Here is a 115343-nt window from a genome sequence, read left to right on the forward strand (position 1 = left end):
AAAAACCGGCTGCAAAAACACTTTGACGGCATGGCCAAAGATGATCGGGTCCGAGACCTTCATCATCGTGGCTTTCAAGTGAATCGAGAACAAGATGCCTGCGGCTTTGGTTGCCGCGATTTGTTCGGCCAAGAACGCATCCAGCGCGCGGGCCGACATGAATGTCGCGTCAACCACGGTGCCGGCTGTGTAGGTCACGCTGTCTTTCAAAACGGTAATGCTGCCGTCTTGGGCGACCAGTTCAATACGCGCAGACCCTGCCTGTTCGGCCGTCAGCGTGGCAGATTTTTCGTTGGAAAAGAAATCATTGGCCGACATGGTAGACACAACAGTTTTGCTGTCTGGCGCCCACTTACCCATCGAATGCGGGTTTGCCTTGGCATAGTTCTTAACCGCAACCGCAGCGCGGCGGTCAGAGTTGCCTTCGCGCAGAATCGGGTTCACGGCAGAGCCTTTGAGTGCGTCAAAGCGGGCGCGAATTGCTTTTTCATCATCCGTTGCCGGATCTTCCGGATAATTCGGAATGGCATAGCCCTGCGCCTGCAATTCCTTGACTGCCGCCACAAGCTGCGGCACCGAGGCCGACACGTTCGGCAGCTTGATCACGTTGGCTGTGGGTTGTTTCACCAACTCACCCAGTTCGGCCAGATCGTCCGGCTGACGCTGCTCTGCGGTCAGGTTTTCGGGGAAGGCGGCGATGATACGACCGGCCAGCGAGATATCCTTTACCCCGACCGACACACCGGCGGCAGCCGCGAAAGATTGAATAATCGGCAGCAACGACGCCGAGGCAAGCTGGGGTGCTTCGTCAACCTTGGTGTAAATGATATCTGGAGATGCTTTGTCGGTCATGGGTCGGGCCTATCTTTCATCTTTGTTACGTCAAGTCAGAGAGTGGCTCTGCCGTGCCTCAAACTTTCTGAAAAAGCAATGAGGGGCTCAAAAAAAAACAGCCGGCCCGGAACCTTATCGCCCCCAGGCCGGCTGGACTGTCAGCCCGCCAAACTACAATCAGACAACCTTGACGCTAAGCGTGCCCAGACCCTCGATCATCGCATCCATCTGGTCGCCCTTCACAACAGCCCCAACGCCCGAGGGTGTGCCTGACATGATCACATCGCCAGCCTGCAATTCGAAATACTCGGACAGGAAAGCGATCATTTCCGGCACTTTCCAGATCATCTGGTTCAGGTCGCCTTCCTGACGCACCTGACCGTTGACCCTAAGCTCGATGCGCCCGTTGTTCATTTCACCCAGGTCAGCGGCTGGCTGCAAAGGACCAATCGGCCCCGAACGCTCGAACGCTTTGCCCGTTTCCCACGGACGCCCGGCCTTCTTGGCCTCGCCTTGCAAATCACGACGGGTCATGTCGAGAGACACCGCATAGCCCCAAACGTGATCAAGCGCGTCTTCCACGCTGATATTGCTGCCGCCGGATTTAAGCGCCACGACAAGCTCGACCTCATGGTGCACGTCCGAAGAGTGTGGCGGATAGGGGAACTCGCCCGACGCATCAAGATTGTTGGGGTTCTTCTGGAAGAAGAACGGCGCCTCGCGATTCGGATCCCCGCCCATTTCGACCACATGCGCCGCGTAATTGCGACCAATACAATAAACGCGACGCACCGGAAAGGCGCCTCCGGTGCTTGTTGGAATCGTTGGTATTGCGGGTGCGGGAATAACAAGCTCTGTCATAATTTACCTTTTCATTGGCTTTCTAAGGGGCGTCTCGTGACGAAAGTCATATTACACCAAATTGATCTGATCAATCCACATTAATCAAAAATTTCCCCGTAAATTTCGATCAATTTTGAATTGATCTGCTTATTTTATGGTGTATGGTGATTATTAAGGTTGAATTGGTTGACCAATACAGGAGGCGAACATGACCGATCCATCTGCGATTAACGTTGATCCAGTTGCACGCGTTCGCACTTATATTGCCGAGGGCGGCTTTGATTCAGGTGTAAAGTTGCCGCCAGAAAGGCTTTTGATCGACACGCTTGGTTTGACGCGGGCCGCTCTGCGCAAGGCGTTTGATGTGTTGGAGCGGGATGGCGTCATATGGCGCCATGTTGGTAAGGGCACCTTTATTTCGGACGGCGTGCCGCCCCAGTCGGATGATGCAAGCGTGCGGTTGGGTCGGCAGTTGACGCCCTTTCGGATGATGCGGGCGCGGATGGCGATCGAGCCTGCGATTGCCCGCGAGGCCGCAATAAACGCCACCGGCGAGTCGTTGCTGCGCATGACGCAGGCGTTAAGCCGGTCCCGCGCCGCCTCGACGTGGCAGGCTTACGAGGTCGAGGATGACGTGTTCCACCGGACCGTGGCCGAAGCCAGCGACAACCTGCTGCTTTTGTCGCTATTTGATCAGTTGAACGAGGTTCGGCGCGCGGTGGCCTGGGGGAATGTTGAACGCAGGACCGTTCATCCGTCGCCCGATCATACCAGTTTTGAACAGCATGATGCGATTGCCGCGGCGATTTCCAGTCGTGATCCGCAGCGTGCCTATGACGAAATGCGGGCCCATCTGAGGTCCGTATCTGCGCGGCTTTTCGGGGAGGCGTAAGCAGGGTTAAGCACCTGGGATGAAAGCCATAAAGGCGTCGTCCCGTTTTTGAAGTCCAAATATGATTCTCAGGGAGGAGAGCCATGAATAGCCTGTTGAAAAAACTGACTGGTCTGACTGTTGCGGCCACGTTGATGGCGTCGGGCGCTTACGCCGATACGATCCGTATCGCGTTGGCGGAAACACCATCGGATGAGCTTGCAGCCTTTTTTGTCGCACTTGATCGCGCCAAGGCAAATGGTCTGGATTACGAATGGACCGCATTCGCCGACGAAGAGCTTGCCATTCAGGCCGTCCTGAGCGGCCAGATGGATATTGGTTTCGGCACGCCATACGCTGCGATGCAGCGGTCAAAGGCCCCCCTTCGCATCATCTATCAGCTGTCCAAGCTGGTGTTCTTTCCCGTCACCACGATGGAGTAAAAAGAGCTGAAAGACCTCGATGGCAAGCCTATCTTGCTGCATTCGCGCGGGGGCGGCACAGATTCGATCGCCAATGTGATCGAAGAGCGTGAAGGCATAAAGTTGGGTGAGCGGTCTTATGTCCCGGGCTCGTCGAACCGCGTTGTTGCGTTGCTGGCGGGGCAGGCCGATGCGACCATTCTTGATCTTTCCAACAAGAACAAGATCGTAGCTGAAGCAGGGGACCGTTTCCACTCTTTGCCAATGTTTGAGGTCAAGGCCAGCGACGAGGCGTTGTTCGCCAATCTCGACTGGATCAAGGCCAACGAGGACGATGTGGATCTGTTCGTGCAGTCGCTTGCCAGCGTTTGGCAGGATATGGCCAAAGATCCGACGATCATTCGCCGCGAAACCAACCCGGACGGCCCGATTGGACAGCTGCCTGCCGAAGTTCTGGCCGAGTTGGATGGTTTCTACACCGATGCTGTCGCGGGCGGCCTTTATGATCCGAACGGCGGCGGGCGCGCCGCAGCGCAGGCTGACCTTGAATGGTACGCCGGTGCAGGCCAACTGGAGGGCGATCCGGCAACCCTGAACCCAGAAGACTTCTGGTATTTCAAGCCGTTGGATGCAGTGGCGAAGTAATCTGATACCAGTGCGCTGCCTGTAATGTATCAGGCAGCGCCCCCTTTCATCCTGATAATCTTGTGGAACGACCCAATGATAAATCGCTCCCTACTTCTAAAGCTATTGTCGGCGGCAATAGTGTTCAGCGCCTGGGAAATCGCGGGCCGTGTGCCTGTAAGCTACGCTTTCCCGACCTTTTTGGAATCAATGTCGTCGCTTTTGCGGATGGTTTTTGACGGGTCGATTTTCGTGGCCTATGCGGAAACGCTGAAGCCACTTGTTCTGGGCGTCGCAATCTCGGCCTTCTTCGGAATAGCGGTTGGGCTATGGATCGGGTTAAGCGCCCGTTTTGAATGGCTTTTCGGCCCCATATTCATTGTCATGCAGGCGGCGCCGCTTGCTGCACTGATCCCGATTTTGGTCATGGTCTATGGCATCGGCCTGACGTCAAAAGTGTTCGTGGTGTGTATCATGGCGATGCCCGTAATCGTCTTGAACACCGCAAGTGCGGTCCGCAACACCCCGGACTCGATCAAGGACATGGCAAAATCGTTTCTTGCCAGTGACCGCGAGATCCTTACGAAAATCATCGTCCCTGCGGCCTCACCGGTCATCTTTTCCGGCCTTCGGCTTGGGGTGTCTGCGGGCTTCATCGGGGCCATTCTTTCCGAATTGAAGATAACGCCGACCGGTGTTGGTGACATCATCTCTTTCAGCCGATCCATTGCGGATTATCCCACCATGTATGCGGCTATCTTCTCTATCATCCTTCTGGCGGTCGTGTTCTTGAACCTGCTGGAAGTACTTGAAAACTATATGTTCGAAGGGAACAACCGTGGCTATGTCTCAGATTAATCCCGCCTCATTGAAAGAGGCCCGTCCTGTAACGGACAATGCCGTTTCCGTTCGCAACGTTTCCAAGAACTATGGTGATGTTCAAGCTCTGAAGGACCTGTCACTGGACTTTCCACGCGGCGAGCTGACATCGCTTTTGGGTCCGTCGGGCTGTGGCAAAACCACCTTGCTCAAGATTATCGCGGGGCTGCTGCCGCAATCTGCGGGCACGATCGAGGTCGAAGGAAAAACCGTCACCGGCCCTGGCGCCGACCGTGCCTTCGTGTTTCAAGATTTCGCATTGCTGCCTTGGGCAAACGTCTTGCGCAATGTGGCTTTCGGGTTGGAATTGCGTGGCGTGGCGAAATCCGAACGCGAAGCGATTGCAGAGAAATATATCCGCGAGGTTGGTCTGGCCGGGTTTGAGATGAAGTTCCCGCATCAGCTTTCGGGTGGGATGCGGCAGCGGGTCGGTCTGGCGCGCGCGCTTTCTGTGAATGCGCAGGTTTTGCTGCTCGACGAGCCGTTTTCGGCTGTCGATGAACAGACCCGCCGAAAGTTCCAGGAAGATATGCTTGCGCTGGTCGCCAATGAAAAAAAGACCTTTATTTTCGTCACCCACTCGATCGAAGAAGCGGTCTACGTCTCTGATCAGATTGCCATTCTTTTGCCGCGTCCCAGCCGGGTGTCTGAAATCATTCGCCCGGCAAGCTTCCGCGGCAAGGGCGTCGAGAACATTCGGCGTGACCCGGAATACCTTGATATTGTGGATGAAATCTGGGCCTCCTTGCGCAGCTACGTGGAGTGATCGTGACATGAAACTTTTCGGACGCAAACTGCCTGCGATGTCCTCTCTTCTGGTTTGGGCCGCGTTGTGGGAGGTGATTGGTCAATTGGACCTCACCTTCTTCGTCCCGCCGATCTCGTCGGTTTTTGTCACCCTTTTCGGGTTAGTACAAACCACGGCGTTCCAAAATGCATTGGGCACAACCGCCTACGCCTTTTTCCTTGGGGTCGGGTTTGCCATTGTGATCGGCATTCCTGTTGGCATCCTGATGGGCAAAACCCGCTTTCTGGATGAGCTGTTGTTGCCATGGGTGAACATCTTTCTCAGCGCGCCGCTCACGGCTTTGGTGCCGGTTCTTATGGTGCTGTTCGGTTTTGGCACAAAAACCATCGTCATCACGACCACGCTGTTTGCGATCTGGATCATAATCCTGAACGCGCGGGCCGGGGTGATGCAGATCAATCGGTCGGTGGTGGAAATGGGCCGAAGTTTCGGTGCGTCACCGCTGGACTCGTTCTTCAAGATTTATCTTTGGGCGGCCTTGCCTGAAATTCTGGGCGGTGTGCGTATCGGGATCATCCGGGCGGTCAAGGGCGTGATCATCGGTCAGCTTCTGGTGTCGATTGTCGGATTTGGCGCCTTGTTCGAGCTTTATTCCAGCAACTTCCTGATGAAGGAATTCTGGGCGGTTCTGATCGTTCTCTTCGGTCTTGCCTTCTCGATTTCCGAGTTTCTGGGCTATCTGGAACGTAAAGTCGCATTCTACGCATCGGCACGCTGATGACGGTTCGGGTTCAGCTGGGAAGGTTAAAATAAAATGACAACGATTTCTGCACTTTTGGCGGGTCACAGCGCAGATTTACCCGCAATCGGGGCGCCGGGGCGTGCGTGGCTCAGTTACGGTGAATTGCGAAGCCTTTCGGCGGATGTGGCAACGCAACTGCGCAGTTTTGGCATTGGTGCAGGGGACCGGGTGGCGATCGTTTTGCCAAACGGGCCCGAGATGGCGACAGCCTTTATCACCATCGCCCAAGCCGCTGTCGCCGCGCCGCTGAACCCGTCTTACCAGCAAGAGGAATACGTATTCTATCTGGGTGATCTGAATGCAAAGGCACTTGTTATTGCCGACGGGTATGAAGGGCCCGCACTTGCGGCGGCACATGACTGCGGCGTTGCAGTTTTGCGCCTGCAAGCGTTTGATCAGCGTCCCGCGGGCCAGTTTGGTCTGACGGGGACGTTTGCGGCGCAGCCTGTCGTCGGGCCGGCGGGTCCGTCCCCCGACCAGATCGCCCTGATCCTGCATACATCTGGCACAACGTCGCGGCCCAAGATCGTGCCGTTGCTGCAATCGAACATTGCGGCCTCGGCCCGGCATATAGGCGCCTCTCTGGCGTTGTCTGAGACGGATCGCTGCCTCAATGTTATGCCACTGTTTCACATCCACGGCCTGATTGCCGCTGTCACCGCGTCCTTGGCCGCGGGCGGGTCGGTCTGGTGCGCGCCGGGCTTTGATGCCTTGAAATTCTTTGGCTGGATGAAGGACTCCAGCCCCACATGGTACACTGCGGTGCCAACCATGCATCAGGCGATCCTTTCCCGGACCGACCGCAATGCAGACGTGATCGCGGCGCGGCCGCTCAGGTTTTTGCGCTCCTCATCTGCCTCTCTTCCGGCACAGGTCATGCGCGCGCTTGAGGCCACGTTCAAAGCCCCCGTCATAGAAGCATACGGCATGACCGAGGCCGCACATCAGATGGCCAGCAACCCTTTGCCGCCACGCGCGCAAAAGCCCGGATCGGTCGGGGTCGCCGCAGGCCCGCTTTTGCGCATCGCGCATGAAATCGAAAACCACCTGATTGACGGGGTCGGAGAGGTTGTCATTTGCGGGCCCAATGTGACGCCCGGCTATGAAAACAATCCCGACGCCAACGCCAAGAACTTCTTTATTCAGGACGGGCAGCGCTGGTTCCGCACCGGCGATCAGGGGGCATTGGATGGCGAAGGGTATTTGTCGCTGACCGGACGCCTGAAGGAGATCATTAACCGGGGCGGCGAAAAGATAAGCCCTCTCGAGGTGGACGGGGTGCTCATGGATCATCCTGCGGTGGTTCAGGTTGTCACGTTTTCCACGCCTCATCCGAAACTTGGCGAAGAGGTTGCGGCGGCCGTGGTTCTGCGCGAAGGGCACAGTGCCACTGAACGCGAGATCCGCGACTTTGCAGCCAGCCGGATGGCTGATTTCAAGGTGCCGCGGCGTGTAGTCATTCTGTCCGAGATCCCGAAAGGAGCCACCGGCAAGATGCAGCGCATCGGGCTGGCAGAGAAACTTGGCCTCGGCACCGCCGACTAAGGGTGCAGCAAAGGATATAAGATGAAGATCTGCATTTTTGGTGCGGGGGCAATTGGCGGCTACATGGGGGCCAAGCTGGCGCTTGCGGGCGCGGATGTCAGCCTTGTCGCCCGCGGGCCGCATCTTGAAGCGATCCAAAGCAAGGGCCTCAGCCTGATCGAAGGGTCTGGCGACGCGGTGACTGTTCCGGTGCGGGCAAGCGCAAATCCTGCTGATCTGGGACCACAAGACTATGTCATTGTCACGCTGAAAGCCCATTCGGTGCCTGCGGTTGTGGGGGCAATGCAGCCGCTGATCCGCAATAACACCACCATCGTCAGCGGCGTGAACGGTGTGCCGTGGTGGTATTTCCACAAGATCGGCGGCCCTCTGGAAGGGACGCGGCTTCGCTCTGTTGATCCGGGCAATGTGCAATGGGATGGGCTTGGGCCGGACCGTGTTCTGGGCTGTGTCGTCTATCCGGCGGCAGAGGTTTCAACCCCCGGCACGATCCGTCATGTCGAAGGCAATCGGTTTTCTTTGGGTGAACCTGACGGGACAAAGTCCGACAGGGCCGTGGCCTTGTCACAGGCCTTGCAGGCGGCCGGACTTAAGGCGCCTGTGCGCCCGCGGTTGCGCGACGAGATCTGGGTCAAACTTTGGGGCAACCTGTCGTTCAATCCGATCTCGGCACTGACCCATGCAACATTGGATGTGCTGTGCACCGATCCCGGAGCACGGGATGTCGCCCGGCGCATGATGCTTGAGGCGCAGGCTATAGCCGAGTCCCTGGGTGTGGTCTTTCCCATTGATGTAGAGCGTCGCATCGACGGTGGCGCCGCCGTCGGCGCGCACCGGACCTCGATGCTGCAAGATCTCGATGCCCGACGCCCGATGGAGATCGACGCACTGATTGGATCGGTGCAAGAGCTGGGCAAAATTGTCGGCCTGCCGACACCCACGATAGACACCGTGCTGGCCCTCGTTGCGTTGCGGGCGCGTGTGGATGGGCTTTATTGATCCCATTTCATGCGCCTCAAAGCGTCTTGGACTGTCAGACAAAAGGAAAAGTCACATGATTTGGGGACGCATCAAAACCGCCAAGGGTGACATCCTTTCAGGCGAAATCCGCGACGGATTTATCAGGGTCGGCGGTGCTTTGGGGGACGTCGCGCCCGATGCCGTCGCCATTCCGCTAGAGGGGGCAACATGGCTTGCTCCCTGTGCTCCGGGCAAATTCATTGGCCTTTGGAACAATTACCACGCGGCGGCGGAAAAGAACGGCCATACCATTCCTGACCACCCGCTTTGGTTTCTGAAACCGCTATCGTCGGTGTCAGGGCATGGCGCAGACGTGGTTCTGCCAACGGCTGCCGGTCGGGTCATATTCGAGGGCGAATTGGGCATCGTCATTGGCCAACGCTGCCACATGGCAAGCGAAGACGAAGCCGGGGCGGCGATCTTTGGCTATACCTGCATCAACGATCTGACGTCACTTGACGTGCTGAATGCAAACCCTGCCTTTGCGCAATGGGCCCGCGCGAAGGGATTTGACGGCTTCGGCGTGATCGGACCGGTGATTGCGACAGGTCTTGACTGGCGCGTTTTGTCAATCCGCACTCTGGTCAACGGGCGTGAACGTCAGGCCTATCCAGCGTCGGATATGATTTTCAGTCCGGCCGAGATCGTGCGCAGACTTTCATTCGATATGACACTTGAACCCGGAGATGTGATTGCGGTGGGCACGTCACTGGGCGTGCGGCCTGTGAAAGCCGGCGATCAGATCAGCGTTTTGATAGAGGGAATTGGTGCTGTCGATGTGACGCTGTCCGGGCCTGCCACCTGACACGGCACCGACCGCCTTTGAACGGCGGCAGATCATCCGTCGCGGAAACCTGCATAACAGGGTGGCTTGAACGCGCCCCGTCGGGATAAAATGCCAGTTTTTCTTACGGCGGATAGGTCCGGCAAACGCCGCGCCTTTGATGGATCGCAACCTTTTCGATAAAGGTGTCGCCGGGGTGCGGGGCGACCTTAGCCATGGCCACCATGCGCCCCGCGCGGCATTGCCGGCTATACTGCTGGCCTGTGTCGCGCGTCTATTCGGCCACGCAATCGGCAAAATATTGCATTGCGCCGTTCTCATCCTTTTCCTGCACAAGACCGTGAATGTCGGTCTCGAAGCCCGGACATTCGCGCGCGAATTCGCGGTTGAACTTGAGATAGTCAACGATCTTGCGGTTGAACACCTCGCCCGGGATCAGCAGGGGGATGCCCGGCGGATAGGGTGTGACAAGGCTGGTGGTGATGCGCCCTTCGATCTGGTCAATCGGCACCCGTTGCGTGGTGCGGCGGGCGATGTGGGAATAGGCATCGCTTGGTTTCATCGCCGGGGTCAGGTCGCTCAGGTAGATCTCGGTCGACAGGATCGCCACGTCATACTTGGCGTATTGCGTATGCACATGCTGGCACAGGTCGCGCAGCCCCATGTTTTCGTAACGCGGATGTTTGGCGCAGAATTTCGGCATGGCGCGCCACATCGGCTGGTTCTTGGCGTGATCGTCCTTGAACTGTTGCAGCGCGGTCAACAGCGTGTTCCAGCGGCCCTTGGTGATGCCGATGGTGAACATGATGAAGAAACTGTAAAGCCCGGTTTTTTCCACCACCACGCCGTGTTCGGCAAGGTATTTGGTCACGATCGAGGCGGGAATGCCCGTCTCGTCGAACCGGCCATCAAGATTAAGCCCCGGCGTGATGATCGTCGCCTTGATCGGGTCCAGCATGTTGAAGCCGGGCGCCATATCCCCGAACCCGTGCCAGCTGTCGGTGCCGTCCGACGGTTGAACCCCATCGGCATCGGTGCGTTTGAGAACCCAGTCCTTGGTGCGCCCGATCCCCTCTTCGGTCAGATTGTCCGGCCCCCAGACCTTGAACCACCAGTCGTCGTCGCCATACTCTTCGTCGACCTTGCGCATGGCACGGCGGAAATCCAGCGACTCCTCGATGCTTTCCTCGACGAGGGCGGTGCCGCCCGGCGGCTCCATCATCGCGGCCGCCACATCGCAACTTGCGATGATGCTATACTGCGGGCTGGTCGAGGTGTGCATCAGATACGCCTCGTTGAACAGGTGACGATCCAGCGGCGTGTCCTGGCTGTCCTGAACCAGAACGTGGCTTGCCTGACTGATGCCGGCAAGCAGCTTGTGGATCGATTGCGTGGCGTAGGTGACCGAATGCTTTGGCCGCTCGCGCTTGCGCCCCATCGCATGAAAGTTGCCGTAGAACGGGTGGAAGGCTGCGTGCGGCAGCCATGCCTCGTCAAAGTGGAGGTTGTCGATATAGCCGTCCAGCAGGCCCTTGATCGTCTCGGTGTTGTATAGCACGCCGTCATAGGTCGATTGGGTCAGGGTCATGATCCGCGGCTTCACGGTGTCGGCATCGACCCCTGCAAGCAGCGGATTCGCCCGGATCTTGGCCTTGATCGCCTCCACCTCGAAGGCGCTTTGCTGGATCGGGCCGATGATGCCCCAGTGGTTGCGCGTGGGTTTCAGAAACACCGGCACCGCGCCCGTCATGATGATGCTGTGCAGGATCGACTTGTGACAATTGCGGTCCACCACCACAACGTCATCGGGCGCAACCGTGTGATGCCAGACCATCTTGTTCGAGGTCGAGGTTCCGTTGGTCACGAAGAAGCAGTGATCGGCGTTGAAGATACGCGCCGCGTTGCGCTCGGACGCGCCGATGGCGCCGTTATGATCGAGAAGCTGGCCCAGTTCCTCGACCGAGTTGCAAACATCGGCACGCAGCATGTTCTCGCCGTAAAACTGGTGATACATCTGCCCGATCGGGCTTTTGAGGAAGGCGACGCCGCCGGAATGTCCGGGGCAGTGCCAAGAATACGATCCGTCCTCGGCATAATCCAGCAGCGCCTTGAAGAACGGCGGCTGAATGCCCTCCAGATAGGCCTTGGCCTCGCGGATGATGTGGCGGGCCACGAATTCCGGCGTGTCCTCGAACATGTGGATGAAGCCGTGCAACTCGCGCAGGATGTCGTTGGGCAGGTGGCGGCTGGTCTTGGTCTCGCCGTAGACGTAGATCGGCACGTCCTCGTTTTTCCAGCGCACTTCCTCGATGAAGCTGCGCAGGTTCACGACCGCCGGGTCAAGATCGGGGCCGGGGCTGAATTCCTCATCGTCGATCGACAGGACAAATGCGCTGGCGCGCGACTGCTGCTGCGCGAATTTCGACAGGTCGCCATAGCTGGTAACCCCCAGCACCTCGAACCCTTCCTTTTCGATCGCTTCGGCCATGGCACGGATGCCAAGACCCGACGAGTTTTCGGAACGGAAATCTTCGTCGATGATGACGATGGGAAAGCGGAACTTCATGGATCTCTCCTCGGGGAACTACGGATGGGAAACGCATAGCATGCTGGATGGGTTCCGCCTTTGGCCGCGGGTCATTTTGCGACGGTGTTCCGGACCGTTGTTTCTGGTGTTGGGGGCAGCGTCAAGGGGGGGCGATCATCACGCGTGATGCTTTGGCCAGCAGACCGATCCGTCCCGTGGCAAAGGGGCTGCGCTGCGGCCCGTGCGGGAAACGGGGCCATCGGAGCGATCCGCGGCTTTGGATAGGCTTTTTCGGAAACATGGCCTTTTGGGACTGCCGGGCCGGGTATTCTGGCTGGGCAACCTGACCGGGCAGACCGGGGGATCAGGTCAGGGTGTCAAAGACCCGCCCGTCGAACAGCTTGCGCGCGGTGCGCAATGTTCCTGCGCCGGTGATCCGGCCAGAGGCGTCGGTCACGATCAGCACCTCGGCCGCACCGCCCGGATGTTCGATCCCGAAGCGGCCATCGGTGGGCAGATCTGCCAGACCGGCGGCGGGGCTGTCGGGCAAAAGGCAGGCCGTGGCCACGCTGACAGCGGCGAACACCCCGATGGTGGCGTGGCAGCGGTGCGGAATGAAGCTGCGCGTGTTGATCGCGCCACCCTGCGTGGCCCGCGACACCAGCGTCATCTTCGGCACGGTTTTATCGGCCACATCCCCGAGGTTCATCAACGGACCCGCGATCAGCCGGATCGCCTCGATCCGCGCCTTCAGGGCGGTGTCTGCATCCAGCGCGTCGCGGCTTTCCTGCCCCGTCAGGCCGAAATCAGCGGCCCGCATCACCACAATCGGCATACCGTTGTCGATCAGGGTGCAGTCCACGCCCTCGATCACATCCACAGCATTGCCCGAGGGCAAAAGCGCCCCGCACATCGAGCCTGCTATGTTCTGGAACAGCAGCGGCACGGGGGCATGGGTGCCGGGCACGCCGTCGATTGCCGCATCCCCGTCATACCGCACGCGGCCATCGGGTGTTTGAATGTGCGCGGTCGCGACCTCGCCTGTGTTCAGCATATGGATGCGAACAGGGGTGACGGGACCGGCGACAGGCACCAGCCCGCGCTCGATCGCGGCGGGACCTGCGGCGGCCAGGATATTGCCGCAGCCCTGTGCGTCGCTGACAAGGGGCTGATCGACATAGACTTGCAGGAACAGATAATCGACATCGGCATCGGGCCGAGAGGGCGGCGACAGGATCGCAACCTTCGAGGTCAGCGGGTCCGCCCCGCCGATCCCGTCGATCTGGCGCGGATCGGGCGAGCCCATGATCCGCAGCAGCAGCGCGTCGCGCATGGCCGGGTCTGTCGGCAAGTCCGAGGCAAGAAAGCAGGCGCCCTTCGATGTGCCGCCCCGCATCCAGAGGCAGGGGATGCCCTCAGACATATTTCAGTCCCTTTTCGGCCAGCCTTGGGCGCATGCCGTAAATATCCAACCCCAGTTCACCGCTGGCCAGCCTGATGCGCTTTGCCTCTTCAGCGGCGAGGCGGGTGTTGGCCGCCGCCAGCACGGTCGCGGCATCGGCGCATTTGACCACGCAGACCCCGTCGTCATCGGCAACAATCACATCGCCCGCCTCGATCAAGGCACCGGCACAGACGATCGGCACATTCACCGAGCCGACGGTCTCCTTGACCGTTCCCTGCGCCGAGATCGCCTTTGACCAGACCGGAAAGCCCATCGCGGTCAGGTCGCGGATGTCGCGCACACCGGCGTCGATGATCAACCCGCAGCATCCCCGCGCGATGGCCGATGTCGCCAGAAGATCACCGAAATAGCCGGTGTCGCAGGGCGAGGTGGGGGCAAGGACCAGCAGGTCGCCCCGTTGCAGTTGTTCGATGGCGACGTGAAGCATCCAGTTGTCACCGGGGGGCGCGCTGATCGTCACTGCGGACCCGGCCACCTGTGCCCCCGCATAAATCGGCCGCATATGGCTGGCCAGCATCCCGGTGCGCCCCTGTGCCTCGTGCACGGTTGCGACGCCGGCGGCGGCAAGGCCGTCGATCACCGATTGATCGGCGCGCGGGATATTCTGAACGACGATGCCCATGTCAGAGCTCCTTTCTTGCTGGCGGGGTGCCATGGGTGTGGAAGGTCTCTATGGTTTTCAGCCCCCAGGCCTGACCTTTCCTGCGGTCCGCCTCGGTCCAGACGACCGGCTGCCAATCGGGGGCAAGGATCAGGCGGGCGCCGGAATTGGCCAGTTCCACCCGATTGCCCGCCGGTTCCCAGACATAAAGGAAAAACGTGCCTTGAATGGCGTGCTTGTGCGGTCCGGTTTCGATATGGACCCCGTTTTCAAGAAAGATGTCAGCGGCGCGCAGGATGTCTTCGCGCGTGTCGGTGGCATAGGTGACATGATGCAGCCGCCCGTTGCCGCCGCCGTGTTCCTCGGTGCAGGCCAGATCGTAGGTCTTGTTGTTCACCGTGAACCAGCATCCGCCGATCCGGCCATTGTCCATCTGGATCAACTCGGTCACGCGGGACCCAAGACAGGTTTCCATGAACCGCCGGAATTCGGCCACATCTGTTGCCAACAGGTTCAGGTGGTCGATGCGGCGCGGGCAGGCGCCCCGGCCATGATAGCGCTGCGCCATGTTTTTCAGCGCGGGTTTCTCGGCGTCGGGGGCGGCGTATTTCACCGTGTCCCAGTAGACCTCGAAGATATGCCCGAAGGGGTCCTCGAACCGGAAGGCGCGCCCGTGGCCCGCGTCGCCCGTGGTCCAGCCGTGCACCTTGTAGCCCGACGCCTCGATCACGGCGACGCGGGCCATCAACGCAGTTTGCGATGCGGCGCGGTAGGCGATGTGCCCGACGCCCGTTGTCGTGTGGCGGGTCAGTTTCAGGCTGTGGAATTCGTAGTCATCCCAGGCCCGCAGATAAGCCGATGTTGCGTCCTCGGCGGACAGGGTCAGGCCGTAGACCCGCGTAAAGAAATCCAGGCTTTCGTCGTAGCGGTCTGTGTAGATCTCGACATGGCCAAGATGCGCGATGTCGTTCATAGCTCGTCCACCGTGCGCGGAAAGATCGACTGGAACCCTTCGGCATATTTACAATCCCGCCCGCCCGACTGACCGCCGGAATTGCGTTTGAAATGGTTGGCGCGCTGTTGGGCGACGCGGGTGTAATACTCCCACAGGTGCTCTTGCCCCTGCATACATTCGATCGCGGCGCGCTTTTTGTCCCAGACGTGGGTGATGTCCAGAAACGTATCCGGCTTCCAGCCCATCTGCTCGGTCTGGTGCGGCTCGAACAGGTAAAGCTGTGGCGCACCCAGCACCTTTTCCCCCGGATTATGCCCCCAGGCCTGCGCGATCATCCGGCATTCCAGCGCAACCTGCGTCGTATACATGTGGTCGGTGTTGTAGGGGTCGTATTGCGAATGGGACAGCATGAAGGCCGGTTGAACCTTGCGGATCACATCAACGACCCTGTTCTTGTCGTCGCGGGTCAGTTCCAGCGGATAATCCCCCAGATCAAGGCAGACCAGATCGTGCACCCCCAGCGCCTCGGCGGCCGTCTCGGCCTCTTTGCGGCGGTTGTCCTTGACGCGGTCCAGCGTCATGCCGTCCTGCTTCCACAGCTTTGCACTTTCGCCGCGCTCGCCAAAGGACAGGCACAGAACGGTGACATTGTAACCTTTGGCGGCATGGGCTGCGATTGCCCCGCCACAACGCCAGACAAAGTCGGCGGCATGGGCGCTGATCACCAATGCGGTTTTGGATGCGGGCATGGAACACTCCTTTTGGCCGGTTGCGTGGAATGTGCGGGGAAATCGTTGACTTGCCAAATTCGAAGGGCTGCCCAAAGCATAAGTATAGGCTATAACGAGTAGCAACCCGATAGGGTCCTGTGTCAGGTTTCAGGCGAAGCAAACCCAAGGAGTGACGTCAATGAGCGAAACGACACGATCCGCCGGAACACTGGCTTTTATCGGCTTCGGGGAGGCGGGCAGCGCCTTTGTGTCCGGGTTCGCCGAGAGCGTTGCACCCGTTTCATCCGCCTATGACATCAAGCTTGGCAATACCGAGGCCGCAGGTCCGGTGCGGGCAGCCATGCAGGCCCTTGGCGTGCGCGAGGGGCGATCACCGGAGGACGCGATGCGCGGCGCGGATCTGGTGTTTTGCGTTGTGACCGCAGACCAGGCGGTGGCGGCGGCCAGGGCGGCGGCCCCGCATCTGCCGCAAGGGGCGATGTGGCTTGACTGCAATTCCTGCGCGCCGGGGGCGAAACGACAGGCCGCAGCGGTGATCGAAAGCTATGGCGGCATCTATGTGGATGTGGCGGTCATGGCCCCCGTCCACCCCAAAAAACACCGTGTGCCATTGCTGCTGGCGGGGCCAGAAGCACAGGCGGCGGCCCTGCGTCTGGCCGCCCTTGGCATGACCCCGACCGTTGCGGGCCTTGAGGTGGGGCAGGCGTCGACCATCAAGATGCTGCGCTCGGTGATGATAAAGGGCATGGAGGCGCTGACTGCGGAATGCGTGCTGGCGGCCCGAAAGGCGGGCGTCCAAGAGGCCGTCATCGGTTCGCTTCAGGCGTCCGATCCGGCCACGGACTGGACCGCGCGGTCGGCCTATAATCTGGAACGGATGGCGGTGCACGGCCAGCGCCGCGCGGCGGAAATGCGCGAGGTTGTCCAGACCCTGCGCGACCTTGATCTGCCCGCGCGTATGGCGGCGGCGACGGCGGAATGGCAGGATCAGATCGGCGCGGCACAGCCGCCGATGTCGGGTGCCGGACTGCTGGAACGGGCCGATGCGGTTCTTGCGGCTTTGGGTAAAACATGAAGCAAAACCTGCGCCATCTTCGGGTTTTTGTGAACGTCGTGCGGGAATCGTCCGTGACCCGCGCCGCAGAGATGTGCAACCTGTCGCAACCCGCCGTGACGCAGGCGATTGCCAAGCTGGAATGCCTTGCCGGACAGCCGCTGTTCCACCACGGGGTGCAGGGGTTGTTCGTGAACGAGGCGGGCGAGATGCTGGGGCGGCGCGTCGAACGGGCGCTGTCGTTTCTGGATCATGCGATGGCCACCTGTTCGCCGCGCCTTAGCCTGACCGCGACCACCGCCCAGTTGAACGCGCTGGTCGCCGTGCGCGAGATGGAGAACTTTACCCTTGCGGCGCGGCATCTCGGGATTGCGCAGCCGACGGTGCACCGCGCGGTCACGCAGCTTGAATCCGAAGTGGGCAAACCGCTGTTCGAACGCACCCCTTCGGGCATGCGACCGACCCGCATTTGCCGCGCGCTTGCCGATTCCGCACAGCTTGCCTTTGCGGAACTGGACCAGGCCGCGATGGAGCTGGCAGAGCGGTGCGGGCGCGAGGTCGGGCGGATTGTCGTCGGGGCCATGCCGCTTGCCCGGTCCTATATTCTGCCCGGCGCGATCACCCGGTTCAGACGGTCACGGCCCAAGGTGCCAATCCGCATCGACGAAGGGTCTTATGACGATCTTCTCAGCGGGTTGCGGCGCGGAGAAATCGACTTTCTGATCGGTGCGCTGCGTGATCCCTTGCCGATTGCCGATGTTCAACAGCACCGCCTGTTCGATGACGATCTGGTGCTTGTCGTCGGGCCGGATCATCCGCTGGCCGCGCGGGATGGCATCACGCTTGCGGATCTGGCGGCTTTTCCGTGGATCGTGGCCCGCCCCGGCGCACCGACGCGCAGCCTGTTCGACAACCTGTTCAAGGGGCAGCCGAACGGGCCACCGGACCAGATCGTCGAAACCGGATCGTTGATTTTCATGCGCCAACTGGTCCGCCAAAGCGACCATGTCGGGTGCATTTCCCGTATTCAGGCGGCTGCGGACATATCCTACGGGCTTATCACGCCGTTGAAATTCACGTTGCCCGACAGCTCTCGTGCGATCGGGGTCACGACGCGGACATACTGGTTTCCCACGCCTGCGCAACGGGCGTTTCTGGACGAAGTCGGTCACAGCAGCCCAGTCCAGGCAGGCGCGGCCGTCATGGAATTTATAGCTTAAGTCAATCATCCGGCGCGGCCCGCAGAGGCAGGTTCACTAAAAAAGTTTCATTTTTGACGGGATCGCTATAGCTTTTTGTTATGAAGTCGTACGTCTTTTGAAATTGATGAAGGCTGCGTATCTGCGACGTTGATCCGGGATGGTATTCCGGTGCAGGCTGTCCCTGCATGCGGTCGAAGATGTCGCAAAGTGCCGCGACCGGACAGGACGCCAAAAAAGAAATCCATGGGAGGATGACAATGATGAAACTTAACCTACTGAAACGCACGGTTGGTGCGCTTGCTGTCGCAGGTGTTGCGGCTTTCGGGCTAGGCGGGGCTGCGCAGGCTGAAAGCCACAGCGTTGATCTGGCGGGAAAAACTGTTGATTTTGTGATTCCGTTTTCGGAATCCGGCGGGTCTGCCCGCTGGGCGAACTTTTTTGCGCCACTGCTGACAGAGGCATTGCCGGGGAACCCGACCGTGGTTGTGCGGTATCGTCCCGGCGCGGGATCGACCGAAGGCGCGAACTGGTTCCAACAGCAGACCACCGATGATGGCACGCTGATTTTCGGCACGTCCGGGTCCACGCAATTCCCCTATCTTCTGGGGGATCCGCGCGTTCGCTACGAATACAAGGACTGGCAGGTCGTTCTGGCCTCTGGCACGGGCGGGGTCGTCTTTTTGCCACCGGATCTGGGCGCAAAGTTCAACGGCAGCGCCGAGGGTCTTCAGGGCGAGAATTTCCTTTACGGATCGCAAGGCGCCACCACGCTGGACCTTGTGCCGCTGCTGGCGTTCAAAATGCTTGGCCTGACGGTTGATCCGGTTTTCGGCATCAAGGGGCGGGGCGATGGCCGTCTGATGTTCGAGCGCGGCGAGGCGAATATCGACTATCAGACATCCTCTGCCTATCTGAAAAGCGTTGTTCCGCTGGTCGAGCAGGGTCTGGCCGTGCCGATTTTCAGCTGGGGCGCGCTGGATGAAAGCGGCGCGATTGTCCGCGATCCGACCTTCCCCGAACTGCCAAGCTTCAAGGAGGTCTGCGAGGCGACAGCCGGTTGCGAGACCAGCGGTGTGGCTTGGGATGCGTTCAAGGCGTTCTTCATCTCGGGCTTTGCTGCGCAAAAGATGGTTTATCTGCCGGGGTCGGCCAGCCCGGCTGTCGTCGACACCTACACCGCAGCACTGCAAGCCGCGATCGCGCGCCCTGACTTTGCTGCGATTGCCGCCGACGAGCTTGGCGTTTACCCCCAGTTGACTGGGGCCGCCGCGCAAAGCGCGAACGAGCAGGCGACCGCAGTGTCGCCAGAGGCAAAGGCCTATGTGCTGGACTGGCTGAAAGAGGCCTACGGCGTAACGATGCAGTAATGCACTGATGTGTCGACTTCCCCTGCGCGGGCAACCGGGCAGGGGATTTGCTATTTTGGTCGCTAGGAGACCCCGGAATGGATCTGTTCTTAACCGCAATGCCCGCTCTGGGCGAGGCCTTTGCATTGGTGTTCCAGCCGCAGCAATTGATGTATCTGATTGCTGGCGTTCTGCTTGGCCTTTCCATCGGAGTGCTTCCCGGCCTGGGCGGCATTGCGGGGCTGTCTCTGGTGCTGCCGTTCATGTTCGGGATGGAGCCTGTGTCCGGTCTGGCGCTGATGGTCGGCCTGATCGCGGTGGTCCCGACATCTGACACATTCTCGTCGGTTCTTTTGGGTATTCCGGGGTCGTCCGCCTCTCAGGCGACGGTGCTGGACGGCTTTCCGATGGCGAAAAAGGGCGAGGCCGCGCGGGCGCTCTCTGCGGCCTTCGCCTCGTCGCTTTATGGCGGTTTGCTGGGGGCAGTGGTGCTGACCGGCTTTATCTTTATCGCCCGCCCTTTGATCCTGGCCTTCGGTCTGCCCGAAATGCTGATGATCACGGTTCTTGGCCTGTCGATGGTGGCGATCCTTGCGGGGCGGGTTCCGCTGAAGGGTGTTGTTGCCGCGGGCATGGGCCTGATGGCGGGCACCATTGGCGCGGCGGGCGCGGGGGGTAGCCTTCGCATGGCGACCTATGACATTCCTTATCTGGTCGATGGTCTGCAACTGGTGATCGTGGGTCTGGGGATCTATGCTATCCCGGAAATCATCTCGCTTTTGCGGCAGGACCAGCCGATTTCATCCGGCGGAACGCTGGGGCTTGGCTGGGCGCAGGGCGTGCGCGACTGGTGGCAGAACAAGTGGCTGTCGACCAAGTGCGCGGCAATCGGTGTGGTGATCGGGGTGATCCCCGGTCTGGGTGGGTCTGTCGTCGACTGGATCGCCTATGGCTATGCGGTGCAGTCCAGCAAGGACCGCAGCATGTTCGGCAAGGGCGACGTGCGCGGCATTGTCGCACCCGAATCCTCGAACAACGCGAAAGAGGGCGGCGGGCTGATCCCGACGCTGATCTTCGGCATTCCCGGGTCGGGCAGCATGGCGGTTTTCCTTGGCGGGCTTGCGCTGCTTGGCCTGTCGCCCGGACCGCAGATGATCCGGCAGGACCTGAACATCACCTACACCATCGTCTGGTCGCTTGCGCTGGCCAATGTGATCGGGGCGGGTCTGTGCATCGTGCTGTCGAAACAGATCGCCCGCCTGACGACGATCCGCTTCACCCTTCTGGCGCCCTATCTGTTCATCATGATCGCCTTTGCCGCCTTCCAGTCGCGCCAGTCGCTGGGTGATCTGGCCGCCCTTGTCGCGATCGGCCTGTTCGGTATCTTGCTGCGCCGCTTCGATTATTCCCGCCCCGCCTTCCTGATCGGCTTTGTTCTGTCGAACCAGGCCGAGGGATTTGCCAATATGGCGAACCAGATCGCTACCGCGCGGTTCCGGCGCGGGTTCGATGTTGGGCTGGACTATATCGCCACGCCGCTGACGATTGTCCTGCTGATCCTGACGGTTGTCTCGGTGGTCATCGGCATCCGTCAGGCCAAGAATATCCGCGAGAACCTTGACGCCCCCACAGGGGCCAAGCGCGCGCCGATGGTGTTCCTGATGTGCGTGACCGCCTATCTGACCGTCGCCTGGATCGACGCGTTTTCGATCATCCGCCTCAATGACAAGATCTTCCCGCTGACAGTGGGGACGGTGACGCTGATCGGCTGCACGATGCTGCTGGTCCGGATGATCCGCAAGCCAGAGACCGATGATGTGTTCATTGACCTTGAGGCCGCCGGCGAGGAACGCGACGCACCGCATGGATTGTGGCGCACGCTGTCGTGGTTCCTGTCGCTGCTGGTGATGTCCGGGTTGTTCGGCTTTATCATCGCGCTGTCGCTGTTCCTGCTGGGGTTCTTCCGCATCCGCGCCGGTCGGGGCTGGCTGGCCTCGGCGTTGTTCATGGCGGGCGGGCTGGCGTTCATGATCTTTCTGGCTTGGGTTCTGGGCCGTGATTTTCCGCCGGGCCTGCTGCAAAGCTATAGCAACTTGCCCTGGCCCTTGCGGTAAGGCGGCGCGTGACGCCGTCGCATAGAATGGATGTTCCCCGAAATGACCGATCGTAAAACATACGAAATCCTTGCCGATGCCTTCCTTCAGGAGGGCGTCGCGCAGTGCTTTGCCCTTCTGGGGGACGCGAATATGAACTGGGCCACCGCGCTGGCCGGGGCCGGATGCGGCATGGTCTATGTCCGGCACGAGCATTGCGCCGTATCTGCCGCCATGTCCTATGCCCGCGCAACGGGCGATGTCGGTGTCGCCACGGTGACCTGCGGCCCCGGCGTCACGCAGATCATGACCGCCTTGCCCGCCGCCGTGCGCGCCCATATCCCGCTGGTGATCTTCGCCGGAGAGGCCCCGCTGAAGGCCAACTGGTATAATCAGGCGATCGATCAGGCCCCCTTTGTCACTGCTTGCGGTGCGGCCTACCACGCGCTGCACCATCCCGACCGGATGGCGGTTCAGGTGCGCGACGCCTTTCTTCAGGCCCGCACCGAACGGCGGCCCGTGGTCCTTGGCGTGCCCTTTGACCTGCAAGCGATGCCGTGGACCGGGGCGCAAACGCTGCCTGCGCCGTCGCAGTCGCTGATGCCGGACCTTTCGCCGGTGCCGCCGCACCCGGGTGACATCGCGGGCCTTGCCAGACTGGTTGGCGAGGCCCGCCGCATTGTCGTCATCGCGGGGCTTGGGGCGGTGCGCGCGGGGGCGGGGCCAGCCTGCCGCGCCTTGGCCGAAGGCTGTGACGCGCTGCTTGCCACCACATTGCCCGCGCGCGGGCTGTTCCATGACGATCCCTTCAACCTTAGCATTGCGGGTGGGTTTTCGTCCGATATCACGCGCAGCTGCCTTGCCGAGGCCGATCTGGTGATTGCCGTCGGGGCCAGCCTTGCCAGCCACACCACCGATGCGGGAAAGCTGTTTGCGAAGGCCCGCGTCGTGCAGATCGACACCGCCCCTGCCGCCGTCAGTCAGGGGCGCGTCGCGGCGCAGGTTCATGTGCGGGCCGACGCGCGGCTCGGGGTCGAGGCGCTGACTGCGGCCCTTGGCCCGCGTGACGGATCATCGCCCTGGCGCACCGATGCGCTGGCCGACAGAATTCGCACCACCCCCGCCGACAGCACCCCGTTCCCGCAAGAGCCGGGCCTGCTGGATCCGCGCGACGTGGTCAGCGCCCTTGACGCCGCCTTGCCGCTTGACTGGGAGATGGTCAATTCGTCGGGCCATTGTTCCTATTATTTCGCCCAGATGCCGGGTCGTCCGGTCGCGCAGTTCCATACGATCCGTGAATTCGGCGCAATCGGCAATGGTATATCCTATGCGATGGGGGTCGCCGCCGCGCGGCCCGATCGCACGGTTGTCCTGTTCGATGGCGACGGCAGCCTGTTGATGCATGTGCAGGAACTGGAAACCATCCTGCGGCACCGCATGAACATCCTGATCTGCGTTCTGAATGACGGCGCCTATGGCTCTGAAATCCACAAATTGCGGGCCGAAGGGGTATCGGACGAAGGGGCTGTCTTTGGCCGCCCCGATCTTGGCCGGATCGCGCGCGGCTTCGGGGCTGCGGGCGTGCAGGTGGATGATCTTGCGGACCTGCCGCGCCTTGTGGCCGGGTTCGACAAGACCAAAGGGGCCGCGATTTGGGATTTCCACATCTCGGACAAGGTGTTCAGCCCGGTCATTGCCCGTGCGCATCCGCCCGTTCACCGCTGATGCTGGACCTGTTCCTGCCCGAAAGCATGAGCGTGGCGGTTCTGGTTGTCCTTCTGGCGATCAGCTTTGCCGCGTCGTTCATCACGGTTGCCTTCGGTATCGGTGGCGGGTCGATCCTGCTGACGGCTTTCGCGACGCTGCTGCCGCCGCTGGTGCTGATCCCGGTGCACGGCATCGTGCAGATCGGGTCCAATGCCGGACGGTTCGCGCTGATGATCCGCCATGTCCACTGGCCCGCGATCGGGGCGTTCACCCTAGGCTCGATCCTGGGGGCGGGGGCGGGTGGTGCGCTGGTCGTCAACCTGAACCCTGCCTGGGTGCAGATCGGCATCGGCGGTTTTATCATCTATTCCGTGCTGTCGAAACCGCCCGCCTTTTTGCGGGACTGGGGCGGCCTGACGGGGGCCATTTCCAGCTTTCTGACGATGTTCTTCGGTGCGACCGGTCTTTTTGTCGCTTCGTTCACCAAATCGCTAAAGCTGGAACGCCGCGCCCATGTTGCCACCCATGCGACCTTGATGACGGTTCAGCACGGGTTGAAAACCATCGCCTTCGGCCTGTTGGGCTTTCCGTTCGGCCCTTGGATACCCTTCATCGCAGCCATGATCATCGCGGGCCTTTTGGGCACGCTTCTGGGTCGTCTGGTTCTGACGCGGATCACCGATCAACGCTTTCGCCGGGCGCTGGATGCGATCCTGCTGCTGTTGTCGGTGCGCCTGATCTGGGCCGGGGCGCAGTCGTTGGCGGGGTGACCTGCGGCGCGGCTCAGGTGATGACATCCGGCGCGGTGCGGCCCGTGTGTGCGGCGATACCCGCGATGGCGTCTGCGGCGCGGATGATCGGGGCAAGTGCCGCCTGCACGTCAAGGGCCAGTTGCGCGGGATCGTCCTCGAACCGCTCCAGATACACACGCAATGTCGCCCCTGCCGTGCCGGTGCCCGACAGCCGCATCACAATGCGCGATCCGTCGTCGAACCGGATGCGGATGCCCTGATTGACAGAGGTCGCGCCATCCACCGGATCGACATAGGAAAAGTCGTCGGCGCTTGCCACTGTCATGCCCTCGACCAGCGTGCCGGGTAGGGTAGGCAATTGCGCGCGCAGGGCGGTCATCATGCCATCGGCGGCGGTGTTGTCTATCGCCTCGAAGTCGTGGCGCGAGAAATAGTTGCGCCCGTAGCGCGCCCAGTGATCGGTCAGAATTTCGGCCACGGTCTGTTTGCGGACGGCCAGGATATTCAGCCAGAACAGCACCGCCCACAGCCCGTCCTTCTCGCGGATATGGTCCGATCCCGTGCCAAAGCTTTCCTCACCGCACAGCGTCGCCAGCCCCGCATCCAGCAGGGTTCCGAAGAACTTCCATCCGGTGGGGGTTTCGAAACAGCGCAGCCCCAGCGCGTCTGCCACGCGGTCCACTGCAGCCCCTGTCGGCATCGACCGCGCGACACCGGCCAGACCTTTGGCATAGCCGGGCGCAAGGGTGGCATTGGCCGCCAGCACCGCCAGACTGTCGGAGGGGCCGACATAGATACCGGCACCGACCACCATATTGCGGTCGCCGTCCCCGTCCGAGGCGGCGCCGAAATCGGGGGCCTGGCCGCCGAACATCTCGTCCATCAGCGCCTTTGCCCAGACCGGATTGGGGTCGGGGTGCATGCCTCCGAAGTCGGGCAGGGGTGTCGCGTTGATTACGCTGCCTTCGGGCAGGCCAAGGCGGCGTTCCAATATGTCGCGGGCATAGGGGCCGGTGACCGCGCACATCGCGTCGAACCGCATGCGGAAGCCATCCGCGAACATGGCGCGGATCGCGGGGAAATCGAACAGTGTTTCCATCAGCGCCGCATAATCCGACACCGGGTCGACGACATCGACGATCATTCCGTCCAGATCGTGGCGCCCGATGGCGTCCAGATCCACGTCGGGGGCATCCGAAATGCGGTAGGCCGTCAAAACGGTGGTCGCGTCGAAAATTGCCTCGGTCACGGCTTCGGGGGCGGGGCCGCCGTTCGGGGTGTTGAACTTGATCCCGAAATCCTCGTCCGGGCCGCCGGGGTTGTGGCTGGCCGACAGGATGATCCCGCCATCGGTTTTGTTCAGCCGGATCAGATGCGACGCGGCGGGTGTGGACAGGATGGCGCCTTGCCCGACGATGATCCGCGCGGCGCCATTGGCCGCGGCCAACTTCAGGATGATTTGCGCCGCTTCGGCGTTGAAATATCGCCCGTCGCCGCCCAGCACATAGGTCTTGCCCGCGGCACTCCCGATCCCGTCAAAGATCGCCTGCACGAAATTCTCCAGATAACCCGCCTGCTGGAACACCCTGGTTTTCTTGCGCAGACCGGATGTGCCGGGCTTTTGGCCGGCAATGGGGGCGGTGGGTGCCGTGAGGACTGTCATGGGATCAAGCTCCTGCATATGGTTTTTGCGTCAGCATCAGGATTGACTGCGCGGGGCAGAAAAGATGTTTGCCTGCAATGGTTTCGGGGCCTGCCTCGGGGCGGGTGGTGTCAAGCTCCAGCACGACGGGCAGATCGTCGAGGTCGGGCAGGGTGATTGTGATGCCCGGCCCGGCGTTGAAGTACAGGATCGCAACATCGTCGGACTGCATGGAAATCGCCGCGTCCGAAGCCGTGCGGATCTTGACCCCCAGCGTGGTCCAGTCCGGGGTGTGCCAGTCGCCGTCCTCGGGGGGGGTGCCGTCGGCGCGCAGCCAGATCAGGTCGGGCTTGCCGTCTGCCTTGCGCGGCCGCGAGTGAAGGAACCTGCGCTGGCGCAACACCGGATGCGCGCGGCGCAGCGCGATCAGCTTTTGCACAAAGGCCAGAAACGGCGCGTCCACCGCCGCCCAGTCCAGCCAAGTGACGGGGTTATCTTGCGCGTAGGCGTTGTTGTTGCCGCCCTGTGAATGCCCGATCTCGTCGCCTGCCAGCAGCATCGGCGTGCCTTGCGACAGCATCAGCGTGGCCAGAATGTTGCGCTTGCGCAGGGACCGTGCGGCAAGAATGGCGGCGTCGTCCGTGACCCCCTCGGCCCCCATGTTGTCCGAGAAATTTTCGTCCTTGCCGTCGCGGTTGTTCTCGCCGTTGGCAAGGTTGGCCTTGGCGCTATAGCTGACCAGATCCGTCAGGGTGAACCCGTCATGCGCGGTGACAAAATTGACCGAGGAGGTCGCGGCGCGGTGGCCGTGATCGAACTGCTCGGCAGACCCCAACAGACGCTTCGACAGCTCTGATGTCATCAGCGCGTCGCCCCGCCAGAACCTGCGCACCCCGTCGCGGAACTTGTCGTTCCATTCCAGAAACGGATTGGGCCATGCGCCCAACTGGTAGCCACCCGGCCCTATATCCCACGGCTCTGCGATCAGCTTTGCCCGGCTCAGGACCGGATCCTGCCGGATCGCGTCAAGAAAACCGCCGCGCGGATCATAGCCGTGATCCTCTCGGGCCAGAACGGTGGCAAGGTCGAAACGGAAGCCATCGACATGCATCACCTCGACCCAGTACCGCAGGCTGTCCATCACCATGCGCAGCACCATCGGATGCGTCAGGTTCAGGGTGTTTCCTGTGCCCGTGTCGTTGACATAGCGCCGCCCGCCGTCCGCCAGCCTGTAGTAGGATGTGTTGTCGAGGCCGCGCAGGCCAAGCGTCGGTCCGGTCTCGTCGCCCTCGCCGGTGTGGTTGTAGACCACATCCAGAATGACCTCGATGCCAGCGGAATGGAACCGCTTGACCATCGACTGGAACTCCCACACGGCGTTTTGCGTCATGTAGCGCGGTTCGGGGGCGAAAAAGCCGATGCTTTGATAGCCCCAGTGGTTGCGCAGGCCCTTTTCGATCAGAAACCGGTCATCCAGAAAGGCATGGACCGGCAAAAGCTCGATCGCGGTGACGCCCAGCTTTGTCAGGTGGTCCAGCACAGGATCGGACGCCAGCCCCAGATACGAGCCGCGCAAGGCCGGATCGACCTGGTCGTGCTGTGCGGTCATGCTTTTGACATGCGCCTCGTAAAGGATGCTGTCGGTCAGGGCGGTGTCGGGGCGTTGGTCTGTGCCCCAGGAAAACGCGGGGTCCACCACCACCGATTTGGGCGCTGCAAAGGCGCTGTCGCGGGTGTCGAAGGACAGATCGGCACGGGGCGACCCCACGCGGTAGCCCATCAGCGCATCGGACCAGCGCAACGCGCCGTGCAGTTGTTTGGCGTAGGGGTCCAGCAACAGCTTGTTCGGGTTGAACCGGTGCCCGACCTCTGGCTGATAGGGACCATGGGCGCGCAATCCGTAGATCGTGCCGGGGGTCAGACCGGACACGCGCATATGCCAGATATCGCCGTCGCGGTCGCCAAAGCGCAGGCGCGTGATCTCGCGCTTGCCGTCCTGCGAGAACAGGCACAGATCCATTGCCTGCGCGTGGGCCGAGAATACCGCAAAGTTGACCCCGTCGCCATCGAATGTCGCGCCCATAGGAAAGGCGCGCCCCGCAGAGACAGAGGCGGGCAGGGCCGTGTCGGGCAGGGTCACGTCAGCAGCGTCCGGTATAGGGTGGCATAGGCGGCAGAGGAGGTTGTCCAATCCACCCGCTGGCGCATCGCCTGTCTTTGCAGCGCTGCCCACCGGGCCGGATCGGCGTAGACCCCCGCCAGACGCCGCAGCGCCTGCGACAGCGCCAGCGCATCGGTCGGGTGAAAGGTGATGCCGGTGGCCGAACCCGCGTCAAGGGCCGCCGCATTGGCGGTGATCACCGTGTCGGCAAGCCCGCCAGTGGCCGCCACAACGGGAAGGGTGCCATAGCGCAGCCCGTACATCTGGGTCAGGCCGCACGGCTCGAACCGCGAGGGCACAAGTACCGCGTCGCCCCCGGCGAACATGCGGTGCGCCAGCGCCTCGTCGTATCCGATGTGCAGCCCGACGCGGCCAGGGAATTGGGCGGCGGCTCTGGCCAGCGCGGCTTCCAGGGCGGGGTCGCCCGTGCCCAGAACCGCAAGCCCGCCACCCGCGACGATAAAGTCGGGCAGCGCGGCAAGGATCAGGTCGATGCCCTTCTGGTCGGTCAGGCGGCTGACGACGATGGCCAGCGGGCCGGTCACATCGCTTAGGCCGAATTCCTGCATCAGCGCGGCGCGGTTGTCAGCCTTGCGTTTCAGCGTTCTGGGGCCGTAGGGGCGGGCGATGGCCGGATCGGTCTCGGGGTTCCAGATGTCGGTGTCGACGCCGTTCAGTATCCCGTGCAGGCGGCTGGCGCGCGCGGCAATCACGCCTTCCATTCCCATGCCGAATTCTGGGCGCATCAGTTCGTCCGCATAGGTCGGGCTGACGGTGGTGATGGCATCGGCGGTGATCAACCCGGCCTTCAGCGTCGAGATCTGGCCGTAGTATTCCAGCGCGTCGGCGTGGAATTCAGCGGCGGGCAGTCGCAGCGCCCCCAGTTGCGCCGCCGGGGCAATGCCCTGAAAGGCGATGTTGTGGATGGTCATGATACTGCGCACCCCTGTAGGCCCGCCATAGGCCAGATAGGCGGGGGCAAGACCGGCCTGCCAGTCGTGGGCATGCAGGATGTCCGGCTGCCAGCCATCCGACAGGCCATGCCGCGCAATCTGCGATGCGGCCCAACTGAGCGCGGCAAAGCGTTCGGGGTTGTCGATGTGATCGGCGCCATCGACGCTGTAGGGGCCACCGGGGCGATCAAACAGATGGGGCGCGTCCAGCAACAGGATCTGTGCGCCATCAACTGTCAGCGGCAGAACCTGCGCAGGCCCGCCGAACAGATCGTCCGTTGCCCACAGGGCACGGGCACCTGGCAGCGCGATGCTGCGGTAGGCGGGCATCAGGACGCGCATATCCCATCCCTGTTGGCCAAGCGCACCGGGCAAGGCACCCACAACATCCGCAAGCCCGCCTGTTTTCAAAAGCGGCGCGCATTCCGAGGCGACTGAAAGAACCTTGCCCGTCATCTGTATTACCCTTTTTGCGCCGCGCGGGCGTTCAGCATGTTTTGCGTGATCAGAACGATCCCGCTGTCGGTGCGCCGGAACCATTTTGCATCTTCGACCGGGTCCTGACCCACCACAAGCCCCTCGGGGATGATAACCCCGCGGTCAATCACACAGTTCGACAATTGCGCCTTGCGGTTCACGATCACCTTGGGCAGGGCCACGACATGCTCGAGGCTGGCGTAGGAATGTGTCCGGCATCCGGTGAACAGCAACGTGTTGCGGACTTCGGACCCCGAGATGATACAGTCGCCAGAGACAAGCGAGGAAACCGCCGTGCCTCGCCGGTCATCGTTGTCATGTATGAATTTCGCGGGCGGCACGATTTCGGAATAGGTCCAGATCGGCCATTCGTTGTCATAAAGGTCCAGCTTGGGCGTGAAATCGGTCAGGTCGATATTGGCCTGCCAGAAGGCGTCGATCGTGCCGACATCGCGCCAGTAGGGTTCGGTTTCCAGACCGCTTTTGACGCAGCTTTTGGAAAACTCATGCGCGACCGCCTTGCCGTTTTTCACGATTTCGGGGATCAGGTCGTTGCCGAAATCATGGCTTGAATTCGCATCCTCGGCATCGCGGATCAGCAGATCGCGCAGGAAGGCCCAGTCAAAGACATAAATTCCCATCGACGCCAGCGCCAGATCGGGGTGGCCCGGCATGGCGGGCGGGTCTTTCGGCTTTTCCAGAAACGCGGTGATACGGCCCGTGGTGTCCACATCCATGACGCCAAAGGCCGATGCCTCGGCGCGGGGGACGGTCAGACAGCCGATGGTCACATCCGCACCCGATGTGACGTGCTGGCGCAGCATGATCTCGTAGTCCATCTTGTAGATGTGGTCGCCCGCAAGCACGATGACATATTTCACACCGTAGCTGTCGACGATGTCGATGTTCTGGGTCACGGCGTCGGCGGTGCCCATATACCATTTGTTCTCCGCAACCCGTTGCGAGGCGGGCAGAATATCGAGGTATTCGTTCCGCTCGGCGCGAAAGAAGCCCCAGCCGCGCTGCATGTGGCGGATCAGGGAATGCGCCTTGTATTGCGTCGCGATCGCCATCTTGCGGATACCGGAATTCAGCGCGTTCGACAGCGCAAAGTCGATGATCCGGGTTTTGCCGCCGAAATAGACCGCCGGTTTGGCGCGGCTGTCTGTCAGCTCCTGCAACCGGCTGCCGCGTCCCCCCGCAAGAACGAATGCCATTGCCTGGCTCGACAGACGTGCATTTGGTCTTTCCGTCATAGTGTCCCTCCCCTTGATCACTTTAGCGTTGCCTGAAAATAACCGCCGAAAGGGCGGGCAACGTGACGGGGGCGGATTGTTTTTGCCCGTGCCACGGTGTCGCCTGTGTTTCGACGCCTCCCATATTTCCGTGATTTTTACCGCCGTAGATGGCGGCGTCCGTGTTCAGAACTTCGTCCCAATGACCCGCCGCAGGAAAGCCAAGGCGGTAGCCCGTGCGTTCCACCGGGGTCATGTTCAACGCCACAACGACCAGCGGATCGCCATCGTTGCCGCGCCGCGTAAAGGCGAAAACAGAGTTTTCGGCGTCGTTCGGCTCCAGCCACTCAAAGCCCTCTGGCCGCGTGTCGTTGACGTGCAGCGCCGGTGTGGCGCGGTAAAGCGTGTTCAGATCGCGCACCAGCCGCTGCATCCCGGCGTGTTGCGGATGGTCCAGCAGATGCCAGTCCAGGCTTTTGTCATGGTTCCACTCCGCGCCCTGCGCGAATTCGCAGCCCATGAACAACAGCTTCTTGCCCGGATGCGCCCACATGTAGCCATAGTAGGCCCGCAGGTTGGCGAATTTCTCGTCGCCTGATCCGGGCATTTTTTCCAGCATGGAGCCCTTGCCATGCACAACCTCGTCATGGCTGATCGGCAGAATGAAATTCTCGGACCACGCGTAGTGCAGGCCGAATGTCATCTGGTGATGGTGGTGTTTGCGGTGCACCGGGTCTTTCTGGATGTAGGACAGGGTATCGTTCATCCAGCCCATGTTCCACTTGTAGCCAAACCCTAGCCCGCCTTGATCGACCGCGCGCGATACGCCGGGAAAGGACGTGCTTTCCTCGGCGATTGTCACGATGCCCGGCACCTCGCCGTAGGTGGTGATGTTCATGCGGTGCAACAGATCGATCGCCTCAAGGTTCTCTCGGCCACCATCCTTGTTTGGCACCCACTGCCCGTCGGCGCGGCTGTAATCGCGGTACAACATCGACGCGACAGCATCGACGCGCAGCCCGTCCATGTGGTATTCTTCCAGCCAATACAATGCATTAGAGATCAGATAGTTGGAAACCTCGGCGCGACCGTAGTTGTAGATCAGGGTGTTCCAGTCCTGATGGAACCCCTCGCGCGGGTCCTCGTGTTCATAAAGCGCGGTGCCGTCGAACTGGCCAAGCCCGTGCACATCGGTCGGGAAATGCCCCGGCACCCAGTCCAGCAAGACACCGATCCCCCTGCCATGCGCCGCGTCGATGAAGGCGCGGAATTCGTCGGGGGTGCCGTAGCGGATGGTGGGGGCATACATGCCGATCGGCTGATAGCCCCAGGACCCGTCGAAGGGATGCTCTGTGATCGGCATCAGCTCGATATGGGTGAACCCCATGTCGGCGGCATAGGTCACAAGGTCGGTCGCCAGTTCCAGATAGGACAGCGGGCGGGCCCCGTCATCGGCGCGTTTCCAGCTGCCCAGATGCACCTCGTAGATGCTGATCGGCTGGTCGATCCGGTGGCGCGTCGCGCGGTCTTGCATCCAGTCGGTGTCGGTCCAATGGGGCTGGTCGATGCGGCGCACAACAGACCCGGTGCGCGGCGGATGCTCTGATCCAAAGCCGACGGGATCGGCCTTCAGCGGCAGGATCTGTTCGTCGCGGGCGCGGATTTCGTATTTGTAGACGGTGCCGTCGCCAAGGGCGGGAATAAAGATTTCCCACACCCCTGTCGCGCCGCGCTGGCGCATCGGGTGCTGGCAGCCGTTCCAGTGGTTGAAATCACCCACAACCGACACGCGCATGGCATTTGGGGCCCAGACGGCGAAATGCACGCCTTGCACGCCCTCATGGGTCATGACCCGCGCCCCCAGCACCTGCCAAAGGCGTTTGTGCGTGCCTTCGCCCAGCAGATATTCGTCCAGTTCGCCCAGAACGGGGCCAAAGCGGTAGGGGTCTTCGAACGCCCACGCGCCACCCGCGTTTTCGGCACGCAGCCGGTAGGGCGGTGCCTTTTTCAGCACGCCCGCAAACAACCCCGGCGCGTCCGGCACGGGGGCAAGGGCCGTTTTGGCGGTCTTGCCGGTGATCGCCCAGACCTGATCCGCCCCCGGCACAAAGACGGTCAGGACAGGTTTACCATCCCGCTCACGCAGGCCCAGCACGCCGAAAGGATCGCCGCAACGACCCGACACAATGGCCTGCGCCGTTGTCGGATCAACCAAAGGTCGCGTTTTGGATTTCGGGGCTTGTGCCATGGTGTCCGCCTTTCACAACGCCGCTTTTGTGGACCAGATGTCGTTCATGTAGCCGCGGATTGTCCGGTCGGACGAAAAGTAACCGGCTCGTGCGGTGTTCAACGCCGCCATCGTTACCCATTTTGCGCGATCCGCATAGGCAAGATCGACGTCGTGCTGGGCAAGGCGGTAGGCCTCGAAATCGGCGGCAACAAGGAAGTAGTCGTGGTTCCAGATCCGGTCCAGAAGGCCGTTGTAGCGGTCGGGTTGATCGGGGCTGAACTGCCCTTCGGCGATCATCTGCAGAACGCGTTGCAAGGCGGGGCTTGCCTCTATCGCGTGGCGCGAATGGTCGGGGTCGGTGCGCCGCTGCACCACCTCGTCGGCGGTCATGCCGAACAGGAAGAAGTTCGCGGCGCCGACCTCGTGCAGGATCTCTACATTGGCGCCGTCAAGTGTGCCGATGGTGGGCGCGCCGTTCAGCATGAATTTCATGTTGCCGGTGCCAGACGCCTCTTTTCCGGCGGTCGAAATCTGTTCCGACAGGTCGGTCGCGGGGATCAGGCGTTGCGCCATCGACACGTTATAGTTGGCGGGATAGACCACCTTCAACAGGCCGCGCGTGGCCGGATCATTGTTAACAACAGTCGCCACGTCATTGATAAGATGAATAATTTCCTTGGCGACGATATATCCCGGCGCCGACTTTCCGCCGAACACCTTGACCCGTGGCACAAACGCCACGTTCGGGTTCTCGCGGATCGTATGCCATTGGTCGATGGTCTGAAGGATGTTCAACAGCTGGCGTTTGTATTCGTGAATCCGCTTGATCTGCACGTCGAACAGCGCATCGGGGTCAAGGGTGATGCCCATCGAGGCCCCCAGCCAGTTCGACATATCCACCTTGTTCCGGCGCTTTGCCGCGTCGAAGGCGGCGCAGAACCCCGCATCCTGCGCGAAGGGCTCCAGCTGTTTCAACTGGTCAAGGTCGCTGACCCAGCCGTCGCCGATGGTGCTGTCGATCAGCGCCGACAGGGGCCGGTTTGACAGGCGCAGCCAGCGCCGCGGGGTCACGCCGTTTGTCTGGTTGATGATGCGGCCCGGATGCAGTGCGTCCAGTTCGGGGAACAGGGTCTTGCGCACCAGATCGGAATGCAGCGCCGACACGCCGTTGACGCGGTGCGACATGATGAACGCAAGGTCGCCCATGCGGACCTCGTTGTGCTTTACGATGCCGATGTAATGCGGCCGCTTGGGGTAGGTTTTCGCGTGCCAGGCGTCGATCTGCTCGATGATCTGCATGTGACGCGGCAAAATGGTGCCCATCAGATAGGTCGACCAGCGTTCCAGCGCCTCTGGCAGAAGGGTGTGGTTGGTGTAGCCAAGGACGTTCTGCACGATGGGGAGCGCATCGTCAAAGGTCAGCCCGTGGTCGTCGATCAACAGGCGCATCAGTTCGGGACCGGCAATCGCGGGATGCGTGTCGTTCATCTGGATCGCGACATGGTCCGCCAGATCGTGCAGGCTGTCATGGGTTTTCAGATAGCGGCGCAGGATGTCCTGCAAGGCGGCAGAGGTCAGGAAATATTCCTGCTTCAGTCGCAGTTCCTTGCCCTGAAAGGTGGTGTCATCGGGGTAAAGGACGCGGCTGATCGTGCGGGCCAGCGTCTCTGGCTCTGCGGCAGCGGCATAGTCGCCACGGTTGAACCGTTCCAGATCGAACAGCGTGGTGGGTTTGGCCCCCCACAGGCGCAGGGTGTTGGCCCATTCGCCCTTCCAGCCGATCACCGGCGTGTCAAAGGCCGAGGCGGTCACACTTTCGCCCGGCACCCAGACGGCGCGGCCCTCAAGGGTTTCGACATGTCCTTTGAAGCTGATGGTATAGGCGGATTCGGGGCGTTCGAACTCCCACGGGTGTCTTTGGGTCAGCCAGTCCTCGGGGGTTTCCACCTGCTGGCCACCCTCGAACATCTGCCGGAACAGCCCGTGTTCATAGCGGATGCCATAGCCGAAGGCGGGACAGCCAAGGGTTGCCATGCTTTCCATGAAACAGGCCGCAAGCCGCCCCAGCCCGCCATTGCCAAGGGCCGCGTCCGGTTCGTCCTCTATCACGGCGCGGAAATCGACGCCCAGATCCGCCATCGCGCCCTCGGCGACCTCGTGCAGGCCAAGGTTGACGGCGGCGTCTTCCAGCAGACGCCCGATCAGGAACTCCATCGACAGGTAATAGACCCGCTTGCGGTCCTCGGCGTAGGTGCGGCGGGTCGAGGCGAACCACGGCTCGACGATCAGGTCACGCAGGCTCAGCGATAGCGCGACGCGCCAGTCGTATATGCTGGCGCTGATCGTGTCTTTGCCGATGGAATACGTCAGGTGGCGCAGCACGGCGGCCTTCATCATCGCGCGATCGGGAAGGGTCACGGCGACCGTTGAGGGTGCGGGTGCGGAGGGTGAAGTTCTGGACGAAGTCAAAGCCTGTATCCTGACGTTGGAAATGTGTGCAATTTCACTTTAGCGCGATGTTAAGAGTGGATTACACTGCTTGATAGCGCTAACATAGCGTTAAATCGGCAAATGAACAAAAAGTAGGATTGAAATGGCAGAATGGTGGCGTGGCGCGATAATTTACCAGATCTATCCACGCTCGTTTCAGGACGACGACGGCGATGGCATCGGTGATCTGGCGGGAATCACCCGCAGGTTGGGCCATGTCGCCAATCTGGGGGCCGACGCGATCTGGCTGTCGCCTATCTTTACCTCGCCGATGGCCGATATGGGCTATGATGTCTCGGATTATACCGACATTGACCCGCTGTTCGGCACGCTTGCGGATTTCGACGCGCTGATTGACCGCGCCCATGATCTGGGGCTGAAGGTGATCGTCGATCAGGTGCTCAGCCACACGTCGATAAAGCATCCGTGGTTCGACAACAGCCGCGCATCGCGCAGCGGCGACAAGTCCGACTGGTATGTCTGGGCCGACCCGCTGCCCGATGGCAGCCCGCCCAACAACTGGGTGTCGCATTTCGGTGGTTCGGCCTGGCAATGGGACACGCGCCGGCGGCAATATTACCTGCACAATTTCGCGGTTGCCCAGCCCGATCTGAATTTCCATTGCGCGGAGGTGCAGGATGCATTGCTGGATGTAATGGCCTTCTGGCTGGATCGCGGCATCGACGGGTTTCGGCTTGATACGGTCAACTATTATTTCCACGACAGGGCGCTGCGCTCCAACCCGCCCGAGCCGCGCAAAGAGGTGCTGCCGCCGGTCACGACCTACGAAATGCAGGATCAGATCTATTCCAAGACCAGGCCGGAAAATCTGGCGTTTCTGGAACGCATTCGCGCGCTGACCGACCGGTATGACGACCGTATGCTGGTGGGCGAGGTGGGCGAGGCGCGGCGCTCGCTGGAGGTGATGGCGGCCTACACAAACGGCGATGACCGTCTGCACATGGCCTATTCTTTCGAGATGCTGGGGCCGGATTTCACCGCCAGACATTTCCGCAGCCGGATCGAGGGGTTCTTTGCCACGGCGCCGGGGGGATGGCCCAGCTGGAGCTTTTCCAACCATGACGTGCCGCGCCATGTCACGCGCTGGCAGGATCACGCGGTGGACCACGACAGCATGGCGCGCCTTGCCTCGGCCATGCTGCTCAGCTTCGAGGGCACGATCGGCCTCTATCAAGCCGAGGAACTGGGCCAGCTTGAAACAGAGATGGAGTTCTTTGAGGTGACCGACCCGGTCGCGTTCGCCTTTTGGCCCGACAACAAGGGGCGCGATGGCTGCCGCACGCCGATGGTCTGGGACAGTGAAAAGAAAGAGGGCGGTTTTTCAAGCGCCAAGCCCTGGCTGCCGGTGAAGGCGCCGCAATTGGCGCAATCCGTTCAGGCGCAGGACGGGGTCGCCGGATCGGTGCTGGAACACTACCGCGCCATGATCGCATTCCGCCATGCCACGCCGGCGCTGATGGCAGGGCGAACACGCTTTGCCGATCTGCCGGAACCGGTTCTGGCCTTCCGGCGGGGGCAGGGCGCGGATGCGGTTCTTTGCGTGTTCAACCTGTCAAAGGTGGCGCAAGCTGTTGATATCGGCGCAGATTACACGCTGACGGGGCCGCAGCAGGCGGCCAGCGTATCGGGGCATGTGCTGGAACTGGGCGGTAACGGATTTGCCTTTGTCAAAGGGGGCGCACCCGATGCCCTTTTCGCCAAAATAAAATAGAACAATCCGAAATTTGCCGGGCGGAAGGTGAGACATTGGGGATGGGCACCTGTCCGCCCGGCCAGAGAATGCTGAAAGCCATTCGATCAAAACGTCATTCAAAGATGTTCAGTTACCACCCTTTGCGTCTTTGAATGATCCCATCCTAAACCGCAGCGCTGCGTGTCTCATTGACCCCGATCAATTTTCCAAAAAGCGGGGGCGAGAATGACCGGATCCGGTGGTGCGGCCAGTCTGCCAGTTTGTGAATCCGCACCGTCGGGCAGATTGATTTCGCGATGTCGCACAGATGCCTGTGGTGCGTCAGATAGATCACCTGTCCGACCCCGGCCATGCCCGACAACAGCATGAACGCCTCGGCGGACCGGTCGTCGTCGAAGGTTTCCATGATGTCATCCGCGACAAAGGGAACCGGCGGGCGGGTCCGGGCAAATTCGTGATACCCCGCGACCCGCAGCGCCAGATACAGCTGGAACCGCGTGCCCTTTGACATATCCTGCGCCAGCTTCGACCCACCGTCGGCCCCGATGGCGACCAGCAGCTCACGGTCCTTGTCCGGCTGCGCGTCAAGCCCGCGATATTCGCCGCGCGTGATGGTGCGGAACGCCTCCGAGGCGCGTTGCATCATCGCGCTGCGGTGGCTGTCGCGATAGGCGCGCAGGGCGTGCCCGACGGCAATGATACCGAACCTTGTGCCCAGATGGCGGCGCGTTTCCTCGGCGATTTCCAACAGCACCGTTTCCCGCGCCTCTGCCAGACGGGCGACGGCATCGTCACCGCCCACGGCGCGGGTCTGGCGGCTGGCCTCTCTATACTCGGCGTAAAGCGTCTGCATCTCCTGATTCAACTGATCGGCCCCGGTGGCAAGCCGCGCGATATCAAGATCCAGACCATCGCGGTCGACCTCTGCCAACAGCGCCGTGGCGTCGGTCAGGTCATCGCGCCCGACGGCCTGACGCAGGTCATCGGACAGATCGGTCTGTGCCGCCCTCAGGCTGTCACGCCGGCCTGCGTCCGCAAGGCAGACGCGCAATCCGGCAAGGTCAGAGGTGCCAAAATACTGCGCCATTTCAGATATTTGCGCGTCGATCTTAACAATATCCTGCGTCAGGGCCGCATCTTTGTCCTGTGCCTGTTGCAGACCCAGCGTGGTGGTCTCTATGTCCCGCTGTGCCTGCGCCGCGGTCTTGATCCGGTCGTCGATCTGCATCCACAAAACGGATGGCGCGGTGGGGGGCAGATCCAGTTCAGCCCCAAGCCCGGAAACGGTCCGGGCGAATGCGGCCACGTTCTGCTCCATCTTGGCAATCCGGTCGTGCAGGGTGCTTTGCTGTGCCAAAGCGCGATCAAGCGCCGCCGAGGCGGTCAGGATTTCCCCCATCATTGCCACATCGGGGGGCGTGGTCTGGCCCAGCCATGTCGTCTTGCACAGCGCGACCCATGCGTCGTGCCAATCCCGGTCGGCGGCCTGCGCCAGATCCAGATCCTCGGTGCGACGCGCGACGCGGCGTTGATGATCGCCAAGCACCTCTCGCAGGGCGGCCAGCCGTGCGTCGGCCTCTGTCAGGGTGCGGGCCTGCGCCAAAAGAACGTCGAAGGGGGCCACGTCGTCAGGCTTCGCCCCCGCCAGCGTCAGCCCTGCAATCAGCGTGGCCCGTGCCGCAGACAGGTCCGCCATTGCGCTGTCACAGTCCGATTGCGCCGCCGTCCGGTCGCCAAGCGCATCAACCGCCTGCGCCCGCACCACCAGCCAGTCGCGCAGATCGGCGGGTGACATATCGCGCGGTAGATCTTCTGCCATGCGGGCAATCGCCTGTGCGATCGTGTCCTTGATCCGGTCGTGATCGGTTGTTGCGCGATCACGGGCCAGTTCTGCCGCCGCGATATCGACACGCAAGGTCGCCAGATCCCCGGTCGAGGTCGCAATTCGCGTTTCCTCGGCCCCTAGCGCGGCATTTTGTGCCGTCATCTGATCGTCCAGCCGCATGGTTGCCTCGAACATATCGGCGCTGGCGGCATCCAGCGATTTGCGGTGAGCGGCCCAGTGCCGCTCTCGCAAGGCGCGTTGCTCTGCCAGATCCTGCCCGTTTATCCGGCCAGCGGTCTGGCGGGTGGCCAATGTAGCCTCTATTTTTGCGGCGGCAGGCAGCAGGCGCGACAGGGTGGCGGCGGCGTCGTGCAGCGACTGTCGTGCCTGTTCCAACCCGCGGTTCCAGGCGTCAAGCTGGTCGCGGGTCGGCACGGTCATCGTCAACAGCACCTCGTCCTTGCCCGCCCAATGGCGCAAGGCGGCCAGTTTCGACGTCGCGGCGTCCTTGGCCACCCGCAATTGCCGGTCTGCCGCACGCAACGCCTGGCCCGGGTCCTGCTGGCGCAAATCGGCAACCAGCAGCGCCAAAGCGCCCGTATCCGCCGCACCCCCGCCCGCAGTTTCCAGCTTTGCCTTGGCCTCGTCCAGATCGCGGCGGGCCTCTGTCGCCTCAAGGACGGCGGTCGCAAGGCGCGTGTCGATGCCGGATTTCGCCTCGATCAGGCCGCGCAGGCCGCCGGTGGTGCCAGCGTCCAGCATCAGGCTTGCGGGGGCTTTGCCGGACTGGCCAAGCCGGGCGGTCAGACCGGTGATCTGTTGGGCTATCTCTGCCGCCTCTGCCTGCCGGTTCGGCAGGTCTTTTTGCGCCTCGTCATGGGCCGATTTCAACGCCTCGGCGGCGGTGACGCGGGGCCGGATGGCAAGGGCTGCGGGGTCGGGGGTAAGAGCGTCACGCTGCGCGGTCAGTCTGGCAATTTCGGCTTTGACATCCGCCTGACGCGCCTGTGCCGTTGCCGCCTTTTCGGTCAGGTCGGGCAACAGATCGGCCCAGTCCGGCGGGGTTACGGGCAGGGACGCCAGCGGCGCGAGATCGGCAATCGTGCGTGTCAGCCGCCCGAACACCGGCAGCGCGGCCAGCACACGGCGCTGTGTCTCAAGTTGCGCCGAGACGGCGGCATGGGCGGTCTGCGCCTCTGTCCAGGCGGCGTGTGCCTGTTCCTCGGTCCCGCTGAGGCGGGCATAATCGCTGGCCTGCGTGTCGATGGCGCGGCGCTGGTCTTCCAGCTCTGTCAGGCGGGTCTTCAGATCGGTCAGGCCGCCGCTGCGCTTGCCCGCGCGGTAGAACGTGTCAGCGCGGTCGCGCAGGCCGTCAAGGGTGGTGCCCAGTTCGGCAAGTCCTGCGCTGGCGGAAAACAACAGCTGCCCCAGATCGCCCTGACTGGCCAGAATGCTTTCGCCGCCCTTCTCGATGGTGTCATCATCCAGCGAAAACATCGCCTCGTAGGCGGCGCGGTCGATGCCGCCCAGTGCCTGCTGAAGCGCGGCGTCCGACTGCACCGCACCCGTGCCGTCCAACAGCGTGTTCTGCCGACCCTTGGTACGGGCGACGTCAAGGGATGCGCCGTCCAGATCAAGATGAGCTCCGACGCGCATCGTATTGTAAGGATGTATGAAATTGTAACCGCTTTTGGTCGGGATGCCGAACAGAAGGTCCAGCCATGCCGACAGTGCCGTGGATTTCCCCGCCTCATTCGGACCGTAAAGAATATGCAGATCGGGGGTGCCCGTGGGCCGCGCGCCAAAGTCGATGCTGCGGTCGGTGAATTTGCCGTAGCGGGTCAGGTCCAGCCGGTTGATCCGCATCACGCATCATCCCCGGCGGATGTGTGCAACTGCGCCAGAACCTCTGCCGCGCCCTCGGCCAGCAGCGCGCGTTGCGCAAGCGCCACGGTGGCGGCATCCTCTCCCAACAGCCCGCGCAACTCCTTTGGCAACTGGCGCATCACCTCCTCCGTGGCTTTTTCGATGTCGGCGGCCACGGCGGGGCTGTCCAGGATATCTGTTCCGATCAGGGCCTCAAGATCCGCCAAAGGACCGGTTGCGCGGGGGCCTTTCGCCTGATCCACGCACAGGTTCTCGATCTTGTCGATCCAGACGGTGCCCAGGCTTTCGGCCACCGCGACGGCCTCTTCGCGCAACAGATCAAGGTCACGGCGCAGGTGCCACATCAAGGGCGTCGCCCCGACCAGCATCGGGCGCAGCACCAGATGTTCGGCGCTATGGTCACGGCGGGCGGTGCGAAGGGCTTGCGCCAACGCCGCGACCAGATCGGGCCAGTGGTCGATGCCGTCCAGCCCGATTTCGACCCGCTCGAACCGGGCAAGGCCGGTGTTGCGCATCTGGGTGGTCAGGGTGCCGTCATCCGCCACCGTGACCAGCGTTACGGACTTTTCGCCCGCTTCGCCAATGTCGCGGCCCTGCGGCATTCCGGGCATCACGATGGTGGTGCGTCCGGCGATTTCCGAGCGGATATGCACATGGCCAAGCGCCCAATAGTCGAACCCCGTCGCCTGAAGGTCGGCGATGCTACAGGGTGCATAGTTGTCGTGACCGGGGGCGCCCGCAAGGCTGGTGTGCAGCATGCCGATGTTGATCGCATCCGCGATGGGCGGCTTGAACCGGTCCAGAAGGCTGTCGGCGGCATGGGGTTTGGCAAAGCTGATCCCGTGGATCGCAATCGTGCGGCCGCTGTTTTGCGTCACATGCACCTCTGCGCGCGCACCGAAGACGGTGACAGAAGGCGGAAAGACCATCTCGCGGGTGATTTTTGACAAGGCATCATGGTTGCCGCGAATGATATAGGTTCTGACGCCCGCAGCATCCAGCCGTTGCAATTGCTGCGACAGGAACCGCGCGGTTTTCATAGAGGTCTGATCGCCGTCATAAAGATCGCCCGCGATCAGCAGGGCATCCACGGCCTCGGAAATGCACAGATCGACAATGCCGGTGAACACGTCGCGGGTGGCGGTGCCGATCAGCTTTGCCAGATCCCTGTCGCGCAGGGCCAAGGACTTTAGCGGGGAATCCAGATGAATGTCGGCGGTGTGGATAAAACGAAAGGACAAGAACGGGCGGCCTTTGGAACAGGGTTCAGCTATGACACACAGCGTGGTCTATTTCGCCATGGAATGTCAAAGCGCATCGCAAGGTGCAAGGCGCGTCTGGCCTAGCGCTCGCGAAAGGCGCGGGCCATGCTGTCGCGGATCGGTTTCACCAGATACTGAAAGAACGTCCGTTCCTCTGTCTGGATCATGATCTCGGCGGGCATGCCCGGCGTGGCCTTGAACCCCTGAACGCGCAGCAATTCATCCGGGCTTAGTTTGATCCGGGCCACATAGACCTCCTGCCGCTTGTCCTGAGACGCATCCAGCAGCGAGTCCGCCGACACATAGAACACCTCTCCGTACAGAACCGGCGTTGTGCGCGCGTTCAACGCCACCAGCCGGACGGTTGCGGCCTGACCGGTGCGCACGCTGTCGATATCGGTGCGCGGGATCTGCGCCTCGATGATCAGCGGCGCGTTGCTTGGCAGGATCTCCATGATCGGCTTGCCGCCCTCGATGACGCCGCCCACGGTGTGATAGTGCGACCGCACGATCGTTCCGCTGACGGGCGCGGTCAGCACGGCGCGGGCCAGCACGTTTTCGGCCTTGCGTGACTGCTCCCTGATCCCGTCCAGTTCGCTTTGAATGATCTGCAATTCGTCCAGTGCGGCCTGTTTATAGGCGTTCCGGGTCTGTTCGATCTGGTCGAGGTACTTCTGCCGCATCTGCTCTGACTCGGAAATTTCCGCCTCCAGCCGCCCGATCTGGCCTGTCGCTTCGGCCAATGCGCGGCGCAGGGCGTTGAATTCGGTTCTGCGGATCAGCCCCTGTTCCAGCAGCTTTGCCTTTGCCTCGTGATCTTCCTCGAAAATCTCCAGCTGGTCCCTGATCGAGGCAAGCTGCGTCGCATAGCCCTTTGCCCGCATCTCCATCGCGGCGGCATTGCTCATCAGGGGGGCGATGTCGCCTTCGATGGACGTGCGCGAGACCCGGAAGGCCAGCAACTGGTTATCAAGGATCGCCGCGATTTCAGGGTCGATCCGGCCCTCTATCAGGTCCGGTGGAAATGTGATGCTGGGGCTGACCGCGTTTTCTGCCGTCAACCGCGCCTCTATCGCCTCCAGCCGGGCGCGGCGCAGAAATAGTTCCCGCTCGTTCGCCAGGGCGGCGGTCTCGTCCAGCCGCAGCAAAAGCTGCCCCTTGACCACGCGGTCGCCCTCGGCTGCAAGGATTTCGCGGATGATACCGCCTTCCAGATGCTGCACGATCTTGTTCTGGCCCGTGGCCACAAAGCTGCCCTGAGAGATAACCGCCGCAGCCAATGGCGCCCGAAAGGCCCAGACGCCGAAGCCGCCAAAGGATGCGCCGACCAGCAAGAAGCCGATAACCGCAAAGCGGGTGACAGAACGCGGAACGGTGTCATACCATTCGCCGGTGTGCCAGGTGGTCGGGACGTCAGCCAATGTGCGGTCCTCCGGGTTTTTGATTGGTTTGTCGTTGCGCGTTTTGAACCTGCGCGTTCGGCTGGCCTTTTCGCTCGTTCAGGGCCTGCATCACGCGGTCGCGGAACCCGAACATCGCCACGCTGCCGTCGGCCAGCAGCATGATCTTGTCCACGACGGTCAACAGCGACGGTTTCTGGGTGATGACGATCACCGTGATGCGGTTCTGCTTGGCGTGGCTAAGGGCACGGGCAAGTGCCGCGTCGCCCATGCTGTCAAGGTTCGAGTTCGGCTCGTCCAGCACCACCATGCGCGGGTTGCCGAAAAAGGCGCGGGCCAGTGCGATGCGCTGCTTTTGCCCGCCCGAAAGCGGCGACCCGTCGGCCGCAACATAGGTTTCATAGCCGTGGGGCAGGTTGGCGATCATGTCATGCACATCCGCCAGCATCGCGGCGCGGTGGATCTGCTCGTCGGTGGCGTCCTGCCGCATCCGGCCGATGTTGTCCTTGATCGTGCCCGGAAACAGCTGCACATCCTGCGGCAGATAGCCGATGCTTTCCCCGAACTGGCGCTGATCCCAGTTGCGCAGGTCCATCAGGTCCAGCCGCACGCTGCCCGATGTCGGCAAAAGCGACCCCACCAGCATCTTGCCCAGCGTGGTCTTGCCCGCGCCGGAATTGCCGATCACCGCAAGGCTTTCGCCCGGATCAAGCGAGAAACTGATGCCGTTCAGCACAACCCGTTTGGTGCCGCCCGGCACATAAAGCAGACGTTCCACATCGACGCGCCCCTCTGGCTTTGGCAGGCGCAGACGCTCGATGTTCAGCGGCGACGACCGCAAGAGGGTCGAGATGCGATCATAGGCGGCGCGTGACAAAAGAAACTGGTTCCAACCCTCGATCGCCCCCTCGACAGGGGCAAGCGCGCGCCCCGCGATGATCGAGGCGGCGATGACCATGCCGCCCGTGATCTCTCCTGCGATGGCCAGATACGCGCCCCAGCCCAGCATACCGATCTGGGTCAGCAGGCGCACGGCGCGCGAAACGGCGGCGGAAACGATGTTGCGGTCCTGTGCCGTGACCTGCGCCTTCAACGAGGCGGCGGTGTCCTTGCCCCAGATCGACACCGCCTCGGGGATCATCGCAAGGGCGTTGATGATCTGGCTGTTGCGCGACATGGAATCCAGATGCATGTTCGCGCGGCCCAGATGCATATTCGCCTCGCCGAAGGGCTTGCTGGTGATGCGCTGGTTCACCGTCGCGATGACCAGCAAGATCAGCGCGGTGACGACGACGATCATCCCCAGATGCGGATGCACCAGAAAGATCGCGAAGATGAAAAAGGGTGCGAAGGGCACGTCAAGGAACGACAAAAGGGTGCCCGACACCAGAAATCCGCGCAACTGCTGAAGATCGCCCAGCGTCTGGTATTCGCGCCCAGACCCGTGCAATGACGCGCGGGCGGCGGCACTTAAGATCGGCGCGCCAAGCTGAACGGCGACCTCGACCGCCGTGCGCATCAGCATGAACCGCCGGATCGCATCCAGCACCGCCTGAAGCAGCACGGCCCCCACGATCACCACGGTCAGCATGATCAGCGTGTCGACAGAGCGGCTGGTCAGAACCCGGTCCGAAATCTGGAACAGGTAAACCGGGATCGCCAGGATCAGCACGTTGGTCACGCAGGTCAGCAGCATCACCATCAGCATATTCGTGCGCACTGCCCGCAGGCCGGCGCCGAGATTTTTCGAGAAATCCACAGGCCCGACGCGTTTGTGGAACGTTCCGCCGCCGCCGCCGCCACTGCCGCCCGCACCCGCCACAGGCTTGATCGGCGTCGGGTTGTCCTTGCCCTTGCCGACAAACGGAAGTTTGCCGTTGTCAGCCGGGGCTTTGCCCTTGGCCGTCACCTGATCGTCGGCGGTCAACAACAGGGTTTGCGCGCCGTTCGGGCGGTTGTGGACAAAGGTGCCAAAACGCGCGCTCTCTGCGAAGTCCTTCATAGGTATTCCCTCTGGTTCCACATCGTCTTTTGCGCCCTATGCCAGCACGCTTTGCATGACGTCCGGGCTTGAATCGCAATTCTGATAGCTGTCGGAATAGATCGAGCCGTCACCATAGGGGTCATCCGACAGGATCAGGTCGTCCGCCAGAAACGCAACTGCCTCGTTTGCCAGCGCCGCGGTGCCACCCGCACCCCCCGCGTCCGGATCAATGAATTCCGCCTGATACAGCAGCGCATCGGAATAATGCCCGTCCGCCGTCAGAATAACGGAATCCACGCCCATATCGTTGATCGTGGCAAGGTTGGCCAAGGCGTTTTCACCCGTCATCACCGTGACAGGCGCGTCGGTTTGCGCCGCCAGCGATTCCATCGCCAGCGCGACCTGATCGGCATCGCCTAGGATATTCGTTTGTTCGATCACCCGCGCCGAGATCATGTCGCCGCTGATATAAAGCACCCGCAGCGCCTCGGTTCCGTCGAACAGGGTGTCTTGCGCGATGTCCTGGCCTATGGTGGTGCCGCCTGCGGCCAGTTGGTCCAGCCCGTCGCTGAACGGCGCGGACAGCTCGTCATAGGTGTCAACGCCCAGATGAAAGATCGACGCACCGTTCCACAACAGGTTGCCATCGCCCGACAGGCCATCGGGGGCCACGCCGGAATAGCTGATCCAGTCATCGTCCAGCAAGACGTTGGTCTGGATGATGGAATTGAAATCAATCAGGTTTCCGCCGACCATGATCAGGTCGTAGTGATAGCCTAGCTCTTGCATGAAGCTGGCGTTCACAATGGTGTTCTCGCCGAATTGCAGCAATGTCGCCTCGGCGGAAAAGGCGATCTGGCCGATGTCCTGATCCAGCGCAAAGGTGTATTGCTGCACCCAGCTGAGGTTGATGACATTGCCGTCGATGCGGGTCACGATCCAGTTCGAGGGCAGGGTGCCTGTCGCAGCCTCGGGGTCGTCGGATTGCCCATCGGGGGCGCTGCTTTTTGCGCTGAACGACGCAACATTCCACAGGTCCGGCGACAGGTCCGGTTGCGGGCCAGATGCCACACCGTTGAGATGGTCGATATCGGACAGCACATTGATCTGACTGATCAGGTCAAGCGTTACCGCACTTCCGGCAACGGCGATCACCTCCGCGTCCAGCCAGTTGGTCTGGATCACCGCCTCGTTCACCAGCAGGTTCGACCCGGTCAGCACATCATGTGCCGGGGGCGAGGATGGCGCGGTTTCGTCTTCGGCGTCTTCGGCATCTTCGGGCGCGCTTGGGGCCAAAGAGGCGGGCAGGTGGTCCTTGACCTGCGGCGCCTCGTCCACGGTTTTGCTGTTCACCCAGACCCCCAGCGTATCAGGCCCAAGAACCAGCGTCGCATGGGGGCCGCCGATGTCCAGCAGCTGCGCCGTCTGGATCTGGGCAAAGGCATGGGCCGGATAGGTCGCGATATCGGCCTCGGTCGCGGGCATGTCGGGCGAGGTGATCACCTGCGCCGCCGCCGCCAGCCCGGTCAATGCGTCCAGTCGCTGTTCAAACCCGTCGGTCGCCAGAAATGCGAAATCGCCGTCGCCCGTGCGCAGCACGTCATTGTCCGACAGGAACGCCTGCTGCACGGAAATCGCCACAACAGATCCTGCGGGTTCGATGGTGAAGTTCAGCGCATCCAGTGCGTTATAGGTGAAATGCGTCGGAAACCCGTCAACGCCAGAGGAATAGGCATTGCCCGCGATGGTCAGCGAGACGGGGATGGTATTGGGCAGGATCTTGGCCACAGGCACCGTCTGTTCAACCACAGATGTTGTGGGCTCGGTCGGGGCGGGGACAGGTTTCGGGTCGAACCCTTCGACCGCATAGGTTTCGCGGGTTTCAACGTCGATGAACGGAACCTCGGAAAACTCGGTCTGGACCTGCTGCAATGCCTTCAGTTCGTTGTAGTCTATGCGCAGACGTGCCTGTTCCAGAAGGGTTTCGAACAGGCCGATAAAATGCGAGATGGCGTCTGTGATCGGATCGAGTGACATATGATTGCCTCCGGCAGCCGGGATGGTCTGCGCGATACCGAACCGCGCAGACCAGATTTATTTACACTGAGGATCAGGTGCCCATGTCATCGTCGCCGATATAGGTCGAGGACATCGACCCGCCGACGACCGACAGATCGACAGAGTTGCCAAGCACATTGGCCCCCAATACGATTGTCTGGTTGAAGGCGGACATATCCAGCGAGGCAGAGGCATAGGCCAGCGACTCTCCGGTGACGAAACCATCGTCGCCGTTGTTAGAGCCCCAGTTTCCGGCCGCCTCGGCGTAGCCACCCGCGCCAGTGGTGGCTGTGCCACCGGCACCGCCGTTGCCACCCATGACACTTGCGTAACCGCCATCGGCCATCCCGCCGTAGCCGTCGCCGCCCATGCCACCTGTGGACGTTCCGGCGTTGCCGCCATCACCGCCCGTGGCCATCGCATAGCCCGCCGTGGCCACACCGCCGAAGGCATCGCCGCCAAGGCCACCCGACGCCGTGCCGCCGCTGCCACCGGCACCGCCGCCGCCGCCGACTGCATCGGCTATGCCGTCAACCGTGCCGTCGGTCAAAGCGCGGCCAAGGCCGTCGCCGCCGTTGGTGTCGCCACCCGCAGCGCCGTTGCCGCCGCTTCCGCCAGCGCCGCCGGCACCACCGTCACCGGCCATGCCGCTGGCACCACCTGCGCCGCCCGCGCCGCCATCGGCACCGTCGCCGCCAGCGCCACCAAGGCCAATGCCACCTGCGCCGCCTGCGCCACCTGCGCCGCCGAGGCCGCCGAGGCCGCCAGCGCCGCCGTTCCCGGAATTGCCACCTGTGCCGCCTGCGCCGCCGCCGCCGCCAGCAGCACCGGCACCACCGGCACCGCCGTCACCGGAATCGCCGCCAAGCCCGACACCGACCCCGAGAGAGCCGAGACCAAAGGTGCTTGCGCTAGCGCTGCCGCCGTTGCCGCCGTCGTCGCCTTCGGAGTCACCCTCGCCGCCATCGCCGCCGACGCCGCCATAGGCTTGGGCGTTGCCGCCGGTCAGGCTTTCGATCTCGCCTTCGCCGCCGTTGCTTTCTGCATCGCCGCCGTCGTCACCGAAGCCACCCATGGCGAATGCGCCGCCGCCTTCGACGCGCTCGATCTCGCCTTCGCCGCCATCGGCATCGGCATCACCGCCGCCTTCGCCGCCGGTCGGGTCAAGCTTGATCCCTTCCTGCGCGTTCGCGTTTCCGCCCTGCGCATTGCCGGAGTTTGACCACGACCCGTCATTGCTGACGTTGGCATCGTTCAGCGTGTCATTGTCGTACAGAACATTGTTCTGGCCGATGACGGTGCCACTGTCGTTGCCCGCCCCGTTCAGGGAATCGTTCAACAAGTCGCCGAGGTACACATCGTGGCCGGTGTCATAGGTCAGGTCACCCTTTGCCATGAAGAACTGACCGTCGATCGACGCGCCGCTTTCCAGATCGAAATCGGCAAAGTCATCGTCCGACGGCTCCCACCCATCCAGATTGAGGTCGACATCGACGTCAACATCCGAAGAACTGGAGGACGTGCTGTCGTTGGTCACGAATGTTTCCGAGGTATTGGTGTTGGTGTTTGTGTTGGCATTCGCGTTGCCGTTATTGGCATTTGCGTTGGCCGTGTTTGTATTCGCGTTGCTATTGCCGTTGTTGGCAGTGTTCGCGTTGGTGTTGTCGTTCGTGCTGTCGGTTTGGGTCGTTGTGTCTGTGCTTGTGTCGCTGTTGTTGTCATTCTCATTCACGTTTTCGCTTGACTGGTGCTGACCCTGACCCTGGCCTTGCGCCTGCAACTCGGCCTGCGCCTGCAACTGCGCTTCATGCTGCGACTGATGCTCGTGCTGGCTTTGGTTCTGGCTTTGGGTATCCATCCACGGGAAAAAATTATTTCTATTGGACATAACGTTCACTCCACGTAGGCACGGTGCGGTCCGTCATTCATTTACAAAACGGAATGCCGCATAGGCGTGCGGTTTCAGATGTGTGATTGTTTGGATTGACGGGTGGTGCATTGGTTTGCGACCAACCCCCGGATTGTCCTGGTGCCTGAATGCGCACCTCCTTTCGTTCAAATATGCTCTTCGCGAATTCGACGATCCTGTCGTTCGAGAGGCGATCAAAATAGATCGACAAGCCCGCAAAAGAGCTGTTCCAGATACTGTCTTCAGATGCTGCCGCCATAACCGTCAGCAACAGGATCAGTGTTGGGCAAAGCGGCGTAGGACAGTAGCCCGCAATTGGGTTTAACCGCGTCGGGCCGGAATTTGCGCATACGCCAAGGGCTTGCCCCAAGGCCCACGCAAAGTGACAGTGCAACCCGCGCGGAATCGGCAATCCCTTCGTGCAGTTCGGCATCATTTTGCCACAATGCAGGCGCGAAGCCGCGCGCCACGCCGCGCGCCACGCCGACCAAGGGCACAAGATATCGCGGGCCGGTCGCAAAAGCGGGAATATATGGAACGGGACACCTTACCGTTTCGGATGGCCCCATAAATCCATAGAGCCAAGACAGCAGTCCAAAAAGATATAGGCATTGATAGTGGTCAATGCGCCGACACGGTTTGTGGGGATACTGCAGTTTTATTCTTCGTATTTTTTTGATCCTGGACCATTTGAAAAAGAGGAGACCCGCATGCGGAACCTTGATACAGATACCGCGACAACGCAGATCAAGCGTTTGGTCGATCCGGTGGCCGAGGTCGCCATTATTGGCTCTCGGTTGTGTTTTTCCGACACCGCCTTGCGCCTTGCAGAGGCAGAGCTGGGCGATATCCAGACAACCCGCTACGCTAATTTCGAGGACTACCGGCGCGCCTATCTGAAGTATCGCGGCGGGCCTTACGTTCTGATTATCGGTCAGGAGTTGGCACCGGAACTTCTGGTCATGTTACGCAACCATCCCGCCCTTTTCCAGGATGCCGCCGTCGCACTGGCCTATCACACCGAAGGCCCGGCGCTGAATGTGCTGGGCCGGAACGACGCCTCGGTGCATCCGGTCTCGTTTCTGTCGATGAACGGTTCGATGGATATCTGGCTGCTGGTCTTGCGGCTGTTGCTGAAGGGCGGCAGCCATGTTCCCACGGATCTGATCGTGGCGCTGGATGCGAAGCGCGCCGCGGCAACGAGGGATGGCGAGGATCAGGGGCAAAATGCCGCCAGACTGGAATCGATCCTGACGGGTCGCCAGATCGAGGTTCTGGGCATGGTCGCAAGTGGCATGCAAAACAAACATATCGCGGATAAGCTGGGCCTGTCGGAAAACACGATCAAGCTGCATATGCATCACATCATCTCGCGGTTGGGGGTGAACAACAGGACGCAGGCCGCATCGCATTTCCACCAGCATGGCGGGGCGTTCCGCCATCCCCCGACATCCAGAGGCTGATGTGGAACCGGGCGCCGGAACCGGCGATGTAACCTTTGATCGGCTGATGCTAAGCATCGGTCGATTGAACTATGCCTGGACCAACACGGAAAGCATGCTGATCCATGTCATCGCGGGGCTGCTGCGGATCGACAAGGAACAGGCGACGGTTATATTCCTGACCCTGAACACCACCCGCGCGCGGGTCGATCTGGTAGAACGTCTGGCAAAGCTGACAGGCACCCCCGACGCGGAACGGGACCGGATTCTGGGCGCGACACGCAAACTGTTGAAACTGGCGGGGGTGCGGAACTGGTTCAGCCATTGCATCTATTCCTTTGATGCGCAGGGCAAAGGCGTGCGGACCATCCAGATGCGGATCGCGGATCAGAAGAACCGGATCAAGATCGGCCAGACCCGCGATATAGACGCAGATACCCCGGCAGAAATCGACCGCGTGATCGGGCAGCTGGGACATCTGAACGAGGATATCCGGAAAATCATTCACGATTACGGCTATCCAGCCTGACCGCCGCTGCGGTTTCGCGAACAGCAAAAAGGCCCTCTGGTTTCAGGGGGCCTTTAGCGATGTGCTACAGGTGATGCGCTATTGGCGCCGTCAATTCATGGCGGATTTGACGAAGTTCGCCTCGAACGGCTCCAGCTTCTTTTCCTCGAACCGGCCTTCGGCGCGGGCGATGGCCACGCTGAACACACGGTCATAGCGCATGGATTTTCTGAAATGCGGCGTGATCCATTGGCCCATGGAAACGGTGATATCCATCGGCTTGCCATTGTCAAAGGCAAGCTGGCGCTCGTCGATCTCGCACTGGATTTCGAATTCTATGGCGTTCACGCCGTGCAGGTTGCTGGCATGCGACACGCACAGGAACGCGCCCGCGCCGGCATAGGCCATCAGGAAAAATCCCTTGCATTTCAGGCTTTCACCGATCGCATCGGCAATTTCCGACAGGGCATAGGAAAATTCCGACGGTTTGGCCTGCGCGTGAATGCGCTGTGCCTGATCGACCTTTACGGCGAAGATATTGGTGCCCTGTATGCCCGCGCTGGACAGCTGGCTCAGGTAATTTCCAAGGGTCTGCTTGTCGACGGCGCCGTCGATGTCGTCGATGAAATGCGGCTGGGTGAATGTTGCAGTGTCGACCTGAGTGTCACCGGCCCCGACCGATGTGCCTTCGAACCGCAGTTCCTGAATGACGGTATAAGCCTGTTGCAGGGTCTCTGCCACGCGCAGTCTGGCGCCAAGTTCGGTCACATCGAACGGCTTGGTGATGTAATCGGTCGCTCCCGCCTCGAAGGCGTGGTCGATATACCCCTTGTCGTGCATCGCCGTCAGCATGATGATCGGCGTCTTCCTGTAACGAGTGATCGCGCGAACCTTGCGGCACAGCTCGATTCCGTCGGTGCCGGGCATCTGGATGTCTAACAGAAAACACTCAAAGGTCGTGTTCTCGTCCTCGATCCGTTCCATCGCCTTGTCCGGCATATTGCTGACCTCGACATCGGTATAGCCGCTGCTGGCCAGAACCAGGGGCAGCAGTTCAAGGATCAGGGTGTCGTCGTCAACGGCGAGTATTTTCATCTGGCTCTCCAATTCCCCAGGCGGATTGATGTGCCTGTTTTCCGCCTCAACTTCGGGGGGCAGTTGGGCAACATTATGGCATGTTCCTGCTGTTGTTGTGTCGATCAACCCCGCATGCCGTGTTTCGCGCCATTCGTGCGGAAAGCCGCTTATTTTCCATGTTTTCCACGGCCTGCGGGGCGACTGCAAAATACTTTAGGTTGTGCAATATTGCTGCGTTTCGCCCGATCATGCAAGTCTTGTCAGAATCAAGGCCATCCTAGCTTGAAAGCTGCGCGGGGCCTGGGGGGATCTGGTGTTTGGGCAGATCGAACATGAACACCGATCCCTTGCCGTCTTCGCTGATGAAACCAAGTGTGCCAAAATGCCTCTCGACGATGGTTTTCGCGATGCTCAGGCCAAGGCCCGTGCCGCCGTGCGGCCTGATATCGCTGGCATGTGCCTGCGTGAACCGGTCGAAAATATGCGATTGCGCCTCTTTCGGGATGCCCATTCCGGTGTCCTTGACAGACACCTGAACCTTGTCCTTTCGCTCTTTCAGGGTGACGACAACCTGCGATCCGGGGCTGGAAAACTTGGCCGCATTGGACAGAAGGTTGTTCATCACCTGTATCAGGCGGGCATAGTCGGCCTCGATGAAGACCGGATGCGCCATACCCTTGGGCGCAAAGGTGACGTCATACCGCGCGCCATAGGCCGACGCGGCCTCTATCGCGTCGGCCAGAACCTTGGATATATCGACGCGCTTCATGTCGAATGCCATCTGGCCGCCATCCATCTTTTCAAGGTCCAGAATGTCGTTGATGATCAGGATCAGGCGGTCGGAATTGCGATGCGCGATGCTTAGCATCGACTTGGTCTTGTCGGAGTAACTGCCCGTTGTGCCCGACAGGATCAACCCGATCGCCCCTTTGATAGAGGTCAGCGGCGTGCGCAATTCATGGCTGACAGTCGCGATAAAGTCCTTTTTCGCCTGCTCGACCTGCTTGCGCTCCGCGATGTCGCGCACCACGGCGATAAAACGGGGCACCTCGTTGAAGGGGCGGATCAGCTGAAGCGTGACCTCGACGGGGCGATCTGCATGGGTGGATTCGTAGATGACAGACTTCTTTCGGCCTGAAATCAGGGGTTTGGTTCTTTTGCGGAACAACTCAAGATCGTCCGGCGTATCGACATCCACCAGCGTTTCGCGGCGGATGGTCTCCTCGTCCCAATCGGTGACGTTCATCGCGGATTTGTTCATGTAGATCAGCTGAAGCGAGTCCGTCCAGAACATATACACCTCGTCCTGCAACAGATCGAGCGTGGCGCGCAGCTGATGTTCCGCCTCTTTTGTTTTGTTTTTGGTGACATCGGTGCGGACCGCAATGCTTTTGACATGGTTCCCTTCGGCATCCATCAGGGGGACCATCGTGCCTTCGGTCCAGAACAATTCGCCGTCACGCTTTTTCAACATGGTTTCGCCGGACCAGATGCGGCCCTCGGACAGGGTTTGCTTTATCGTCCTCAGAAGATCCTCGGACTTGTCCGAAGAGAACAGAAAACGCTGATCGCGCCCCTGTAGATCCTGCCGGGAATATCCGGTGATATCGGCGAATTTGTCGTTCACATAGATCAGCTTGTCGTCGGCATCGGTGATGCTGATGATCGAATGCTCGTCCAGCGCGCGTTTCTGGAAGTCCAGTTCATAGCCTTGCTCCATCAACAGCCGGCCACGTTCCCTGGACAGTTTGATATTGCGCCCCGCGATCACGATCAGCGACAGCAGCAGCACCATGAGAATGGCAAAGACGCCCTCGAAGCGCCGGTTGCCTTCGTCGATGAACGCCGAAAACCAGGTCATCCTGACAACGCCCTGCGCCGCGACATTCAACGGTGCGCAGACCAGCAGAATGAAAAAGACAAGGGCAAGCAACAGCCGTCTGCGGAAAAATGACCCGGCCTTTGATATGGTTTCGCGTAGCATGGCATTTGGCCCTTTGGTTCTTTCGGAACGGATTTTCCAATCGGAACTGGCTACCTATGCACTGGTTAAGGGTCGTCTATGCGGAATTCTTAGTTTCCATATGCGCAACATAAATTCCCCTTTGGGCATTTTTGCGGCAAAGTCGGGACAATCAAAAAAATCCTTGAACGGACCCGCCATCGGTGCGGGGGCGGTGGGGGCATTAGTCGGACCTGTGCCACGTAAAACGGGCCCGGCACTTTCATGCCAGGCCCGATCATTGCCGATGCGACGCGCCTTGTGTCCGGCGCGGGGAAGGTCGTCAGGACATCAGGCGCAGGACCGGCACCTCATCAGTTGGCCGGGACTTTGGGGATGATGTGGTTTGGTCAATGACCCGCTGCTCGGCATAGGCGATGACCTTCAGGATATCCTTTTCGATCATGGCGCCGCTTTGGGATGCCATCTTGATCGCGCTGCCGACAAAGGCATCGACCCAGAACGGCAACCCGTTGTCATAAAAGAACTCCATATGCCCCAGTGCCTGCCTGACCGATACCTCCAGTGCTGCGGTGTCCACGCCATTCTGCCCCTCGACCACACAGACAAAGGCCCCGTTGCCGGCATAGGCGATCATGACGTCGGCGCCGCGGATGTTGTCGGTGATCGCCTCGGCAATGTCGGTCAGGGTATACAAAAACCCCGAGGACGAGGATTTCAAATGGATGTCCTCGATGCCCGCAACCCGAAGCGCGAACAGCTCTGTCCGGGATTGCGCGTTGCCCGACACCTGCTGCAGGTAATTCTCAAGCGCCAGAAGGTCGATGACCCCTGGCACAGTGCCTAGCGTCAATTCCTTGCTCAGCTCGAATTTCGGTTCTGTTGACATGGCGGAATCGTGCAGCGCCCTGACAGAGCAAACGCGGTCGGCATACACATGCCGCTCGGCACAGCGTTCCTCGGCCAGCAGCATGCGCGTGCATAGCTCCAGCGCATCAAACGGCTTGGTGACATAGTCTGTCGCACCGGCCGCAAAGGCCTGACTGATGTAGAACTTTTCCTGCATCGCGGTGATCATGATGATCGGTGTCCTGCGGTAACCGGGGGTGCGGCGAATGACATTGCACAGCTCTATCCCGTTCATGCCGGGCATTTGGATATCCAGAAAGATGCAGTCGAACATCGTCTTCGATGCCGCCATGATCCGCATCGCCTGATGCGCCGAGGATGCCAGCGAAACCTCGGTAAACCCTGCCGCGCGCATCGTGTTCAACATAAGGTCAAGGACGATCTCGTCGTCATCTACTGCAAGTATTTTCAATTCGGAACTCCCAAACCCAGATGTGTCTTGGTTTGCATTGTTGTGTCTGTCGGTTGACCTATGGACCGGGGAGAGGTGGCACCCCGAGCCACAAGTAGCCTGCACAACCTTACGTAGAATTCCGGCAATTATATGGCGTGAATGCATGTTTTCACGGCCAGCGAAGGCAACGAAAAATTGCCTTTACGCCCTTGGGACAGCCTGCATCGGGTCTGTCCAAAATCGCGTCGCAGCCCTATGAAACAGGGCTGCGACGGTTAATGCTGCACGTTATGCGGTGCGTTCGGCACCGTTGCCCGCAGGGCCACTTGCGTCCGATTCATGGCGCCATACTTCTTCATCAGCTGACGAACGTGGATTTTGACTGTCGCCTCGGACAGGTGCAGCGTCCGCGCGATTTCCTTGTTCGACTGACCTTTTGTCAGCGACTGAAGAACATCTGTCTGGCGCGGCGTCAGGTTCGGCTGCGGGTAGGGCACAGCGTCATCGTCGCCCCCCCCGTTGGCGTTGTCCTGATAGCCGGTCTGGCGCAGCTTCTCGTTATGCAGCTGCGATACCTTCGATCGCTCGAAGCGCACCAGATAGTCCACGGGCGAGGTCGCGGATTTTACAGCACCCGGTGCCTTGAACCCCGCCCCGACCGGAAAATACCGCCCCCCCGACATGATGAAATCAAGCGCCGCCACGGCCACATTGGCATGCATCTGCGTCGGGATCAGGCCGCGCAGTTCCATTTGACAGGCAAGGATGATTTCATCTTTTGCCTCAAGATCCGAAATTACAACAAGCGGCCGACCGTTCAGCGCTGTCAGCAGCGCCTGAACCATGCGGGATATATCGGGATCCCGCAAAGACCGCCCGCCGATGCCATAGATGCACAGATGCCGGTCAAGCACCTCTTGCGGCGTATCCGGTTCCACCGGACCTATGCCATCCGGCCCGTCGATTTCGGTAATTGTCGTTCCGGCCGTCTGGACCCATGGCGCGATAAACCCAAGAATGCCGGCGCGTCTTAAATCGTGGTCATCAAGCACCCAAAGGTGCGATTTTGTTTTTTCCAATTGAACATCCCCCTGAAAAACAGAACACCACCGTGCCCCGGCACTGCGAAAGGCAGCTTCGCTTTGGGAACAAAAATTACTCTTTCAAATTACATAATATGCATTCGTATTACATAATCGTATAACCGAAAATTCGCAAAGAGTCCAATATGTGGCAATTTGGAATGTCATACAGAAGGGGGGCGCATGGCGCCCGTAGTCTTTTTAACCTATTGGTTTAAAAAGTAATTTGATAGATTTCTCGACTGAAATGCGTCAGCTTGGCCCGAATAATTCGGTTCAGGTCCGCCGCTTCGCCATAATTTTGCCTAATTTCTCAACGCGCCGCTCAACCCATGGTGGAAGCACAAAATATCGCAGCTCGGTCTCGGTTGAATAGAGCGAATCGTTTTCACCGACGAATATCAAAAAGTCGTAATGCGAAAGGGCGCGATAGGCCCAGATAAACGCGAAGGCGGCCGATATCAGTGCCGCAAGAAAAATCGCATAGGCCGACACGCCAAGCCATTCGTAAAGCACGACGCTGGCGACCAGATTGGCGCCGAAGAACAGGAACTGCACATAAAAGAACGTCCGGTTCCTGCTGCACAGGATCAGAACGGCAGAACTGAGATAGACGATGGAATGCAAAAACACAGCGATGACGCCGACTTGCAGCATCAGGAACTGGGCAAAGCTGAAGGTCATCATTCGGGTCAGAAGGGGGGCCATCAGCACAAGGCCCGCAGCCACGGCGGCCTGCACAAAGACAATCTTGAACACGCCCTGCCAGACGGTCTGGCCCAGCCGGTCTACCGATTGGCGAAGGGTGGTGTAGGTCGAGCGGTCCCGCAAGGCGCGACGGAAATCCTCGATCGCCTCGGTGATTTCGCCGTCATGGAACAGCAACATCGCGGCAAAACTGGGAATGATCGACAGATGCGCAATGAACATCACGCTGTCATAGGCGCTGAAGTGGCGGAATCCGGCAGAGGACGTATCGCCGTCCGCCCCGAACCAGAACACCCATTTGTCGACCCAGACACTACACAGAGCCAAAAGGATGCCAAGGCAAAGATGGCGGTGGCGCATGGTCTCGTCGAACAGCGCGGTTGCGGCGGGCCGCAGATTGCCACGCGCGCCGCCGTGCAACCGGTTCACATGGGCGATACACAAGGTGACACAGACGGTCACACCGGCGGTAAAGCACCAGATCAGGAATTCGGTGGTGGGTTGTTGTGTGGCGGCGGCCAGAATGCAGATCACCGAAATCGCCATGCCGATGGAAAACGCCGAGATCAGAAAGCGAAAGGCGCGCAGGCCGATCAACACGGCGAAACTGGTCCAAAGCATAGCGGCAGAGATCGACAAGAATACAAAACTTACTGCAATTCCAATTGGTTCTATTCCAAGGCTCATGCAGATCAGAACCGCAAGCGCCTGTGTGATCAGGCCAGAGCCGATGGCCGCCACCAAAAACACCTCTGATACCAATGTGCCGTCGCCGTCCTCGACCGATCGCCGGACCAACCGCGAGGCAATCGCGCCGATCGGCCCCGCAGCCAGAGGGGCCGTGCAAAAGGCATAGACCACGGTCAGGCGCAAATCCTCGATGGCTGCATTGCCAAGGACCGGCTGCATGCTGATCGAAATGATCGCAAGCGCCACAACCGTCACCAGCCACGGGCCCGCCGTAATGATGATCGCGGCCCCGAACCGCCGGATCGGGCCAAGCAATGCGCCGTGCAGCCACCAGCCGATACCGTTTTGACCTGTTGTATCTGTGTCGCGCAGGGTCATGTCACATCAAGCTCTCTGTATAAATCCCTGTATTTGTTGGCAGAGACCGTCGAGGTGAATGAGGTCTCGACCCGCTGGCGCAAGGTCTTGCCGCAGGCGTTGCGCAACGCCTCGTCACCCAGCAGTTCGATCACCGCCCGACCGATGGCATTCGCATCCATCGGGGGCACCACGCGCCCCGCCATGCCAAGGTTCGGTATCTCGTCTGCCGCGCCCTCGATGATCTCTCGGCAGGACCCGACATCGGTGCTGACGCAGGGAATAGAGGCGGCGCCGGCCTCCAGGATCACAAGCGGCTGCGCCTCGCTGATGCTGGTCAGCACCATCACATCCATCCGCGGCAGGTATTCCATGATGTTGACGCGGCCGGTAAACACCACAGTGTCCTCCAGCCCCAACTCTGTCACGCGGCGCTTGCACATCTCGTAATACTCGGGGTCTTCGTCGGTGGGGCCCATGATCAGGACCTCCACATCGGGGATCGACTTTCGAATAACCGCCGCCGCCGCGATGAAGGCCTCTATGTCCTTGATCGGCACAACCCGCCCGATCAGGGCCGCAGTGGGCCTTGGGCGGGGCTCGGGGATGATGCCCGCGAATTTTTCCAGCATGATGCCGTTCGGGATCACCCGCAGCTTGTCCTCGGTTGCGCCCAAGGCCCGTTGCATCGACTGGTTCGCACCATAGAGCGTGGTGATCTTCGAGGCGACTTTGTAGGTGATCGTGGCATAGGATTCGAACGAGTTGATCCAGAAATCCCGCACGTCGGTCCGTGTGTCACGGCTGGCCAGCCCGCCGTGGATCGTGTCGTTCAGCCAGTCCGCCATGACAAGGTCGATCCGGCGTTCGTTGGTATAGATCCCGTGTTCTGTGATTGCCGCCGGTTGCCCGGTGGAAATGGCGGCCCTGGCGGCATATAAACCGGCGTAACCTGTTGAAATCGAATGATAGCAGCGGGCAGGGGGCACGGGCGCCGTCAGCACCGAAAACAGGCTGCCCACCAGATTGCGCCAGGCCCAGAAGAAATCCGCGAAGGCCGCGTGCGGGGCGATCCGCTGATAGACGCCGATCATCACCTCCCAGCACAGATAGGACCCCGCCAGTTCGTCATAACTGGGGACGGCGGGTGTGCGCACCCAAGGGAAAGGTTTGCGCCGCAGGGGCGTTTCGGCCAAGGCCACAAGGGTTGCAAAGGCCGCGGGGTCGCCGTTTTGCAGCACCTTGCACATCGTGTCGATCAGGCCCGCGCGGTCAAAGTCAAGCTGCGCCGCCGGGGGCCTTCGGGTGACGGGGGCAAGCGGGACGACCTTCAGGAACCGGACATTCGGCGGCAGGTCGTATTTGATGTCGCGCGGGCGGCTGTCGGCGGTGATCGCCACGATGCCGAAGGTCAGATCGGGTTGGGTCCGCATCAACCAGTCCAGCCAGGTGGACACGCCGCCCGACACAAAGGGGTAACAGCCCTCGACCACAAGACAGACGTCAACCGGGGCGCGCGCATCCTCGATCCGGGTCATGCCATCCCCCCGCAGGAATAGCGTTTCAATTGCGGAGGCGCCTGCACATCCTGCCTGGGTGCCGCGCGGGCGGTTGCGTTTTGCGGGGGCTGTGGTTCTGCGTCGCCCGCAAGGGCGATCAACCTGTCTGCCAGTTCCGGCTCCAGAAAGCCGGATCGCGCCACATGCAACAGTTCTGCCTGCGACGCGGGGGGGGCCGGTTCGATCAAAGCCTTGGCGCGGCGGCCAAAATCGCCGCGCAATTTGGCGAACACGGCGGCGGCCTGAACCCGCACCACCGGCACCTTCGAGGCAAGCGCCATCTGCAAGGGCCCATACATCGCGGGCTGGTAGGCGCGCGAGATCGCCGCGATTGCAGCCTGCTGATCGGCCAGCGTTCCGGTGGAAAAAATCGTGTCATAGCTGCGGGGGACGGCGGCGGATACCTCTGGTCTCCGTCCCTGTCTGATCTGCGCATAGACCTTTTCGGCAGGGGTCAAGGGCAGGGCTTCGCGCTTTGGCTGCGCTGCAATTTTGGGAAACCATGCGCCGACCTGCCCTAGAACCTGCGCGCTTGCATCGCCCAGGAAGACGGCGATGCCGCCCAGCGGCCCCAAAAGCAGCAAGAGCAAGGCCAGACCAAGGGGGTCCACGCTCCACCGTTTGCCGGCGCGCGAGGCGACGGCGCAAAGCCCGATCGTCACCGCGTTATGAACTGCGATCGCGGGCAGGGTGCCAAGGGTTGCGGCAAACCACTGCGTCAGGATCACCAGATCAATCAGCGCCAGCCCCACAACCAGCGCATACTGGGTGTTTCCGGCGGTAAAGCGCAGCTGCGCCGTCACTTTTGCCCGCGCCCGGTCAATCACCGCGAACCTCCGCGCCGACGGCGGCGGACAGCGGTGCAAAACCGGCGACAGAGACGATGCGCTGCGGCTGCCCTGTCTCGATGCGGGCCAATGCGGAACTGATGATGGCCGCCAAAAGCTCGGCGACGGCGCGGGTTGTGACCGCGTCGACCTCGCGTTCCGCGACAAAGCACACCGCACCGGGCGAGTCGTGACCGGCCAGAGGCGGGATCGCACTGACCACCAGAAACCGGTCAGGTGGATCGGATGCCAGATGCCGCGAGGACTCCAAAGTCGCCACGGTGTTGCGCAGGGACGTGCCGGAATGCGGCTTGGCTTTGGCAAACTGCGGGAAATCGGTGATCGAGACCACATCTGCGGTTTCACCGAAGTCGCGCTTTTCGTCGGCCATCACCAGTTCCGACTGCAAGGGTGAGCATAGGCGCGCAACAGATTGAAAACGCTCCTGTAATTCATCGCGTGATGCATTGTGAAGCGCCAGAAACCCTTCCAGAAGCGAGGGCGTCATATCCAGTGCCCCCGAATGTGTCACGGCGGCCAGCTCGGTATGCTCCAGCACTGTGTCAATCCGCTGGACCTCGCCCGCAAGCGCCTCGTTCATCTCGCGAAGATCCCGCGCCTCTGACCTGAGATCGGCCTCTTTGCGCATCTCACCCTGACGGAATACCCCGATGCACAACGCCGCCAATAGCCATTGCAGCGGCAAAATGGCCACCTCTACGTAATGCGCGGTGATGTCGGCCCCGACAGGGCGCACCGGCCAATCCATCATCAGCGTCGCCAGCCCAGCGGTGGCCACCCCCACGAACAGGCCGTGTTGCACCGCCGCCAGAAGGACGACGATCCAGAACGGGTGCTGCACCAGCATGGCGTAATAGCCGGTGCCGAAAAACAGCCGTTCGACGCCCACGGCCAGCAGCAGCAATATCCCGCTTTCGACCAGACCGCGCAGGAACGGCTCTGACTCGTTCATCTTCCAGCCCGTCGCATAGCGGACGTCGACCATGCCGCGTTCGATGCTGCGGTCCGTGATATAATCATTCATTTTTCAGACCTCCCTCGATGGCGTTCAACAGCGGGGATGTACCGCGTTCCAGCAAGGCCAGATCGCTTGGCTGGTCCTTCATCAGGATTGTGACGGTTGCCAGATCACCGGCCCAAAGGCGCGTCGCCATAGAGGCGTTGATGCGCTGTAGCCCGTCAACGGCGGGCCGGTTGATTGTGACCTGAAACGGCAGATCGCCACCCACCGGCTGGCCACCGCGCAACGAAAACGCGATTTCAGCGCTCAGCGTGTCAAGCTGTGCCACCAGACCGTCACGCTCTTCGGCCAGATCGCGGATCTGCTGACTTAGCATCTGGCGGCGCGCGGCCTTGTCCACCGCCGCAGTCTGTTCCGCCAGGTTCCGCGAGGCGCGCAGGCGCAGCAAGGCGCCGTTGGTATCCATGCGCGCGCCTTCCAACGTCATGATATTGAACACAACTGTGTCCAGTTGCGCGGACGAGATCAACCGCCGGTTTTTCAGGTCGGTCAGGTCGTCACGGCGCACATACATCTCGTCCAGTTGGTCCCCGACCACCTGCAACTGGCGCTGCATGTCGATGATTGCAGCATCGGCATCGGCCACCTCGGACTGGCTGCGGATGCGTTTCGCCTCCTGTGCGGTGATGTCGGCGTCAAGCGCTGCCGCCTCGGCGTCGATCCGGGCCTTGCCCAGAATGCCGGTCACCGCATCGCTTTCTTCGACGTTCAACTCGATGGTGCGGGTGCCGTTCAGCGCGGCCTCGATCCGGCGACGCTCGATCAGAACCCCCGCGATGGCCTGTTCCAGTTCTGCCGAGCGGGCGTTCAGGGCGATGTTGCGGCGCGCGGCGTCGATGCCGCCGTCGGTCGGGCTGCCGGCAAGGGCCAGCAAGGTCTCGACGGTCATTCCGGGCGTAAAGGCGTAAGAGCCGGGCGCGCGCACCGCGCCGCGCACCAGAACGGGCGGACGTGTGGTGAAATTGGCGTTCACGACGGTCGTTGTTTGCGTCATCTCCACCATCTGCCCCGCGATCAGGCGCTCTGCACAGTCCAGCGATTGGCCCAGCACGTTGACGCGCCCGACCAGCGGCAGGGACAGGGTGCCGTCACCGCCAACGTCGAAAGTGCCCGAGAGGTCAAGCCGCTCGTAGGCGATATCTTGTTGCGGCGCGGTCTCTGTCCCCGTGTCGGCCCCCGCCGCGCGGGCCAACGCCACCTTCTCGAAAAACCGCAGGTTGATGCGGTCGCCAATCACCACAGACCCGCTGTCCTGTTGGGCCGGACCGCAGTTCGCCTGACGTTGCGCCAGCGTTTGCGGTGCCTCGGGCAGCCGCTGCACGACGGTCAGGCCCGCGGGGTTTTTCTGTGGCGTATCGGGCGGGGCAGGCTCCGTGCCCGCAGCAATGTCCACCTCATCGGCGCGCGGTCCAGTTTGAGATTCTGGACCGGAAAATCCGAACACAGCGGGCAGCTTTTCGGTCAGCGCCTCGACCCCTCCGTTGCGCAAAATCTGGGTGGTGGAAATGATGCCGATCCCAAGCGAAACAGCGAGGATATTGAATGCGATTTTCGACGAGCGTTTCATGTTCAAAATTGAACCCCTGTGTCGCGTCCTACGGAAAAACTTGCTTTTTATCAATCAAATGTCTGAAGGTAAGTGTATGTTATATCCTGTTTTTATCAACCTTCATCCTACACCCGAACCAGACAACTTCGGATTAGATCCTTTCGGAAATTAGGAGTAACGATGCGTCGAAAGTTGTATAATTCCTTCGGTTATTCCGTCCTTTGGACCGCCCGCATTCCGGGCGCTGCCGGCATCTGTGGACGGTGGTTTTGCGCCGTGGTCCAGCGGGGATTTTTCCGTGTTCCGACGCTGGCTATAGCGGTGCTTTTTGCCGCCCTTGCCACATCCGGTGTGCGGGCTTGTCCGGCGGGGGCGAACCTGCCGGACCCCCGTGTCGTGATGGCCCTGTATGACAGCACGCAAGAGCCCGATCCCCGCGACACAAGACTGCACCGCTTTGTGGAATTCCCGCTTAATCATTTGGGATATGTTCTGGAGTATGTCGATGTGGCCACCAACATGCCGCCCGATGTGCTGGATGCACGGTTTGCGGGCACGGTGTCGTGGTTTGATTCTGCCCTGTCGAACGTCGGCGGATTCGCCAAATGGGCGGCGCAGGTCGAAACGGTGTGCGGCGGCGATCTGAAACAAATCGCATTTGGCGATGTCGGCGTGACATCGGGCAACGGATCTTCGGCTGATATCAGCGCATATCTGGCCCGTTTGGGGTTGGAATTATCGGACTTTGAACAGATCTTCGGTGCCCTGGCTGAGGTCACCTATCTGGACCCCGCATTTGTCGAATTCGAGACCGGTTTCACGGTCGAGACAGGTCGCTATCCCGCGCTGAGAAAGACGGCCGAAGGCGAGTCCCTGTTGCGGGTGTCTGCCAACATTATGCAAGACGCCACCGGACTGGACCTGCTGGTTCTGGGCCCACGGGGGGCCTATGCCCATGGCAGCGCCACCCTGAACTACGACGACCGGCTTGGCGGCGGGTTCTGGGTGCTGGATCCTTTTGCCTTTTTCAACCGGGTCTTCGGGCGCGGTCCGTCGCACCAGCCCGTCCCTGTGCCCGATGTCACGACGCTGGACGGTCGGCGGATGTTCTTCAGCACCGTGATGTCAGAGGGCTGGCTTGCCCTGAAACCCGCGCGCAGCTTTGGCGAAGAGCCGCAACTGGGGTCCGAAATTCTGCGGGACCGTCTTATCGTGCCGTTTCCCGACCTTCCCGCCACGGTCGCGGTTCTGATCGGCGACCTTGACCCCGCGCTTGGCGGGCCGCTGGCCGTGACCGGCGCGATGGTCGCCAAAGGGCTGTTCGCCTTGCCGCAAGTGCGGATCGCCTCGACGGGGCGCAGTCTGATCCGCGACTGGGGCTATTTCGCGCGCTATGATATGCAAGGCGAGGCAGAGGCCGTGAAGGCCCTGCGCGGTGGTCCGGCCGACGCCGACACAGGGCTGGTCAATGTCGCGGTGCGCAGCCTTGGCGGCGCGTTTTCCGCGTCGGGCCAAAGCGATACGGACCGGCTGGCAACCGCGCCGCGCCACTATTCCCGCGACCCGTTCAATGTGGTTTCGGAAACCACCGGTGCATTGGCCGATGCCGCCGCACTTGCGCCGGAAGGGCGCGCGCCATCGGCGTTTTTGTGGACCGGCGACGCGCGCCCGTTCGAGACGGCACTGGCGGTCGTGCAGGATGCGGGCATTGCCGCATTGGGGGGCGGCGGCGGGCGCTATAACCAGTTCGCGCCGTCGGTGTCTTTGCTGTCGCCCTTTACTGCGCCGGTGGGCAGTCATTTGCAGGTCTACAACGCCCTGAGCGGTGACGAGACCTACACAAATTACTGGACCACCCCGATCTACGGCTTCCATGCCTTTGCCGAAACCCTGGCCTGGACCGAGGCACCGATGCGGCTTAAACCGTTCCACCTTGCGTTTTCGGCGCGCTCTGCCGTCGATTTCGGAACTCGCCGTGCGATCGAGACCTTGCTGGACCGCGCGCGCATCGGGGATTTCATTCCGGTCACGGCGGCGGCCTATGTCGGGGTGGTTCAGGGGTTTCAAACCGTCCGCGCCCATCAAGACAGCGCAAATGTCTGGCGCATTCAGGACCGCGGAGCGCTACAAACAATCCGCTTTGACGGGGCCGGGGCGATCAGTCTGGATGTCGCGGCCAGCAGCGGCGTTCTGGGGGCAAGGCGGTCGGGCGATGCACTTTATATTGCCCTGAACCCCGCGACCCCCGAGCCGGTGATCTCGGTTGTGCAAAGCGATCGCGCCTCGGGGATAGAGACCGCTATGGGCGCGCTGGCTCTGGGTGACAGCCGGTTCACCATAACCGACCTGCAACATAAGGGATGCACCAGCCGGATCACTGCGGCGGGGCAGGGCGATGGGCCGATGACATGGTTCGGCGCGCCCGATCAGGCCTACGCCTTGCATGCGACGCCCGCAGCGGACGAGGCTGTCATCTTGCTGGACGAAACGGTGCAATCGGCGCCGGACGGCGCGTTACACTTTACGGTGCCCGCCTATGAAAGCGCGGAATTCACAATCACAGTAACCGGTCAGTGTTAAGTCAGGGAAAATGCGATGCAACGATATGTCTTGATGCTTTCGGGGTTTTGCGCGCTTGCCGTGCTGGCCATCCTGTTCCTTCTACCATCCCCGACCGTCCGCTTCGAGGGAGAGCTGGCGATGATGGAACCCGATGACGCGCTGGTCCGGCTGAACAGGGCGTCCGATGCAACCGAATTCAGCGATAATCTCAGCCTGACCCATGCCGATCTTGCGATGATGTCCGGCGATATGGCGACGGCGCGACGTGCGCTGGTGCGTCTGAGCGGGGTAAAGCCCCTGACCGCGCTGGTGCAGGACGATCTGGCAGAGATCGCGCGGATCAACGGCGACCTGTCCGGCGCGATCACCCATCTGACCGCAGCCTATGCCGACACGCCAACGCCCGAGCGGCGCAAGGCGCTGGGGCTTTACCACCGGATCGGGCAGAACAAGGCCGCCGAAATTACGGTGCTGCAATCGGTGCCACCCCGGCGCCTATCCGATTGGGAAGTGATCCGGCTGGCGGATCTGTTGTCGTCCACGCGCCAGTTCGAACCGCTGGAGGCACTGTATCGTGTGGTGGCGGCGGGCGAGACGAAGGTGGCGGATGCGTTCAAGATGCGGCTGGTGGATTTTCTGGTGGAAACCGGCCGCCCCGATGATGCAGCGGCGGTTGCCCTGATCTGGTATAGGGATGCGGATTACGATCAGGCCCCGCTGGACATTGCGGTGCCGGTTCTGATCGGGCGGGGCGCAATCGCGCAGGCGGCGGCGCTGGCCCTGCGGGCCTTGCAGTCGTCCCCCGACACCGGCCACAGCATGATCCTGACCTTTGCCAAGAGCGGGCACCGTGCGATTGCGCTGGAATTGCAGCGCCGCAATCTGGCGCGGTCCCTTGTGGTGTCGAACGAGGAATGGGCGACCTATACCGTCATGGCCGAAATGACAGGCGACCTGCGCGGGCTGCGACAGGCGCTGTCCTCACGCACGCAAAGCCGGATAGAGGAAGATGTGCTGATCCCGGTTCTGATGCAGTTCCTGCGCTATCAGGGGGCGGGGGCGTTGACGCCCTACCGGGCCTTGTTGACACCGGCCCTGTTGCGCAAAGCCCCGTTGATCGGCGCCGCATGGGCCCGCGCCCATCACCGCACGGCAGAGGCTTATGCGGATCTGGTCAGCGCGGCACAGCAACCCCTGAGCGATTGGGACAAGGATATCTGGGTCTATACCGCCAACACTCTGCGCGGGACGGACGCGTTTGCGGGCTTGTTGGGGGGGGCGGTGCAGGACCCGCGCCTGTTGGACGCGCTGCGCGGCAGCTTTATTGCAAGGCTTGATCCGGCATCAATTCCGAACTAGGCGGATAAAGCCTGTCGAACGCCTCGTTCTGTGCGACATAGGGAACAAAGCCGACCTTTGCCGCGCGCGCGGTTATATCGTCTTGCAGACGCGCCGTGCCCTCGTCCTGAAAATGGCTGGTGTAATCCAGCGAGAGCACCTTGACCCCCCGATGCTGGTAATCCTCTTGCAGGGCCTGCACGGTCTGCGCCTCTGTCGCAGAACCAAAGATGTTCTCCATCAGGATCGCGTCGATCGACCCAAGGTAGCTGGCAAACCTGGCCTGTGCGGCCTTATCATCGCTGTCCGGTCCGGCGTCGCGCCCGATGTAGGCCCCGTTGTTCACCACAATGATCGCGCCACAGGGCGATTCCTTTGCGCGGGCCGATATCTTTTGCACCAGCGCCATCATCGCGCGGGCATGGCCGGGCGCGGATTGCGGACCATCCACCGGCATGCCATCGGGCCAGTCCAGCCCCGTGCCGGTGCCAAAGCTGTAATAATGCAGCACGTCGTCCAGAAACAAACCGTTGAACCCCAGCGCCATCAGCCGGTCGACGCGCTCCAGCAGGATCGCCTCCCACTCTGGCGTCCAGTAGGTGGCCAGACGTTCGTCATGGGCGGTCCGGGGGCCGAACCAGTTGCGCGGATCGGTGCTTTGGCTATTCACCCAATAGTCGCGGTAGTCCTCGATCTCGGCAACATTGAGATAGGCGATCACCGGCCGCGTGCCATCGCGGCTTATCATTGCGACCTCGTCCTTGGTGAACAGCTGTTCGCGCCCGTCTGCGGTGTGCAATGCGCCGACCTTGCTGGCCTCGACAATCAGCAACCCGTGGGGGGCCTTGGCAAGGTCAGCCGCCGAATACCCGTCGCCCCAGTATTGCACCCCGAACCCGCGGGCCAGCGCACGGGTCAGGGCACCGCCCCGTGTGGGTGTGGCGCAGGGTGTCAGGGGGGGCGTCGGGTTGAACAGGCGCACCAATGGCTCTGCCGAGGCTTGCCCCAGCAGCGCGATCCCACCCCCAAATCCCACTCCGAATCCGGCGGCGGCGCAGGTCATGATCAACAGTTTTCTCAAATCGGTCACTTCTTTACGAACAGGCACTGAACATCGTCTCAAATCCCCGCGCCGATCCAAAACAAGCGGCGCGGGGCGTCTTGTTAGTGGTGCAACCTATCGGGCGCGACCAGCGGCGGTTGCGGCAGGGGGCTGTACTCTGCCATCTTGCCATTGGGTCGCGTCCGCGACGGCGGCATCTTTTCTGCGGCCTGAACCCGGGAATTAAAGGCCCACTGATCCTGACACATCCGGTCCAGCCCGAACGTCGCTCTCCATCCCAGACATTGCTTTGCATAGGACGGATCGGCCACAGAGGCGGCGGCGTCACCGGCACGTCTGGGCACTATAGCATAGGGAATCGGAAATCCGCAGGCTTTCGAGAAGGCCTCGATCACCTGAAGAACGGTGTAGCCTGTGCCGGTACCAAGGTTGATGCGCCGGTGCTGCCCTGTCTCGTTTTCCGACATCATGCGCCGGATCGCGGCCACATGCCCCTTTGCCAGATCGACAACGTGGATATAGTCGCGCATCCCGGTGCCGTCGGGGGTGTCGTAATCACCGCCAAAGACCTGGACACGGTCGCGTTCGCCCGCGGCGGTCTGCGCCACAAAGGGGAACAGGTTGTTCGGGATGCCGCGCGGGTTTTCCCCGATCAGCGCGGTTTCATGGGCGCCAACGGGGTTGAAATACCGCAACGAAATCGCCGCGAATGTCGGGTCAGAGGCAATAAGGTCGTCGATCATTTCCTCGATGATCAGCTTTGTGCGGCCATAGGGATTGGTGACACTGACCCTGGCGGATTCGGTCACAGGCAGGGTCTTGGGAATGCCGTACACCGTGGCCGAGGACGAGAACACCAGCCTGGACACGCCGGCCCCCTTCATCGCCGTCAAAAGCGAGATCGCGCCGTTCAGGTTGTCACCGAAATACAGCATCGGGTCGGCCACGGATTCACCCACCGCCTTTTTGCCCGCCAGATGGATCACCGCATCCACATTGTACATCCGCAAGACCCGTTCCACCGTGCCACGGTCGCGCACATCGCCGGTCACCAGCGACACATTGCGCCCTGTGATCCGTTTGATCCGGCGCACGACATCAGGGTCGGAGTTTTCAAAGTTATCAAGAATTACAACGCGGTATCCGGCATCCAATAGTTCCGTCACCACATGCGAACCGATATAGCCCGCGCCGCCTGTCGCCAAAATACATTTTGTCATGGACCGTTCCCCATCCTTAAATCAACATCCAAAACCGGCTCTCCAGCAGCCGGAACGTCACTATTCCACCGTCACCGACTTCGCGAGATTGCGCGGCTGATCGACATCGGTCCCCTTGGCCAAGGCCGTGTGATAGGCGATCAGCTGGATCGCTACGGCATAGGTGAAGGGGGCAATGAACGGGTCGGTTTGCGGCAGGGTCACGCTGCGCCAGGCGTCCTGCCCAAGCTGAGCGATCCCCGCCGGATCGCTCAACAGCGCGACGCGCCCCTTTCGGGCCATGACCTCGCGCAGGTTCGACGACATCTTCTCGAACAAGGCGTCATGCGGTGCCAGCGCGATCACCGGCATCGCCTCGTCCACCAGGGCGATGGGGCCATGCTTCAGTTCGCCTGCGGCATAGCCTTCGGCGTGGATATAGGTGATCTCCTTCAGCTTCAGCGCGCCTTCCAGCGCCATGGCGTGCATCTGCCCGCGCCCCAGAAACAGGACGTCCTTGGCATCGGCGATATCGGAGGCAAGACTGGCCAGCGCCGGTTCCAGTGCAATCGCTTCGGCCAGAATGCGCGGCACGGTGGACAACAGGCCGATCAGGCGCAGTTCCTCGGCGCGGTCGATCGTTCCGCGTTGCTTTGCCACCAGAATGGCAAGGGCCGCGAAGCAGATCAGCTGTGCCGAGAACGCCTTGGTCGAGGCCACCCCGATTTCGGGGCCGGCGTGGATCGGCATGGAAATATCCGCCTCGCGCGCGATGGTCGAGCTGCTGACATTGACCAGCGCAAGCGTCTGCTGCCCGCAGGATTTCGCATAGCGCAGCGCCGCCAGCGTGTCGGCGGTTTCGCCCGACTGGCTGACCACAAGCGTGACGCCGCCCTTGGGCAGTGGCGGCTCGCGGTAGCGGAATTCGGATGCAATGTCGATTTCGACGGGCAGTTTTGCCAGTTGTTCGAACCACGTTTTAGCCACATGCCCCGCCAGATAGGCGGTGCCGCAGGCGATGATCGTCAGGCGCGGGATCGCCGCCCAGTCCAGCGCCTTGGCGGCGCAATCGACGGTCTGGTCGCTGCGCGAGATCCAGAACCCCAGCGCACGCGCGGCAACTGTGGGCTGTTCGTGAATTTCCTTGGCCATAAAGTGCCGGTGCTGGCCCTTGTCGGCAATCATCGTCTCCAGCGAGACAGTGTTGACGTCGCGGGTCACGATGCTGCCTTCGGCGTCGTGGATGCGGACCGAATTTCGGGTGATGACCGCCCAGTCGCCTTCGTCAAGATAGGCGATGCGGTCGGTCAGCGGCGCCAGCGCGATGGCATCCGACCCGACAAAGGCCTCGCCGTCGCCATAGCCGATCACCAAGGGCGATCCGCGGCGGGCACAGATCATCAGATTATCGACCCCTTCGAACATCAGGCAAAGGGCGTAGGCCCCCTTAAGCCGTGCGATGGTCGCGGCGGCGGCGTCCTCATGCGCCAGCCCGCGCCGCAGCATCGACGCGCAAAGCGTCGCGATGACCTCGCTGTCGGTTTCAGAGGAAAAACCCCAACCCTCGGCAGTCAGTTCGGCGCGCAGATCCAGGTAGTTCTCGATGATCCCGTTATGGACCACGGCCACCGGACCTGCGCGATGAGGATGGGCATTTGCCTCGTTTGGCAAACCGTGAGTGGCCCATCGGGTATGACCTATGCCGCTGCTGCCCATCAGGGGCTGTTGTTCCAGCAAGGCAGCAAGCGACGATAGTTTTCCACTCGCGCGACGCCGGTCCATTGATCCCTTGTGGACAGAAACCATACCCGCGCTGTCGTAGCCGCGGTATTCAAGCCGTCCAAGTGCCGCCATGATGATCGGCGCCGCAGGACGATTGGCCAGCACACCAATAATTCCGCACATGTCCCTGTTCTCCCATCTGAAATTCTTGCAAAAAATCCGGCCTATCTGTCCTGACCCCCGAAAATGCGGGGGTGGTGGCACCCGCTTAAACCAGCGGGATGTCCTGATAGATGAAGTCCGTGGTGTCGTTGACGCCCGTCGCGGTCAGCCCCGCGAACAGCAGGGTGTCGCCCGTGGCAAAGCTCATCAGCAGCCCCTCTGTCGTTTCCGCGATGGTAGTCGAGGCAAAGTCGAAGGCACCGAATTCCACCTGATCCACGCCGGTTGCAAAATCGAGGATGATGTCCTGACCCGTCGTCGGAACAAACACGAAGGTATCCGCGCCAGCGCCACCGTTCATGGTGTCGTTGCCGGTCCCGCCCTCGATACGGTCCGCGCCGCTGCCGCCCAGTATGACATCCGATCCGGCAGATCCGACAACGGTCGCGCCCGTGGTATAGCCAAGGCTGACCGCATGATCCGCCAGCGTGTCGAAGGCCAGCGTCACAAGGTCGCCGTTGACCGAACCGCCATCCGCGCCGGTGATGACAACCGCATCCGTGCCCTGCGCCCGCAGATCGACCACCACATTGCCCTTGCCGTTGAATGCGAATTCAAGGTTCGATCCGTCGCCGCTGACCGACAGAAGATCGCCGCGCATCGGCAGAAGGGTCAGATGGGTCACATCGACCGCGACCGGGCCGGTGGTGATCTGGAATGTGCCGCCGGACGCGGGCAGGAACACCTGATTGTCGTCATAGGCATACCAGTCCGCGACGCTGGCAATCGTCGTCGCGCCGTCACCGATGGTAAGTGCGAACGACCCCGCATCGCTGGATCCAACCGTCGCGGTGATCACGTTGCCCGCCTGTGTGACGCTCAGGTCACTGGCCGCAAAGCTGGCAATCCGCGAGGCAAGCTCTGCTCCGGTGACAAATTCTGCCCCGTCTGCCGCAGCCTGCGCGATCACCGCCTCGAACATCTGCAAGTTATAGTTCAGCTGAACCGCATCCCCAAGGTTCCAGTTCGTGGGGCCGTAATCATGCCACGGAAAGGCGATGATCGGCGTCGTGCCATGGGTTGTGATTTCAGCATATTCCGCCGCCCAGACCAATGCGGCCTCGGCTGCGGTCAGCCCCTGGAACCCGACAAGCGAAAAGTCGAACGACATGTTCGGCGCCAGATAGACCTTGTCGGTCAACTCGGGCGTCAAAAAGCCGAACCCCCCGGGATAGCCCGCGCCGGTGCCGGAATATCCACCGCTCATATAATTGAAGAACTGGATGATCTGCTGCGATGCGTCCAGCTTTTCAGGCGCGCCGGGCACGGCTGTGCCGGTGATGGTGATGCCCAGCTCCTGCTCGATCTTCAGCTTGGAATAGTCGAACTGGAAGGTGAACGAGGTCAGCAGCAGCGCCTGTTCCGCATTGCTTAATGTCCAGGGATCAACCGCGTTCGGATTGGCCGGATTGACCTTTGCAAGGATCGCCAACAGCTCTGGTGTGTCCGCGATCAGCAGATTGGTGTCCTCGGGGTGGGTCCAGCTGTGCGTGCCGATTTCATTTTCCAGCGCAAGCAACTGATCATAATAGGGTTTCGAGATCGACCAATCGGTTGTCTGATCCGGCGGATTGGCGCCGATGTTGATGTAATAAGAACCGACAAACCCGTAGGTGTCATACCAGTTCTGAAGGATCGGCAGCAGCGCATCGTAGATGCCCGGTGTCTGCTCCTGCACGTCGTAAACCTCTTGCGACTGGTCCATGTCGGTGCGCGAATAGAACAGCGATGTTCCGCGCGTCATCGCCAAAGACACGTCAACCGCATCGCCGTTCACGACCCAATCTATGGCCTCGCCCAGAATGTTGGTATTGCCCATGACCGCATCCGAGGAGAAATGCACATTGCGCGCGGCGGTCGTGGTGGCGATGGCGGCGGCATAGGCATCAGAGGTCACCCCGTCGGCCGACACGATCTGGTTGAACAGAACCTCGCCCGCGTTTGTCACATCGGAAAACCGCTGGTAGGAGATGTTGGCATATGTCCCGACAAGCTCTCCGGTGCCATAGCCATCCAGAATGGGGTTCGTGCCGTCCAGCGCCACCAGATCAAAGCCCTGCGTCGTGCCGAACCCGTCCAGTGTCACCCCCAACAGCGCCTTCATCCGCGCATAGGAATCGCCCGCGATCGCGGCGCCTGTCTCGTCGTTGGTCATAAAGTTGCCCGCAGCGATCAGCCCGACGCCGTAGACCTGCGTGGCCAGCGTCAGCGCCTCGGTGATCGCCGCCAGATTGGCGCTTTCGACATTCGAGAAGCCGGGAAAGACGATGGCGTCATAGCCGGTCAGGTTGGCCACATCCAGCAAGTCCGCCTCTGACAGCACGTCAAACGGAATGCCCCCCTGCATCGCCTGATTTTGCGCCGACAGGAACAGTTGGCCATAGGCGGTCTTGTCGTAGAAATTATTCGCCGAGGTCTCGGAATAGACGATGGCCACGCGCAACGCCGGGTTTGCCTCGACCGGGATGGTGGGCGAACTTACAAAGATGTCCGTGGTGGCGTAGTCGCCCGGCAGGAAGACCGCGTTGTTCACATCGGCATAGACCCGAACCGCGTCGGGGCTGCCTGCCATCAGGTCTTTGGCCACCGCGATTTCGATCACGCTTTTGTCGGCGTTGTAATGAAAATCAAGCGCGGACACAAAAGTCTGGCCCGCGTCGCCGGTATACAGCCCGACCTGTCCATCGGCGGCGATGTTGATGTTGTATTCCGCGCCCCCCGTCAGCCCAAAAATCTGGTGGCCGGTCGCACGGTTCAGGTCGGTGTCCAGCCAGATGGTGGTGTTGCCGCCAATCGCAACCGCATCCGCCGTCAGCGCAAAGACAAAGGCGTTGCCCTGCACATCGCCATAAAAGCCGAAACCGTCGGTTCCGGTGGCGGCCGTGTCCAGTCGTGTCGCGGCAAGGTCCCAGTCGTTCAACACACCGTCCAGCGTCACCGCGCCATAAGTGACCAGCGGCGCGCTGCCGACAAAGAAGTTCACATTGGCATAGTCGTTGGGCACAAATACCGCGTTGTTCACATCCGCAAAGATGCGGATCATGTCGGGCGCCCCCGCCAGCAGGTCTTTTGCCACGGCCAATTCGACCACGGTGTGATCGGCATTATAGCGATAATCAAGCGCGGCGATCAGGGTTTCGCCCGCGCCGCCGGTGTAAAGGTTGGCCTTGCCGTCGGCGGTGAAGTTGATGTTGTACTCCGCCCCTCCGGTGAACCCCCAGATCTGATAGCCGGTGCCGCGGTCCATGTCGGTATCCAGCCAGATCGTCGTATTCGACCCGATTTTCACGCTGTCCGAGGACAGGGCAAAAACGAAAGCCCCCCCCTGCACATCGCCGTAAATCCCGTATCCCGCCGCGCCTGTCGCGAGGGTGTCCAGCCGTGTGCCCGTGGCCCAATCGGCCAGCGACCCGTCCAGCGTGACCGTGCCAAGGGTAACCGTCGGAAGGTCGACAACCGGGGGCGTGCCCACCAGAATATCCACATTCGCGTAATCGTTCGGCAGGAAGGCGCTGTCATTCACATCGGCAAAGATCCGCACCACATCGGGGCTGCCCGCGATCAGGGCCTTGGGGATGACCAGTTCGACCACACTGCGGTCTGCGTTGTATTTATAGTCCAGCGCCGCGACGAATGTCTGTCCGGCGGCACCTGTGTAAAGGTTGGCCGTGCCATCGGCGGTGAAATTCACGTTGTATTCAACGCCGCCGGTGAACCCCCAGATCTGGTAGCCGGTGCTGCGGTCGATGTCGGTATCCAGCCAGATCGTGGTATTCGCGCCGATTGGCACGGTGTCCGACGAAATGGCAAAAACATAGGCGTCGCCCTGCACATCGCCGTAAATGCCATAGCCCGCCGTGCCTGTCGCGACGGTATCAAGTCGCGTAGCGGCCCCCCAGTCGCCAAGATCGCCGTCCAGCGTGATCGCGCCCTGACTGACGATGGGCAGATTCTGGATGATGAAGTTGTTGTTGGAATAGTCGTTGGGGATGAAAACCGAATTATTGACATCGGCAAACACCCGTAGCGCAGTGGGGCTATTTGCCATCAGGCTTTGCGGAAGGGCGATCTCGACGGCGGTCAGGGTAGAGTTGTAGGCAAATTCCAGCGCCGCGACGAACGTCTGCCCGTCCGCGCCAGTGTAAAGGTTAACCGAACCGTCGGGCGCGAAATTGATGTTGTATTCGGCACCGCCCGCAAACCCCCAGATCTGGTAGCCGGTCGCGCGGTTCAGGTCGCTGTCCAGCCAGATGGTGGTATTGGTGCCGATCACGGCTGTGTCGGACGAAATGGCAAAGTAGAACACATCGCCAATCAGGTCGCCATAAAGCGCGAAACCGGCAGCCCCTGTGCCCGGAACGTCAAGACGTTTGTCAGCGGTCCAGTCGTCCAGTGATCCATCGAGTAGAGGCATCTTGAAATTCCTTTGTCGGTCAAATTCAGACAGGCGACGCAAAATAATCATCGCGCCGGATTGCTTCGGCGGATACGCGCTCGTGAAAGTATGCAGGGGATGGGCGGCACCTCCAACTGGGCTTAAGGACGACATCTTTTAGGATGAGTGCCAGCGCAGGGCGTGCAGAATTTCCGTCTTTGGACGGATGGTCGAAATTTCATATTATTGTTGTAAAAACAAATGATTGCGTTTGGATATTAATCCATTTAGTGCCGCAACCGCCATTGCGTTTGGCGCTACTCTTTGGAAATCAATCACCCGCAGGGCGTATACGCCGAATAACCGGGAAACGGGGGCATGTTTCGCCTTTTACAACCCCTGGCAGCACCCGACGTGGGGCGCTGCCAGGGCGCGGTATGCGCTATGTTTTGAACACGCGGTAGATCGCCGGAATCACAAGCACCGTCAGAAGCGTGGATGACAGCAACCCGAACAAAAGCGAGATCGCAAGGCCCTGGAAAATCGGGTCGGACAGGATCACAACTGCCCCGATCATCGCCGCAATCGCGGTCAGCAGGATCGGTTTGAACCGGATCGCGCCAGCCTCTATCAGGATGTCGATCTTGGTTTTTCCGGTCTCGTCCGCGTGGCGGATGAAATCCACCAGCAGGATCGAATTCCGCACGATAATCCCCGCCAGCGCGATAAACCCGATCATCGAGGTCGCGGAAAACGGCGCGCCGAACAGCCAGTGCCCCGCGATGATCCCCAGAAAGGTCAGCGGGATCGGCGTCAGGATGACCAGCGGCAAGCGGAACGAACCGAACTGCGCAACCACCAGAATGTAAATCGCCAACAGCGCCACGCCAAAGGCCGCCCCCATGTCGCGGAAGGTGACAAAGGTCACCTCCCATTCGCCGTCCCACAGCAGGGTGGTGACGGATTCGTCCTCTGGCTGTCCGTTCAGGCGGATCACGGGCTTGGTGCCGGGGGCCCAGTCCATCGCGTCCAGCGCCTGTGATACGGCGATCATGCCATAAAGCGGCGCCTCGAATTCGCCGGCCATTTCCGCCGTAACCATTTCGGCGTCGCGCCCGTTGTGGCGGAACACCGGGTAAGAGGCGCGCTCATCCGCCACGCGGATCACGTCGCCCAACTCGACCACACCGCGCGCGCCCGGCAGGACATTGGCGGGGATCGGGGTGGACAGGAACCGCTCGTCCATCACCCGGTCCCCCTTGTTGCGCGCGATCTGGATCGGGATCGGGGCGCGGCCTTCGCCACGGTGCGAATAGCCCACCGTCGTTGTACCGTTCAGGATCGCCATCGTGTCGAACACGTCGCTTTCCTGCACCCCGAAGAATTCCAGATCATCGGTCGAGATCGTCGCCCGCAACCGGCGGGCCCGGCTGCCGAAGCTGTCATCGACATCGACGATGAAGGGCACGGACCTGAACGCCTCGCGCACCTTCGCTGCGGCCTCTCGGCGGGTGTTGGCATCAGGGCCATAGATCTCGGCCAGAAGGGTCGCGATTACCGGCGGGCCGGGGGGCGGTTCGACGGTTTTCAGGTTGGTGCCTTCGGGCAGGTCAAGGGCCGCCAGCCGCGTGCGAATGTCCAGTGCAATGTCATGGCTGGCACGGTCGCGGTCCGCCTTTGGCGTCAGGTTGATCTGCACATCGCCAAGGTTCGGTTCGCCCCGCAGGTAATAATGCCGGACCAGCCCGTTGAAGTTGAAGGGTGCTGCGGCCCCGGCATGGGTCTGGGCAGAGATCACCTCCGGCAGGTCCATCACCACCCGCGCCACCGATTGCGCCACCGCGTCCGTCGCCTCGACCGAGGCCCCCTCGGCCATGTCGATCACGACCGAAAGTTCGGATTTATTGTCGAACGGCAACAGCTTGACCGTCACGTCCTTGGTGTAAAGCGCCGCCAGAGACCCGAACGACAGTGCTGCCGTGACCAGCAGAAACGCCAGACTGCGGGCCTTTGATGCCAACAGCGGGCGGGCGACATTGGCATAGATCCGCCCCAAAGCGCCGCCCGGATGCCCGCCATAGGCGTCGTCATCGGCGTGGCCGGACATCTTGGCGCGGCCGGCGATCTTGACCATCAGCCAAGGCGTGATGATCACCGCCACGAAGAACGAAAAGATCATCGCGGCAGAAGCATTGGCGGGAATCGGGCTCATATACGGGCCCATCAGGCCGGACACGAACAGCATTGGCAGCAGGGCGGCCACCACGGTCAGGGTCGCGACGATTGTGGGGTTGCCGACCTCGGCCACCGCCTCGATCGCGCCAGTGACGCGGCTTTTTTGCGGGTCCATGCCCCAGTGCCGCGCGATGTTCTCGATCACCACGATGGCGTCATCCACCAGAATACCGATCGAAAAGATCAGCGCGAACAGGGACACGCGGTTCAGGGTGTAGCCCATGATATAGGCCGCAAACAGCGTCAGCAGGATCGTCACGGGAATGACAATGGCCACCACCGCCGCCTCGCGCCAGCCGATGGCAAGCCAGACCAGCGCGATGATCGAGACCGTCGCCAGACCAAGGTGGAACAACAGCTCGTTCGCCTTTTCATTGGCGGTTTCGCCATAGTCGCGGGTGATCTCGACATGCACGCCGTCGGGGATCAATCCGCCCTTCAGCGCCTCGACCGTGTGCAGCACCTGTTCCGCCACCAGAACGGCGTTGGAACCGGCACGCTTTGCCACGGCCAGGGTCACCGCAGGGGTGCGGGTGATGCGGCCGCCGTCGTCGCGGGTGATATTGGACACAATCTGCTCAGAGGTATCGCTGACGTATTCCACCGTCGCCACATCGGTCACATAGACCGGCCTGTTGTCGCGCGTGGTCAGCAAAAGGTTGGCGATCTGCGCGGGTGCGGTCAGGGTTTCACCGGCGGCAAGGTCGATCTGTTCGCCGCCGTCCCGCAACAGGCCGGTCGAGAACGTCCGATTGGCCGCCTGAACCTTGCCCGCCAGCTGTTGCAACGTGACGCCGTATAGCGCCAGACGCTCTGGATCGGGGGCAATGCGGATCGCCTCGGCGGCTTCGCCAACAATATAGGTCAGCCCGACATCGGGGGTTTTCGCCACCTCGGTGCGGACCTCGCGCACGATGCGCGTCAGATCATTGGCGGACACATCTGTCCCCGCCGCAGGGGTGAAGGTCAGCGCGACAATGGCCACATCGTCGATCCCGCGCCCCACAACCAAAGGTTCGGGAATGCCGACGGGAATGCGGTCCATATTGGCGCGCAGCTTGCCGTGGACCCGCAGGATGGCGGTGTCGGCGGGGGTGCCCACCTTGAACCGGGCCGTGACCATGGCGGCATTGTCGCGGGTCTGCGAATAGACATGCTCGACCCCGTCGATGCCCTTGATGATGGTCTCAAGCGGCTCTGTGACCAATTTCACCGCATCCTCGGCCTTCAGGCCCGAGGCCTGCAAATGAATATCCACAAGCGGAACAGAGATCTGCGGCTCTTCCTCGCGCGGCAGCGAGATCAGCGCCACAAGGCCCACGGCAAGGGCCGCGATGATGAACAGGGGCGTCAGGGGCGATGTGATAAAGGCGCGGGTCAGGCGACCGGCGATGCCCAGCGGGCCCTGGAATTGCGGCTCATTCATTGGGGATCACCACGGTTGCGCCTGCGGTCAGGCCGGTGACGACCTCGACCATCTCGGCGCCGTCGATCACATGACGGTCTCCCAGGATCACGGTCCGCTCGGCGGGCCCATCAGGCCCTGTGGTTGCCACAAAATCCAGCCCCGACCGGGTGATGACCGCCGCGACCGGCACCAAAAGCGCCTGATGCTCGCCGACGGGCAGGCGCACCAGCACCCGCGCATCGACAAACGCCTCGCTCAGGCCGGCAACATCGACATCGGCAATCACGCGGCCATTCTCGATCAGCGGATAAATCCGCGCGAGCGTGCCGGTTTGCACGCCTGTTGCGTCTTCGATCTCGATTGTGTCGCCCTCGGTCAGAAAACCGGCGTGGCGTTCCGGGACGGCCAGACGCAGGAAAATTCCGCCACCACCAATGGTCGCAACCACCTCTCCGGGCAGAACGACGGCACCTGCGGCTGCGGGCACAGACAGGGCGCGGCCACTGATCGGCGCAAGCACGGCCCCTTCGGCGGCCTGTTGTTCTATCACCTTGCGGTCCGCCTGAATCGCGGCGATCTGCCCGTTCAGCACGTCAACCTGTGTGCGTAGCCCGTCCAGCCGCTGGGCGGTGGTCACGCCACGGCTCAGCAATTCCTCGCCGCGCGTCAGCTCTGCCTTGGCGTTGCCCAGTTGTGCGGTCATCGCCTGAACCTGCGCGTCGATTGCCGACAGCTGAAAGTTGATCTTGGCGTCGACAATCTGCGCCAGAACCTGCCCTGCGGTCACGGTGTCGCCCTCGGTCACCGAAAGGCTGACCAAAGTTCCGCCCAGTCTGGCCCGTGCGGGAATGCGGTCGCGCGCCTCGATCCGCCCGTAGACCGCCTTCCAGACAGGAAGGGTCGTGGCGGCCAGCGTGACCTGATCCTGCGCAGGGGCGGCAAGGGGCAGGGCTAGCGCGAGCAGAAGGACGGCAAGGTTGGGGCGCATGGTTGATATTCCTTCGGATAAGTCTGTCTTTTAAATTCACAAACACGAATATAAGTATTCGTTTATATATTCAAGCCCTGTCTGCCACCCCGATTTCACCTGAAGGCGGCAGATCGGGTTAGCCGAACGTCAGAAAGAATTTGGAATACGGCACCTTCAGTTTTCCTGCAGCCGCCTTTATCGCGCCGGGCTCGCCGGAACGTGCGGCGGCAAGAAACCCATCGACAGAGGCCCGGAAGGGTTCCGCAAGGGCCTGATAATCAGGCCTGACCGCCGCACCCGCAGGTGGCCTGCCAAGCACATCGTCTGCCAGATATGACAGCACGGCGGCCTGTTCCAAAACGGCCTGCGCATCGCCGGGGTCCAGTTCAAGGATATGCTCCATCTGCGCGTGATAGGCGTTCATCCGGTCGGAAAACGTCTCGATCCCGTTGCGCGCATGAAGATCGCCGAACGCGTCCCGCACACCTTCAAGCGTCAGGTGGGATGCGGGCAAATTACCGGCGGCGACCTCGTCCCTTGCCTTGGCGACCATGGACGCGACGGATGCCACCGTATCGCCCCACTGCGGGTCGTCCTCGTATTGGGGCGGCGGGGTGGCGGCATAGGTCGCGGTCAGAGCGTCCCACTTAATGCCAAATCCGCCGATCGCCTTTTCCGACGCCTCGGCATTGCCGGAGTTGGTGGCGAAAAGCGAGCTGCGATAGCTGGCATACATATCGGAAAACGACGTTTCGAAGTCCGTCACAGGACCGGCTGAACCCGGTGCGGAGTGCAGGGCAAGCAGGACGGAGGCGGCCATGAATGTGCTTCTCATCGAAAGCTCCGATCAAAGTTGAAATACGCCTTTGTCTCTATGGGGCTTCGCCAAATGCCGCATTGACCCATGTCAAATCTGAAACCCGCAACGCGGCCTCAAATATCCGTGAGCAGCGCGTTGGTTCCTGTTTCATAAGCATACTTATGAAAAACGATGGGATCGAAAAATTCGGCCTGCTTTTGCATGATGCCGCCAGATTGATGCGCAAAGGGTTCGGGCTGCGCGGTAAGGAACTTTGGCTGTTGTCGGCCCAATGGCGGTTCCCGGTGCGTCTTTTGCGCGAGGGCCGAAGCAGTCAGGCGCGGTTGGCAGAGATGATGAAGATCGAGCCGACCAGCGTTTCGCGTCTGGTGGACCGTATGACAAAGGCAGGCTGGATCACGCGCGAGCCGGACGAAAACGACAGGCGTCTCCGCATCGTTGTGCCGCTGCGAAAACCCTTGCGGCCCTTGCCGAAAACCGCACTCGTCGCAGACGAGGTTTGCGCCGAGGCGATGGCCGGCCTGTCGGACACAGAGCGCCGCGCGCTGGTGCTGACGGTCGTTGTCACGAGTTTGTCAAACAATGAAGATCTTGGCGGCTTCGGGCAGCTGGGCGGTTGGCTGACAGAAAGCATGAACTGGCGCTGGGTGTTTTTCATCAACCTTCCCATCGGCATCATCGCGCTGTTCGGCTGCATCACGTTCCTGCCCGAGGCGGCGAAACGCCTGCGCATATTCGACGTTTTCGGTTTTGCCATGCTGACCATCGCGATTGGGTCGCTTCAGTTGATGCTGGACCGGGGGCCGGGGTTGGGGCTGATGTTTGTGCCTTTGTCTACAGTCGCCTGCGCCACGCTGGACAAAGGTCTCCGCGCCGATGCCACCATCCTGTTCAGCCGTACGCGGAACCTGTAAATCAACCCTGCGGAACCGGGGGCCGCTACACCCCCGATAATTCGGTGCTGCGCCTCCCCAATGCGGCGGTTGCCACCGGACCTGCACATGCGGACTGAATGCGCCCGGTTCCTGTTCCGCTACGCAGGGCCAAACGACGCGCACCTGCGTGTGGCGCTCATTCGGCTTTCGGGATCGCCTTGAGGTAGGCCGCAACTGCGGCGCGGTCGCTGTCGGGCAGCTTTGCCAGATTCTCGACCACCGCCACCATATGCCCGCCCACCGTGTCATACTCGGGGGTAAAGCCGGTGGTCAGATACTCGATGATCTCGTCGCTTGACCATGTCAGCCCGGCGGGGGTGATATTGGGGATCGTGCCTTTCCCGTTCGGATTTGGCGCACCCGCCAGCCAGCGGTCCCGCTGCAAACCGCCCAGCGCATTGCGCGGCGTGTGGCATTCGCCGCAATGCGCCAGCGCCTCGACAATGTAGCGACCCCGCTCCAGTTCCGGCGTCGGCGCATCGGCCAAAACCCAATCCTCGCGCAGGAACAACAGCTTCCAAAAGCCCAGCGCCCGCCGGATGTTGAAGGGAAACCCGACCTCGTGCGGTTGGCTTGGCGTGGCATCGGCGGGCAGGGTGGCAAGATAGGCCCGCAGGTCGGCCACATCCGTGTCGGTCATGCGGCTATAGGCGGCATAGGGCAAAGCGGGGTAATAATGCTGCCCCGCCGGAGAGGTGCCATGCCGCAGCGCCGTCAGCAGATCCAGCGTCGACCATGCGCCGATCCCCTGATCCACATCGGTCGAGATATTGGGGGCGATGAAGGTGCCGAAATCGGAGGCGAACCGCTGGCCACCGGACAAAACGGGCTGTGCCGTCTCTGTCGCGCCCGGCGCCACATGGCAAGAGGCGCAGCCCGCAGCGGTGAACACAAGTGCCCCCCGCGCGGCGTCACCCATCGGCACCGGCAGGGCAGGGTCGGTGACGTCAGGCGCGCTTAGCACCCAGGCCGCAGCCGCACCGGCGACACATAACCCGCCAATAAACATGAAAATCCGCATTACACCCGCTTTCCGTAGGTCGGGCCGCCCCATGTCTCATGCATGGCTCCGGGCGGCCCTACTGGGTATCACTCTGGCGCGCGATAGACCTTGTGACAAGCAGAACACGCCCCGCCAAGCGCGCCCATCGCCGCCTGAAGCGAGGCAAGGTCGGTCCCTGCCGCCACCTGCATCGCATCCGTCGAATCAGACAGCGCCAGCGCTTTCGCCATGACATCATCCATATTTTCCCAGATTTCGGGCAGGGCGCGGGTGTTTTCCGCACTCAACTGGTCGGTGCCTTCCATCCAGATGCGGGACTGGTCCAGTTTCGTCAGACGGGCCAGATTGGTCGCGGCCTTGGTCGCCAGATCGGCATCGTAGGGCAAGGTTCCCTTGGCCATCGCGCCAAGCGGGGCAAGGTTGAACGCGTAAAGGGTCATCTGCGATTTGCGGGCCTTGATGGCCTCATCGGCTTCGCCCTCGGCAAAGGCGGGCAGCGCGCAGGATACTATCAGGCTTAGGGTCAATAGGGGGCGGAACAGCATGTCGAAACCTCCGGTTGTCATAATAATATCCGACCAGCTTACCTGTGAATGAAACCCGCGCCAGTCACATTATTTTGCGTGGCCCTGCGACACAGGTCTGAATGCAACTATGCGCAACACGCCCTAGCGCACAAGTTTCCCGCCGCGTTGTATCTCGGGCACCCAATCAGGTGTTCCAAAGACCTTTTCCAGCCCGAACAGCGCCAGACAGACCAGGATCACCCCGATTGTCAGTTTGACCCGCCCCATCGACGGCGGATTGCGCGCCCATTTCGAGGCCCGCAAAAGCCAGCGCATGTGGTTCATTCTTTGAACCTGACCTTGCCGATATAGGGCAGGTTACGGTTGCGCTGCGCGTAGTCGATGCCGTAGCCTACGACAAATTCATCGGGAATTTCGAAGCCGATCCAGTCGGCCTTTACATCGGCCTCGCGGCGCGATGGCTTGTCCAGCAAGGCAATCGTCTGCATCCGCTTCGGCTCTCTCGAGGCCAGCAGCCCGATCACATGCTTCAGGGTAAATCCGGTATCGACGATGTCCTCGACCACCAGCACATCCTTGCCGCCGATCTCGCCCCGAAGGTCCTTCAGGATGCGAACCTCGCGGCTGGAGGTGGTGCCGTCGCCATAGCTGGATGCCTCCAGAAAATCGACCTCGACCGGAAGATCCAGTTCCCGGACCAGATCGGCGATGAACACGAATGATCCGCGCAGCAGCCCCACGACGATCAGCTTTTCGGTGTCCGCATAATGCGCCTCGATCTTGCGCGCCAGGGCCTCGATCCGCGCGGCAATCGCCTTGGCGCTGATCATCTTGTCTATCACGTAGTTGCCTTGCGCCATAACGCCCCCTTGATTTCCGGTGCCCATCCTACCTATCAACGTGGCACTGTCACGAAGAAACGGAACCCGATGCCGACCCATAGCGAAACGCGCAACCTGCCTTATACCGCCCGCCAGATGTATGATCTTGTGGCCGATGTCGCCAGTTATCCGCAATTCCTGCCGTGGTGTGCCGCCGCGCGGATCCGGTCTGTGACGCCAAACGGGCAGGGCGGCGATGTCATGCTGGCAGATCTGGTGATCAGTTTCAAAGTGTTCCGCGAAAAGTTCGGCAGCCGCGTGATCCTGTGGCCGGATGAACTGCGGGTCGATACCGAATATCTGGACGGCCCGTTCAAGTTCATGAAATCCAACTGGGGGTTCAAAGACACTCAGGGCGGTTGCGAGGTCACGTTCTTCGTCGATTTCGAGTTCAAGAACAAGATATTGCAGGGCATCATCGGTGTGGTCTTCAACGAGGCGATGCAGCGCGTGGTGCGCGCATTCGAAACCCGGGCCGCAGCGCTTTATGGATCAACGTCGTGACCCTGTCCCTGACCGCCCGCATCGCGAACTTCGCCCTTATGCCCGCACGCGACATCCCCGACAGCGCCCGCGATGTCATGCGCCTGTCGTTGCTTGACTGGGCCGCGGTGGGCATCGCCGGACAAGACGAACCCGTGGCGCGGATCACTCGCGACATGGCGCTGGCAGAGGCGGGCAGGCCGGTCGCCACGGTCATCGGCAGTGCCATGCGCCTGCCGCCCCGCGCCGCCGCACTGGTCAACGGGGCCACCAGCCACGCGCTGGATTACGACGACACGCATTTCGCCCATATCGGGCACCCTTCGGTCGCGGTTGTTCCCGCCGCATTGGCTATGGCCGAACAAACCGGTGCCACGGGGGCCGCGTTTCTGGATGCGGCGCTGATCGGGGTCGAAACCTCGATCCGCGTCGGCGCATGGCTGGGGCGCGCGCATTATCAAACCGGGTTTCACCAGACCGGAACCGCCGGTGCCTTTGGGGCAACTGCCGCCGCCTGCCGGCTGTTGGGGCTGGATGCCACCCGAACCGCCCATGCCTTGGGGTTGGTCGCCACCCGCGCCTCGGGCCTGAAATCGCAGTTCGGAACAATGGGCAAACCCTTCAATGCGGGAATTGCCGCCAGCAACGGTGTCGAGGCGGCGCTGTTGGCCGGGGCGGGCTTTGTCTCGAACCCTCGGGGGATCGAAACCGCACAAGGCTTTGGCCCGACCCACGCAGGCGAGGCGATCTGGTCCGCGCTGGACGGGCTGGGAACCCGCTTTTTGTTCGAAACCGTCCAGCATAAATTCCACGCCTGCTGCCACGGCACCCATGCGGCACTCGAGGCACTCGCGGCGCTGAAGGCGCAGGGCGGCAACAATGAGGTCACAGGTGTTACGATCACCACGCACTCCCGCTGGCTGACGGTTTGCAACGTTTTGGCGCCGGTCACGGGGCTGGAGGCAAAGTTCAGCTATCGCCTGACAGCGGCCATGATGCTGTCCGGCTATGACACCGGTGCGCTGGAGACGTTCAGCGATGCGCTCTGCGCTGATCCTGCCCTTTGCGCGTTGCGCGACCGCGTCGAGGTGAAAACAGACGATGCCATGGCCGAAACCGCCTGTCTGGTGCGGCTGGACCACGCGGATGGCACATCAAAAGAGCAGTTTCACGATCTAGACACGCCGATGCCACTGGCGGCGCGCCGTGACAAGATCCGTGCAAAAGCGCGCAGCCTGCTGGGCCGTGATCGTGAAAGCGCGGTGTGGTCTGCGGTAGAGTCCGGTGATCTGGCGCTTTTCACGACCAGCCTGCGCCCCTGATCCGGCAGCGGCGCAGGCAAGCCTGAAGGGGCCGATGTTACGACATCATGTCATATGCGCGTTCGCCGTGCTGGCTTAGATCCAGGCCACCCGTTTCGGTTTCGGCGTCCACGCGGAAGGTCGTGACGAAAGCCGCGAATTTCACCAGAACGAAGGTCACGGCAAGCGTATAGACACCGACAATAGCCAGGGCGCCCAACTGTGCGGCCCATGATCCTGCGCCGAATGCCGCGATCATGACGGTGCCGAAAATTCCGCCCACGCCGTGGACGGCAAAGACATCGAGTGTGTCGTCGATTTTGGCAACATTCCGGATCAGGTTGACCATCTCCTGACACAGGATGCCAGCGATGCCGCCGATGATCATCGCCTCGACCGGGCCGACAAAGCCCGAGGCGGGAGTGATCGACGCAAGGCCCGCGATTGTGCCTGTGACAATGCCGACCAGCGAGGCGCGGCCGTATTTGATCTTTTCCCACAGCGCCCAGGTCAGGGATGCGGTCGCGGCAGAGATATGCGTGACCGTCAGCGCCATTGCGGCGCCGCCATCAGCGGCCAGTTGCGAGCCGCCGTTGAAGCCGAACCATCCGACCCAAAGCATCGCGGCGCCGATCATCACATAGCCCGGGTTGTGCGGTGGCTTATGGCGGTCGCGGCGTGGCCCGAGCATGACCGCGATCAGCAGTGCGGCCAGGCCCGCCGTTTCATGCACAACGATACCGCCCGCGAAATCCTTGACCCCGACAGCCCCCAGAACACCACCGTCCGACAGCATCCCGCCGCCCCAGATCCAATGTGCCACCGGCGCATAACACAGCAGCATCCAGAGCCCCGAGAACAGCAACACAAAGCCAAATCCTATGCGTTCGACATAGGCACCGACAATCAGGGCCGGTGTGATGATCGCGAAGGTCATCTGGAACGCAAAGAACAGGACCTCGGGCAGGGTGCCTTTGACCGTTTCGGCGTCGATGCCCAGCAGGAACATCTTGCCCAGTCCGCCCCAATAGCCCGAGGTGCCGCTGCCAAAGGCGATGGAATAACCGAAGGCAAGCCAGAGCACGCTCATCAGGGCGGCAATGGCGTAGCACTGCATGAAAACGCTTAGCACGTTTCGCGCACGCACCAGACCGCCGTAAAACAACGCCAGTCCCGGCAATGTCATAAAGAGGACAAGTGCCGTGGCGACGATCATCCACGCTGTATCTGCTCCGTTCATCCTGTTTTTCCTTCACGAAATTCGTTTCAGGCGAACAACCGGACGAAAGACGCAAAGGAAAGAGGCATGCAGAGGATCAAGCGCCCAAACAATGCGCAGTTTCTGAAATGCCCATTATTTAGGCTGATATATTCCATATTGCCCCAATATAAGGCATCACGAAGATGCCGCAAGAATCAGCATCGACAGCGCCTGCTGGACAGCCGCCACGCGAACATCCGCCCTGCCGATTGCCCCGAATTCCAGCGTGATCGCATAGGTTTCCGCCTGATCCTGCGCCAGTGCGAAGCAAACACGCCCCTCTGGTTTGAACTCTGATCCGCCGGGGCCCGCAATGCCGGTGACAGCGATCGCGACATCGGCGTCAGATCGTGACAAGGCGCCGTTGGCCATCTCTATTGCCACCTGTTCGGACACCGCGCCGTGGTCCTTCAGGGTTGCGGCGCGGACACCCAGCATGCGGATTTTGGCGTCGTTCGAGTAGGTGATAAAGCCACGGTCAAAGACAGCGCTGGACCCCGCGATATCGGTGATGGCAGCCGCGACCATGCCGCCAGTGCAGCTTTCTGCGGTCGCGATCATGTAGCCTTTGGCGTTGAAGGCCGTGAACAGATCCAACGCGCGGCTCATAATCCCAGCACCCCATGAGAGAGGCCCGCCGCCGCCATGACGATGACTGCCGCCATCAGGCCCGCGATCACATCGTCCAGCATTACGCCCATCGCGCCATGCTTGCGGTCGGCCCAGCCGACGGGGCCGGGTTTCCAGATGTCGAACAGCCGAAATGCGATAAAGGCAGTGACCCAGCCCGGATAGGGAAACACCCAAGGGTCGACGCCAGCATGGCTTAGCCCGAAGGACACCGCCAGCAGCGGAATCCACTGACCGACGACCTCGTCGATGACGATTTCGGACGGGTCCTGATCGTCAGAGCCGCGGATCACATTCGCTGTGACCCATAGCCCGATGAAAAACATCAATATTGTTGCAGTCAACAAGGCGACGGACCCAAGGGTCGCGTGGATCAGATAGGCGACGGGGATCGCTGCGGCAGAGCCCCATGTGCCGGGGGCTGGACGTAGCAGCCCGATGTAAAAGAAGGTGGCGATAAAGCGGCTCATGCTTTCACCAGCGTCACGGTGGCCATCGCCGCAATGCCTTCTTTGCGCCCGGTAAAGCCAAGCTGTTCCGAGGTTGTCGCCTTGACGCTGATCCGGTCCATGGTCATTCCTGTAATGCTCGCCATTTTCTCTCTCATTTCAACGGCATACGGGCCGATCTTCGGGTGTTCGCAGATCAAGGTGCAATCGGCGTTGGTGATGGTAAAACCACGATCAGTCGCGCGGGAAACGGCGTGGCGCAGGAAGATGTCAGAGGCGGCCCCCTTCCACTGTGGATCCGAGGGCGGAAAGTGCTGGCCGATATCGCCATCGGCCAAGGCACCGTATATCGCATCGGTGACCGCGTGCATGCCCACGTCGGCATCGGAATGGCCGACCAACCCGTGGCTATGCGGCACCTCGACGCCACAAAGGGTGACAAAGCTGCCCTCGCCGAAGCGGTGCACGTCAAAGCCGTTGCCGGTGCGAATATCCATCGTCGTCCTCATCAGGTGTTCGGCCCGGGCAAAGTCCCCTGGCGTGGTTATTTTCAGGTTGGCCTCGTCGCCGGCAACGATCACCACGTCGATGCCTGCGGCGCGCGCCACCTCTACATCATCGGCGGCACCGCCTGAATGGGCCAGATGCGCCGCCAGAATATCGGCAAAGTGAAAGCCCTGCGGGGTCTGGGCGCGAAACAAGCCGTGGCGATCCTGTGTGCCTGACACCGTTCCGCCCGATCCGCACCACAGCGCATCGGTGACGGCAAGCGCGGGGGCGGCGGCTTTGGCTGTTTTCAGGGCATCCAGCACATCGCCGATGACCCGTGGCGATACAAGAGGGCGCGCAACATCGTGAATCAGGACACGGGTGCAGTCAGAGCCCTGAAGCGCCCGCAACCCGGCCAGCACCGAGGCCGCGCGCGTGGCACTGCCTTCGGCGATCAGGGCATCGGGATAAAAAGCGCCGCGATGCATGTCATCTGCATGTAAAACAAGAATAATCCGGTCAATCAGCGGACTGTTGCGAAAGGCGTCAACCGTCCAGTCGGTCACGGTTCTGCCGGCAAGCGGCTGCCACTGCTTTGGCAGATCACCGCCCGCGCGGACCCCGCGACCTGCTGCAACGATTAGAACAGCCGTTGTCATGAATTCTCCGGTTTTATGCCTGACATCTGTCTATGGGGTGCGGGCGGTGCTGACAATGGGACAGAAGAGGCGGGCGCATTGCCTATAATTTAGGCATATGCTGTTTTTGATCAAATAGTCAGGGCGCATGGTTTGCCTTTTGCGGATTGCGGGATTATCTCAAATGACACCTGCTTAAGGATTAATCATTTGTCTATTCAAGTGGCAAACATCACTTTGAACCCTCCGGTTTTTTTGGCGCCTCTGGCCGGAATCACTGATCTGCCGTTCCGCCAGCTGGTTGCCAGCTTTGGCGCGGGGCTTGTGGTGTCGGAAATGGTTGCCAGCCAGGAAATGGTGCAGGCCAAACCCGGCGTGCGTGAAAAGGCCGAACTGGGCTATGGCATTGCCAATACCTCGATCCAGATCGCCGGGCGCGAGGCGCGCTGGATGACCGAGGCCGCGAAGCTGGTCGAGGGCAATGGCGCGCAGATCATCGACATCAATATGGGCTGCCCCGCAAAGAAGGTGACGAACGGCTATTCCGGGTCTGCCTTGCTGCGGGATCTGGATCATGCGCTGACCCTGATCGAGGCGGTTGTGGCCGCAGTCAAGGTGCCGGTGACGCTGAAAACGCGGCTGGGCTGGGATGATGCGTTGCTGAATGCCGCCACCCTTGCCACACGCGCCGAAGGGGCGGGGATCAGCATGATCACCATCCATGGCCGCACCCGCTGCCAGTTCTACACAGGCCGCGCCGACTGGTCCGCGATCCGCGCCGTGAAACAGGCAGTCGCCATTCCCGTGATCGCGAACGGTGACATTACAACCCCCGCCGAAGCCCGACAGGCGCTGGCCCTGTCGGGGGCCGACGGCGTCATGGTCGGGCGCGGGGCACAGGGCCAACCCTGGCGGCTGGCGGAAATCGCACATGCGTTATACGGCACGCCCGCGCCCGTGGTGCCGACGGGCCACGCCCTGGCCGAGATGGTCAAGGACCACTATCGCGCCATGGTCGCGTTTTATGGCTCCGATCTGGGCAACCGCGTCGCGCGCAAACATCTGGGGTGGTATATGGACACAGTCGGAACGCCGCCCGGCCTGCGCAAGCAGGTTCTGACAGAGCGGGGCACAGATGCGGTTCTGTCCCTGCTGGACCGCGCGATGATGCCGGATGCGCAGGTGGCGGCATGACCGGCCCCGACGATACCCTGTGGACCTCGCTGCCGGTGCCCGCCATCCTGATCGCACAGGACGGCACAATCGCCGAGATCAATCCGTCGGCAGAGGGGTTTCTGAACACCTCTGCCCGGTCTTTGCGCGGTGCGCCGGTCTGGGACAAGATCATGGTCGACGCCCCGCTAGAGGAGGCATTCGCGCGGGTTCGGTCTAATGAATCCCCCCTGTTTATCAATGATGTCGACGTCAGCAGCGGCGAGCGGGCCCCGATGGTCTGCAACCTTCAGATCGCCCCGATGCAAGACGACAGCGGTCGCGTGCTGCTGATGTTCTCGCCGCGCGAGATTGCGGGGCGTCTGGGGCGGTCACAATCGTCGAAAACCGCCGCAATGTCGGCCATCGGCATGGCGGAAATGCTGGCGCATGAAATCAAGAACCCGCTGGCAGGCATCACAGGGGCGGCGCAGTTGCTGGCGATGAACCTGAGCCAGGAAGATCAGGAAATGACCGACCTGATCGTGGGTGAAACCCGCCGCATCCTGAAGCTGCTTCAGCAGGTCGAACAGTTCGGCAACCTTTTGCCGCCGGACCGTCGCGCGGTGAATATCCACGACGTGCTGGACCGCGCCCGCAAATCTGCGCAGGTCGGGTTTGCTGCGCATATGACGATCCTCGAGGATTACGACCCGTCGCTGCCCTCGACCTTTGCCGATGCGGACCAGTTGTTGCAGGTGGTGCTGAACCTGCTGAAAAACGCGGCAGAGGCGTCGGGAAAATCCGGCGGCACGATCCGTATCCACACATTCTACGAACAATCGCTGCGGCTGCGGCGCAAGGACGGCACCGGCGGCGCGGTGCCGCTGCACGTCGAAATCATCGACGACGGCCCCGGACTGAAACCCGAGATCGCCGCCGACATCTTCGAACCCTTCGTATCGGGGCGCGAGAACGGCACGGGCCTCGGGCTTGCGCTGGTGTCTAAAATCATTGCCGACCACGAAGGCTGGATCGTGGTCGATTCCGTTCCGGGGCGCACCGTGTTCCGGATTTCCCTACCCGTGGCCCCCAAAGAGCTGGAGACGACCTGATGGACGGTACTGTCCTTGTTGCCGATGACGACCGCACGATCCGCACCGTTCTGACGCAGGCGCTGACCCGCGCCGGCTGTAAGGTGCATGCCACGTCGTCGCTGATGACGTTGATGCGCTGGGTCGAAGAGGGCAAGGGCGATCTGGTGATTTCCGATGTCATCATGCCCGACGGAAACGGCCTGGAGGCCCTGCCAAGGATCGCGGAACTGCGTCCGGGCCTGCCGGTTATCGTGATTTCCGCACAGAACACCATCATGACCGCCATTCAGGCCGCCGAGGCCGAGGCCTATGACTATTTGCCGAAACCGTTCGATTTGCCCGACCTGATGAAGCGGTCCGCGCGGGCACTGGAGGTCAAGCGCCGTGCGCCGGCACGCAAGACCGGCGAGGTGGAGCCGAAGGATGATCTGCCGCTGGTCGGACGCACGCCGCAGATGCAGGCGCTGTACCGTCTGGTGGCGCGCGTGATGAACACCGACCTTCCGGTGCTGATCACCGGCGAAAGCGGCACGGGGAAATCCCTGATCGCCCGCGCGATCCACGACTTTTCCGACCGCCGCAGCCTGCCTTTCGTTGTGGCAAGCGCCGGTGATCTTTCGGGCATGGATGGCCCGTCGACCGTTCTGGCGCGCGCGCGTGGCGGGTCGATCCTGTTCGACGAGGTGGGCGATCTGGATGCGGATGCGCAATCGCGGATCGTGCGGATGCTGGACGCGCTGGCCGACAACGCGCCGCGGGTGATGGCGACATCGCAGTCGGATCTGATGCGCAAGATGGAGGCGGGCAGCTTTCGCCAGGATCTGTTCTACCGGCTTGGCGGCGTCAATCTGGTGGTGCCGTCCCTGCGCGAGCGTGTCGATGACATTCCGCTGCTGGCCGATCATTTTCTGGCCCGCGCCGAGCGCGACGGCGCAACGCTGCGCCGTTTGTCTACCGAGGCGCTGGACATGGTCCGCACCTACAGTTGGCCCGGCAACGTGCGCCAGTTGGAAAATTCGATCCGCCGCCTGACGGTGACCAGTTCCGAAGAGGAAATCACCCGCGCCGAAATCGAGGCCGTTCTGGGCAATCAGCCGGCGATGGAACCGATGTCGGGCGGGGGCGAGGGTGACCGGCTTATGGCCTCGGTTGCCAAGCATTTGCGCCGGTATTTCGACTTGCACGGCGGGGTTCTGCCGCCGCGCGGGCTGTATCAACGCATCCTGCGAGAGGTGGAAACACCCCTGATCGAACAGGCGCTGGATGCGACGGGCGGCAATCAGGCGAAATGCGCCGATCTGCTGGGTATCAACCGGAATACATTGCGAAAGAAGATCACAGAGCTTGATATTCATGTGACACGGCGCCGCAAATTGATGTAAAAGAACAACAGAACCGTGGCCTATTCGCCGCAGGGGTGTTTTTCGGACACACAATGTTGGGGGCCGTCATTCAGGTGGCACAATTACAAGGATCAGCGCCGGGATCGATGCGGTGCGTATGACAGCGCGCAGTGCGACTTGGGAAAAGCTGAGCCGCCTCAGGCGGATACGGCGCGTTCAGAACGCGACGACCCTTGGTGTCGTGCTGCTGGGGCCGGTTCTGACCATTGCCACATTCCTGATTCTGGGCCCGCTTGGGCAGGGGTCGGCCTCGATCGGGTTGCGTCTGATTCTGCTGGCCGACCTTGTCTATGTTCTGGTTGTGGCCGCCCTTGTCCTGCAACGTGTGGCACAAATGATCGCGGCGCGGCGTGCGCAATCGGCTGGCTCTCGCCTGCACTTGCGGTTGACCGGCGTTTTCGCGCTGATCGCGCTGATCCCGACTGTTCTGGTGGCGATTTTCTCGGTTCTGACGATCAATGTCGGCCTTGAGGGCTGGTTTTCCGACCGTGTGCGTCAGGTGGTCGGCAATTCCCTTGCCGCCGCCGAGGCCTATAGCGAAGAGCACCGCAGCGACCTGCGGCAGGATGCGGTCGCCCTGGCCGCCTATCTGAACATTGCGAAACAGACGACGTTTTTCATCGCGGACGGTGATCTGCGGGACGTGTTGACGCAGGGCCAGTCCCTGGTCCAGCGCGGCCTGAGAGAGGCCTATGTGATCGACGGAGCGGGCGATATCCGGTCGCGCGGTGAGCGGTCCTACCTATTCAATTTCGAAAAACCGTCGGGCGAAAACCTGAAAAAAGCCACCGACGAGGGTATCGTCATCATAGAGGACGGCGCAAACAACGAATTCCGCGCGCTGGTGCCGCTGGAGGCTTACGAGGACCGGTTCCTTTACGTTTCGCGCAATGTTGACGGAAAGATCCTTAGCCTGCTGGACGATACGCAGGAAACCGTCCGCCTGTATCAGCAACTTGAACAGGATCGCGGGCGGCTGTTGTTCGAATTCGGGCTTTTGTATCTGGGGTTTGCGGTGATCCTGATCCTTGCCGCGATCTTTCTCGGGCTCTGGTTCGCCGAACGTCTGGCGCGGCCTGTTGGGCGGTTGGCGGGGGCGGCGCAACGGGTTGGAACCGGGGATCTTGACGTGCGCGTTCTTGAAGAAAAAGGCGACGATGAAATCGCCATGCTGGGCCGGTATTTCAACCAGATGACGCGCCAGTTGAAGGGCCAGCGCGAAACCCTGCTGGACAATACCCGCCAGATCGAGGCCCGCCGCCGGCTGTTTGATTCTGTGCTGTCATCGATCACATCCGGCGTTGTGGGGCTGGATTCAAAGGGCCGGGTGGAATTCGTGAACCGCTCTGCCGAGCGGTTGCTGGCGCTGCCGGGCGATCCCGATATGGCGCAGCCCATCGGTGTCGCGGTGCCGGAGTTCGGCCCGTTGTTCGACCGCTTGCGCGACAACAAGACAGAGGTGGCGCAGGAAGAGGTCAAGCTGATCCGCGGTGGCAAGCTGGAAAACCTTTTGGTCCGCATGGCAACGCGCCGCAATGACGCGGGCAAGCGCGAGGGCTATGTGGTTGCCTTTGACGACGTCACCGATCTGGTGACCGCGCAGCGCACGGCCGCATGGGGTGACGTGGCCCGGCGCATCGCGCACGAGATCAAGAACCCGTTGACGCCGATTCAGCTGTCGGCAGAACGTCTGCGCCGCAAGCTGGCACCCGTTGTGGGCGATCAGGCGGAAACGCTGGAACAGTATACCGGCGTAATCATACGCCAAACCAATGACTTGCGGCGCATTGTTGATGAGTTTTCCAAGTTCGCGCGGATGCCGGAACCTGAACGCCGCGTGCATGACATTGCAAAACTGGCCCGCGACGCCGCATTGTTGCAAGATAGCGCGATGGAGGGGGTGATTTTTAGAACGGACATCCCCAAAGATCCGGTCATGGCAGAAATCGACGCGACTATGATCTCTCAAGCGTTGACGAACCTGATTAAGAACGCAAGGGAAGCCATTGAAAGTTTTGAGGAAAAAGGCGTTTCTGATGGCTATAAGGGCGAGGTGAGGATGCAGATGCGGGCGGATGCGCAGGACATCAGCATCGACATTTCCGACAATGGCATCGGCCTGCCCGAAGACCGGGCGCGGCTGTTCGAGCCCTATGTCACGACACGTGAAAAGGGCACCGGCCTTGGCCTGCCGATCGTCAAGAAGATCATCGAAGAACATGGCGGCACGTTGATCCTGACGGACGCCGAAGATTTCAGCGGCACAGGGCACAGGGGCGCACGGGCCGAAATCCGGCTTCCTCTGGTGCCATCCGCCGCATTACCGAAACACGCTGTAAAGACGACTGTATAAGGGACACATGCAATGGGCGACATTTTGATTGTGGACGACGAACGGGACATCCGCGAACTGGTATCCGACATCCTGAAGGACGAGGGCTATACCACGCGGCTTGCTGCCAATTCCGACGAATGCATGGCCCAGATCAACGCCGAGGCGCCGTCGTTGATGATCCTCGATATCTGGTTGAAGGACAGTCAGATGGACGGCATCGACATCCTGAAGGCCGTGAAACGCGACAACCCCGGCATCCCGATTGTTATCATCTCGGGGCATGGCAATATCGAGATCGCCGTCGCCGCGATCAAACAGGGGGCCTATGACTTTATCGAAAAGCCGTTCAACATCGACCAGTTGATGGTGGTCATCGGACGCGCGATGGAAACGTCCCGCCTGCGGCGCGAAAACAGCGAACTGCGGCGCCGCGACACGACAACAGCCGAGATGATAGGATCAAGTTCGTCGTTCAAGCTGTTGAAATCGCAACTGGATAAAGTCACAAAATCGAATGGCCGCGTGATGTTGACCGGCCCTGCGGGCGTGGGCAAAGAGGTGGCCGCGCGATACATCCACACGCAATCCGGGCGCGCCGGTGCGCCGTTCGTCACCATCAACTGCGCCTCGATCGAACCGGACCGGATGGAAGACGTCCTGTTCGGGCGCGACACCAAGGAACGCGGGGTCGAGCAGGGCCTGCTGGATCAGGCCAACGGCGGCGTTCTGTATTTCGACGAGGTGGCGGATATGCCCCTTGGAACCCAGTCGAAAATTCTTCGGGTGCTGGTTGACCAACAGTTCCAGCGTGTCGGCGGCACCGACAAGGTGCGCGTCGACCTGCGCGTCGTGTCCAGCACGAACCGCGATCTGGAGGCGGGGATAAAGGCGGGCACCTTCCGGCAAGAACTGTATCACCGCCTGAACGTCGTGCCGATCGCGGTGCCCTCGCTGGAAGAGCGGCGCGAGGACATCCCCGAACTTGCCCGCCACTTTATCGCGGAATTGCACAAATCGCAGGGACTTCCTGCGCGCGACCTGAGCGACGAGGCCGAAGCGCTGTTGCAGACGATGCTGTGGCCCGGCAACGTGCGGCAGTTGAAAAACGTAATCGAGCGGGTGCTGATTCTGGGGTCCGGTGACGGCCCGATCGAGGCGCGGGAACTTCCCGCGAACGAAGAGATCAGCGCCGAAGACGGGCGCGTTGTGCTGTCGGGCGGTCTGGCGACCTTGCCGCTGCGCGAGGCGCGCGAGTTGTTCGAGCGCGAGTATCTGCTGACCCAGATCAACCGCTTCGGCGGCAATATCAGCCGCACGGCGACCTTTGTCGGAATGGAACGCAGCGCATTGCACCGCAAGCTGAAATCGCTGAACGTGGTCACCTCCAGCAAGGCGGGGTCGCGCGTGGCCTATATCGACGAAGACGAAGAGACCGCAGACTGACCGCTTACAGATGATTGATTCCCGCGGCTGGCTCTGGCATGCCTCGGGCTGGCGTTGAGTTAAGGACGGACCATGAAAGTTATCATTTGCGGCGCAGGGCAGGTCGGGTGGCAGATTGCACGTCACCTGTCGGGGGAAAAGAACGACGTAACGGTCGTGGACAACAACCCAGAACTGGTCCGCCGCGCGACCGATACGCTTGACGTGCAGGGCATCGCGGGTTTTGCCAGCTATCCCGACATTCTGGAACGCGCCGGTGCGCGCGACGCGGATATGATCATTGCCGCGACCCATTCGGACGAGGTGAACATGGTGACCTGTCAGGTCGCGCACTCTGTCTTTGCGATCCCGCGCAAAATCGCGCGGCTGCGGTCGCAGTCCTATCTTGATGCGATCTACTCCGATCTGTACCGCCGCGATCACATGCCCATCGACGTGGTGATCAGCCCCGAACGTGAAGTGGCAGAGGCCGCGTTGCAACGGCTTGCCGCCCCTGCGGCCTTCGACACGGAAAGCTTCCTGAACAAGCAGGCGCAATTGCTGGGCATCGCCCTTGCCGCCGATTGTCCGGTTCTGGACACGCCGTTGCGCCAGTTGACCGACCTGTTTTCAACGCTGCGGGCCATCGTTGTAGGCATCCGCCGCAAGGGGCGCCTGTTTGCGCCGGAACCCGGCGACCAGCTGTTCAAGGGTGACCAGATCTATGTATTTGTTCACAACGAGGACGTGGACCGTACGCTGGATATTTTCGGCAAGCCGAACAAGAAACAGGAACGCGTGGTGATCATCGGCGGCGGCAACGTCGGTCTTGCGGTGGCGATGGCGCTGGAGGCGCGTGTAGACCGGATCCGGGCCAAGGTGATTGAGAAGAACCGCGGTTCTGCCGAACGGGCGGCGGAACTTCTGGAACGCACGATCGTGCTGAACGGCGACGGTCTGGACGCGGCCCTTCTGGCCGAGGCGAATATCGACCGTGCCGATGCGGTGCTTGCGGTGACCGACGACGACAAGACCAACCTTCTGGTATCGGTCCGCGCCAAGGCGCTTGGCTGTCCGATGGCGATCTGTCTGGTGAACGACCCGACGATGGTCTCGTTGATGGGGCCGCTGGATATCGACGCGTATATCAACCCGCGCGCCACCACGGTCAGCAGCATCCTGCGCCACATCCGCCATGGCCGCGTGCGCGCCGTCTATTCCATTGGCGACGCAGAGGCCGAGGTGATCGAGGCGCAGGTGCTGTCGACCTCGCCGATCTCGGGCCAGTTGATCCGCGATATCGGCTTTCCCGAGGGGGTTCTGGTCGGCGCGGTGATGAAGAACGGCAAGGTCATAAAACCCGAGGGCGGCACCCGCATCGACGAGGGCGATGTGGTCGCGCTTTTCTCTATGGCGGCGGATGTGCCCGAGGTGGAGCGCCTGTTGCAGGTCTCTATCGACTTTTTCTAGCCATGATCGCCCGTATTCTCGCCCTGCCGTTTATCGTGATCCTGATGGGGATCGGTGCTGCGGCAATGATTGTGCCCGCGCTTCAGGCTGCGGCAGTGCAGGATTTCTATGTGGCGCGGGTGTTTCTGTACGGGGCGGTGCTGTTTTTGATGCTGACCTCGCTGATCGGTATCGCCACCGCGAACTATGCCCCCAAGAACCTGGCCCGCAGCCATTTGCTGGCGCTTGTCGCGGCCTTTGCGGCCTTGCCTTTGATGCTGGCCGTGCCGTTCCACGAGGCCGTTCGCAATACGTCCTTTCTGAATTCCTACTTCGAAATGGTGTCGTCGATGACGACGACGGGGGCAACCCTGTTCGACGATCCCACGCGGCTTCCGGGTGCGGTGCATCTGTGGCGCGCCCTTGTCGGCTGGATGGGCGGGTTTCTGGTCTGGGTCACGGCTGTGGCGGTTCTTGCGCCGATGAACCTTGGCGGATTCGAGGTGACATCGCCCACGGCACTTGGCCGCAGCACAGAACGGTTCAGCCAGATCAGCCAGGTCGCCGCCACGCCCGAGCGCCTGACACGCTACGCCGCCCAACTGTTCCCGATCTATTCCGCGCTGACCCTGATCCTGTGGGTGCTTCTGCTGTTGGCGGGGGATGTTCCGCTGGTTGCGGTCTGCCACGCCATGGCGACGCTGTCGACCAGTGGCATCTCGCCGGTGGGCGGGCTGTCGGGGGCCAAGAGCGGCCCATTGGGCGAGCTTGCCGTCTTTGCCTTCCTGTTCTTCGCCATTTCGCGGCGAACCTTCACCAAGGATTTCCAGTCAGAGGCAGAGCACGGCCTGCTGAGCGACCGCGAATTCCGCATGGGGCTGATCTGCGTCATCGTCGTGCCGCTTTTTCTGTTCCTGCGCCACTGGGTCGGCGCCGTCGAAGTGGACAGGATACAGGATTTCGGTGCCGCCCTGCGCGCCCTTTGGGGCGGGGTCTTTACCGTGCTGTCGTTCCTGACCACCACGGGCTTTGCCAGCGTCGACTGGACCGAGGCACGGTCATGGTCCGGCCTGCAAACGCCGGGACTGTTGTTGATGGGGCTTGCACTGACCGGCGGCGGGGTGGCGACAACGGCAGGCGGGGTCAAGCTGTTGCGGGTCTACGCGCTTTACATGCACGGCAGCCGCGAGATCGAAAGGCTGGTTCACCCGCATTCCGTCGGCGGATCGGGTGCCTATGCCCGCCGTATCCGGCGCGAGGGGGCCTATATCGCCTGGATCTTCTTTATGCTGTTCGCGCTGTCGATCACGGTGGTGATGCTGGCCCTGTCACTGACCGGCGAAAACCTGGAGACAGCCATGGTCCTGTCTGTCGCCTCCCTGTCCACAACCGGACCCGTGGCCGCAGTGGCGACGTCCACGCCGATCTCTTATGCCGCCCTGAGCGAGGCCGCAAAGCTGATCCTCGCGGCCGCGATGGTGCTTGGGCGGCTGGAAACCTTGGCCATCATAGCGCTTTTGAACCCCGATTTCTGGCGTGCATAATGCCGCATCTGCGAAAAATGCCGCAAGCCCGCTGTTTTTAGGGCTGGAAACTCCTCTGGTGCCACGACATACTCGGTAACAATGTCAATAAAACCGCAGCCGAGGGGCTGCACGAGACTAAAAAGGCTAGGAAACAATGGCTGCTGATAAACAAAACCTGCAAGATGCTTTTCTGAACCACGTTCGCAAGATCAAGGTTCCCGTGACGATTTTCCTTATAAACGGTGTAAAGCTTCAGGGTGTGATCACCTGGTTTGATAATTTTTGCGTTCTGCTGCGCCGCGACGGTCAATCGCAACTTGTGTATAAACATGCGATTTCAACCATCATGCCGGGCCAGCCGATCAGCCTTTATGATGGCGAAGAATAAATAGATGGAACATGAAGACCGGGGCGCCATGCGCGCCTGGGTTCTGCACCCCGACCTGAAGCTGGACCGGCAACGCCGCGCACCGGACAATGCGCTTGACGAGGCGGTGGCGCTGGCAGCGGCCTTGCCCGACATGGAAGTGGTGGGGGCGGATATCGTGCGCCTGCCAAAGCCTGTCGCGGGCATGCTGTTCGGCAAGGGCAAGATCGCAGAACTGAAGCAAAAGTTTCATGATGCCGAGGTTGGCCTTGTTCTGGTCGATGGCCCCGTCACCCCCGTTCAGCAACGCAATCTGGAAAAGGAATGGAAGGTCAAAGTGCTGGACCGCACCGGCCTGATCCTCGAGATATTCTCGGACCGCGCGCGCACGAACGAAGGTGTGCTTCAGGTCGAACTTGCGGCGCTCAGCTATCAGCGCACCCGCCTTGTGCGGGCCTGGACCCACCTTGAACGCCAGCGCGGCGGGCTGGGTTTTGTCGGCGGCCCCGGCGAGACGCAGATTGAATCGGACAGACGTGCCATCGACGACGCGATCCTTCGGATTAAGGCACATCTGGAGAAGGTGGTGAAAACCCGCGAGCTGCACCGTGCCGCCCGCAAACGCGACGACTTTCCGGTTGTGGCGCTGGTGGGCTATACCAACGCTGGAAAATCGACGCTGTTCAACCGCTTGACCGGCGCGGATGTCTTCGTCAAGGACATGCTGTTCGCCACGCTGGACCCCACGATGCGGGGGCTGACCCTGCCCGAAGGGCGCGAGGTGATCCTGTCGGATACCGTGGGCTTTATCAGCGATCTTCCGACCCAGCTTGTCGCGGCCTTCCGCGCCACATTGGAAGAGGTGCTGGATGCAGACCTGATCCTGCATGTGCGCGATATATCGCACCCGCAAAGCCGCGAACAGGCGGCGGATGTCGAGGAAATCCTGACCCAGCTGGGCGTTGCCGAAGATGCGCCGATCATCGAGGTCTGGAACAAGATGGACGCGCTGCCGGACGATGCGCGCGCCAGCTTTGAGGTGCAGGCGCAGCGCAGCGACCACATCATCCCGATTTCGGCACTGACGGGCGACGGCATTGACGACCTGATGGCGGCCATCGGCGGCACGCTGGAACCCGCAAAGATCGTGGAGACCATCGTGGTGCCCTACAGCAACGGCCGCGCGCGCGCCTGGCTTTTTGCCGAAGGTCTGGTCGAGGAAGAAGAGGCGGCAGAGGACGGGTTTCACCTGAAAGTCCGCTGGACCGAACGGCAGCAGCAACAATATCTGGCGCTATAAGCCGGTCTTGTTTTCCTTGTTCTATAAATATCCAAGTGTCGGCACGGGTGACATCCGTGCCGACACTTGGATATTTGAACCAAAAAGAAATCAAAAAAGCAGATATTCTCTATCTAGGGGCCGGGTTCAGAACGGTTACGCCAACAGCCGCGGCGCGGGCAAGATCGGCGTCAAGCGACATCGGAATATACTCGCCCCGCCGCCACAGCTCTCCCAGATCGTCATAATGCCGCGACAACGGATGCCCGGACTGGCCCGTGGACAGGATGAAGACCGAACTGTCCGGATCGGCAAAGTCGTATACGCCGCGATAGCCCGCGCCATGCACGTTCTGGAACGGGTCCGGCCCGCTGCCCTTGGTCCGGCCGCGCAGCAATGTGTTGTCGCCGCCACTGGTTGACTGACGGATGTTGACGAACCACGACAGCACCGGAACGCCGCCCAGAACCGGATGGTCATGCGTTGCCTGATGCGCGTCGCCCCAGCGCAGGGATTCCAGCTGCGTGCCGTATGTCTCGGCAATCCACAGCAGCGCGTCGTCCAGCGATTGCCGCGCGATATCGGTACAGGTTTCCTGCGCCGCCGATTGCAGCACGTCGCACCAGGTTGCGGCACCATCGGTGTTGCGGAACACCCGCTCGATGAACAAAGGCTCCAGATGGGTATAGTCCTCGGCCAGAGGCCCAAGCTCGTCGCGGATCAACCGGTCCTGAAGCGCCCGCATCCATGCGGCAAAGATCAGCGGTTCGGGCAGATGTTCGTTCATTTCCCCGTTCCAGTTCGCCATCAGGTCCAGCGCGCGCTGGCGCAGCCGTTCGGGTGTGCCGTCGGGGGCGGCGTCGCCGGTATACCAAAGATCGGCAGCAACCAGCGGCAGCAGGGACCGCGCGGTGAAGCTGACCGTGTCGAGCTGCGCCTCGATAAAGCTTTGGCGTGTGTGCACCTCGCGGGTTTGCATCAGCCGGCGCCAGCGTTGGATCCGCTGGGTGTCGCCCCAGGAATAGCTCATGTGCAGCGGAAAGGGGCGGTCGATGACCTTGTTGTTGGTGTTTCCCAGAATCCCGCCGTCGGGGCTGATGAATTCCGGATTGGACGAGTAGGGCAGCACGCCTTGCCAGCGGTTTTCCGGCAACCAGCCCGGCGTTGGCATCCGTCCCTGGCTTTGGTGACGAGCGGCGCGACGCGGGAAAGCGCCGATGGTTTTCATGGCGATTCCCGACTGATCGACCAGTGTCAGGTTTTGCGACGGGGCGATGTACGCTTCGGCTGCGGCAATGGCCTCTGGCACCGAGCCCGATCGCATCAGCCCCATGGCGCCGGACATCGAGGTGTCGTTGGGGCTAAGCGCGGTCCAAGCGACAGAGGCGACATGCCCGGCGGGCGTCACGGCGGCCAGGTTGTAATGGGTGCCCGGCAGAACAGCGCCGTTTTCCGTCCATTTCAGTTGGATCGTCACCGGTGGCGCATCTTTGACGTCGATGATGGACGACCGGGTGCGGAAGGGCTTAAAGCCCTCTGGCGTCAGGTATTCGTTCAGGTTTTCGGGGTTCAGCTTTTCGATATAAACGTCCTGATCATCCAGATAGGACGATGTAATCCCCCATCCCAGTTTCGCGCTGCGGCCCGTCAGAACCACCGGCATTCCCGGAATCGTCCCGCCGATCACCGCGCCCGAAGACAGTTCAAGCCGCGCGAGATACCAGATGGCCGGCGCGGTAAATCCAAGGTGCGGGTCATTCGCCAAAAGGGTTGATCCCGCGGCGGAACGGGCAGGGGCAGCCGCCCAGGCGTTCGACGCACCGGCAAAGGCCCGCCCGTGGAACGGCGATAGCGGATCACCGGACATCGGGACGCTGGCGTATCGGCGTGGCACCGTCGGGAACAGGGCGGCATAGCGGGGCAGGGCCGCGATGGCTGGTCCGGGGGCATCGGGCAGGATATCCATGACCCGCGAGTCCGGCAGGATCAAAGAGGTCCGCGCGCGCAGCACTTCTTCCTCGAGATGGGCGGAGAGCTGAAGCGCCATCAGCTTTATGATCACCAGGCTGTCGGCTGCTTGCCACGGGGCTATCGCATTGGAAAACAGAAAGAATTCCGGCGCGCCGCGGCCCAGTGCCTCGGAGTTCACGGTGGCAATCCATGCGTTGACGCCTTTGGCGTAGGCGTCAAGCGCCACGCGGGTCTCTGCATCCTGCACGTCAAGCGAGGCATTGGCCAATGCGTAAAGATCGAAGCGCCGCAACAGTTCGTCGATGCGGACAGTGCGTTCGCCGAAAATCTCGGACAGGCGCCCTTGGGCCGTGCGCCGCATCATCATCATCTGCCACAGGCGATCCTGCGCATGGGCATAGCCGAGGCCAAAGAAGACATCACCATCGGTCTGACCGAAGATATGCGGCACATCTGCGGTGTCGCGCACGATTTCCACAGGCGCGGTTATACCTGCGACGGTGCGGGTGGCGTTGTAGTCGGGCAAGGACCGCGAGGCGAGGTAATAGACACCACTGCCCGCCAGAAAGCCGAGGACAAGAAGCGCCAGAAACGCGCGAAGAAGCCAGCGAAAAGTGGTTGCCATCATATCCCCGTCATTGACCTATCCTGCCCAACGGTTAGTTATGACGAAATGCATGACAATACAATCAAAGGGGACGGGCATGGCAAAAGTTGCATTCTTGGGTTTGGGGGTCATGGGATACCCGATGGCGGGCCATCTTCAGGCGGTAGGACACGAGGTGACTGTCTATAACCGCACCGCCAAAAAGGCCGAGGCCTGGGTCGCCGAGCATGGTGGAAAGATGGCCAGAACCCCGCGCGAGGCGGCGGCGGGCAATGATTTCGTGATGTCTTGTGTGGGCAATGACGACGACCTGCGCGGCGTCTGCCTTGGCGATGACGGCGCCTTTGCGGGAATGACCGCAGGCACGGTGTTTGTGGATCACACAACCGTTTCGGCCAAGGTCACCCGCGAACTATACGCAGAGGCGAACCACCACCAGATCAGCTTTGTCGATGCGCCGATTTCTGGCGGTCAGGCGGGGGCCGAGAACGGCGTCCTGTCGGTGATGTGTGGCGGCGACGAGGGCGCCTATACCCGTGCCGAGCCGGTGATCGACGCCTATTCCAAGATCTGCCGCCGTCTGGGGGACAGTGGTGCGGGACAGTTGACCAAGATGGTCAACCAGATCTGCATCGCGGGTCTGGTGCAGGGACTGGCAGAGGGGCTTCATTTTGCCGAGAAGGCGGGTCTTGATGGTCGCGCCGTGGTCGAAGTGATTTCGCAAGGCGCGGCAGGGTCATGGCAAATGGCAAACCGCCATACCACGATGGTGGATGACGCATACGACTTCGGCTTTGCCGTGGACTGGATGCGCAAGGATCTGGGGATTTGTCTGGACACCGCAGACGAGAACGGCGCAAGCCTGCCGGTCACGGCCCTGATCGACCAGTTCTACAAGGATGTGCAAAAGATGGGCGGCGGGCGCTGGGATACATCAAGCCTGATGAAGCGCCTGAAGGCGGTGGGCTGATCCAAAGGACGCGCCCCTTCGGGGGCGCGACTGCTTTGTCTCGCGTTCTGCGAACGCTCGGGTTTTTTTGAGTATTTGAACCGAGAAGACGATGGTCGGTACTTTGTTCTGAAAATACTCGATCCTGGCCCCGGTGGTATCCCAACCTATGGGATGATGCGGTTGTATTTCGTGCCTTCCAGCGTCGCGCCGACAATCAGACCGGCCTGACCGAAGACCACCGCGATCACAGGCGCAAGCGCTGTGGTGGTTTCGGCGCTGATATTGCCGCCCTGATCGTTGATCGCATATTCCATATCGGCACCGGCCGCCCAGCCGCTGGACCGACGGAAATCGCCAAGGGCCTGATTGGTCATGAAGAACAGAACATGGGCGTATTGCTGCGCCCCGATCTGGAAGCCGATCGTGGCCTGCGTGGTCGAGTAATAGTCGACGGTGACGTCGTTGATCTGCAACGCGCCGCGCCCGTAGGCCCCACCGATGCCGAATCCCGCCTTGGTCACAAGCGGCATGACCAGCATGCCGACCGATTTCGATCTGAGGTCCCGTGTACCGGGATAGCGGTTGTACATCTCATTCAGGGTGGCCGAAACGCGTGCGTCGATCGTTGCCGCACCATTGGTTCCGATACCGTTACTGCATGCTGCGGTGCTGGCCGCGGCGGCGCCTGCGCCAATCATAAAACTGCGGCGGGAAAAGCTGCTCATGGGATTGCCCTATCTGTGCCTGACATCGTCACTTTTGGTTTATGTCGGCCTTATTTAGCCGATCTGCGCGAACTATAGGCCATGCTCCGCCTTGTGTCATCCACAAGGTGACGGATCGGCCTTGGAATGCGTTTATCCGCGCATCAACTTTGCGGCGGCCGGTGCGAAATAGGTAAGAATTCCGTCGCAGCCCGCGCGTTTGAAGGCGATCAGGCTTTCCATCATCGCCTTTTCGCCGTCGATCCAGCCGTTCTGCGCGGCACCCGCGATCATCGCGTATTCGCCCGACACCTGATAGGCGTAGGTCGGAACGGCGAAAGTGTCCTTTACCCGCCGACAGATATCCAGATAGGGCATCCCCGGTTTGACCATGACCATATCGGCCCCTTCCATCAGGTCACGCTCTATCAGGCGCATCGCCTCGTCAGAGTTCGCAGGGTCCATCTGGTAGGTCTTCTTGTCGCCCTTCAGCGCGCCGCTGGCACCCACGGCATCGCGGAACGGGCCGTAGAACGCCGAGGCATATTTGGCCGAATACGACAGGATCACGATGTCCTTGTGGCCTGCCGCCTCCAGTGCGTTGCGCATCGCGCCGATCCGGCCATCCATCATATCCGATGGCCCCAGAATATCCGCCCCCGCCGCCGCCTGCGCCAGCGCCATCTTGACCAATGCCGCGACAGTTTCGTCGTTCAGGATGATGCCATCCTCGACGATGCCGTCGTGGCCGTTGATGTTATAGGGGTCAAGCGCCACATCGGTCATCACCGCGATGTCCGGCACGGCGGCCTTGATCGCGCGGATCGCGCGGTTCGACAGGTTGCCCGCATCCCAGGCCTCTTCGCAACCTTGGGTTTTCAACGCAGGATCGACGTAGGGAAACAGGCAGATCGCGGGAATGCCCAGATCTGCCGCCTCGCGCGCGGCCAGCACCACGCGGTCGATCGTCAGGCGGGACACACCGGGCATCGAGGCGACCGGATCGGCGCGATCCGTGCCTTCCATCACAAACACCGGCCAGATCAGATCATCCGGCGTCAGCGTATTTTCACGGGTCAGCGCCCGCAGGGCAGGGGTGCGGCGCAGGCGCCGCAGGCGGGTGGACGGAAAGGGAGCTACGGTGGGGCGCATGACCGGACTTTCTTTTATATATCACACCTCTGGCATACATGGATTTCCGTGCATCTCAAGGGTAGGAATTGTTGTTCGTGCAGGATAATGTCGGGAAAAACCAAATAGAGGTGCAGTAATTTGGACTGGTATCAAGCCATTTTCGAAGTGATCGACATGCGATCCTTTTCGAACCTTTGGTATTGGATCGCGCTTGCGGTTCTATGGTCCACCACCAGCCATTGGGTTCTGGGCGTGCCATATGACATGATGACCCGCGCGCAACAGCAAGGCGGGCAGGCGATGACCGACTTCGAGGATATGGTGCGGATCAACACCAACCGGTTGCTTTATATTGCAAGGGTTTCAGGGCTTTGGCTGCTGGGGTTCAGCAGTTTTGCGCTGACCGGTTTGGGCATTCTTGCCTTCTATTACGGCGTCGAATTCGCCCAGGCGACTTTCCTGATGGCATTCCCCATGAGCCTTGTGGGGCTTCTTAGCCTGTCAAGCGCACGGCAGATCCAGACCGAAAACGCCAAGGGTGCGCGGTTGCTGCACCGGATGCTGTGGCACCGGCGCTGGACACAGCTGATCGGCATGATCTCTATTTTCGTGACCTCGATGTATGGCATGTTCCAGAACATGTTTGTGGGGCCTTTGGGCGGCTTTGGCGGTTGACACCGCCGCCCGCACCATTAGGTGACGCGAATGGCCATAACATCCCACATCACCATCGGCGGTGCCCCCGAGGGGTTTGACGCAAAGCTGCTGCTGGCAGAGCTGGCGAAATCCGGCGCGCCGGTGATCCATATCGCGCGCGACGACAAGCGGCTGGAAGCGATGCGCGCCGCTTTGGCGTTTTTCGATCCCTCGGCGGCGGTGATCAGCTTTCCTGCATGGGACTGTCTGCCGTATGACCGGACGTCGCCCAATGCCGATGTGTCGGCCAGCCGTATGGCGACGCTGGCGGGACTGGTGCACGGGATGCCGAAGCAGTTCATCCTGCTTACCACCCTGAACGCCGCGACCCAGCGGGTGCCCGCGCGGGCCATTCTGCGCGAGGCGGCCTTTACCGCAACCGTCGGCCAGCGCATCGACGAGGCCGCGCTGAAGATGTTTCTGGTGCGCATGGGGTTCACCCAAAGCCCGACGGTGATGGAACCGGGCGATTACGCGGTGCGCGGCGGCATTATCGACGTCTACCCGCCGGGCGACGCGGGCCCTGTGCGGTTGGATCTGTTCGGCGATGTTCTGGACGGGGCGCGCCGGTTCGATCCCATAACCCAGCGCACCACGCAAAAGCTGCATGTGGTCGATCTGGCGCCTGTGTCAGAGGTTATTCTGGACGAGGCCGCGATCACCCGTTTCCGCCAGTCTTACCGCATTGAATTCGGCGCCGCCGGCACGGACGACCCTTTGTACGAGGCGGTGACCGCCGGGCGCAAACATCAGGGCATCGAACACTGGTTGCCGTTCTTTCACGAACGGCTGGAAACCCTGTTCGACTATTTGCCCGACGCCAGCATCGTGCTGGATGACCACATCACCGCCAGCCGCATCGCCCGCTGGACCTCTATCGCCGATCAATACGACACGCGGCGCGAGGCGATGGGCAACAAGGCGCGGCTGGATACGGTCTATAAACCCTGCCCGCCGCATCTGTTATACCTTGACGATCCCGCATGGGAGGCACTGATGCAGGGCCGCCGCCTGTTGCAGCTAAACCCGCTGCCGCAGGGCGTGGGGCCAAACCTGATCGACGCGGGTGGCCGCATCGGGCGCGACTTTCTGCCAGAGCGTCAGCAGGAAACTATCAGCCTTTTCGGGGCCTTGTCGGCACATATTAAAGCAAAGCGTGAAGACAGCCAGATCATCATCGCCAGCTACTCGGAAGGCGCGCGTGAACGCCTGACCGGCCTGATGGAGGACGAGGGCGTTGAAGGCGCGGTCCCGATCACCGACTTCCGCGACGTGGGCCAGGGCAAGGGCCGCGTGCATCTGGCCGTCTGGGCGCTGGAACACGGGTTCACGGCGAACGGGCTGACCGTCATCTCGGAACAGGACGTGCTGGGCGACCGCCTGATCCGGGGTGCAAAGCGCAAGAAACGGGCGGCGAACTTCCTGACCGAAACCCAAAGCCTGTCTCCGGGCGATCTGGTGGTCCATGTCGATCACGGGGTGGGGCGCTATACCGGCCTTGAAACCATCACTGCCATGGGCGCGCCGCATGAATGTATCGCGCTGGAATACGCGGATCAGGCGCGACTGTATCTGCCGGTCGAAAACATCGAGCTTTTGTCGAAATACGGCCACGAAGAGGGTCTGCTTGACCGTCTGGGCGGCGGGGCGTGGCAGGCGAAAAAGGCCCGCCTGAAAGAACGTATCCGCCAGATCGCGGACAAGCTGATCCGCGTAGCTGCCGAACGCGCCCTGCGCACCGCCCCGATCATGGAACCGCCCGACGGCATGTGGGACGCGTTCAGCGCGCGGTTTCCCTATACCGAAACCGACGACCAGATGTTGGCCATCGACGACGTTCTGTCCGACATGGCCAGCGGCAACCCGATGGATCGGCTGATCTGTGGCGATGTGGGCTTTGGCAAGACCGAGGTCGCCATGCGCGCGGCCTTTGTTGCGGCGATGTCGGGCGTGCAGGTCGCGGTTATCGCACCGACGACCCTGCTGGCACGGCAGCATTACAAATCCTTCGCCGAACGGTTTCGCGGGTTCCCGATTGTCGTGCGCCCCTTGTCGCGTTTCGTGTCCGCCAAAGACGCCGCCGCCACCCGCGACGGGATTGCCGATGGCACTGTGGATATCGTGATCGGCACCCATGCGCTGCTGGCCAAAACCGTGCGGTTCAAGGCGATGGGGATGCTGATCATCGACGAGGAACAGCACTTTGGCGTGCAGCACAAGGAACGGCTGAAGCAGATGCGCACGGATATTCATGTGCTGACGCTGACCGCAACGCCGATCCCGCGCACCCTGCAAATGTCGCTGTCCGGGGTGCGCGAACTGTCGATCATCGGCACCCCGCCGGTCGACCGTCTGGCGATCCGCACCTATATTTCGGAATTCGACACCGTCACCCTGCGCGAGGCCTTGCTGCGCGAACATTATCGCGGGGGGCAGTCGTTCTTTGTGGTGCCCCGCATCACCGATCTGCCCGAAATCGAGGACTTCCTGAAAACGCAGGTGCCCGAGGTGACCCATATCACCGCCCACGGCCAGATGGCGGCGGGCGACCTCGACGACCGGATGAATGCCTTTTACGACGGCAAATATGACGTGCTTCTGGCGACGACGATCGTGGAATCCGGGCTGGATATTCCAACCGCGAACACGATGATCGTGCACCGCGCCGATATGTTCGGTCTGGCGCAGCTGTACCAGATCCGTGGGCGCGTGGGCCGGTCCAAAACCCGCGCCTATGCCTATATGACAACAAAACCGCGCGCGAAACTAACGGCTACCGCCGAAAAGCGGCTGCGGGTGCTGGGCAGTCTCGACAGTCTTGGCGCCGGTTTCACGCTGGCCAGCCAGGACCTTGATATTCGCGGCGCCGGCAATCTTCTGGGCGAGGAACAGTCGGGCCAGATGCGCGAAGTCGGCTATGAACTGTATCAGGCCATGCTGGAAGAGGCGATTGCCAAGATCCGCTCGGGCGAGACCGAAGGCGTGATGGATGACGACGGCCAATGGGCCCCGACGATCAATCTCGGGGTGCCTGTGCTTATTCCCGAAACCTACGTGCCCGATCTCGACGTCCGGCTTGGCCTCTACCGCCGCCTGTCCGGCCTGACCACCAAGGTCGAACTGGAAGGCTTCGCCGCCGAACTGATCGACCGCTTCGGCAAGCTTCCCAAAGAGGTCAACACGCTGCTTCTGGTGGTGCGGATCAAAGCCATGTGCAAACGCGCTGGCATTGCGAAACTCGACGGCGGGCCGAAAGGGGCCACCGTGCAGTTCCACAACGACAAATTCGCCTCTCCTGCGGGGCTTGTGGACTTTATGCAGGCGCAAAACGGCACGGCCAAAGTCAAAGACAACAAGATCATCCTGATGCGCGACTGGGCAAAGGAAAACGACAAGATCAAAGGCGCGTTCCAGATCGCCAAGGATCTGGCCGAAAAGGCCGAAGAGGTGAAGCCGCGTGCAAAGAAAGGCTGATCTGTCTGGCCTGTCTTTGGCATTCTTCTCGGCCCAAATACTCTCGCGCGACGCGCGTCTGGCGGATCAGTCGACGTCCAGACCGCCCTCGGACACGATGAAATCCACAATGTCCGCGATGCCCTTGTCGGTGCGCAGGCTGGCCATGACATAGGCCCTGGCCCCGCGGGCCTGTTTCGCATCGGATTCCAGCAACACCGGATCAACCCCGACATAGGGGGCAAGGTCGATCTTGTTGATCACCAACAGATCGGCGCGGGTCAGGCCGGGGCCTTTCTTGCGCGGAATGTCCTGCCCTGCGGCGGTATCAATCACATAGATCGTCAAATCCGCAAGTTCCGGGCTGAATGTGGCGGCAAGATTGTCACCACCGGATTCGATCAGGATCAGGTCAAGGCCAGGGATTGTCGCATTCAGGTCGGCGATTGCGGCCAGATTGATGCTGGCATCCTCGCGGATGGCGGTATGCGGGCATCCGCCGGTTTCGACGCCTCTGATCCGGTCAAGGGGCAGTGCCTGCGCCCGCATCAGAAATTCGGCGTCTTCGCGGGTGTATATGTCGTTGGTGACAACGGCCATGGAATACCGGTCGCGCAGGGCGATGCACAGGGCGGCGGTCAGGGTGGTCTTCCCCGCCCCGACGGGGCCGCCGATGCCGACGCGAAGGGGGCCGTTCGGGCTGCTCATGTCTTGAATATCCTCACATCCATGGTTTCGTGCTGCATCGAGGCAAGATCGGCACGAAATGTCGCGGTTCCGATATCGTCCAGCCCGGCCGTTGCCGCGCGCGCCGCCGTGTCCAGAATGGCACATTGAAGCGCGGTTTGAACCGCCTGACCGTCCGACTGCCCCAAAGGGACAAAGCGCACAGCGATTTGCACCAGATTGGCCACCATAGACTGAAGGAACAGCCCGACGGCCGCCGGTTTCGGCACGCCAAGCGCCTGTGCCGCAGCCCCAAGCGCCACGGGGTAGGGCATGGGCGGGTGCGCCTGATCTGTCAGCCTGTTTGTGGTGCGCAACAGCGCCGTGCCAAGGTCCATCGTCTCGGACAGACGCTCGCGGCTCGGGGCAAGGGCGCGGGCATGGGCGGTCAGCGCGGGCAGGTCGGCGCCCTTGTCCAGCGCCAGCGCGAACAGAACCGCGTCCGTGTGGCCGGACCCGCAAGTGACCAGATCGGCGATCCAGTCCCGCAAATCATCGGCGCTGCGCACGCAGCCCGCCTCGATCGCCCATTCCAGACCCTGACTATAGGCGTAGGCCCCGACGGGAAACCCGGCGGACAGCCATTGCACAAGGGTCAGGTGACCCGCATCCATCAGTCGTGCCCATGTTCATGATCATGCCCGTGATCGTGGGTGTGATCATGCCCGTGATTATGGGTGTCGGGCGCGTGGCTGTGTCCCATTGTGCGCCCCATGCCGTAAGCCCCGCCTTCGGGGCGGAACGGCGCGGTGATGTGGTGAATATGGGCGCCGAGTTGCAGCAACATCGCCTCAAGAACATGATCGCGCAGGATCAACAGGCGGTTCGGTTCAATCTGGCAAGGGGTGTGGCGGTTTCCGATGTGCCAGGCAAACCGGGGCAGGTCGCCCATCACCTCCAGCACATCCTCGTCTGCCGCGACAACCTCGATCAGCAGTCCACCGACAAGCTGCAGCGCATCGCCGTGGTTCAGACTGACCGTTTCGGGCAGATCGACCAGCACGCTTTCGTCATTCGTGGTGGTCAGACGCTTTCGACGCAGCAGGCGCTCGTCATAGCTTAATACCACACGGCCAGAAACCTTGCGGCCGTGACCGGCGCGGATCAGGGCGCGGGCGGGGGGAAGCACGCTCATGCTGCCCCCCCGTCGGTATGGTTCAAAGGTAGAACATGTCGCCGAATACGTGACGCACAATGCCGTCGCGGGTCAGGCCGCGTTTTGCCAGTTGTGCATCGCTGAGACCGTTCAGGAATTCCACCTGACGCATGCGTGTGTTGCTTTCCGCAATCTGGACCATCAAGCCGAAAAAGGCGCGAAAGGGGGCTGCGGCGACTTGTGCCAGCCCCTGTGGAAAGTGAATGCTTTTCAGCGCGAGTGTTGTCATTGGAAACATCCTTGAAGATGAAAGAGTGTTTCCTCCCATACATCGAATATGCTGGGCCGCGCCGGTCGCCGCAACCCCCGAGTGCGAAGCCCTGCGTTGCATTTTTTGCATGGCTGGCAATGGTTTTTGCGCGAATGTTAATGTGATTTTGCGCACCAATACCCCCACCCAGACGGGGCGAGGGTAACCGCGTTGCAACGACCGGATACGGAAGATCGAACCGCGTCAGATGTAAAACAAGTCGCGGAACACATGCTGTGGAATGCCGTCGCGGGTCAGGCCCATTCCGGCCAGTTCCGCATCGGTTTTCGCATTGAGCCGAAGGATCTGATCCATCCGCGAGCGACGTTCTATATAGGCGTTGAACCCCATGCCGACTGTCGCGAAGAACGAGTCGAGTCTGGCGCGCAAATGTGACGGCAGAATCTGGGTGTTTGCAGTTGTATAAGCCATTGGAAACCTCTTGCGTTTGATTGCAAAGTTTCCTCCCATAGAGTGAACTATAGGTCATAAGGCGTGACGTTTCCATGACGCTTTGCGCATATCCGCCATGCAGGGGCAGGGTGACTGGCATTTTTGAACCCTCCGTCCTCAGAACATGAAATAGCGTTGCGCCATCGGCAATTCGGTTGCCGGGGTACAGGTCAGGATTTCGCCGTCGGCCCGCACCTCGTAGGTTTCGGGGTTCACCTCGATCATCGGCATGGCGTCGTTCAGCACCATGTCGGCCTTGCCGATGCCGCGGGTGCGTTCCACCGCCACCGTCGATTTCGCCAACCCCAAAGACCCGGCGATGCCCGCCGCCTGTGCGGCCCCGCTGACAAACAGCACCGCAGACCGCTCGACAGACCGCCCGAAGGCCCCGAACATCGGTCTGGAATAGACCGGCTGCGGCGTCGGAATGGATGCATTCGGGTCGCCCATCTGCGCCATGACGATTGTGCCGCCAATCAGCGACATATCCGGCTTTACCCCGAAAAAGGCCGGGCTCCACAGCACCAGATCGGCGCGTTTGCCGACCTCTATGCTGCCGATATGCCGGGAAATCCCCTGCGCGATGGCGGGATTTATCGTGTATTTCGCGATGTAGCGGCGTACGCGGATGTTGTCGTTGTTGCCCGTTTCCTCGGCCAGACGCCCGCGCTGCACCTTCATCTTATGGGCGGTTTGCCAGGTGCGGATGATCACCTCGCCCACGCGGCCCATCGCCTGACTGTCGGACGACAGGATGCTGAAGGCCCCCATGTCATGCAGGATATCCTCTGCGGCGATGGTCTCGCGCCGGATCCGGCTTTCGGCAAAGGCCACATCCTCGGGGATCGACTTGTCCAGATGGTGGCAGACCATCAGCATGTCCAGATGCTCTTCTATGGTGTTGACCGTGTAAGGCATCGTCGGGTTGGTGGACGAGGGGATGACGTTGGGCTGGCTGACCACCTTCATGATGTCGGGGGCATGGCCGCCGCCGGCGCCTTCGGTGTGAAACGCATGAATCGTGCGCCCCTTGATCGCGGCCAGCGTATTCTCGACAAAGCCGCTTTCATTAAGGGTGTCGGTGTGGATCATCACCTGCACATCCATGTCGTCAGCCACCGACAGGCAGCAGTCGATGGCGGCGGGGGTGGTGCCCCAATCTTCGTGCAGTTTCAACGCACATGCGCCTGCCGTCACCATCTCTACCAGCGCCTCTGGCTGGCTGGCGTTGCCCTTGCCCGACAGCCCGAAATTCATCGGAAAGGCATCGAGCGATTGCAGCATCCGCCCGATATGCCAGAGTCCGGGGGTGCAGGTGGTGGCAAGCGTGCCATGGGCGGGGCCAGTGCCGCCGCCCATCATCGTGGTGATGCCGGAATGCAGCGCATCCTCGATCTGTTGCGGGCAGATGAAATGGATATGGGCGTCAAACCCGCCCGCGGTCAGGATCCGCCCTTCACCGGCAATAATCTCGGTTCCTGGGCCGATGATGATATCGACCCCGTTCTGCGTATCGGGATTGCCCGCTTTGCCAATTGCGGCAATCAACCCGCCTTTAAGC

General features: G+C 61.4%; 87 protein-coding genes (2 of these 87 only partly in view). 35 read left to right on the forward strand and 52 right to left on the reverse strand.

Features of this window, described 5'->3' with window-relative positions:
• Window positions 1-852 carry the start of an NADP-dependent isocitrate dehydrogenase gene (locus tag ACEN2R_RS04690; RefSeq protein ID WP_442039715.1) on the reverse strand. It extends 1371 nt beyond the left edge of the window, so only the first 852 of its 2223 coding nucleotides appear in the window; the start codon lies at window positions 850-852; the stop codon falls past the left edge of the window.
• Between the two features lie 159 nt (window positions 853-1011).
• Window positions 1012-1695, reverse strand: coding sequence for a fumarylacetoacetate hydrolase family protein (locus tag ACEN2R_RS04695; protein WP_442039717.1), 684 nt, complete (start codon window positions 1693-1695; stop codon window positions 1012-1014).
• Between the two features lie 190 nt (window positions 1696-1885).
• Between ACEN2R_RS04695 and ACEN2R_RS04700 the strand changes: the two genes are divergently transcribed.
• The 9 genes from ACEN2R_RS04700 to ACEN2R_RS04740 all read left to right on the forward strand — a co-directional run bounded on the left by ACEN2R_RS04700 (window position 1886) and on the right by ACEN2R_RS04740 (window position 9393).
• On the forward strand, window positions 1886-2569 hold the full coding sequence (locus ACEN2R_RS04700; RefSeq protein ID WP_442039719.1) for a FadR/GntR family transcriptional regulator: 684 nt from the start codon (window positions 1886-1888) through the stop codon (window positions 2567-2569).
• A gap of 83 nt (window positions 2570-2652) precedes the next feature.
• Entirely contained in the window at window positions 2653-2991 is a 339-nt protein-coding gene (locus tag ACEN2R_RS04705; RefSeq protein WP_442039721.1) for a hypothetical protein, read from the forward strand.
• Window positions 2992-2997: 6 nt separating this feature from the next.
• Window positions 2998-3615, forward strand: a complete 618-nt coding sequence (locus ACEN2R_RS04710; RefSeq protein ID WP_442040021.1) for an ABC transporter substrate-binding protein — start codon at window positions 2998-3000, stop codon at window positions 3613-3615.
• A gap of 75 nt (window positions 3616-3690) precedes the next feature.
• A complete protein-coding gene (locus ACEN2R_RS04715; RefSeq protein ID WP_442039723.1) occupies window positions 3691-4452 on the forward strand; it encodes an ABC transporter permease in 762 nt (253 codons plus the stop codon).
• Entirely contained in the window at window positions 4439-5239 is an 801-nt protein-coding gene (locus ACEN2R_RS04720; RefSeq protein WP_442039725.1) for an ABC transporter ATP-binding protein, read from the forward strand. The genes ACEN2R_RS04715 and ACEN2R_RS04720 overlap by 14 nt, the downstream gene beginning before the upstream one ends.
• Window positions 5240-5246: 7 nt before the next feature.
• Window positions 5247-5999, forward strand: a complete 753-nt coding sequence (locus ACEN2R_RS04725; RefSeq protein ID WP_442039727.1) for an ABC transporter permease — start codon at window positions 5247-5249, stop codon at window positions 5997-5999.
• Window positions 6000-6035: 36 nt separating this feature from the next.
• Window positions 6036-7568 carry an acyl--CoA ligase gene (locus ACEN2R_RS04730; RefSeq protein WP_442039729.1) on the forward strand — a complete coding sequence of 511 codons (1533 nt, stop codon included), beginning with the start codon at window positions 6036-6038 and terminating at the stop codon, window positions 7566-7568.
• Between the two features lie 21 nt (window positions 7569-7589).
• Entirely contained in the window at window positions 7590-8567 is a 978-nt protein-coding gene (locus tag ACEN2R_RS04735) for a 2-dehydropantoate 2-reductase (protein ID WP_442039731.1), read from the forward strand.
• A 55-nt stretch (window positions 8568-8622) separates the two neighbouring features.
• A complete protein-coding gene (locus ACEN2R_RS04740) occupies window positions 8623-9393 on the forward strand; it encodes a fumarylacetoacetate hydrolase family protein (protein ID WP_442039733.1) in 771 nt (256 codons plus the stop codon).
• Window positions 9394-9646: 253 nt separating this feature from the next.
• On the opposite strand, the gene ACEN2R_RS04745 is transcribed toward ACEN2R_RS04740, so the two are convergent.
• The 5 genes from ACEN2R_RS04745 to ACEN2R_RS04765 all read right to left on the reverse strand — a co-directional run bounded on the left by ACEN2R_RS04745 (window position 9647) and on the right by ACEN2R_RS04765 (window position 15669).
• Complete coding sequence (locus ACEN2R_RS04745) at window positions 9647-11938, reverse strand: Orn/Lys/Arg decarboxylase N-terminal domain-containing protein (protein ID WP_442039735.1); 2292 nt, start codon at window positions 11936-11938, stop codon at window positions 9647-9649.
• Between the two features lie 325 nt (window positions 11939-12263).
• A complete protein-coding gene (locus ACEN2R_RS04750) occupies window positions 12264-13322 on the reverse strand; it encodes a 4-oxalomesaconate tautomerase (RefSeq protein ID WP_442039737.1) in 1059 nt (352 codons plus the stop codon).
• Window positions 13315-13986 (reverse strand): 4-carboxy-4-hydroxy-2-oxoadipate aldolase/oxaloacetate decarboxylase, encoded by a 672-nt coding sequence (locus tag ACEN2R_RS04755; protein ID WP_442039739.1) that lies wholly within the window; start codon window positions 13984-13986, stop codon window positions 13315-13317. The genes ACEN2R_RS04750 and ACEN2R_RS04755 overlap by 8 nt, the downstream gene beginning before the upstream one ends.
• 1 nt (window position 13987) lies before the next feature.
• Window positions 13988-14938 (reverse strand): VOC family protein, encoded by a 951-nt coding sequence (locus tag ACEN2R_RS04760; protein ID WP_442039741.1) that lies wholly within the window; start codon window positions 14936-14938, stop codon window positions 13988-13990.
• Window positions 14935-15669, reverse strand: a complete 735-nt coding sequence (locus tag ACEN2R_RS04765; RefSeq protein WP_442039743.1) for a PIG-L deacetylase family protein — start codon at window positions 15667-15669, stop codon at window positions 14935-14937. Before ACEN2R_RS04765 ends, ACEN2R_RS04760 begins: the two co-directional genes overlap by 4 nt.
• 160 nt (window positions 15670-15829) lie before the next feature.
• Here ACEN2R_RS04765 and ACEN2R_RS04770 point away from each other — a divergent pair, with 160 nt between their 5' ends.
• From ACEN2R_RS04770 to ACEN2R_RS04795, 6 genes are all read left to right on the forward strand, one after another.
• A complete protein-coding gene (locus tag ACEN2R_RS04770) occupies window positions 15830-16726 on the forward strand; it encodes a DUF1932 domain-containing protein (RefSeq protein ID WP_442039745.1) in 897 nt (298 codons plus the stop codon).
• A complete protein-coding gene (locus tag ACEN2R_RS04775) occupies window positions 16723-17925 on the forward strand; it encodes a LysR family transcriptional regulator (RefSeq protein ID WP_442039747.1) in 1203 nt (400 codons plus the stop codon). Before ACEN2R_RS04770 ends, ACEN2R_RS04775 begins: the two co-directional genes overlap by 4 nt.
• A gap of 239 nt (window positions 17926-18164) precedes the next feature.
• Window positions 18165-19274, forward strand: coding sequence for a tricarboxylate transporter (locus ACEN2R_RS04780; RefSeq protein ID WP_442039749.1), 1110 nt, complete (start codon window positions 18165-18167; stop codon window positions 19272-19274).
• Between the two features lie 77 nt (window positions 19275-19351).
• Window positions 19352-21367 carry a tripartite tricarboxylate transporter permease gene (locus ACEN2R_RS04785; protein ID WP_442039751.1) on the forward strand — a complete coding sequence of 672 codons (2016 nt, stop codon included), beginning with the start codon at window positions 19352-19354 and terminating at the stop codon, window positions 21365-21367.
• A gap of 42 nt (window positions 21368-21409) precedes the next feature.
• Window positions 21410-23071 (forward strand): thiamine pyrophosphate-binding protein, encoded by a 1662-nt coding sequence (locus ACEN2R_RS04790; RefSeq protein ID WP_442039753.1) that lies wholly within the window; start codon window positions 21410-21412, stop codon window positions 23069-23071.
• Window positions 23071-23823, forward strand: a complete 753-nt coding sequence (locus ACEN2R_RS04795) for a sulfite exporter TauE/SafE family protein (protein WP_442039755.1) — start codon at window positions 23071-23073, stop codon at window positions 23821-23823. Before ACEN2R_RS04790 ends, ACEN2R_RS04795 begins: the two co-directional genes overlap by 1 nt.
• 13 nt (window positions 23824-23836) lie before the next feature.
• Here ACEN2R_RS04795 and ACEN2R_RS04800 read toward each other — a convergent pair whose 3' ends face one another.
• The 6 genes from ACEN2R_RS04800 to ACEN2R_RS04825 are packed head-to-tail and all read right to left on the reverse strand — an operon-like array spanning window position 23837 to window position 34897.
• A complete protein-coding gene (locus tag ACEN2R_RS04800; protein WP_442039757.1) occupies window positions 23837-25468 on the reverse strand; it encodes an alpha-D-glucose phosphate-specific phosphoglucomutase in 1632 nt (543 codons plus the stop codon).
• 4 nt (window positions 25469-25472) lie between these two features.
• Window positions 25473-27587 carry a glycogen debranching protein GlgX gene (gene glgX, locus ACEN2R_RS04805; protein WP_442039758.1) on the reverse strand — a complete coding sequence of 705 codons (2115 nt, stop codon included), beginning with the start codon at window positions 27585-27587 and terminating at the stop codon, window positions 25473-25475.
• Complete coding sequence (gene glgA, locus ACEN2R_RS04810; protein WP_442039760.1) at window positions 27584-29017, reverse strand: glycogen synthase GlgA; 1434 nt, start codon at window positions 29015-29017, stop codon at window positions 27584-27586. The genes glgX and glgA overlap by 4 nt, the downstream gene beginning before the upstream one ends.
• 5 nt (window positions 29018-29022) lie before the next feature.
• Complete coding sequence (glgC, locus tag ACEN2R_RS04815) at window positions 29023-30294, reverse strand: glucose-1-phosphate adenylyltransferase (RefSeq protein WP_442039762.1); 1272 nt, start codon at window positions 30292-30294, stop codon at window positions 29023-29025.
• A 22-nt stretch (window positions 30295-30316) separates the two neighbouring features.
• Window positions 30317-32521 carry a 1,4-alpha-glucan branching protein GlgB gene (gene glgB, locus ACEN2R_RS04820; protein ID WP_442039764.1) on the reverse strand — a complete coding sequence of 735 codons (2205 nt, stop codon included), beginning with the start codon at window positions 32519-32521 and terminating at the stop codon, window positions 30317-30319.
• 12 nt (window positions 32522-32533) lie between these two features.
• Window positions 32534-34897, reverse strand: coding sequence for a glycogen/starch/alpha-glucan phosphorylase (locus ACEN2R_RS04825; RefSeq protein ID WP_442040023.1), 2364 nt, complete (start codon window positions 34895-34897; stop codon window positions 32534-32536).
• Between the two features lie 199 nt (window positions 34898-35096).
• Between ACEN2R_RS04825 and ACEN2R_RS04830 the strand changes: the two genes are divergently transcribed.
• Complete coding sequence (locus tag ACEN2R_RS04830; RefSeq protein ID WP_442039766.1) at window positions 35097-36725, forward strand: alpha-amylase family glycosyl hydrolase; 1629 nt, start codon at window positions 35097-35099, stop codon at window positions 36723-36725.
• A gap of 145 nt (window positions 36726-36870) precedes the next feature.
• Here ACEN2R_RS04830 and ACEN2R_RS04835 read toward each other — a convergent pair whose 3' ends face one another.
• The 6 genes from ACEN2R_RS04835 to ACEN2R_RS04860 form a co-directional block, all read right to left on the reverse strand.
• A complete protein-coding gene (locus ACEN2R_RS04835) occupies window positions 36871-40398 on the reverse strand; it encodes an AAA family ATPase (RefSeq protein ID WP_442039768.1) in 3528 nt (1175 codons plus the stop codon).
• Complete coding sequence (locus ACEN2R_RS04840) at window positions 40398-41660, reverse strand: metallophosphoesterase family protein (protein ID WP_442039770.1); 1263 nt, start codon at window positions 41658-41660, stop codon at window positions 40398-40400. Before ACEN2R_RS04840 ends, ACEN2R_RS04835 begins: the two co-directional genes overlap by 1 nt.
• A gap of 101 nt (window positions 41661-41761) precedes the next feature.
• Window positions 41762-43102, reverse strand: a complete 1341-nt coding sequence (locus ACEN2R_RS04845) for an HlyD family type I secretion periplasmic adaptor subunit (RefSeq protein ID WP_442039772.1) — start codon at window positions 43100-43102, stop codon at window positions 41762-41764.
• Window positions 43095-45083 carry a type I secretion system permease/ATPase gene (locus ACEN2R_RS04850; protein WP_442039774.1) on the reverse strand — a complete coding sequence of 663 codons (1989 nt, stop codon included), beginning with the start codon at window positions 45081-45083 and terminating at the stop codon, window positions 43095-43097. The genes ACEN2R_RS04845 and ACEN2R_RS04850 overlap by 8 nt, the downstream gene beginning before the upstream one ends.
• Window positions 45084-45119: 36 nt before the next feature.
• Window positions 45120-47102, reverse strand: a complete 1983-nt coding sequence (locus ACEN2R_RS04855; protein WP_442039776.1) for a hypothetical protein — start codon at window positions 47100-47102, stop codon at window positions 45120-45122.
• Window positions 47103-47175: 73 nt separating this feature from the next.
• Window positions 47176-49011: a hypothetical protein gene (locus tag ACEN2R_RS04860; protein ID WP_442039778.1), complete on the reverse strand. Its 1836-nt coding sequence runs from the start codon at window positions 49009-49011 to the stop codon at window positions 47176-47178.
• 731 nt (window positions 49012-49742) lie between these two features.
• Between ACEN2R_RS04860 and ACEN2R_RS04865 the strand changes: the two genes are divergently transcribed.
• Both ACEN2R_RS04865 and ACEN2R_RS04870 read left to right on the forward strand, forming a co-directional pair.
• Window positions 49743-50495 (forward strand): response regulator transcription factor, encoded by a 753-nt coding sequence (locus ACEN2R_RS04865; protein WP_442039780.1) that lies wholly within the window; start codon window positions 49743-49745, stop codon window positions 50493-50495.
• Between the two features lies 1 nt (window position 50496).
• Window positions 50497-51003, forward strand: a complete 507-nt coding sequence (locus ACEN2R_RS04870; protein WP_442039782.1) for a hypothetical protein — start codon at window positions 50497-50499, stop codon at window positions 51001-51003.
• 90 nt (window positions 51004-51093) lie between these two features.
• On the opposite strand, the gene ACEN2R_RS04875 is transcribed toward ACEN2R_RS04870, so the two are convergent.
• The 9 genes from ACEN2R_RS04875 to ACEN2R_RS04915 all read right to left on the reverse strand — a co-directional run bounded on the left by ACEN2R_RS04875 (window position 51094) and on the right by ACEN2R_RS04915 (window position 63157).
• Window positions 51094-52077, reverse strand: a complete 984-nt coding sequence (locus ACEN2R_RS04875; protein WP_442039784.1) for a response regulator — start codon at window positions 52075-52077, stop codon at window positions 51094-51096.
• A 259-nt stretch (window positions 52078-52336) separates the two neighbouring features.
• Complete coding sequence (locus ACEN2R_RS04880; protein ID WP_442039786.1) at window positions 52337-54043, reverse strand: PAS domain S-box protein; 1707 nt, start codon at window positions 54041-54043, stop codon at window positions 52337-52339.
• 301 nt (window positions 54044-54344) lie between these two features.
• The gene (locus ACEN2R_RS04885; RefSeq protein ID WP_442039788.1) at window positions 54345-55343 is read right to left on the reverse strand and encodes a response regulator; all 999 of its coding nucleotides are present in this window, start codon (window positions 55341-55343) and stop codon (window positions 54345-54347) included.
• Between the two features lie 257 nt (window positions 55344-55600).
• Window positions 55601-56404, reverse strand: a complete 804-nt coding sequence (locus tag ACEN2R_RS04890) for a response regulator transcription factor (RefSeq protein WP_442039790.1) — start codon at window positions 56402-56404, stop codon at window positions 55601-55603.
• Window positions 56405-56683: 279 nt separating this feature from the next.
• Window positions 56684-58183, reverse strand: a complete 1500-nt coding sequence (gene pelG, locus ACEN2R_RS04895; protein ID WP_442039792.1) for an exopolysaccharide Pel transporter PelG — start codon at window positions 58181-58183, stop codon at window positions 56684-56686.
• On the reverse strand, window positions 58180-59700 hold the full coding sequence (pelF, locus tag ACEN2R_RS04900; RefSeq protein WP_442039794.1) for a GT4 family glycosyltransferase PelF: 1521 nt from the start codon (window positions 59698-59700) through the stop codon (window positions 58180-58182). The genes pelG and pelF overlap by 4 nt, the downstream gene beginning before the upstream one ends.
• A complete protein-coding gene (locus ACEN2R_RS04905; RefSeq protein WP_442039796.1) occupies window positions 59697-60548 on the reverse strand; it encodes a hypothetical protein in 852 nt (283 codons plus the stop codon). The genes pelF and ACEN2R_RS04905 overlap by 4 nt, the downstream gene beginning before the upstream one ends.
• The gene (locus tag ACEN2R_RS04910; RefSeq protein ID WP_442039798.1) at window positions 60541-61593 is read right to left on the reverse strand and encodes a hypothetical protein; all 1053 of its coding nucleotides are present in this window, start codon (window positions 61591-61593) and stop codon (window positions 60541-60543) included. Before ACEN2R_RS04910 ends, ACEN2R_RS04905 begins: the two co-directional genes overlap by 8 nt.
• Window positions 61586-63157 (reverse strand): polysaccharide biosynthesis/export family protein, encoded by a 1572-nt coding sequence (locus ACEN2R_RS04915; protein ID WP_442040025.1) that lies wholly within the window; start codon window positions 63155-63157, stop codon window positions 61586-61588. Before ACEN2R_RS04915 ends, ACEN2R_RS04910 begins: the two co-directional genes overlap by 8 nt.
• 162 nt (window positions 63158-63319) lie before the next feature.
• Between ACEN2R_RS04915 and ACEN2R_RS04920 the strand changes: the two genes are divergently transcribed.
• Together ACEN2R_RS04920 and ACEN2R_RS04925 are read left to right on the forward strand one after the other, a co-directional pair.
• A complete protein-coding gene (locus tag ACEN2R_RS04920; protein ID WP_442039800.1) occupies window positions 63320-65719 on the forward strand; it encodes a hypothetical protein in 2400 nt (799 codons plus the stop codon).
• Window positions 65720-65734: 15 nt separating this feature from the next.
• A complete protein-coding gene (locus ACEN2R_RS04925; RefSeq protein WP_442039802.1) occupies window positions 65735-67060 on the forward strand; it encodes a tetratricopeptide repeat protein in 1326 nt (441 codons plus the stop codon).
• Here the strand turns inward: ACEN2R_RS04925 and ACEN2R_RS04930 are convergent.
• The 7 genes from ACEN2R_RS04930 to ACEN2R_RS04960 all read right to left on the reverse strand — a co-directional run bounded on the left by ACEN2R_RS04930 (window position 67023) and on the right by ACEN2R_RS04960 (window position 81068).
• Complete coding sequence (locus ACEN2R_RS04930) at window positions 67023-68120, reverse strand: endo alpha-1,4 polygalactosaminidase (RefSeq protein WP_442039804.1); 1098 nt, start codon at window positions 68118-68120, stop codon at window positions 67023-67025. The genes ACEN2R_RS04925 and ACEN2R_RS04930 overlap by 38 nt on opposite strands.
• 83 nt (window positions 68121-68203) lie before the next feature.
• A complete protein-coding gene (gene galE, locus ACEN2R_RS04935; protein ID WP_442039806.1) occupies window positions 68204-69322 on the reverse strand; it encodes a UDP-glucose 4-epimerase GalE in 1119 nt (372 codons plus the stop codon).
• 60 nt (window positions 69323-69382) lie between these two features.
• Window positions 69383-71206: a glutamine--fructose-6-phosphate transaminase (isomerizing) gene (gene glmS, locus ACEN2R_RS04940; protein WP_442039808.1), complete on the reverse strand. Its 1824-nt coding sequence runs from the start codon at window positions 71204-71206 to the stop codon at window positions 69383-69385.
• A gap of 85 nt (window positions 71207-71291) precedes the next feature.
• Window positions 71292-75659: a hypothetical protein gene (locus ACEN2R_RS04945; RefSeq protein ID WP_442039810.1), complete on the reverse strand. Its 4368-nt coding sequence runs from the start codon at window positions 75657-75659 to the stop codon at window positions 71292-71294.
• 403 nt (window positions 75660-76062) lie between these two features.
• A complete protein-coding gene (locus ACEN2R_RS04950; protein WP_442039812.1) occupies window positions 76063-79281 on the reverse strand; it encodes an efflux RND transporter permease subunit in 3219 nt (1072 codons plus the stop codon).
• Window positions 79274-80251, reverse strand: coding sequence for an efflux RND transporter periplasmic adaptor subunit (locus tag ACEN2R_RS04955; protein WP_442039814.1), 978 nt, complete (start codon window positions 80249-80251; stop codon window positions 79274-79276). The genes ACEN2R_RS04950 and ACEN2R_RS04955 overlap by 8 nt, the downstream gene beginning before the upstream one ends.
• A gap of 118 nt (window positions 80252-80369) precedes the next feature.
• Window positions 80370-81068: a hypothetical protein gene (locus ACEN2R_RS04960; protein WP_442039816.1), complete on the reverse strand. Its 699-nt coding sequence runs from the start codon at window positions 81066-81068 to the stop codon at window positions 80370-80372.
• A 146-nt stretch (window positions 81069-81214) separates the two neighbouring features.
• On the opposite strand from ACEN2R_RS04960, the gene ACEN2R_RS04965 reads away from it, so the two are divergent.
• Entirely contained in the window at window positions 81215-81967 is a 753-nt protein-coding gene (locus ACEN2R_RS04965) for a MarR family transcriptional regulator (protein ID WP_442039818.1), read from the forward strand.
• A 157-nt stretch (window positions 81968-82124) separates the two neighbouring features.
• Here the strand turns inward: ACEN2R_RS04965 and ACEN2R_RS04970 are convergent, their stop codons facing one another.
• From ACEN2R_RS04970 to hpt, 4 genes are all read right to left on the reverse strand, one after another.
• On the reverse strand, window positions 82125-83009 hold the full coding sequence (locus ACEN2R_RS04970) for a c-type cytochrome (RefSeq protein ID WP_442039820.1): 885 nt from the start codon (window positions 83007-83009) through the stop codon (window positions 82125-82127).
• A 68-nt stretch (window positions 83010-83077) separates the two neighbouring features.
• A complete protein-coding gene (locus ACEN2R_RS04975) occupies window positions 83078-83557 on the reverse strand; it encodes a c-type cytochrome (RefSeq protein WP_442039822.1) in 480 nt (159 codons plus the stop codon).
• A 102-nt stretch (window positions 83558-83659) separates the two neighbouring features.
• Window positions 83660-83842, reverse strand: coding sequence for a hypothetical protein (locus ACEN2R_RS04980; RefSeq protein ID WP_442039825.1), 183 nt, complete (start codon window positions 83840-83842; stop codon window positions 83660-83662).
• Window positions 83839-84378: a hypoxanthine phosphoribosyltransferase gene (gene hpt / locus ACEN2R_RS04985; protein WP_442039827.1), complete on the reverse strand. Its 540-nt coding sequence runs from the start codon at window positions 84376-84378 to the stop codon at window positions 83839-83841. The genes ACEN2R_RS04980 and hpt overlap by 4 nt, the downstream gene beginning before the upstream one ends.
• Window positions 84379-84447: 69 nt before the next feature.
• Here hpt and ACEN2R_RS04990 point away from each other — a divergent pair, with 69 nt between their 5' ends.
• Window positions 84448-84903: a type II toxin-antitoxin system RatA family toxin gene (locus tag ACEN2R_RS04990; protein ID WP_442039829.1), complete on the forward strand. Its 456-nt coding sequence runs from the start codon at window positions 84448-84450 to the stop codon at window positions 84901-84903.
• Window positions 84900-86204: an MmgE/PrpD family protein gene (locus ACEN2R_RS04995; protein WP_442039831.1), complete on the forward strand. Its 1305-nt coding sequence runs from the start codon at window positions 84900-84902 to the stop codon at window positions 86202-86204. The genes ACEN2R_RS04990 and ACEN2R_RS04995 overlap by 4 nt, the downstream gene beginning before the upstream one ends.
• 37 nt (window positions 86205-86241) lie before the next feature.
• On the opposite strand, the gene ACEN2R_RS05000 is transcribed toward ACEN2R_RS04995, so the two are convergent.
• The 4 genes from ACEN2R_RS05000 to ACEN2R_RS05015 form a co-directional block, all read right to left on the reverse strand.
• Entirely contained in the window at window positions 86242-87423 is a 1182-nt protein-coding gene (locus ACEN2R_RS05000; RefSeq protein ID WP_442039833.1) for an ammonium transporter, read from the reverse strand.
• Between the two features lie 156 nt (window positions 87424-87579).
• Complete coding sequence (locus ACEN2R_RS05005) at window positions 87580-88053, reverse strand: CinA family protein (RefSeq protein WP_442039835.1); 474 nt, start codon at window positions 88051-88053, stop codon at window positions 87580-87582.
• The gene (locus ACEN2R_RS05010; protein ID WP_442039837.1) at window positions 88050-88544 is read right to left on the reverse strand and encodes a phosphatidylglycerophosphatase A family protein; all 495 of its coding nucleotides are present in this window, start codon (window positions 88542-88544) and stop codon (window positions 88050-88052) included. Before ACEN2R_RS05010 ends, ACEN2R_RS05005 begins: the two co-directional genes overlap by 4 nt.
• A complete protein-coding gene (locus tag ACEN2R_RS05015) occupies window positions 88541-89671 on the reverse strand; it encodes a bifunctional 2-C-methyl-D-erythritol 4-phosphate cytidylyltransferase/2-C-methyl-D-erythritol 2,4-cyclodiphosphate synthase (protein ID WP_442039839.1) in 1131 nt (376 codons plus the stop codon). The genes ACEN2R_RS05010 and ACEN2R_RS05015 overlap by 4 nt, the downstream gene beginning before the upstream one ends.
• A 189-nt stretch (window positions 89672-89860) precedes the next feature.
• Here ACEN2R_RS05015 and dusB point away from each other — a divergent pair, with 189 nt between their 5' ends.
• From dusB to hflX, 9 genes are all read left to right on the forward strand, one after another.
• Window positions 89861-90844: a tRNA dihydrouridine synthase DusB gene (gene dusB / locus ACEN2R_RS05020; protein WP_442039841.1), complete on the forward strand. Its 984-nt coding sequence runs from the start codon at window positions 89861-89863 to the stop codon at window positions 90842-90844.
• Window positions 90841-91917 carry a two-component system sensor histidine kinase NtrB gene (locus ACEN2R_RS05025; protein WP_442039843.1) on the forward strand — a complete coding sequence of 359 codons (1077 nt, stop codon included), beginning with the start codon at window positions 90841-90843 and terminating at the stop codon, window positions 91915-91917. Before dusB ends, ACEN2R_RS05025 begins: the two co-directional genes overlap by 4 nt.
• Window positions 91917-93281: a response regulator gene (locus tag ACEN2R_RS05030; protein ID WP_442039845.1), complete on the forward strand. Its 1365-nt coding sequence runs from the start codon at window positions 91917-91919 to the stop codon at window positions 93279-93281. Before ACEN2R_RS05025 ends, ACEN2R_RS05030 begins: the two co-directional genes overlap by 1 nt.
• Window positions 93282-93399: 118 nt before the next feature.
• On the forward strand, window positions 93400-95655 hold the full coding sequence (locus ACEN2R_RS05035) for an ATP-binding protein (RefSeq protein WP_442040027.1): 2256 nt from the start codon (window positions 93400-93402) through the stop codon (window positions 95653-95655).
• Window positions 95656-95667: 12 nt separating this feature from the next.
• Entirely contained in the window at window positions 95668-97080 is a 1413-nt protein-coding gene (gene ntrX, locus ACEN2R_RS05040; RefSeq protein WP_442039847.1) for a nitrogen assimilation response regulator NtrX, read from the forward strand.
• Between the two features lie 72 nt (window positions 97081-97152).
• Window positions 97153-98529 carry a Trk system potassium transporter TrkA gene (gene trkA, locus ACEN2R_RS05045; protein WP_442039849.1) on the forward strand — a complete coding sequence of 459 codons (1377 nt, stop codon included), beginning with the start codon at window positions 97153-97155 and terminating at the stop codon, window positions 98527-98529.
• Window positions 98530-98531: 2 nt separating this feature from the next.
• A complete protein-coding gene (locus ACEN2R_RS05050) occupies window positions 98532-100052 on the forward strand; it encodes a TrkH family potassium uptake protein (RefSeq protein ID WP_442039851.1) in 1521 nt (506 codons plus the stop codon).
• A gap of 136 nt (window positions 100053-100188) precedes the next feature.
• Window positions 100189-100422 carry an RNA chaperone Hfq gene (hfq, locus tag ACEN2R_RS05055; RefSeq protein WP_442039853.1) on the forward strand — a complete coding sequence of 78 codons (234 nt, stop codon included), beginning with the start codon at window positions 100189-100191 and terminating at the stop codon, window positions 100420-100422.
• A 4-nt stretch (window positions 100423-100426) separates the two neighbouring features.
• On the forward strand, window positions 100427-101701 hold the full coding sequence (gene hflX / locus ACEN2R_RS05060; protein WP_442039855.1) for a GTPase HflX: 1275 nt from the start codon (window positions 100427-100429) through the stop codon (window positions 101699-101701).
• A 109-nt stretch (window positions 101702-101810) separates the two neighbouring features.
• Here the strand turns inward: hflX and ACEN2R_RS05065 are convergent, their stop codons facing one another.
• Window positions 101811-104276 carry a penicillin acylase family protein gene (locus ACEN2R_RS05065; protein WP_442040029.1) on the reverse strand — a complete coding sequence of 822 codons (2466 nt, stop codon included), beginning with the start codon at window positions 104274-104276 and terminating at the stop codon, window positions 101811-101813.
• Between the two features lie 79 nt (window positions 104277-104355).
• Between ACEN2R_RS05065 and ACEN2R_RS05070 the strand changes: the two genes are divergently transcribed.
• Window positions 104356-105228: an NAD(P)-dependent oxidoreductase gene (locus ACEN2R_RS05070; RefSeq protein WP_442039857.1), complete on the forward strand. Its 873-nt coding sequence runs from the start codon at window positions 104356-104358 to the stop codon at window positions 105226-105228.
• 146 nt (window positions 105229-105374) lie between these two features.
• On the opposite strand, the gene ACEN2R_RS05075 is transcribed toward ACEN2R_RS05070, so the two are convergent.
• Both ACEN2R_RS05075 and hemB read right to left on the reverse strand, forming a co-directional pair.
• Window positions 105375-105935, reverse strand: coding sequence for a YSC84-related protein (locus ACEN2R_RS05075; protein WP_442039859.1), 561 nt, complete (start codon window positions 105933-105935; stop codon window positions 105375-105377).
• A 132-nt stretch (window positions 105936-106067) separates the two neighbouring features.
• Window positions 106068-107066 (reverse strand): porphobilinogen synthase, encoded by a 999-nt coding sequence (hemB, locus tag ACEN2R_RS05080; protein WP_442039861.1) that lies wholly within the window; start codon window positions 107064-107066, stop codon window positions 106068-106070.
• A 120-nt stretch (window positions 107067-107186) separates the two neighbouring features.
• On the opposite strand from hemB, the gene ACEN2R_RS05085 reads away from it, so the two are divergent.
• Both ACEN2R_RS05085 and mfd read left to right on the forward strand, forming a co-directional pair.
• Entirely contained in the window at window positions 107187-107723 is a 537-nt protein-coding gene (locus tag ACEN2R_RS05085) for a component of SufBCD complex (RefSeq protein ID WP_442039863.1), read from the forward strand.
• 30 nt (window positions 107724-107753) lie between these two features.
• Entirely contained in the window at window positions 107754-111218 is a 3465-nt protein-coding gene (gene mfd / locus ACEN2R_RS05090) for a transcription-repair coupling factor (protein ID WP_442039865.1), read from the forward strand.
• Between the two features lie 66 nt (window positions 111219-111284).
• Here mfd and ureG read toward each other — a convergent pair whose 3' ends face one another.
• The 6 genes from ureG to ureC form a co-directional block, all read right to left on the reverse strand.
• The gene (gene ureG, locus ACEN2R_RS05095; RefSeq protein ID WP_442039867.1) at window positions 111285-111905 is read right to left on the reverse strand and encodes an urease accessory protein UreG; all 621 of its coding nucleotides are present in this window, start codon (window positions 111903-111905) and stop codon (window positions 111285-111287) included.
• Window positions 111902-112537 (reverse strand): urease accessory protein UreF, encoded by a 636-nt coding sequence (locus tag ACEN2R_RS05100; RefSeq protein ID WP_442039869.1) that lies wholly within the window; start codon window positions 112535-112537, stop codon window positions 111902-111904. Before ACEN2R_RS05100 ends, ureG begins: the two co-directional genes overlap by 4 nt.
• Window positions 112537-113058 (reverse strand): urease accessory protein UreE, encoded by a 522-nt coding sequence (locus tag ACEN2R_RS05105; RefSeq protein WP_442039871.1) that lies wholly within the window; start codon window positions 113056-113058, stop codon window positions 112537-112539. Before ACEN2R_RS05105 ends, ACEN2R_RS05100 begins: the two co-directional genes overlap by 1 nt.
• Before the next feature lie 22 nt (window positions 113059-113080).
• A complete protein-coding gene (locus ACEN2R_RS05110) occupies window positions 113081-113308 on the reverse strand; it encodes a DUF1127 domain-containing protein (RefSeq protein WP_442039873.1) in 228 nt (75 codons plus the stop codon).
• A gap of 225 nt (window positions 113309-113533) precedes the next feature.
• Window positions 113534-113761 (reverse strand): hypothetical protein, encoded by a 228-nt coding sequence (locus ACEN2R_RS05115; protein ID WP_442039875.1) that lies wholly within the window; start codon window positions 113759-113761, stop codon window positions 113534-113536.
• Window positions 113762-113899: 138 nt separating this feature from the next.
• Window positions 113900-115343: the 3' portion of an urease subunit alpha gene (gene ureC, locus ACEN2R_RS05120; protein ID WP_442039877.1), read on the reverse strand. The gene runs 266 nt beyond the window's last position; 1444 of the gene's 1710 nt are visible here — the last part of the coding sequence; the start codon falls outside the window, past its right edge; its stop codon occupies window positions 113900-113902.

Source organism: Pseudogemmobacter sp. W21_MBD1_M6 (assembly GCF_052119585.1).
Classification (GTDB): Bacteria; Pseudomonadota; Alphaproteobacteria; order Rhodobacterales; family Rhodobacteraceae; genus JBGQOJ01.

Excerpts from the sequence above, each read along its gene's own strand:
- ACEN2R_RS04695 (WP_442039717.1), bottom strand. The coding sequence starts at position 1,695 with ATGACAGAGCTTGTTATTCCCGCACCCGCAATACCAACGATTCCAACA.
- ACEN2R_RS04700 (WP_442039719.1), top strand. The coding sequence starts at position 1,886 with ATGACCGATCCATCTGCGATTAACGTTGATCCAGTTGCACGCGTTCGC.
- ACEN2R_RS04705 (WP_442039721.1), top strand. The coding sequence starts at position 2,653 with ATGAATAGCCTGTTGAAAAAACTGACTGGTCTGACTGTTGCGGCCACG.
- ACEN2R_RS04715 (WP_442039723.1), top strand. The coding sequence starts at position 3,691 with ATGATAAATCGCTCCCTACTTCTAAAGCTATTGTCGGCGGCAATAGTG.
- ACEN2R_RS04720 (WP_442039725.1), top strand. The coding sequence starts at position 4,439 with ATGTCTCAGATTAATCCCGCCTCATTGAAAGAGGCCCGTCCTGTAACG.
- ACEN2R_RS04725 (WP_442039727.1), top strand. The coding sequence starts at position 5,247 with ATGAAACTTTTCGGACGCAAACTGCCTGCGATGTCCTCTCTTCTGGTT.
- ACEN2R_RS04730 (WP_442039729.1), top strand. The coding sequence starts at position 6,036 with ATGACAACGATTTCTGCACTTTTGGCGGGTCACAGCGCAGATTTACCC.
- ACEN2R_RS04735 (WP_442039731.1), top strand. The coding sequence starts at position 7,590 with ATGAAGATCTGCATTTTTGGTGCGGGGGCAATTGGCGGCTACATGGGG.
- ACEN2R_RS04740 (WP_442039733.1), top strand. The coding sequence starts at position 8,623 with ATGATTTGGGGACGCATCAAAACCGCCAAGGGTGACATCCTTTCAGGC.
- ACEN2R_RS04745 (WP_442039735.1), bottom strand. The coding sequence starts at position 11,938 with ATGAAGTTCCGCTTTCCCATCGTCATCATCGACGAAGATTTCCGTTCC.
- ACEN2R_RS04750 (WP_442039737.1), bottom strand. The coding sequence starts at position 13,322 with ATGTCTGAGGGCATCCCCTGCCTCTGGATGCGGGGCGGCACATCGAAG.
- ACEN2R_RS04755 (WP_442039739.1), bottom strand. The coding sequence starts at position 13,986 with ATGGGCATCGTCGTTCAGAATATCCCGCGCGCCGATCAATCGGTGATC.
- ACEN2R_RS04760 (WP_442039741.1), bottom strand. The coding sequence starts at position 14,938 with ATGAACGACATCGCGCATCTTGGCCATGTCGAGATCTACACAGACCGC.
- ACEN2R_RS04765 (WP_442039743.1), bottom strand. The coding sequence starts at position 15,669 with ATGCCCGCATCCAAAACCGCATTGGTGATCAGCGCCCATGCCGCCGAC.
- ACEN2R_RS04770 (WP_442039745.1), top strand. The coding sequence starts at position 15,830 with ATGAGCGAAACGACACGATCCGCCGGAACACTGGCTTTTATCGGCTTC.
- ACEN2R_RS04775 (WP_442039747.1), top strand. The coding sequence starts at position 16,723 with ATGAAGCAAAACCTGCGCCATCTTCGGGTTTTTGTGAACGTCGTGCGG.
- ACEN2R_RS04780 (WP_442039749.1), top strand. The coding sequence starts at position 18,165 with ATGATGAAACTTAACCTACTGAAACGCACGGTTGGTGCGCTTGCTGTC.
- ACEN2R_RS04785 (WP_442039751.1), top strand. The coding sequence starts at position 19,352 with ATGGATCTGTTCTTAACCGCAATGCCCGCTCTGGGCGAGGCCTTTGCA.
- ACEN2R_RS04790 (WP_442039753.1), top strand. The coding sequence starts at position 21,410 with ATGACCGATCGTAAAACATACGAAATCCTTGCCGATGCCTTCCTTCAG.
- ACEN2R_RS04795 (WP_442039755.1), top strand. The coding sequence starts at position 23,071 with ATGCTGGACCTGTTCCTGCCCGAAAGCATGAGCGTGGCGGTTCTGGTT.
- ACEN2R_RS04800 (WP_442039757.1), bottom strand. The coding sequence starts at position 25,468 with ATGACAGTCCTCACGGCACCCACCGCCCCCATTGCCGGCCAAAAGCCC.
- glgA (WP_442039760.1), bottom strand. The coding sequence starts at position 29,017 with ATGACGGGCAAGGTTCTTTCAGTCGCCTCGGAATGCGCGCCGCTTTTG.
- glgC (WP_442039762.1), bottom strand. The coding sequence starts at position 30,294 with ATGACGGAAAGACCAAATGCACGTCTGTCGAGCCAGGCAATGGCATTC.
- glgB (WP_442039764.1), bottom strand. The coding sequence starts at position 32,521 with ATGGCACAAGCCCCGAAATCCAAAACGCGACCTTTGGTTGATCCGACA.
- ACEN2R_RS04825 (WP_442040023.1), bottom strand. The coding sequence starts at position 34,897 with ATGAAGGCCGCCGTGCTGCGCCACCTGACGTATTCCATCGGCAAAGAC.
- ACEN2R_RS04830 (WP_442039766.1), top strand. The coding sequence starts at position 35,097 with ATGGCAGAATGGTGGCGTGGCGCGATAATTTACCAGATCTATCCACGC.
- ACEN2R_RS04835 (WP_442039768.1), bottom strand. The coding sequence starts at position 40,398 with ATGCGGATCAACCGGCTGGACCTGACCCGCTACGGCAAATTCACCGAC.
- ACEN2R_RS04850 (WP_442039774.1), bottom strand. The coding sequence starts at position 45,083 with ATGAAGGACTTCGCAGAGAGCGCGCGTTTTGGCACCTTTGTCCACAAC.
- ACEN2R_RS04855 (WP_442039776.1), bottom strand. The coding sequence starts at position 47,102 with ATGTCACTCGATCCGATCACAGACGCCATCTCGCATTTTATCGGCCTG.
- ACEN2R_RS04860 (WP_442039778.1), bottom strand. The coding sequence starts at position 49,011 with ATGTCCAATAGAAATAATTTTTTCCCGTGGATGGATACCCAAAGCCAG.
- ACEN2R_RS04865 (WP_442039780.1), top strand. The coding sequence starts at position 49,743 with ATGCGGAACCTTGATACAGATACCGCGACAACGCAGATCAAGCGTTTG.
- ACEN2R_RS04875 (WP_442039784.1), bottom strand. The coding sequence starts at position 52,077 with ATGAAAATACTCGCCGTTGACGACGACACCCTGATCCTTGAACTGCTG.
- ACEN2R_RS04880 (WP_442039786.1), bottom strand. The coding sequence starts at position 54,043 with ATGCTACGCGAAACCATATCAAAGGCCGGGTCATTTTTCCGCAGACGG.
- pelG (WP_442039792.1), bottom strand. The coding sequence starts at position 58,183 with ATGACCCTGCGCGACACAGATACAACAGGTCAAAACGGTATCGGCTGG.
- pelF (WP_442039794.1), bottom strand. The coding sequence starts at position 59,700 with ATGACCCGGATCGAGGATGCGCGCGCCCCGGTTGACGTCTGTCTTGTG.
- ACEN2R_RS04910 (WP_442039798.1), bottom strand. The coding sequence starts at position 61,593 with ATGAATGATTATATCACGGACCGCAGCATCGAACGCGGCATGGTCGAC.
- ACEN2R_RS04915 (WP_442040025.1), bottom strand. The coding sequence starts at position 63,157 with ATGAAACGCTCGTCGAAAATCGCATTCAATATCCTCGCTGTTTCGCTT.
- ACEN2R_RS04920 (WP_442039800.1), top strand. The coding sequence starts at position 63,320 with ATGCGTCGAAAGTTGTATAATTCCTTCGGTTATTCCGTCCTTTGGACC.
- ACEN2R_RS04925 (WP_442039802.1), top strand. The coding sequence starts at position 65,735 with ATGCAACGATATGTCTTGATGCTTTCGGGGTTTTGCGCGCTTGCCGTG.
- galE (WP_442039806.1), bottom strand. The coding sequence starts at position 69,322 with ATGACAAAATGTATTTTGGCGACAGGCGGCGCGGGCTATATCGGTTCG.
- glmS (WP_442039808.1), bottom strand. The coding sequence starts at position 71,206 with ATGTGCGGAATTATTGGTGTGCTGGCCAATCGTCCTGCGGCGCCGATC.
- ACEN2R_RS04945 (WP_442039810.1), bottom strand. The coding sequence starts at position 75,659 with ATGCCTCTACTCGATGGATCACTGGACGACTGGACCGCTGACAAACGT.
- ACEN2R_RS04950 (WP_442039812.1), bottom strand. The coding sequence starts at position 79,281 with ATGAATGAGCCGCAATTCCAGGGCCCGCTGGGCATCGCCGGTCGCCTG.
- ACEN2R_RS04955 (WP_442039814.1), bottom strand. The coding sequence starts at position 80,251 with ATGCGCCCCAACCTTGCCGTCCTTCTGCTCGCGCTAGCCCTGCCCCTT.
- ACEN2R_RS04960 (WP_442039816.1), bottom strand. The coding sequence starts at position 81,068 with ATGAGAAGCACATTCATGGCCGCCTCCGTCCTGCTTGCCCTGCACTCC.
- ACEN2R_RS04965 (WP_442039818.1), top strand. The coding sequence starts at position 81,215 with ATGAAAAACGATGGGATCGAAAAATTCGGCCTGCTTTTGCATGATGCC.
- ACEN2R_RS04970 (WP_442039820.1), bottom strand. The coding sequence starts at position 83,009 with ATGCGGATTTTCATGTTTATTGGCGGGTTATGTGTCGCCGGTGCGGCT.
- ACEN2R_RS04975 (WP_442039822.1), bottom strand. The coding sequence starts at position 83,557 with ATGACAACCGGAGGTTTCGACATGCTGTTCCGCCCCCTATTGACCCTA.
- ACEN2R_RS04980 (WP_442039825.1), bottom strand. The coding sequence starts at position 83,842 with ATGAACCACATGCGCTGGCTTTTGCGGGCCTCGAAATGGGCGCGCAAT.
- hpt (WP_442039827.1), bottom strand. The coding sequence starts at position 84,378 with ATGGCGCAAGGCAACTACGTGATAGACAAGATGATCAGCGCCAAGGCG.
- ACEN2R_RS04990 (WP_442039829.1), top strand. The coding sequence starts at position 84,448 with ATGCCGACCCATAGCGAAACGCGCAACCTGCCTTATACCGCCCGCCAG.
- ACEN2R_RS05000 (WP_442039833.1), bottom strand. The coding sequence starts at position 87,423 with ATGAACGGAGCAGATACAGCGTGGATGATCGTCGCCACGGCACTTGTC.
- ACEN2R_RS05005 (WP_442039835.1), bottom strand. The coding sequence starts at position 88,053 with ATGAGCCGCGCGTTGGATCTGTTCACGGCCTTCAACGCCAAAGGCTAC.
- ACEN2R_RS05010 (WP_442039837.1), bottom strand. The coding sequence starts at position 88,544 with ATGAGCCGCTTTATCGCCACCTTCTTTTACATCGGGCTGCTACGTCCA.
- ACEN2R_RS05015 (WP_442039839.1), bottom strand. The coding sequence starts at position 89,671 with ATGACAACGGCTGTTCTAATCGTTGCAGCAGGTCGCGGGGTCCGCGCG.
- ACEN2R_RS05025 (WP_442039843.1), top strand. The coding sequence starts at position 90,841 with ATGACCGGCCCCGACGATACCCTGTGGACCTCGCTGCCGGTGCCCGCC.
- ACEN2R_RS05030 (WP_442039845.1), top strand. The coding sequence starts at position 91,917 with ATGGACGGTACTGTCCTTGTTGCCGATGACGACCGCACGATCCGCACC.
- ACEN2R_RS05035 (WP_442040027.1), top strand. The coding sequence starts at position 93,400 with ATGACAGCGCGCAGTGCGACTTGGGAAAAGCTGAGCCGCCTCAGGCGG.
- ntrX (WP_442039847.1), top strand. The coding sequence starts at position 95,668 with ATGGGCGACATTTTGATTGTGGACGACGAACGGGACATCCGCGAACTG.
- trkA (WP_442039849.1), top strand. The coding sequence starts at position 97,153 with ATGAAAGTTATCATTTGCGGCGCAGGGCAGGTCGGGTGGCAGATTGCA.
- ACEN2R_RS05050 (WP_442039851.1), top strand. The coding sequence starts at position 98,532 with ATGATCGCCCGTATTCTCGCCCTGCCGTTTATCGTGATCCTGATGGGG.
- hfq (WP_442039853.1), top strand. The coding sequence starts at position 100,189 with ATGGCTGCTGATAAACAAAACCTGCAAGATGCTTTTCTGAACCACGTT.
- hflX (WP_442039855.1), top strand. The coding sequence starts at position 100,427 with ATGGAACATGAAGACCGGGGCGCCATGCGCGCCTGGGTTCTGCACCCC.
- ACEN2R_RS05065 (WP_442040029.1), bottom strand. The coding sequence starts at position 104,276 with ATGGCAACCACTTTTCGCTGGCTTCTTCGCGCGTTTCTGGCGCTTCTT.
- ACEN2R_RS05070 (WP_442039857.1), top strand. The coding sequence starts at position 104,356 with ATGGCAAAAGTTGCATTCTTGGGTTTGGGGGTCATGGGATACCCGATG.
- ACEN2R_RS05075 (WP_442039859.1), bottom strand. The coding sequence starts at position 105,935 with ATGAGCAGCTTTTCCCGCCGCAGTTTTATGATTGGCGCAGGCGCCGCC.
- hemB (WP_442039861.1), bottom strand. The coding sequence starts at position 107,066 with ATGCGCCCCACCGTAGCTCCCTTTCCGTCCACCCGCCTGCGGCGCCTG.
- mfd (WP_442039865.1), top strand. The coding sequence starts at position 107,754 with ATGGCCATAACATCCCACATCACCATCGGCGGTGCCCCCGAGGGGTTT.
- ureG (WP_442039867.1), bottom strand. The coding sequence starts at position 111,905 with ATGAGCAGCCCGAACGGCCCCCTTCGCGTCGGCATCGGCGGCCCCGTC.
- ACEN2R_RS05100 (WP_442039869.1), bottom strand. The coding sequence starts at position 112,537 with ATGGATGCGGGTCACCTGACCCTTGTGCAATGGCTGTCCGCCGGGTTT.
- ACEN2R_RS05105 (WP_442039871.1), bottom strand. The coding sequence starts at position 113,058 with ATGAGCGTGCTTCCCCCCGCCCGCGCCCTGATCCGCGCCGGTCACGGC.
- ACEN2R_RS05110 (WP_442039873.1), bottom strand. The coding sequence starts at position 113,308 with ATGACAACACTCGCGCTGAAAAGCATTCACTTTCCACAGGGGCTGGCA.
- ACEN2R_RS05115 (WP_442039875.1), bottom strand. The coding sequence starts at position 113,761 with ATGGCTTATACAACTGCAAACACCCAGATTCTGCCGTCACATTTGCGC.